Genomic DNA, 90,672 nt, shown 5'->3' on the forward strand with positions numbered 1-90,672 from the left:
AGTTTCGTGATAGAATGAAGCATAACAATCACCCCTTTTACTATACTATACCCTGTTTTAAATACCCCTTATCCCCAAAATTGCGTAAGAACCCAAAACTACTTGACGGTTACATCTCTCCCTCGAGTGATTAGTCTCACAAGTTTAACCGACCCTAACGAAACTGTCTAGTTTAGTGTAACCTATCCACCGTATTATTTATTAGCATTAAGGAAAGAAGCGTTTCTTTTGAAGCAAAAACACCTTTTATATACCACTACCTCCCTCTATAAAATAAGTTCATGCGCTGTATATCTTGTACTTTTACTTTTTGGGCTGACTATTCTTTATATATAATATATATCGAAGTCATCATCTGCGGTTTGATTGATTCGGCGCTGATTAAATTTGTTATATTCTTCAATAGCATTTTTTTCAGCAATCGCTCTAGACACCTTACCAGCGTTCTCGAGTATGTCACGATCATTAAATTGTAGAAAGGCATTTAATTTGTCAGTCCAATCTTGCATGTGCATTGGGCGTTGTCGTTCTGCTTGGTCTTCAGCATAGTCTAAATACATCGTCACAATACGATTCAGTGACTTTAATTCCTTTTCAGATAAGTAATTCTTAGCTACTTTCACATCTTTTTTGCGTACTTTATCCCCCGCCCAATTGGTTAAACCCATGTTGTCTTTCTCTGCATCCGCTCTATCTGAAATAAGTTCAGCTGCTGTTTTACCATGAATAGCAAAGTGTAATTTATTTTGAACGGTCGCAAAGAATTGTTGTGTGACCTCTGCGTTACGATCATAATCTACTGAAGTTTCATAAATATCCGTGATTTTTTGATAGAACCGCTTCTCTGATGAACGAATATCTCTAATACGTTCAAGTAATTCATCAAAATAATCTTCTCCAAAGTTACGCATGTCTTTTAGCCGCTCATCATCCATCGTAAATCCTTTAACTAAATATTCATTTAGACGTTCTGTCGCCCACTTTCGAAACTGTGTCCCTCTATGAGAGCGAACGCGGTAACCAATTGCTAGAATCATTTCAAGGTTGTAAAAAGCGACATCACGTTCAACTTCTCTTTTTCCTTCAGTTTGAACTATTCGGTTTTTCCGAATAGTTGCTGCTTCTTCAAGCTCACTTTCGGCATATATATTTTTTATATGCTCATTAATTGTATTAACACTTTTTTGGTAGAGTTCAGCAATGGCTTTTTGACTCATCCAAACTGTTTCATTTTCTAATCTTACATCAATTTTAGTGTGTCCATCTTCAGTTTGATAAATTAAGATATCTGTGCCGTTTCCCATACGCTTCACTCCAATGTAATTTCTTTTAAGAGCTAAATTATAAAATGTAATGATTTTTTAAAATATGTGAAATTGATCTAGGTATTCAAATTCCATAGTGCTTTTAAAGGAAAACTCATGACTAAACAGTGTATATCTTTTATCTTTCCATTCTGTACTGCTTCTGTGATACCAAATTCCACTTGTGCCAACGCAGGAGAATGGGTCAATCGAACATACTCTTCCTTTAGTTCATTATCATCTCCAACCATACTGTCATTCCAATCACGGATTAAATGACAGACTATCCGGTACGAACCGGGGAAGCCTAGCTTTTCTAACTGTTCGAAGATAATCTTGTTATTTCTTCTCAACTTTTTCTTCAGCGCACGATCTTCCATGAGCCAGTCTGATACGATTTCTCCCCATTCTTCTTCATACATCATTCCACGTTTTACAGTGGTCGTTTCGACAGGCAGTTGGTCTTCATCTGCGTATTTTCTGACTGTTGACCAGCAGAAACCAGTCCTTTTTGAGATTTCATTGATCGATAGTGATTTAATATTTCTTAGTTTTTTGATATGATTGACTTCAGGCTTTGCCAGCATCCTTTCACTTCCTCCACCATTATTGATTAGACACCCTTAACGGTAAGGGTTATTGATTGGGCTGGCAACCCTTTTTTCTTTATGCAACTTTCTAAGATTTTCATTGCAATACTATCTACTTTTATTTTGCACTAAACATTCCTTTAATTTCTAACTAAATTGTCCCCTCTTCATGCAGAGTACCTATAAAAAGTAAAGCAAACAAACATAGCCCTAAAAAACACTTCCATGTAGTATTTGTGGCTACTTAAGGTTACCCATTAAATTAATTTTCAAGCTTTTTCAGACGATATAATGAATAAAAAGAATAAATGCAGTATCATTTACCTAGAACTTAAAAAAGGAGCCTTCTAATCATGGCCTTACATAAATTCACACGAAATAAATTAGATACCATTTTAAGCAATGTTGTTGGAAAAACACTTGGTGAAACTGATGTAAATAATGTTTTTGCTCGTACCATTACTCACCCAAAGATTACCGGAATCGCAGGTGACGTCGTAGAGCGCTCGATTTTAGGTTATCCATCTGATCAAGATAAGAATCCAGATTTAATTGTTGATGGGATTGAAACAGAGTTAAAAACAACAGGAATTCGAAAACCTAAGCGGAAAAGTGACTTGGTTTTTGAAGCAAAAGAACCTATGACAATTACTGCTGTTTCTCCTCACTCTATTACAGAAGAAGAGTTTGAAACATCTAGCTTTTGGCATAAATCAGAGCATTTGTTATTGGTTTACTACCATTATGATTCTCCAGAAACTGTACCGGCTGCTGAGTATGCAAACTTTTTAATCAAAGGCTATCACTTTCACGAATTTTCCAGTGAAGATAAGGAGATTCTAAAGAATGACTGGCTCATTGTACGAGATTTTATTCAATCTTTGAAAGATTCATACGAAAACCCACAAGATGAGTATTCACGTATTTCTTCGGATCTTAAGAAAAAGCTAATGCTTATCGATACTGCTCCTAAATGGCCTAATCGCCCACGTTTTAGATTAAAACGAGCAACGGTTTCTACAATTGCACAGAAACATTTTGGAGCAAAATTCGAAAAGTTAGATGAAACATATTCAACATTTAGAAATCTTGATGATGAATTACATCGACTTACAAAACAATATAAAAATAAAACTGTTCGAGAGTTAATAAACAAATTAGGTATTACTATAAATATTAATGCTGGAGGTGATGTTTCTAAAAGCGTCACTGAGCAAATCATCGTCAAGATGTTTGGTGGGGAAGCAAAAAAATTAAGTAAAATCGAGTTGTTTAGCAAAATTGGTATTATCCCTAAAACAATCGTTCAAACAGTAAATGGATTTCGTACAGAAGATATGAAATTGTTCCAGATTGACTTTGAAGAGTGGACAAATCCAGATACACTTTTTGAAGACTCATTTGTATATAATTTTTTTAATGGTCAACAATTTCTTTGCATCATTTTTGAGGAGCCTTCAACAGATGCAAAATTATTAGACAATAAATTCATCGGCTTTAAGCGCCTAGCAATAGATGAAAGTGTTCTAGAAAACGATATTAAAAATGTATGGGAAGAAATAAGAGATTTAGTTAATAATAATAAGCTTATTGAAGAGCCCGTTTTAGATAAAAAAAATAATCAACGAATAACCCCAAAAACAAAAATACCAATGACAGCACCTAACTTTCCAAAGGCAAAAGATTATAACTTTTTTGTACGTGGTTCTGGTACTGATGCATTAAAAAAACCATTATTACTCAATGGTATCAGTATGTATTCGCAATATTTCTGGATGAAAGGCGACGTTGCCGTATCTATGCTGAAAGGCATTGATTTCATCTAAGTCATTTTGTAGGTTCTGCATTGTCTTTTTTGATAAAATTAATATTCATTTGACCTAAATAAACATTGTTACTATAAAAGTGTTGATCTTTTTATCCCATTTTTAATATAATGGATACAATGAAAGAGCGATAATAATTTATGAATAAAAAAATAAATGTAGTCGAACTTTTTGCTTGCGTTGGTGGTTTTCGTGTTGGACTTGAAAAAGCTGATAAAGAGCTCTTCCATACCGTTTGGGGAAATCAATGGGAACCTTCGAAAAAAGTGCAAGATGCTTTTGATTGCTATAACACGCACTTCCCTTCGAGCATCAATTGTAATGATGACGTTGGTAAAGTAGCGAATAAAAAATTTGAGGATATGAACATTGATTTATTAGTCGGTGGCTTCCTAGAAGGCCAAGTTAATCGATTGAAAACAATTAAACGCATGTTGTATGGGAGAGCAAGTTTCCCTCTCTTACGTCTAAGAATGCTCTATCAACCATAATTTCAAAAAATAAACGAACTCATATTTGTTGAGCGCATGTATTATTCCCAAAATTGCGTAAGAGCCACATTTCAGTTGACAAATACACTCTAAGTTTATTAATCTTAACTTTATATAATTTGTAAAGCTAAACTACCTACAAATATTGTTTAATTAAATGTCGCAATCGATATTTAAATATTTCATCTGAGTGTTTGTCAATTTCTCGCTCAAAGTATTCACGTGCATCCAACACAAGAGAAGTTTTTACTCCTTTGTCTATTTCTACAATAAATTGAAATATATTATGACAGTAGGTCCAGTGATATTCAGTTATTTCTCCAAATGGAAAAGGTAGAAACCATTTATTTTTTTGCATCTCTTCTACTACAATATCTTTCTCTTCATCATTTAACTTATTAAAAAAACCAATAAATTCAACTGTTACATTTATTTCTTCATTAGTCAAATGTAGTTTGTTGGCATTATTGACCATGATTAATACAAGGTTATTTATATAATTACTTCTTGCTTTGTCCTGTAACTTTAAGATAACTTCATTTATAAATTTGGACTCTCTTCTCACAAAATGCTCGAAATAAGTAGTATCGTAATTATCGAAATCATATTTATTAGTCATCCAATCGACTACTTCATCAACTTTATAATTTAAGCCAATTTCTGTTTTCTCCGTGATGGTTGCCAATTCATCTAGTCTTTGCAAGAAATTTTTAAAAGATATATCTTGATTTATGTTGCAAATAAAAATAGAAAAATCACCACTCTCCATCGCTAGTTCTTTTTCAGACATAAACAGAGGATATTTTAACTCTACATACGAATTAACCAGTTTGGCTTCGTCGTTAAATCGATTTATAGAAAACTCTCCAGTTGAAAACCAATCTAATATAACTGATACAAAATTATACATCATACTATTTTTTAAAGCTCGTTTTAAAATATAGTGCCATATATAATTTGGAATTTTTTCTTCGGAATCATATGCTTCGTAAAATGACTTCCTACTTTTTTCATCAATATCAGTTAATGGTTCCATATTCCCCTTAAGATCCACTTCAAATAAAACAATAGAAAAACAGATTTTGTATATATCTTCTTTACTGATTCTATCGTTTAATACACTAACAGGTATTTCATTTAATACTTCTTTTATAAATAAATTTGCTTTCTCTAACGTACGCAAATTTTTTAGTTTATTCTCTTGATAAATATCTTGAATAGCTAACCAGATATCGTCACCCATTATTTTCTGAGGTGCATCTTTGGAATATGTAGAAATTTTGTAAATGCGATCAAGAGATTTTTCAGCATATTCTTCAAATTGTTTTTTAGTTTCATTTGAAAAATTATCTGATGAGGCTACTAGAACGACTTTAATCCCTTCCCTTTTTGTAATGGTATCTACAAAACCAAATACTTCTTTAATATTAAAATCATCTTGTTTTCTCTCTAAATCGTCTATAATGATAGTTATGTTTGAGGTGCTTTCCAATTCTGCTTGTACATTTTTAAACATATCGGCTATTAATGGTATTGAAACATTAAATCCAAATTGAGAATAATTAATTTTACCTATTTTATTTAATATTTTATTAAATTTTACTTTATCTTCGGGTATTAAGAGATAGTAAAGTTCTTGATAAATAGTATTTATATCTCTTTTACCAAATAAAGAAATATAATAAACATTTTCTTTATCATTAGTTGATTCCAAGATATATTTTGTTTTTCCAATACCCCATTTACCATCAAACATTATTTTTTGGTACGGTAAAACATCAAGTTTGTTCATGACTTTGATAATTTTTTGGGCTTCTATTTTAATCACCTCTTAACAATTTGATTTACTACAATAAACACTAATAAGAGACAAATAAATAAATATTAAAAATTAACTTTAGAAATCTCTTACCAAACAATTTGCAAAATCTTCAATCATTTATATTAGGAATAAAATGATTGATACTATCCGTGGTCACATTTTCATCAGATATGAGTTCAGTAAAAATTTCCAAGTTTATTGTCATTCTTTCTATTTTTACTCCTCAATTAAAAAACCTCATTTACTTATGGTACGGTTCACCGAACTAGTTCTAAGCACATGGTTGAATTTGAAAATAAAATTCATATCATAATATAAATACAATAACCTACTTCAATATAACACAGGAGTAGGATTGGGATTATTTACCTTTCTATCAAGGAGATGTACTTCTCCATCCCTGCTCTTAACACTTCTCCCTCACTACTACTTTCTTTAAGAACATCTTTAATAAAATTCATGTAGTTCTTATTATTAAGACCACACTTTTCTGCTACTCTAGATTGTGGAATCAAACCCTTAAAATTAAATACCTTAATAATATTGTTATAGTCTTCTTCTTTTAAATATTGATTAAATAATTCATAAATCACTTTATATATTGTTTCATTTGAATTTTGTTCGAAAAAATTTTTAAAATTTATGTTAAATTCTTCGAAATTATTATGTTTAATATCTAATTGTTGAATAGTCTTTTTTCTTATAGAATAAGTTGCATATTGATAGGCTTGTTTTTCAAGCTCCTTTTCAAATAGCTTAATAACGCTATTCTTAACCTCATGAAAGACTTTTTCAGAATCTTTTCTTAATATCGTAGCAACAGCTTTCACTACTTCCTCAACAATAAATAAGTTTTCTACTTCTGCTACTTGAGGGATAAAAATTTGTTTCTCAGCATAAGTTTGAATTTCCTCTTCTGTTCTTCTATCCCTATCAATTATTCCTTTAGCTGTAAGATTATGAAAATGTGAAAGGTCATTAAAAGCTTTAGTAGTTTCTATAACCTTTTCACAGCTACCTATAGGAACAATTGTATATTCCTTAAACAAATATTGATATAAATGATAATCAATACTTGATTTATCTCCTTCTATAAACAATATAGGGTTTCTACTACCTATGATTTCCAAGTAAGCTTCACTAGGAATATTATCTTCATCACCAATTACATCATAATCCCAAACTTCATTACCTTCGTAAGATTTAATCCATATTATTTTTGAATTGTTTCTTGTAATGGCAAAATCTATATCATGAGTTAGAAAGACTAATTTACAATCCTTTCTAACCATTTCTATACTATCCCATAGCTTTTTAATTATAGATGTATGTAAATGATTCTCTGGTTCATCAATGATAATTATAGAATTTTCAGGTGCACAAACAACCTCACCTATAAAGTAAAATACAAGTCTTTCACCATCACTCATTTCAGAAGCGTTGTATATATCATCAGTTTTATCTACTGGAGAAACTTCAATTGTTCCTGCCCTTTTTCTCAATTTTCTATGAGGTAGAACACTTTCCCATATATTTTGAATTATATCTAACTTTGTTTTAGGTTTTTTTGTTTCTTTACCATCTTCATATGAATCTTTAAATTCTACTGATGCTTCATACTCCTCGGTATGGAGTAATGTTAAAAGCTTTTCAAAATCATTAAGTAAAAATGTAGCTGGATTATTACCCCATCTACCATTTCTTTTTCCAATATTCCTTAACCACTCTTTATTATCATTTGTTGTACCATATAAAAACTCCTCTAATGCTTTATCTATTGTAGTAGGTCTAATTTCTTTTGGCATTGTTAAGGATTTTTGTGCTGAAATTCTATGCACATTTTGAATGTTTTTCTCAAGCCAGACACTTAATCGTGTTTTTCCAGAACCGTTAGCCCCAAGTAGGACAATTGACTTAAATTCATCATATTCAATACTAATAGGTGCTTTATCTTTCCTTTGTGGTAATGTAAACATTATTTTCTACCTACCTCAATAGTTATTATCAAATATCTTTTATAAAGAATATTACTTATTATTTTATTTGATAGAACTATTTTATCACAAATTATTATGGCTAATTAAAAGTATTTTCAGTTTATTTTAATAACTTTGTCCTACTTATGGTACGGCTCATTCCGATTAATCCTAAATGACCGGTAGATCTGTTCGAGTAACACTAGACGCATCAATTGATGAGGAAGCGTCATCTTCGAGAATGACAAAGCAAAGTTACTCCGCTTCATGACTGCTTCACTTAAACCCAGTGAACCCCCAATGATAAAGGCTAGTTTACTTTTACCATGAAGGGCAAGATAATCAATCTCTTTGGCTAATTGTTCTGACGTGAGTTGTTTTCCTTTAATCTCTAGTGTGATGACATGGGTGTCATCAGTAATTTTATGTAAGATACGCTCGCCTTCTTTATTCTTAATGCCATCCATATCTTTCTCGCTTAAATGCTCCGGTGCTTTCTCATCAGGAACTTCGATTAGCTCTAACTGACAATACGCACCTAGTCGTTTCTTGTATTCATCAATTCCTTGCTTTAAATACTTTTCTTTCAACTTACCGACACTAATGACTTTAATCTGCATAGGCGACTCCTTTATTGTGCTGCGTTTATTGTTGACTGTGTTTAAGTTAACTGAACGTTTCTGGGTCAAGACTCTGTACCGCTTGATAGAGCACTTCTGCTGCTGTGACCACATCTTCATCTGCGATGGTTTCATCCGGCCGGTGGCTATGCCCATCTTTCGTTCGGACAAATAGTAAGCCGCTAGGCATCACGCTTGCCATATGCATCGCGTCATGACCAGCACCGCTTGATAGGGTTGTTGCTTTAAATCCAGACTGTTCAATGGCGCTTGATAACAGTGCCATGACCCGTTCATCCATTTTTACAGGTGGTGCTATATCTAACGGTGTCCGTTTCACTTTTACACCGGTCTTTTCTTCAAGGCGCACCATTGCTTGTTCGATCCGTGTCTCTAAGGCTATCAAGGTTTCTTCGTCGAGTGCCCGTGCGTCAACTGAGAAGGTGACAGCTTCAGGAATCACGTTAATGCTGCCTGGGTCGACCTTGATTTGACCGAAGGTCAGCACTGCATCAGGTATCGTTCTGACCCACTCATCTAACTCGAGCATGAACCGACTTGCGGCAATCAGTGGATCCGTCCGGTCCGCCATCGGGGTGGCACCGGCATGACCCGCCTCACCCGTTACCATGATTTCATACCAACGGAGGCCAACAATCCCCGCAACTACCCCGACCGGTAAAGCTTGTTTTTCCAACACTTTCCCCTGTTCAATATGCACTTCCAAATAAGCTAAATACTCATCTGGGTTCAGCTGCACTTCTTGCATCCGCTCCGGTTGATAGCCTTCCAGGACCATCGCTTGTTCTAAACTGAGACCATTCATATCGGTTGCCTCGAGTTCCTGCTTTTCCAATTGACCAATCGCAGCCCTTGAACCAATCATCCCTGTTTTAAATCGAGCGCCTTCCTCATCAGTGAAGGCGACCACTTCAAGATGAAACGGTAACGTTTGTTGATTCGCTTTAAAGGTCCGTAACAACTCGAGCCCAGTTAATACACCAAGGGCGCCATCGTACTTGCCGCCATGAATGACTGAATCTATATGCGAGCCAATAAGTACCGTTTTCAGCGTGTCATCGTGCTGTTCGTAACGCATGTACAAATTACCGACCGCATCTTCTCGCACGATTAAATCACTCACGAGTGCTTGATCTTTTAAGTACTGCTTCGCTTTTTGTTCATTTTGTGTGAAACTTAAACGTGTCACCCCTGGTGTCTGATCCGTAAACGTGGCCAGTGCCTCAATATCATCAAGTAGTCGTTGCTTATTTATCATCTCATCACCTCATTGATCCAAGTTATTGTGTTCCGACAGATACATTTCTTTCCTTATATTATAACGGTTTCTTTCGCTTAAATCATGCCTTTCTCTAAATTCGTTCGTCATAAACCCCTTGCCGGTTCAATCATGTTAGCTGTTACCTTCTTTAGCACCGGCATGAAGGTGTTAATTTTCAGTGCTCAGATTGATATAAAGTTAGTGTCGACGTGCGATTTAATTTTTTACGTTCGCTTGTACTTGTTGCTACAACAACCTCAATGAGAAAACACATTAACCCTATTTAGTAAAAACGGTTACATTTCTCGATGTTTATTGCTTTAGAAACGTGGTAAACTTAATAGGTAAAGCTAAATATTTCCCCGGAAATAATTCTAACAACTGAGGTGAAGCTAATTGGAAAAAATCATTTTTATTGAAACAGGTGTCGGTATCGATACCCACGGCCAAGATGTGACAAAGGCTAGTGTCCGTGCAGTCATTAATGCCGTCCATTATAATTCAATGCCGGGCATTAAAGCTTATTTACCGGAACAATCGTTACACAATATGAAAGTAAATGTCGTCCTCGGTGTTCCAACTGATGCGACCGAGGTTGATGTTGATGCGATTAAAGCGGAAATTCCTTATGGCGAGGTAACGGTTGAAATTGTTCAAGGTGGATTACAAACAACCAGCGGAATTTTCTTAGAAGAACAACAAGACCAAAACGATTTAATGTATATCGTTAATGCTGCTGTGCAGGTCGGTTACTAAGATTAGAATGTGCGACAGCCCTAAGTTTAAAAAACAGGGCTACATTTACCGATGAACCCTGTCGATTTCAGTTCATCGCACTTTACTTGATAGGATCGACCAAATGAGCAAGCGATTCTTTAGGAGGATACGAGCAATGACATACAGACCAAGTGACAAACGTTACGAAACAATGACTTACAACCGTGTTGGTAATTCTGGTTTAAAATTACCAGCCATTTCTTTAGGGTTATGGAACAACTTCGGGGAGCCCGATTCTTTTGAGAATCAACGACAAATGCTAACGCGTGCGTTTGATTTAGGCATTACCCACTTTGATTTAGCCAATAACTACGGGCCACCAGCCGGTGCGGCGGAAGAAAACTTTGGTCGGATACTTAAGAAAGATTTTAATGGTTACCGAGATGAACTTGTTATTTCAAGTAAGGCTGGCTTTCACATGTGGGACGGGCCCTACGGCGATTGGGGCTCTAAGAAATATTTAGTCTCCAGTCTTGATCAGTCGTTATCTCGCATGGGCTTAGATTATGTCGATATCTTTTATCATCATCGTCCTGATCCTGATACACCACTCGAAGAAACGATGCAGGCGCTTGACTTGATTGTCAAACAAGGAAAAGCACTGTATGTGGGGATTTCAAACTATGACGCCAACCAAACAGCCGCAGCCATTAAACTTTTAAAGGCACAAAAGACACCGTTCATTATTCATCAAGCATCGTATTCCATGTTAAACCGTTGGGTTGAAGAGGGATTGACCGATGTTTTAGATGATGCGGGTGCTGGCGCGATTGCCTTTGTTCCGCTTGCCCAAGGGTTGCTTACCAATAAGTACTTACACGGTGTTCCCGAGGATTCTCGAGCGAAAAAATCACATATTCCGTTCCTAAGTGAAGGAGATATTAAGGAAGACGTCTTAAATAAAGTCGTTAAATTAAACGAGGTCGCAAGACATCGCGACCAATCCCTTGCCCAAATGGCACTTGCTTGGGTTTTACGTAAACAAACCGTCGCAAGTGCACTGATTGGTGCAAGCAAGGTGAGTCAAATTGAAGAAAACGTCAAAACACTTGATCGCTTAGCCTTTCATGCGGATGAGTTAGCGGCCATTGATTCGATATTAAAAACGAACCAATCATAAGTTTGTGAATAACAGTCACCTACTGAGGTGGCTGTTATTTTATCCACAAGGTTATCCACGAGCTGCTCGTTTTTCAATTATGCACAGGTTGTTACCCGATTGCCCACAGCTTTTCCACAGTTATTTACCTAAATTTTACCTTAGCTTCATCATTGCTTTACCATTCATTAATTTATTTAGTGTTCGAATGTGTGTTCTACACCATATCTAGCGAGTTACTCACAACATTATCAACAGCTTGTTGATAACTTTGCTTGTTTATACACAAAAAACAGCTGTTCTCCCCAGCAACTCGTGGAAAACAACTGTTTTGTGTACAAACTGGCTTATTCTTGTGTGGATAACTCAACTGATGTGGTCATTTCTTCTTGATCACGGTAGTAAGTGACCTCCATCGTCTCACCCGGCGCTTTCTCGCTATACAAATATTGGCGTAACGCTATCATTGAATTAACATCGGTCTCATCAAGTTTAACGATGACATCATTCTGTTGTAATCCGGCGTTAGCTGCCGGTGAACCCTCAACAACGCGTTCTAGATAAACCCCGTCCCTCACCGCTTCCGGCAAGTTAAACCGACTCTCGCGATCTGTTTCGGTTAAGGTGGCTAATGGATAAGCTTCAATACCTAAGAAGGCCCGATTCATTTGACCGTCTGCTTCAAGCTGATCAATAACCGGAATGGCTTCATTAATCGGTATCGTAAAGCCAATCCCCTCGATACTTGACTCGGCAATCTTCATCGAATTAATGCCAATCAACTCACCATGCCGATTCACTAGTGCCCCACCACTGTTGCCAGGGTTAATCGCCGCGTCTGTTTGCATCACCATCACTTGCCAGTCAACCAGACCGTCACGACTTAAATCAACGGGAATCATTCGGTCTTTGCCGCTGATGATCCCTTTTGTAACCGAACCTGATAAGTCAAGGCCGAGGGGATTGCCAATCGCTAAGACATCCTCACCGACGCGAGCCGCCTCTGAATCACCAAAGGAAATCACTGCTTCCACGTACTGACTGTCAACAGTGACGACCGCCAGGTCGGTAAAGACATCTTCACCGATTAAGGTCGCATCTAGGCGTTCACCGTTTGATAACACAACCGTGAGTTCAGTCGCACCCTCAATCACATGTTGATTGGTAATGATGTAGGCGGTACCTTCGGTTTGTTTATAAATAACACCCGAACCCGTCCCCCCTGTTTGTTCACCTAAGAGAAAGGCGTTGCCACGGTTGTTCTCAATCCCAACAACGGTGGGCATGACGCGTTCAACAATATCGGTAATGTTTCCCGTTAACGACAGGATGCTCTGATGGTTCGTCTGTTTTGTTGGTGTCACCGTGGCTTCTCGGGTGAGGTGATAAGGCAAGAAACCTTGGTCTATAATAAACGGTAAGAGCACCGCAAACATAAATGCACCAGCAATAAAGGCCAGTAACAGTGCTAAAAGCTTATGTTCTCTTCGTTTGTAACGGTAACGCTTTTTCCTTGTCCCATCGTCAAAGTAAACCATCTCATCTCCTCATTTCCTCATGGTGATCTATTGCTGATTGTTTCTGTTATCTATCACAACGCTTGACTACTTTAAATGATGCAAGGTCGTGGCCACGCTTGGATCGGTATCATGAATGGTTAACCCGTGATTGATTGGGAAGTCTTTCTCCAGCAGGTGTTGTTCGACTGCCATCCGCGCTAAATCTTTCATGTTGTTATCTTTACTTAAATGAGCGAGATAGATGCGCTTCGTTTTATCCGTGATGATGTCTTCAAGGGCAATCGCACAATCTTCATTGGAGACGTGACCACTATCGCCTAAAATCCGGCGCTTCACACTCCACGGGTAACGTCCCATTTGCAGCATTGAGACGTCGTGGTTGGCTTCAAACACTAAAGCGTCTGAATCTTCGACCGTCTTCTTAATTCGGTCGGAGACGTAGCCTAAATCCGTGACAAGCGACACCTTCTTTCCTTCATGATGAAAGGTATAAAACATCGGCTCCGCGGCATCATGACTTACGCCAAAGGATTCGACATCCATGCCATTAAAGCTTTGCACATCCTCCATGTTGAAGGTGAACTTCTGATCAAGCGTCAATTTCCCTAGCTTGTCGTCCATCGCCTGCCACGTTTTTGCATTTGCATAAATCGGTAAATTGTAACGACGGGCAAAAATTCCTAGTCCCTTAATATGGTCACTATGTTCATGAGTGACTAAGATGCGGGACAGCTCACTTGGGTTTACGTTAATTTCTCCCAATAAGCGTTCCAGTTGTTTGCCACTTAAACCGGCATCCACCAAAATCTTTTCTTTTTCTGTTCCAATATAAAACGCATTGCCTGTACTTCCTGAGGCAAGTACTGAGTAACTTAATGTCATTCTGATTCCACCTCAGCTAATTTTTGATAGAGTGCAACAAACGGTTGTCTGATGACACTAATGATTTCTGAATCTTCTTCTCTATCTTCATCAATATTGTAATAACTAAATGCACGTGTGCTTGACATGTTTAGTTGATCAATCAATTGTTCAAGCGTGTCTGCAATAAAGTCTGTTTGTCTCGGGTAGTCGTGACCCTCAACCGCGTTGACGTAATAGTCTTCATTCTCGTTGACTTCAATTTGCCAGGTCGGGTTCAGCAATTGTTCACCGTTAGGCAAAGAAGCTAAGTTATGAAAGCCTAGTTGGACGTCAGTAATCGTATCATTTGTTTCTAATGCACTTGAATTATGATAGAGACGATAGACCGCATCATATTGTTGGATCAATGTTTGTTCTTGTGGTTCTTCTTCGTCTTCTTCAATCTGGTCCAACCGTGTTTGTGTGTACTGGGTCATTTCCATTTGGTCATTGAGTTGTATGAAGAGAACCGCATTCGGATTATAAAAAATCGGATACTCATACTGTTGGAAAAAAACGAGTAGTCCCGGTCCTTCTAAATAATCAAAGAATTGATAGGTCTGACCACGAAAAACATGCTCGTTGACCAGCGTTTGTAAATTTTCTGTGTCGGTTGGGTCAATGGGAATCGGCGCAGTAAACCGGCTGTACAAATGAAAATCATTGACGACAATGGCTTCTTGGTTGACTAACGTCGCTGATAGCGCCGGCTCTACCTCATTGTAATTAAAATTCTCTACGTAAAGGAGCGGGGCAGTGAATGATTCTGTTGACAGTGACTCAAGCCCATTAATGTTCAGTTCTAACTCTTCTTCTTTTGATGCCTCTGGAATAAAAGACAGTTCTTCTTCTTGGCGGTCAACCAACTGTTTAATTAAGAACACATTCAAGACCAGAAAACAAATAATAAATAACGCCTTAATTTGGCCCCATTGCACGACTGACCCCTCCTTCCTCATCAACTGGCTCTACGAGTGGGGTAAACCCGTGAATCCCTCGGACATACCACGTCGGTGTTAAGGCATAGACTTGCCCTTGTCCCGTTGAAGGTTCAGTAAAGCGGTAACCAAGGACAACATCATAGATGGCCGTTCCTTGGTAATTAGGCCCTTGTAAGATCTCAATCACTTCTTCAGCGGTCGGTAGCTCCGTTAACGTCTGACCGACACCACGCTGATCTAATAAGACAATCAATGGGTGTTTATATTGGTATAAACTCTGATTATGCCAATGAACGGCTATCTCTGCTAGCTCTTGCTCATAAAAAATTGGCGTATTGCGATAGGTTAAGTGATAACTGACTTCACTTTGGAGTGAGGTTTGTTGAATTTGATTTAATCGGTAGCCAAACGGCTCACTAAAGGTAAACCCTAAATGCGCATTTAAATAACTTTGAACTTGATCAAACAATTGATACGCCGTTAGTTCACGTTCCACTTCTTTTTGTTCATTGGTCAGATTAGTAAATTGAATATGTTTACTATCAATGACCATCTCTCTTGTCCCATCAATTAAGTTTGTGTCCCCACCAATCGTATACGCGCTTCGAACAATCGCTGGATTACTAAACAGTAAATTTTGAAAGGCATCGGTGTCTAAATCGGTATAAGAAAACAGCAAGACTTGCTTCGTCGTTTCTTCGGGTAAATAAATTTCCGTGCCGCGACTGCCTTCAAACACTTGATAGCTACGTAACCCTTCTTCTTGATTAAATAGGTTCATAAATGTTTGATAATTTTGATCAAAGTTTTGCGCGTTTGCGGCGATCACGGTATCGGTCTGATCATTTTTAAACAAGACTTGATAGACATCGTGATCTTCTAAGACAATGATGCGGTTAAAACCGGCTTCAGGTACGTAGGTTTCTTGGTCAACATCAAACAAATCATAAATCACATACGATGGGAGTTCGGTTTGAAAGACAATCTCAATCCGATTTTCAACCTCTTGAAACCAGTTGTTACTAAAGGTTAACACCGAAAAATTATACAAGGACAACGCTCTAAAGCGTTGATAAAAGTCAGTGGAAAGCGCCTCGTCATTAAAACCAATCGGGCTCGGAAAATCGCTATGGCGGGCAATCATATGGGTCGGGGTAATGACTTCACTTTTATTGAGACGCTCTCCACCCCTGAGTTCTGCATCAATTAATGCTTCTTCTTCGCGGTTAACCTGATAGTCTGATTGGTTACTCCATAAAGCATAGGTTAATAATAAACTTGAGGTGATTAATGAAATGAGTATGATTGATTTTAATTGTTCCATACTTATCGGTTCCCCTCTCGTTTACGGGCAATCAATGGCAAGGTAAAGAACACCTTCGTCCCTTTACCCTCGGTAGATTCTGCCCAAATCTGACCATGGTGATTTTGAATGATTTCCTTCGCAATCGCCAGGCCGAGTCCGGTTCCGCCTAGTTGACGGGAACGGGCTTGGTCAGCACGGTAAAAGCGATCGAAAATTTTATCCAATTTATCGGGCGCAATCCCCGGGCCTTGATCGTGAATCATCACTTTAATCCGGTTGCGTTCGCGTTGCACCTTAAAGCGAATCACCCCATCTTTCGGTGAATACTTCAGGGCATTCGACATCACGTTATCGACCACTTGGATGATTTTATCTTTATCCATCCAAAGAAAGATACTATCACGTGGGATCGAACGATCAATCCGGGTCGTTTCTTCTTTATTCATCTCAAATCGGTCCAGAATATGATGGAAAAACGGCACGACATTGACGCGCTCTTTAACCATATCCTGTTCTTGATGATCCATTTTTGAAAGTTGGAGTAGGTCATTGACCAAACGAATCATCCGCTCCGTTTCATTTTGCGTCACTTCTAAGAACTGCGGTGCAATATCAGGGTTTTCCCAGGCGCCATCGGTCAATGCCTCTAAATAGCTCCGCATCGTTGTTAGTGGCGTGCGTAATTCATGGGAAACATTTGAAACAAATTGACGACGTTCCTGTTCAACTTTCTCTTCTTCCGTCACATCACTAATTACCGTAATGAGACCAGCGAAGCGTTCGTATTCATCGGTAACAATCGTGAAATTTGCTCGCAGTAAAAAGAACTGTTCATCATCGCTCATATCGATTGTTACTGAACCGGAGTCTTGCACATCCATCATATCGACGGTTGATTCATCAATGTCTAACACTTTAAAGATCGATTCACCTTTTAATTGTTCAAAACTTTTACTTAATAAGACCGCTGCTGGCTCATTCATCAAACTAATCTCTCCGTGTTCGTTTGTCGCGATTACACCATCAGACATGTTTGATAGAACCGAGCTCAGTTTCCGTCGTTCTTCTTCGGTTGTTAAATTTGCAATTTTAATTTTTTCTTTCATATCGTTAAAGGTATCGGCCAATTGACCAATTTCATCGACGCCATACACATTGACCTTCTGTGAGAAATCACCTTCTGCCATGACTTGTGCTTGTTCACGCATCTCGGTAATGGGTTTGGTAATTGCTCTTGCGACCAAAATCCCTACTAAGGCAGAAATCGCAATCGCAATCAAGGTTCCATTTAAAAAGATTTGATTAATGTTCGACAGTTGTTCGTAGACCTCTTCCATCGAGGCTTCTAAATAGACCGCTCCAACGACTTCACCTTCGTTATTATTCACAGGCACAATCCGGATTAAATGACGTTCCCCTGAGGTTGAAGTCCGTTCAACCGAGCGGACCGGTGTTCCGGATAAAATAACGGAACGCACCCGGCTCTCACCGGTGACTAGTTTACCAATATCCGTTGTTTGCGTATTCGTACCCACAATCCGAAACTGACGATCAACCACTTGCAGACGGGAATAATTATCATTCTGACCGTAAACACTCAAGACCCCGGCTACTTCCTGTTCAATCGTTGGGCTTGAGGTTTCATCACTACGTTCTGCCGTTAAGGCTTCTCTTACGTTATACTGTAAAACATCTAAGCGCTCATCAATGGTTTCCTCAAAACTATCTTTTAAATCGGTTTCCAGTCGTTGGGCAAAATAGGCACCAATCACTTGAATCGCAAGCAATAGTAAAAGGATCATAATGGCGATTATTTTCCACTGGATGGACTGAAAAAAACTGACCTTCTTCATCGCACTACTCCTGTTCAGGATTTCTTAAATAATAACCGACACCACGGCGGGTGATCAGCCAAAGCGGGTGACTTGGTGTGTCTTCGATTTTTTCACGTAAGCGTCTAACCGTTACATCAACGGTTCTCACATCACCATAATAGTCATAGCCCCAAACGGTCTCTAATAAATGTTCCCGGGTCATAACTTGACCCATGTGACGCGCTAAGTAGTGCAAGAGTTCAAACTCACGGTGTGTTAAATCAACCGCTTTTCCCTCTTTGGTTACACTATACGCATCCGGATGGATTGTTAAACTCCCGACCTTAATATCTTTAGATAGGTTTTGATTTTCTACGGGTTGTTGTTGGCGCCTTAGGTTTGCCTTAACTCGCGCAATGACTTCGCGGTTACTAAACGGTTTCGTTACATAATCATCCGCACCAAGTTCTAATCCTAATACTTTATCAATTTCTGAGTCTTTGGCTGTCAGCATGATAATTGGCATGCTGTGTGTTTTACGAACCTCACGGCAGACCTCATTACCATCCAATTTCGGTAACATAATATCAAGCAAGAGTAAATCTGGATTTTCTTGATGCGTCAGCTCGACCGCCTCGTCACCATCATAGGCACAGATGACTTCATATCCCTCTTTTTCAAGATTAAATTTCAATATATCAGCAATTGGTTTTTCATCATCGACTACAAGAATTTTATAGACCATTGTAAAACCTCCTTTAGTTCACTGTTAAAGATACAGTTAGCTCCATTTTACCTTACTTCTACTCAAATGAAAAATAGTTAGAAAGATAACTTAACGTTTATCCTTTTCTATAAGATAAGAAAAACCTCTACTGCTTTCACAATAGAGGTTTCAATGGTTATTTAATTGGTTGTTAGTTTAATACTGCAGCTGGATTAATGGTTGATCCATTTTTCATCACTTCAAAATGTAAGTGAATCCCTGTTGAACGACCTGTTGATCCCATTTGACCTAAGACAGTGCCTCTTGGTACCGATTGACCAACATTAACACTGATTGAAGAAAGGTGCGCATACAATGTTTTATAACCGTTGTTGTGGTTTACGACAAGGTAGTGACCGTATCCACCGGCATTATAGCTAATTCTTTCTACTGTGCCGTTATCTGAAGCTAAAATATTACGATTTGATGGGCGGGCAATATCAATGCCTTTGTGGAATGATCCCCAACGCGGGCCGTATGAACTTGATTGATAACCACCAACTGCTGGCCAAGAAAAGCTACCCGTTCCACGTGAAGGAACAACTTTCGTACCTTTTTCAGTTATTTCTGTGACCGGTTCTTTTGTAATGGTTTCTTCGATAACTTCTTTCGCTGTTACTTTACCATTTACAAGCGCTAGTTTATAATCAACATCTTTCGTGCCATCTGCACCTTCTTGCTTCGTGCGTGAATCACCTTTATATAATGCATCTGTTTCTTCTACTTTTGCATCGTGTTTAATTACTTCTTCGACGTGCTTCTCTTGTTCAACAATCACATCGACGAATGATGCATAATCTGTGACATTTAATTGATCATCGATTGCTAAAATACTTTCTTCAGTTAAACCATCGTTTAAAGCAAATAGTTCGTCTTTAGTTAAGTTGTATTGTGTTGCGATGCCATTTACTGTGTCACCTGAAACAACGGTGTGTAATTTATCTTCTAGCGTGCCTTTTTCCAAAATACGTAACCCTTGTTCAGTGTTTAGTAGCTCATCTTCAGTAATCACCACATCGTTTGTTGCAGTTGCTTCTGACAAGCGAATATCAAGGTATGTTGTGTTGTCAATAACTAACGTTTCCTCTTCTTTTGCTTCGAATTGATCAATGATATCTTCATCGACAAATTTTGCTTTGTATTGCTTGATTAATGTATCAACCGCTTCACTGTTCTTAAAGTATCCAACAGATTTTTCACCGATCATTAATTCTGTTGAGCGAACACCCAGTTCCATTACTTCTTCGAGCGTTGAAATGGTTTCTTCATTATCAACATCAGCAACGAATACGCGCTCTTCTACAACATTTAAGGTTTGTTTTAAACCATAACGTAATGCTTGTTTAGCTTCATCAGCTTCTGCTTGTGTTGCACTGTCAGCTTCTTTTCTTTCAATTGCATCGTTAACCGCTGCAGTTACCAAAGCTTCGTCATCAACATCGCCAATGTGTTGATCATCTAAATAGATATGGTAGACATTATCTAATGTTAGTTCCTCTTCAGCGTAAGCAACACGTGAATCTGTGTTTAACATACCTAAAATCAGGGTAATTACAAAAGTAGCGAAGAGAAGCAACAATATATTATTTTTAGTGAATAGTTGTGATAAGCGTTGTGACATCATTAAATCCTCCTAGGACTATAGGTTGTGTGTCTTTTTCCGACTATTGTATCTTATCACATTTAAAATCAAGAAAGAAACCCCTTTAATCAATCTGTAACATAACTGTATCATAGCACCCATTTTATAACATGGGTATTTTTGTCTGCGTCTTTTCCTTTTCCGCCATAAACACGGTAACGCCAGCTTTATCAAGCCGTGAACATGTTTTTTATCCTGAAAAATTGCCGTACACAATTTCTACATATATTACGAAAGCCGCACACACTTCCATTGAGTTTCCACTTATATTACATTGTTTTACCACAACTTTATGTCTTTGTTCTGTTCCATTGCTTGCCCTTCCTTAAGTTGAGCAGCAGCCTTCCTTTCTATGCAATCAAACAACAGCCCTGTGGTTTAGAAATTAAACCACAGGGCTGTTGTTATAGAAAGCAATTTTTGCGTATGATTCTTTAAACGACACGATAGACGTTTTTTACAACGTTTGTTTGTGTGCGGTCCGGTCCGACTGAAAAGATTGATAACGGAATCCCAGTCAGTTGGCTAACACGCTCTAAATAATGACGAGCATTCGCAGGTAATTCATCTAGTGATTTCACACCCGTAATGTCTTCCGTCCACCCTGGTAAGGTCTCATAGACTGGCTCGCATTCAGCTAATACTTTAAGACTCGCCGGGAATTCTCTGATTTCTTCACCTTTATAACGGTAGGCCACACAGATTTTAAGTGTTTCAATTCCCGTTAGGACATCGATTGAGTTGAGTGATAGATCCGTTATACCACTTACACGACGTGCATGAGCAACAACAACACTATCAAACCAACCAACGCGACGTGCGCGCCCAGTCGTTGTGCCATATTCATGACCGACTTCACGGATTTTATCACCAATCGCGTTATTCAGTTCCGTCGGGAAAGGACCATCACCCACACGGGTGGTGTAGGCTTTTGAAACCCCAACGACACGCGTGATTTTTGATGGACCAACACCTGAACCAATGGTTACCCCGCCGGCAACTGGGTTTGATGAGGTTACAAATGGGTAGGTCCCTTGATCAATATCAAGCATAACCCCTTGAGCACCTTCAAATAAGACGCGTTTCCCCGCATCAATCGCATCGTTTAAGACCACAGATGTATCGACAACATAATCACGAATTTGTTGACCAAATTGATAATAGGCTTCAAAGATATCATCAAAATTAAGCGCATCTGACTCATACATTTTTGTAAACCAACGGTTTTTTTCCGTTAAATTACGTCTTAATTTATCTTCAAATACATCTTTATCAAGCAAGTCAGCAATACGAATACCTACACGCGCTGCTTTGTCCATGTAACATGGGCCAATCCCTTTTTTCGTTGTACCGATTTTGTTGTCCCCTTTTTGTTCTTCTTCTAGAATATCTTGTTTAATATGATACGGTAAAATGACGTGAGCGCGGTTACTAATCCGCAGCTGTTTTGTTTCCACATCACGCTCTTTTAAATACGCTAATTCTTCAACGATTGCTTTGGGATCAATAACCATGCCGTTTCCTAATACACTTACTTTTTCTTGAAAAAAGATTCCGGAAGGAATCAAGTGCAATTTGTAAGTAATCCCATCAAATTTAATCGTATGACCGGCATTGTTACCGCCTTGGTAACGCGCCACTACCTCGGCATCTTGTGATAGAAAATCGGTAATCTTACCTTTCCCTTCGTCGCCCCACTGTGTTCCAACAACTACTACTGCTGTCAAATCAAGCACCTCCACTTAAAATACGTTCGTTTTATTTGTTTTAATATGTTTTGTTCGTTTTTTAATCATTATCCTCTGATGATTCTACCACTTTAAGCAGAAGACATCAATGAAAAACGAACGTAAATATAAATCGATCTAAAATTAATATGAATTTGCTCGTTTTTATATATAATCATTTGCCCAACTAAAATGATTGACGTGTTAAAATAGAAACTAACGACATGCTAAACACTTACGAAACAATCATGGCTGACGGCTTAAAGTGACGAAAGTTGGCCTTTTAAGTCACAAATCGATGATTCATTACATCACTCACTGGCACTGACCATTAGGAGGAGAACGAACCATGGAAAATTGGAGTTACTATAAACGACTCGGTACCACAGCTAAAATTTCACAAGCACGTCTTGAAGAAAAATATTTGGCTGCCGTTAGTGCGCATCCAAAAGAGACAGAACCAGAAAATTATGCACTTATCACGGAAGCTTATCATACCTTGCGTGACCCAGAAACAAGACAACAGTATGATATTATTAAAGATTACAATTTTGATCCAAACAAACTCTTTTATGCTGCTATCAGCACATATAAACGAGGCGACCATGGACAAGGTGACCTGTTGCTTCATGCGTTACTTAACCAGTTCCAACTCAGTATGATGACCTTAACCTCGTTTATCGATGAAGCCGTTGCGGAGGAACAATTCGATATTTTGCCCGTCATTCAGCATTACGCACTTCATCGTTCCCACTTAGATAAGGAGAGTACCGCTATCATTTGTAGTGTGCTTGCTGTTAACTTCTTAGATTATGAATACTATGATGAAGTCATGACGATTGGGAAGATTCTTCGAGAGACGTACCCGGAATACCTTAACTTAGCTGCTGTTTCACTAACGCTGGCCTATATCCATGAAGACCAATATGACACAGCTGTAGAAATCCTTAAACAAGCCTTACCAGAAGCTAATCAAGAAACACAATTGGATATTCAAGTGCTCTTACTCTGGTTACGACTGCTGATTGAAGAAGAAGAATGGTCGAAGCTTCCGAAAGTGGTCGCACAAACGAAAAAGGCAATCAAGTCAATTACTGATCCAATGTATACTGAATTGACCTATGATAACTTAACTGAAGAATATGATTATTATTATAATGAACATTTGTTTAAAGCAGCTGAAGTTTTCTTACAACTTTTGGCGACCTTAACGAACAATCAAGATCCAGAGATCTGGCAAGGGTTAACTGACATTAAACATAAAATTAAGCTTGAAAATGAAATCGAGCGCATTGCAGAAGATGACCAACTCTTCCCACTTGTTACTCGTGACGCGCTGAATTATTACTTCACTGGCGTGGTGCCAGAAAAAGAATTAGCTTTGATGAATGATCTAGGGTTACCTCCAGCGCTTAAGCAAGAGTTCGAACAAGATATCGAAGGATACGCGGCTGGGATCTTACATTTAAAGCGTAAGTTTCCGAGCATATATAAAGCCTATCAAGACAAGTGGGATTCACGATTCGATCAACTGACTGCCGGTCTCTCTAGAGACCAGCGCCGGCGTCTAACAAAGAAAAAATGACCTGACAGTTAACAGGCTTTCGTCGCTTAGATGGATGAACCCGCTGACCGGATAAAAGCTTTTGCCTTTTGACTACAGGTAGCGCAACGATTGAGGTCATAAAGAAATATATTCAGAAGTAAGGAAACACCCACACAGAAAGCTGGTGTCCCGTATGGAACACCTGTCGACAGGAACCTTAGGCTTATACGCTGGTGAAAAGCTCCTGGAAGAATAGCGCCACTTCATCAACATTCATGCTTATGTAAAAAATAGACACAACTACTAACTAAATCGCCCGAACACCCTTATTTAAAAAGGGACGTTTGAGCGATTTAGTTTACATACCGAAACCATTCCTGTCATAACCGTTTGGCAATTAAGCAAATACGTAAACGCCTACCATTTATGATTAAAAACACTCGTTGAGGAACAACGCAGGACTGATTTTCAAAAGGCACGTATACCTAAGCCAGTATTCATGACAAACCTATACAGAATACTGTATAATTAGAGAGTAGCTTGTTGAGCTATCTATCCGCTTATTTCATGTGCATCAGGCAACGAACATGTCATTAGCAACCGGTGGTGATTAACTAATTCACGCACGGCTTCTGGCTATGCCTATTTAACCACTGGCGGAGAAAGCACCACTTATTTACTTGTGGGTACACACGACAAGGGGTGAAAATTAACTTCATTATGATTTATTTCGCTCGATCATGATTTAGCTCCTCTCTTAAAAGGGTATATAAGAATTGAGATTGGTGATAAAGCTTACGCTATTTACGCGGGTTTATTCTTAACTGAACAAACAGACGTCCCACTTGTGTGTGATATTCACGCTGGCACTTGCCAGCAACCGGACACGCTTACCAATGGGGATCTGTTGCAGAAAGGTCAATCGTGGCCAGGACAACGAGCCATTCAACCTATCTCGTGTTTACGCGTCTTACTTACGGTTAAGCGCCAGCGTAAATCTATCCTTCAGCTTTATCACTTGTTCACTAAACCAATAACGACATACAAAAATAGGGGGCCGTTATGGAAACAATAACGCATGACACATTATATTCAAGTTTAATCAATGGTGCGAAAGAGGTCATGAATAATCGCATGTTTTTAAACAAAATCAATGTTTTTCCGGTGGCAGATGGGGACACGGGGAGTAACCTCTTCTCTACGATGCACAGCATCGTCTACCATTCAGAATTAAAGGAAAATAGTAAAACGACACTGGAGTCAATTGCTGATTCAGCCATCATTGGCGCACGCGGTAATTCTGGCTTAATTTTTGCTCAATACTTTCAAGGGCTATGTGAAGGGATGCCTACAGAGACTGTCATTACTAAGGAAGCCTTCGTCCTAGCAAGTAAGAATGGCATGGATTATGCTTATCAAGCAATGGAAAAGCCCGTTGAAGGAACCATGTTAACAATTATGACCGTCTTTCATGACGCCCTAAGCCAAGAGCTTGAGCGGCACTCAACGTTTGATACCTTAGTTGAATCGGCCTTTAAAAATGTCGAAATAGCGGTTGAGAAAACTACCGACCAGTTAAAAATTTTAAAACAATCGTCAGTCGTTGACTCAGGTGCGAAAGGGTTTGCTTATTTCATTAAAGGTTTCTTAGCTGGCGTGAAGGGGCAATTTATCACAAAAGATATGACTGAGATTGAGGAAATGATTCCAGCGATTGAACATGAAGAAAGGGATTCATTACATTACCGCTACTGTACCGAAGCATTAATCGAAAAAGATAGCGCAGTTGATGTAAAAGGCCTTCTTTCTGACATCGGGGATTCAATTATCCAAGTGAAGGGCAAACAGAAAACACGCGTACACATTCACACCAATGCGCCCGCTGAAGTGTTTAAACGGTTATCAAATCAAGGGAAAATCATCGAACAAAAAGTTGATGATATGGTCGAGCAATATAACCGCATTCACCACCGCAAACATCAAACCGTGATTGTGACCGATTCAATTGCCGACTTACCGGAAGAAGTAATCGATGATGCACAAGTACATGTCGTGCATTTATCGTTACTTGTTGGTGAAGAGTCATACTTAGATAAGCTTACCGTAACTAATGAGCGTTTATTTGATTTAGCTAAGTCAAAGCAAACACACCCAACCTCATCGCAACCATCGATCAAGCATATCGAAAATGCTTACCGCTATTTATTATCTTATCATGAACATGTTATCGTCTTTTCAGTTGCCCAAAAGTTAAGTGGCACATACAATGTCTTCTTGCAGGCAGCAGAAACATTCAATGCCCAAAAACAAGTCATTCATGTCATCGATACGAAACAGAACTCTGTCGCTGAGGGGTTAATTGTCTGGAAAGCGATTCAGCACTTAAAAGCAGGAAAATCCGTCGAAGAAATTATCTCAGCTACCAAATCCGCCGTTGACCGCTCGAAAATCTTAGTGAAAATCAACACCCTTGATAACATGATTGCTTCCGGTCGTCTGAGTGTCCGGGCCGGTGGGATTGCTAAAAAAGTAGGTTTAAAGCCAATCATTACTTTAGATGAACACGGAGAAGGTGGTATTTTCAAAATCGCCTTTAATCCTGAGAAAGCTTTAAAGAAGATTCTCAAACACATTAAGCACATTGATAACAGTAAAGGAATTAAACACTTTGCTGTTACCTATGTTGATGATGAACAGTTAGGCATCGCTTTCGCCGATGCACTGACAGACGCCCTAAATAAAGAACCTGAATTTATCACAAAGAGTTCCGGCGTGATTGCGATGGGAGCTGGAGTTGGCGCGGTTGCCGTTGCATACATGACGGCGTAACACAGCAAGTACTCGCGTGCTTCGTTAAGCTTACTTAATATTCAGCAGTTATCTTGGCATTATTCACCGAAACGTATTAAAAAACAGGAGGTTTATGGATGCGCTATTTAATGATTTACTTGATTACGCTCGTTGCCTTTTTCTTAGTTGACATTCTTTGGTTAGGGGTTGTTGCTAAAAACCTTTATAAAGAAGAGATTGGCTTTATTATGAAAGCTAAACCGAATTGGGTGGCTGCGATTATCTTTTATTTAATTTTTATTCTCGGCCTCGTCTTTTTTGTTATCCTTCCAGCTTTGGAATCGCAAAGCATTGTCGACGCTTTACTGAGAGGGATGTTCTTTGGTTTTGTAACCTATTCTACTTACGATTTAACGAATTTAGCCACTTTAGAAAATTGGCCGATTAAAATCACCATTATCGATTTAATTTGGGGAACAACTTTAGGGGGACTCGTTTCAACCATTAGTTATTTCTTCTCTTCAAATCTTTAAGGTTGGTCATTGGCTTAAGAAAGGGCTCTGGTGATACCTATCGTCACCTTTAAGCTTTCAATTAAGCCTGCAAAAACAGCCATCTGTTCATGAATGACTGTCCTCCGTAACTGGTAGGAACATGTCAGACATCGACAGATGGCTGTTCTTTTGATTCTTAGTTGATTGTCTATTGTTTCTTTGCAGGATTACTTTCTAAAACCGCACCTCAAGGCTTGGTGCATCCTTTATGCTGAGGGGATATCGCTCGGTTGGTAACGATGATCCAAATCAACAAATTTGTTGTATTCTTTGATAAAAGCAAGTTCCACGGTGCCAACGGGACCGTTACGTTGCTTCGCAATTAATATTTCAATGATGTTCTGTTTCTCAGATTCTTTGTCATAGTAGTCATCACGGTATAAGAAGCCGACAATATCAGCATCTTGCTCAATACTTCCTGACTCACGTAAATCAGACATCATTGGCCGTTTATCTTGGCGTTGTTCAACGCCACGTGAAAGCTGAGATAATGCAATGACCGGGATGTTTAATTCCCGTGCGAGCCCTTTTAAAGACCGAGAAATCTCAGACACCTCTTGTTGACGATTTTCTTTTGCGCTTGCGCCACTGCCGTGGATAAGCTGCAAGTAATCAATCAAAATCATACCGAGGCCATGTTCTTGTTTCAAACGTCTACATTTAGAGCGAATTTCATTCACGCGGATACCTGGTGAGTCGTCAATAAAAATACCAGCATTTGATAGACTGCCCATTGCCATGGTTAATTTACCCCAATCATCTGGCTCCAAGTTACCGGTCCGTAGCCGTTGGGCATCAATATTGCCTTCCGCACACAACATCCGGTTCACGAGCTGATCGGCCCCCATCTCTAAGCTGAAAATAGCTACATTTTCATCGGTTTTTGTCGCTACGTTTTGAGCTACATTTAATGCAAAGGCTGTCTTACCTACCGATGGACGCGCTGCTACGATGATGAGATCATTTCGCTGAAAACCTGACGTAATCTTATCTAAGTCCCGGAATCCGGTTGGAATCCCGGTCACATCTCCATCACGGAGGTGAAGCTGTTCAATGTTATCATATACATCGATTAAGACGTCTTTAATGTTCTTAAAGGCATTCGCGTTTTGCCGATTGCTCACTTCTAAGATATGCTTTTCTGCTTCACTTAACACATCTTCAATGTCATCTTCACGGTCATAACTTTCTGTTACGATATCAGTTGCTGTCCGAATCAAGCGTCTTAATACAGCCTTCTCTTCAACAATTTTGGTATAGTAACCAATGTTCGCAGCTGTTGGGACAGCGTTCGCCAGTTCAGTTAAGTAACTCACGCCTCCGACTTCTTCTAACAACTTTTGGTTAGATAAGGCGGTTGTAACAGTAACGAGATCAATCGGTTCCCCGCGATCATTTAAGGTAAGCATCACTTGAAAGATACGCTGATGACTTGCCCGGTAAAAATCATAGGGTAATAAGTGTTCTGATGCAGTTGAGATGGCATCGGGTGCTAAAAAGACGGCACCAATGACCGCTTGTTCTGCTTCTATGTTATGTGGTGGGGTTCGCGCTTCTTGATACGCATCACTCATTTACCTTCACTCCTTTAGCTAAAAAAGGAAAGAGGACTAAGCCTCTTTCACTTATTGTTCAACGACATGTACTTTAATTTCACCGGTCACATCTGGGTGTAATTTCACCGGTACTGTTGTGTAGCCAAGGGCACGAATCGGTTGATCTAATTCAATTTTACGTTTATCAATTTTAATGTCATGATTTTTTTGTAGCTGTTCAGAAATTTGTTTACTCGTAATCGAACCGAAAAGCCGACCACCCTCACCCGCTTTTGTCTTTAAGGTCACTTCTAAATCCGCTAACCGTTTTTTTAACGCTTCAGCTTCATGAACAACCGCTTCTTCTTTTTGTTTCTCTTTGTTTTGTTGTGCTTCTAACCCTTTTAAGTTCCCTGGAGTTGCTTCAATTGCTAAGTTGTTTTTCAAGAGATAGTTACGGGCATAGCCTTCTGAGACGTTTTTAACTTCTCCCTTTGTCCCTTTACCTTTAACATCTTTCACAAAAATTACTTTCATTCTTCGTCTCCTCCTTCTAATGATTCATCTAATATATCAAGAAGCATCCCATATGCTTCCGGAATGGTTACATTGTCAATTTGCGTCGCCGCATTCGTTAAATGACCGCCACCTTGCATCCGCTCCATAATTAGTTGGACATTGACATCGCCAAGCGAACGGGCACTAATCCCAATACGGCCGTCACTCCGTTCCGAAATAACAAACGATGCATCAATGCCACTCATCGTTAATAACGTATCAGCTGCTTGTGCGATTAACACCGGACTAAATATTTCACCTTTATCAGCACGGGCAATCGCAATATTTCCATGATGAATGATGGCATTTTCAATTAAATGGGCGCGTTTGACATACACATCGATATCTTCTTCTAAAAAGCGTTGCACAAGAACGGTATCAGCACCTTTAGAGCGCAAGTATGACGCTGCATCAAAGGTTCGCGAGCCTGTTCTTAACGTGAAACTCTTCGTATCAACAATAATCCCGGCTAGTAGTGCGGTTGATTCCAACATTGATAGCTTTAGCGTTCGTGGTTGATACTCGAGTAACTCCGTAATCAATTCAGCCGTTGATGATGCATAAGGCTCCATATAGACGAGTGTCGGTGCTTGAATGAACTCTTCACCACGCCGGTGATGGTCAATCACGACAACGTATTCTGTTTTAGATAGTAACTTTACCTCTTGCACCAGCACCGGTTTATGGGTATCAACGACAACCAGTAACGTTTGTTTCGTGACCATTTCTAACGCTTCTTCTGGTGAAATAAAGTGCTCCCACAATTCGGTTTCTTTCACTTCATTAATTAAGCGTTCGACACCGGTATCTAAATCATTTTCATCAATGACCACATAACCTTCAATCTGATTTGCTAAAGCAACTTTTAAAACACCAATCGCTGAACCAATCGAATCCATATCGGGGGCTTTATGACCCATGATCATGACTTGCTCACTTTGTTGGACCAGATCTTTTAAGGCGTGTGAGATAACCCTTGCTCTAACCCGGGTTCGTTTTTCCATTGGATTTGTTTTACCACCGAAGAAACGTACTTTCCCTTGGTCATCTTTAATGACGACTTGATCGCCCCCACGTCCAAGCGCTAAATCTAAACTTGATTGGGCCAGTTCCCCTAATTGCGGTAAGCTGGCATCGCCATAGCCGACACCAAAACTTAATGTCAGTGGCACATTTTTATTATCAGAAATTAGCTCGCGCACTTCATCAAGAATATCAAATTTTGTCTTTTCAAGTTCCTTCAATATTTCTTGGTTCATGATTGCCATAAAGCGATCTTGAGAGACACGCTTCAGATAAATACCAGAGCCTGTCGACCACTGATTAAGTAAAGAGGTCACATCAGAATTGACATGACTTTTGGCTGTATCGTCCATCGCTTGGGTAATTTCTTCATAATTATCTAAAATGATAATACCAAGGACTGTTTTTTCATTACGGTACATTTCTTGAATTTCAATTTGTTTCGTGCGATCGGAAAAATATAACAAGCGTTCATCTTTTTTTATCGTGACCTGAAAACTTGAATCGTCAAGAGGGATGACCACATGATCCTGATCCTCTTTGATTGCTTGAACGAGCAAGTCATCAAAAATATCGAGTGACTGACCGACCATGGTGTCTTCGTCTTCACTAAATCGATTAAGAAAAGGATTAACCCATTCAATCTGATAGTTTTCACTGTATAATAAAATCCCTATTGGCATTTCAAGTAAAGCCTCTTCGCCCACTTTCTTCACGCGGTGGGACAAGGTCGTGATATACTCTTCCCGTTCTTCTAACAATTTTTGCTCTTGTCTAATCGTATAATACAAGGATACCCCAAGTAATACGGTCATCAGTAGACCTAAAATCCACTCTAAATACCAGGTAAACCCTAACAGTAAAAAGGCAATCAGGTACGTATAGAGCATATGATGACTGAGCGTCGGTTTGTTAAACCACTTTTGCATTGCGTTCAACTCCTAATTGAGTATGCTGTCTACTCATGACTACTTCAAACGTTTCCGCATCATAAATCCTATATCAATTATACCTAAGATTCGTGTAACATAAAGCCCTACAGGTAAAATTATTATGGCAATTACCGTTAAAACAATGGCTAATGTCTTCGGTTGACGTTTTTTGTGTAAATAATAAAAAATAAACGAAAGACCTTGCATTGAGAACAACAAGCCAATCAATAAGGATACGTTCATTAAGATATTCGCAAACATCGACCCTTCTGGGTAGCTAATCAAGGATAATAAAAGCACCACTAAGAAAAGCCAAATAATACTTTTAGGTAAGTTAAACCGACGAATAGCCGGGAAGAATAATTTACGTTTTTCTAACCGATTCAATAGCTTAAAGGTAAGCCATTGTAAAATCAAGCTCATGACAGCAGAAGTGATCAACATTAACGCTGGAATAACGTCTAGTACAACGAGCATTTGCTCTTTCACTGCCGCTAATTCACTTTCAGACAGGGTGACACCGACCGTTTCCATCATTTGTTGCGACTGTAATAACGAGTCCTGAATTAATAGGCGATATTCTGTCGCTAAGTGAATGCCCATCACAAATTCAAGTGCGGCCATTAAAATCATAAAGCCAATCATGTAAAAAGCTGTACCATGAACAAGGGTTTCATACGGATGACGGCCGCGTCTAACGGATTCCCCAACCGCACCGCCACTTAAAATCGCAAGTAGTGTCAGTGGTAATGATAGGAAGAAGAAATTAAAGGCGAAAATTAAAGTACTAACTAAAATAAGTCCACCCAATACTAATCCTTTTTTATACCCATGCTTATAGGTAAAGATACTAAGTGGCACGGGTAAGACAACGAGTAAGAAAATCCCGACCACTGGTAAAAAAGATACTGTGAACAAGAGGATGATAAATATCGCACCATATAACAATGCATCCTTTATCCATTGATTGTTTGTTTGTTTCATAAATTGACACCTCTATTATTAGATTTAGATTAAAAAAAACACAGCTTTAGCGGCTGTGCTAAATAGTTTCCATGCGTATTGCTTACCTGCGAGTCTTTCATTATTATAACGATTCTCGAATAAAAGCACAAACTAAAGCCACTCTAAGACTTATCGAAATTTTTTGAAAAAGACGTGATTTATCAGAATTCCTTGTTATAATGGCAGTAGACAATTGCAAGGGGGATTAACATGTTAAAAACAATCTGTTTCGATTTAGATGACACCCTACTATGGGACAAGAAAAGTATTCAAACAGCTTTTGAAGAAACATGTAAGACCGTAGAAGGTGTTTCGAGTGAGGCATTAGAAGCTGCCGTGCGTGAAGAAGCTACCGCACTTTATCAAAGTTATCCAATCTACCCACACACACAAATGATTGGCATTAACCCGTTTGAAGGACTGTGGGGCAGCTTTGATGATCCAGGTGAAGCCTTTCAACAAATGAAAGCAATTATTCCTACCTATCAGACAGAGGCCTGGACACGTGGCTTAAGAAAAGTTGGCATTGATGATGCTGCCCTCGGCGCTACCTTAGCGCAACGTTTTATCGAGAACCGCATCAACAACCCTTTTACTTATGAAGAGACCTATGCTGTACTTGATCAACTTAAAGATACTTATCAACTCGTATTATTAACAAATGGCGCTTCTTCCTTACAACGCTTAAAGCTTGACATCACACCGGAAATTGCCGAACGTTTTGACCATATTATTATTTCTGGGGAGTTTGGTCGAGGTAAACCTGATGTTAGTATCTTTGAACATCTAATTGATGTTGCTGGTGTTTCAAAAGAAGAAGCCATCATGATTGGTGATAATTTGAATACCGATATTTTAGGATCGAATCGTTTAGGGATGAAAAACATTTGGATTAATCATCACAATCAGACAGCTGAAGCAGTAAAACCAACGTATACCGTAACACGGCTGCAAGAGATATTACCGATCATCGAAATGTTATCGAATAGCTCATCCACGCACTAACCCGTCTTATCTGTTTTAAACATAGTTGTTTGAAAGTTGCCAAGTCTTGGTCGATTTGATAATATATACTGATTGAGTTGCCTCACCTTAGGTGAGGTCTTCTTTATGAGCTTTTAGCGAATTTAGACATATAACACCGAAAATACATAACAAAAGCTTAAGGTTTCAAAGGGAGGGGTATCATCGATGTATCATGCAGAATCTTGGCAAGAAAAATTACGTCTATTTTTAAGAATCTTATGGCCGATTATGATTACTCAAATTAGTTTGTCGATGATGAATTTAGTCGATACCATCATGGCAGGGCAAGTGGGTACGAATGATTTAGCTGGTGTTGCGATTGGGGCAAGCATTTGGTCACCCGTATTTACCGGAATGAACGGCATTACGTTAGCTATTACACCTATCATTGCTCACTACCTTGGTCGAAAAGAGGAACACAAAATTCATAATGCGGTGATGCAAGGGATTTACCTTGCCTTTATTATTGCACTCTTAATTATTGTAGCCGGCCAATTCGTTGTTCCGTTTGTATTGAATATCATGGATCTCGATCCCAGTGTCAGCCACATTGCCAAACATTACTTATTAGGCTTATCTTTTGGGGTTATTCCTTTATTCATCTCGAATGTCTTACGTAATTTCTATGACGGTCAAGGCTTGACTCGCATTACCATGTTCATCACCGTTATTGCAATTCCGTTTAACGTCTTCTTCAACTATAGTTTAATCTTTGGTAAATTCGGCTTGCCACAGTTAGGTGGAATTGGAGCAGGATATGCAACGGCCTTCACCTATTGGATTATCTTATTCGCTAGTATTTACATGCTTTTTAAAGTCGAAAAAATGCGCCGATACCATATATTCGTTGACTGGGTTAAACCTTCTCTAAACGCATTCAAAGAGCAATTAAAGATTGGCATCCCCATTGGTTTATCTATCTTTTTTGAAGTTAGTATTTTTTCAGTCGTCACCTTATTGATTGGCGCAATGTTTTCAACAACCATTATTGCTGCAAATCAAATTGTGATTAGTTTTACATCACTCATATTTATGATACCGCTTAGCTTATCTATGGCATTAACGATTGTTGTCGGTTTCTCTGTCGGTGGTCATAAATTAGAAGCAGCCAAACAATACAGCTTTCTAGGCGTACTTAGTGGGATTGGTGTCTTACTTATTGCCGCTGTCTTTATGCTATTCTTCCGAGAAGGGATTGCGGGATGGTATTCAACAGATCCTGAAGTTATTTCTTATGCCGGACGACTCTTCTTAATTGCGATACTGTACCAGCTATCCGATGGCGCTCAGGCAGGGCTTCAAGGCGTGCTTAGAGGCTATAAAGATGTCCAATTACCTTTCTTCATTGCCTTTGTTTCTTACTGGATTTTAGGCATTCCCATTGGTTACCTTCTTGCCCGCTTCACTGATCTCGGGCCCTTCGGGCTTTGGATTGGCATCTCCATTGGGCTTACAGGGGCTGCTGTCGGCTTTTTAATCCGCTTGCGGATAAATTATCGCCGTGAACGCCGCGCCGCAATGATGGTCTCTTAAAGGCGTTATTTACCTTTCTAAACCCTATCCTCCCCCTTCGTACTGACAATGTATGAGGGGGGGTTATCTCTAGCAACAAAAGCATTCCGCCTAGGTAAAGACACAAAAAAAACCTATCTTTCTTTATCGTCTTTTGAAAGACGAATGGGAAAGATAGGTTTTTTTGTTTGCTACTATTCTGCAACGTATGGCAATAAAGCCATTTGACGTGCACGTTTGATAGCGATTGTTAATTTACGTTGATATTTTGCAGAAGTTCCTGTAACACGACGTGGAAGAATTTTTCCGCGTTCTGATACGAAACGTCTTAGCAAATCAACGTCTTTGTAATCGATATGAGTGATGCCATTTGCTGTGAAATAACATACTTTACGACGTTTTGGACGTCCACCGCGACGAGGTGCCATTTGAAATCCCCCTTTACTTATTTAGAATGGTAAATCATCGTCTGATATATCAATAGGCTCTAAGTTATCACTTGATGAACCTGTTGGTTGATTATTCGATTGATTATAATTGGGCGTTTGCTGTTGGTTCTGGTGTTGCTCTGATTGATAACTTCCAGACCCTTGTCCGCCACTTTGTGATTGAGATCCTTTTGATGCGTTTTTAGACTCTAAAAACTGCACGGAGTCAGCCACAACCTCTGTAATATACACACGTTTTCCATCTTGACCATCAAATGAACGGGTCTGAATACGACCGTCTACACCAATAAGGGAACCCTTATTCATATAGTTTGCTAAATTTTCAGCTGGTTTTCTCCAAACGACACAGTTAATAAAATCTGCTTCACGATCTCCTTGCTGGTTAGAAAAAGGTCTATTTACAGCGACAGTGAAATTAGCAACAGCTATTCCACTTGACGTATAGCGTAAGTCTGGATCCTTGGTTAATCTGCCGACAAGAACGACACGATTTAACATGAGAACCCCCCCTTAATTATTGTTCATCGCGAATAGCCATGTGACGAATAATATCGTCAGAGAACTTAGCTAGACGGTCGAATTCGTTGATCGCTTGCTCATCACCAGTAAAGCTGATTAGAACATAATAGCCATCACGGAAATCGTTAATTTCATAAGCAAGACGTTTCTTGCCTTTTTCATCAACTTTTGTAATCTCCGCACCGTTATCAGTAAGAATTGAGTTAAAACGCTCAATTAAAGCCGTTTTAGCTTCGTCCTCGATATTTGGGCGGATGATGTACATAATTTCATATTTTCTCATCCGTATACACCTCCTTTTGGTCTTAGCGGCCCCTTAGTTTGCTAAGGAGCAAGAAGTAATAATTCATTCATTACTCACAATCAAATATTATACCAAAGAAACATCTTATTAGCAAGACAAATTATTGTTTTGCTGAATTATACATTAAAGCGGAAATGAATAACATCGCCATCTTTAACAATATATTCTTTACCCTCTAAGCGAACGCGCCCACGCTCTTTAGCAACTGCCATTGATCCTGCATCAACTAGATCATCATACGATACTGTTTCTGCACGAATAAATCCACGCTCAAAGTCTGTATGAATGATTCCAGCAGCTTGAGGTGCCTTTATCCCTTTAACAAACGTCCACGCACGCACTTCTTGTTCACCTGCGGTGAAATAAGTCGCTAAACCAAGCAAGTTGTAAGTCGCTTTAATCAATTGATCTAGACCAGACTCAGGAATACCTAATTCTTCAAGGAACATCTCTTTTTCCTCGCCATCTAACTCGGCAATTTCAGATTCAACTTTTGCACTAATGATGATTACTTCTGCATTGTCACCTTCAGCAAATGCTTTTACTTTTGTAACATGTGGGTTTTGATCGGCCGCTAACAACTCATCTTCTCCAACATTTGCTGCATAAAGAATTGGTTTTTGCGTCAACAGATGTAACCCTTTGACGATTTTTAGTTGTTCGTCAGTAAATTCCACTGAACGTGCCGGTTTCTCATCTTCAAATGCATCTCTTAATTTAGTTAAAATGTTAAATTCAATAACCGCTTCCTTATCCTTCACCCGAGCAAGTTTCTCTACACGCTGTAAGCGTTTAGTTACGGTTTCCAGATCTGCTAGTATCAACTCCAAATTAATTGTTTCAATATCTGAAATCGGATCGACAGAGCCGGAAACATGGGTAATGTTTTCATCTTCAAAGCAACGGACAACATGACAAATTGCATCTACTTGACGAATATGTGATAAGAATTGGTTACCTAAACCTTCACCCTTACTTGCCCCTTTAACAATCCCTGCAATATCAGTAAACTCAAACGCTGTAGGGATAGTTTTCTTAGGTTTTACAAGCTCCGTTAATTTATCAAGGCGCTCATCTGGTACTTCTACAATCCCAACATTAGGATCAATCGTACAAAACGGATAGTTTGCAGATTCTGCACCTGCTTGTGTGATTGCGTTAAATAATGTTGATTTACCCACGTTAGGTAAGCCAACGATTCCTGCTGTTAATGCCATATCTTTTCTTCCACTCCTTAAGGGTATGACGCTCTAGAGAACGTTATTACTTTTTTATTATAGTTTTGCCTTTATAAAAACACAAGTTGCTGCTTTTTCAGCAACTTTGCTTCATTTAATGTCTTTCGTAAGTTCTGGCTTTAATTCTATAAAAAACCACTGTGACTTTGCCCTGCTTTTAAAATGTTTCACGTGAAACATTTACTGCTCAGCTGACTCAATCACTTTTTTTAATTTCGTTTCGAACTTCTTACGCGGTACAAGCACGCTGTGATCGCAACCCTGACATTTGATACGTACGTCCATTCCTAAACGAATGACTTTCCAACGATTTGTCCCACAAGGATGGGGCTTTTTCATCTCAACAATGTCATTTAGCTGATAAACCTTTTGCAATCTCATTCACACTCCTTCATACATTCCAACCTCTACTATATCACGTTTGATGAAATTTAAACATCAAATATGTTCCCCTTTTTGATTTCATAGCTTTCATATTTATTGTGAAAAATATAACGTCTGATAGCCATTTATGGTACGCTCTGCTCATTTTCTTACGCCATAACATAGCTTTAACTAGTCTAAGTGAATAACATTGCCTTACCCATTAAAAATAGTGTTACCAGTACAAGTGATGGAATAAGGTTGGCAATCCGTATTTTAGTAATGCCTAACATATTAAAACCAATCGCAGTAATCATCAACCCTCCTGTTGCGGTAACATTAATAATCCAGATATCTAAAAAGGCGCCTGGTACGAACTGATGAATAACCGCTGCCAGCAAGGCAATCGCCCCTTGATATAACACAACCGGAAACACACTTAAGCCAACGCCGACGCCTAAAGTTGTTGTTAAAATCATTGCAGTAAAACCATCCAAAATCGATTTCGTATACAAAATACTATGATCATAGCGCAGTCCGCTATCTAACGCACCAACAATCCCCATAGCTCCAATCACAAAAATGAGGCTTGCCGTGATAAAGCCTTGTGAGATACGTTGGTCTGCGTTCTTACTGCTAATGATTGTTGCTATACGATCACCAAACTGGTTTAACCGTGTCTCTATCTTTAATAATTCTCCGATGATGCCACCGAACATTAAACTTAAAATAACAATAATAAGCTCACTTACATCAAAAGCCATCTGCAACCCGATTAAAATAACAGCTAGACTAACAGCGTGTAAGGCGGTTTCTTTATAATTTTCGGGGATTTTCTGAAAAAACAGTCCAATGATGGTGCCTGCAATGATAGTCAAACCATTGATGAATGTACCTGTTAATGCCAAATGATGTTCCTCCTTTTTTATGCGTCAATACCAATGTTTCACGTGAAACATTGGTAAAAAGCCTGACTTACCAAAGTAAGTCAGGCCGTTATAAGACTAATCTTTTAATAAATCAATGATACGTTCCAAATCTTTAGGGTTGTAAAATTCAATTTCAATCTTACCTTTTTTCTTCCCTTGACTGATTGACACATGGGTACCAAATTTACTTTTTAAAATATCTTCATGCTCGGCGATAAAAATATCTTTCTTTGGTTTGCTTTTCTTCTTTTTCGTGTTTTCTTCATTTAACTCTTGAACGAGCTGTTCTAACTGCCGGACATTTAGTTTTTCATGACTTACTTTCTTAATTAATGCATTTAATTTCGTCTTATCTTTTAAACCAAGAAGTGTTCGACCATGAGCCATTGATAACTCCCCATTGTTAATCATTGCTGTGACTTGAGCTGGTAATTGCAACAAGCGTACAACATTAGCGATGTGTGGTCGACTTTTACCTAGTTTCTGAGCTAAATCTTCCTGGGTAAGCTTATGACTCTTCATTAAATTAACATAGGCCTGTGCTTCTTCGATTGGGGTCAGATTCTCACGCTGAAGGTTCTCAAGTAACGCAAGTTCCATCATGCGTTGATCATCCATGTCTTTTATAATCGCTGGAACTGTATCAAGCCCTGCTTCTTTAGCAGCGCGATAACGCCGTTCCCCTGCGATAATTTCGAAACCTTTAATTGATTCACGTACCAACAATGGCTGAATGATGCCATATGTTAAAATCGATTGTTTTAATTCATCAATCGCTTCAACTTGAAACGTTTTCCGTGGTTGATATGGATTTGGTCGACATGCCTTAATATCGATTTGGACAACTTGCTCCTCTTTCGGTTCATTGTTATCTAATTCCGGAAAAAAAGCATTAATCCCTTTTCCTAAGCCTCTATTTGCCACTAGCAATCACTTCCTTCGCTAAATCGAGATAAACTTCAGCACCACGTGACTTTGGATCATACGTGATAATCGGTTGTCCATGACTAGGTGCCTCTCCTAAGCGCACATTTCGAGGAATAATCGATCGATAAACCTTGTCTTGAAAATACTTTTTGACTTCTTCAATCACCTGCAAGCCTAAATTCGTACGTGCATCGAGCATCGTTAATAGGACACCTTCGATTTCCAGCGACTTGTTCAGATGCTTCTGAACCAGACGGACCGTATTAAGTAATTGACTCAATCCTTCTAATGCATAGTATTCACATTGAACAGGAATCATCACGCTATCAGCTGCTGTTAAGGCGTTAAGTGTTAACAAACCTAGCGATGGTGGACAATCAATAATAATATAGTCATAGTCTGCAACAGACGACTCTAATGCTTTTTTCAAGCGTACTTCTCGTGAAATTGTTGGTACCAGTTCTATTTCAGCACCAGCCAGTTGAATGGTTGCTGGAATGACATCTAAATTTTCTACGTTTGTAGGGATGCGTACATCTCGAGCATCTAAATCATCAACGAGTACATCATAAATACATTGATCAACATCTGCTTTATTGACACCTAAACCACTTGTGGCATTGCCTTGCGGATCAATGTCAACCAGTAGTACTTTATGTCCTAAATATGCTAAACATGCACTTAGATTCACGGATGATGTTGTTTTTCCTACGCCGCCTTTTTGATTGGCAATGGCGATTACTCTTCCCATGGTGTCACCTACCTCTATTTCTAAAGCTTCTTTTCTATAATATCACTTTTTGACTCAATATACATCGAAATTAAATAGTTAATTGTAAAAAGCAAAAATATCATGCTTGATTTTTGGTGCGTTTTTCAGAAAAAACAACTGTTATGATGATATATTGCCTGTATTCAACCAATTACTTTTACAACTAAAAAATGTGCATTTACTTCTTTCCTTAGAAAGGTAAATGCACATGATTTGTCGTGTTGGCCTACTTTTTATGCTTAGGTATTTTGATTGTAATCTGATAGTAATCATCAAGATCCTGTTCATCGGTTTCTAAATCAACACCTGTATCTGACACCATTGTTAAAGATTGACGTATCGTATTCATTGCAATACGCATATCTTTACTAACACCTTTAAATTTCGGCTTCGCTTTTTTCTTTTTGGGCTCGACCAGTTGATTGATTCGTGCTTCTGTCTGTTTCACATTCAACTCTTTTTCAATGATTTCTCGTAACAACTTTTCGATCCGTTCAGGATCTTTGAGTTTAATCATGGCCCGCGCATGACGTTCTGTGATTTGTTTTTCTAATATTGCTTGATGAATAACTGGTGGAAGCTTTAATAGTCTTAATTTATTCGCAATCGTTGATTGACTCTTACCTAGACGTTGCGCTAATGCTTCCTGTGTCAATTCATGAATATCTAGTAAACGTTGATAAGCTTTAGCTTCCTCAATCACGGTTAATTCTTCTCGCTGCAGATTTTCAATTAATGCCACTGAGGCGGTTTCTTTATCATTCATTTGTCTTATAATTGCTGGTACGGTTTCCCACCCTAAATGAGTGACCGCACGATAACGACGTTCACCGGCAATAATCTCATATTTCTTGTTAGCATCTTCAATTGCACGCACAACAATCGGTTGAATCATGCCATGTGTATGAATGGTTTGCGCTAACTCTTCTATTTTCTCTTCATTGAAGATTGTCCGAGGCTGAAAGCGATTCGGTGTGATTTCTGCTAGTGGAATCTTTATCACTTCATCTTGATTAAATGCAGCTTCATCGATTGATTCTTCTTTTTCGCTCATACCAAATATGCGACCAAATGGAGGTAACATAAGTAAACACCACCTTTTCTTCCGTCTTACCGTTTAATCTAAGGATAAACAATAATGTTTCACGTGAAACATTACTACGTTTGGTTGATTGATTTATCGCCTATACCTCTTCTATTCTATCATATAAATGCATAAAAAAATCAATCTCAGCATATTTTTTTGTTCACAAACCCTCACTTAGGTTAACGGTGTTTTGTTCGGTGTTCCCGGTTTTCTAGGGAATTTCTTAGGTGTCTGACGTCGTTTGTTAATGATGACAATGTTGCGTTCCCCTTGGTCTTCAGGTAAATCAAAGGTAAACACATGATCGATTTCACCGCCTAACAATTCAATTGCATTTTTCGCTTCTTTAAGCTCTGTTTCTGCATTTGGTCCCTTCATTGCGACAAATTGCCCCCCCGTTTTTACAAGTGGCAAGCACAATTCACTCAATACCGATGTCTTAGCAACAGCACGGGCCATGACTAAGTCAAATTGGTGGCGGAATTGCTTATTCTGACCAAATAATTCTGCACGATCGTGATAAAAGGCAACATCTTCTAATCCTAAAGATGCGGCTAATTCATTTAAAAAGGTAATGCGTTTTTTAAGTGAATCAACAATCGTTACTTTTAAGCTCGGAAAAATGATTTTCAATGGAATACTAGGAAAGCCGGCACCAGCACCAACATCACAAATGGATAAAGGTTGATTAAAATCCATGTAGAAACTAGCAGTAATCGAATCATAGAAGTGCTTTAAGTACACCCCAGGTTGATCAGTAATGGCTGTTAAGTTGATTTTTTCATTCCATTCCACTAACGTTTGATAATATAAATCAAATTGCTCAATTTGACGTTCCGATAATTCAATGCCTTGAGCCTTTAGCATTTCTACAAATGTATCAACAGTCATAATGGCTTCCTTTCTTAAGTAAGGACACAGATTATTCTGTGTCCGTTCTTCTTTTAATTTGTCCTTGCTCAATATATACAAGTAAAATTGAGACATCTGCTGGGTTTACTCCAGAGATACGTGAGGCTTGGCCGACCGATAACGGACGAACTTTCTCAAGTTTCTGACGTGCTTCAGTTGCTAGCCCACTAATCGCAGTGTAGTCAATGTTTTCAGGAATTACTTTATTTTCCATTTTTTTCATGCGCTCCACTTGCTGATTTGATTTACTAATGTAGCCTTCATATTTCACTTGAATTTCTACTTGTTCTTTTACATCCGCTTCTACATCAGACGTTTCACCCGTTATTTCTTCAATCAGTGCATACGTTACTTTTGGACGCTTCATTAACTCTAACGCTTTAATGGGTTCTTTCACCGGTGTTTCGCCAATCGATGCTAAGTGTTGATTCACCTCATCAGATGGACGAACTACAATTTTTGATAACCGTTTTGTTTCTTCGTCAATTTGTTGGAGTTTCGCTTGGAAACGCTGATAGCGTTCCTCAGTAATCATCTTGTGTTGGTAAGCGAGTTCGACGAGACGTAAGTCCGCGTTATCATGACGTAACAATAACCGATATTCAGCACGCGACGTTAATAACCGGTAAGGTTCATTCGTTCCCTTCGTTACTAAGTCGTCAATCAAAACACCGATATAGGCTTGTGAGCGGTCTAGAATAAACGGATCTAAGCCTAACGCATGGCCTGCTGCATTTGCACCCGCCATTAAGCCTTGACCTGCTGCTTCTTCATAACCAGAAGTCCCATTAATTTGACCTGCCGTAAACAGACCTGCTATTGTTTTTACTTCTAATGTCGGCCAAAGCTGTGTCGGTACGACTGAATCGTACTCAATGGCATAACCAGCGCGCATAATTTCTGCTTCTTCTAAGCCTGGAATCGAGCGTAACATTTTGTGCTGGACAAATTCAGGTAAAGACGTCGAAAATCCTTGCACATACACTTCTTCGGTATGGCGCCCTTCAGGTTCTAAGAAGATTTGATGACGCGGCTTGTCATGGAACCGGACGACTTTATCTTCAATTGACGGACAATAACGCGGCCCTGTTCCTTTAATCATACCGGAGTACATCGCTGATAAATTTAGATTATCATTGATAATTTCATGTGTTTCTTCAGTTGTATAGGTTAACCAGCAAGGAATTTGATCAAGAATTGCTGTTTTTGTTTCATAAGAAAAGTGACTCGGCACAGGGTCGCCTGGCTGAATTTCTGTTTTTGAATAATCAATTGTTTTTGAGTTCACCCGTGGTGGTGTACCCGTTTTAAATCGAACCAATTCAAACCCTAATGCTTCAAGATTCTCGGCTAGCTTTACTGACGCGCGTTGATTGTTAGGACCTGACTCATACGACATGTCGCCAATAATAACGCGCCCACGCATAAAGGTACCTGTTGTAATAATAACTGATGGTGCATAAAAGGCTGCTTTTGTTTCGGTTAAGACCCCTTTAACTCGACCCTCTTCTACAATCAGTTCTTCAACCATCGCTTGACGCATCGTTAACTGCTCTAACTTCTCTAATTCATACTTCATTTCTTGAATATATAACGGTTTATCCGCTTGTGCTCTTAAAGCACGAACCGCTGGACCTTTACCGGTATTCAACATCCGCATTTGGATATATGTCTTATCAATGACTTTCCCCATTAACCCACCTAAGGCATCAATTTCACGAACGACGACCCCTTTTGCGGGTCCACCAATTGATGGATTACATGGCATAAAAGCAATCATATCTAAATTCAATGACAACATTAACGTTTTGGCACCGCGTTTAACCGCCGCATGCGCAGCTTCAACACCGGCATGGCCGGCACCAACAACAATTACATCATAATGACCTGCATCATACATTAACTTTCTCCCCTTTTGTATTACTTCCCTAAACAGAATTGTGAGAATAACTGATCAATTAAACTATCTTGCATCGTATCCCCAATAATCTCTCCGAGTAATTCCCATGAACGTGTAACATCGATTTGAATTAAATCCAGTGGCATACCGTCATCGATCGCTTGACTTGCTTCACTTAAAGCCGTTTGTGCTTGCTTTAATAATTGAATATGGCGGACATTTGAGACATAGGATAAATCATCCGCTTCAATTGAACCTTTAAAAAAGGTTTCTGCGATGGCCTCTTCCAATTGATCAACACCAGCATCTTCAATTAAAGAACCGGTAACGATGTGATGATGACCTGCCAGTGTGCTTACTTCTTCATGGTCAAGTAAACCTGATAAATCTGTTTTATTTATCAATACAATCGTCTCTAAATCTTTAACCACCTCAAACAATTGGCGATCTTCATCCGTTAACGGTTCATTGTTATTGAGGACAAGTAAGATTAAATCTGCTTCTTTTAAAGCTTGACGCGAACGCTCGACGCCAATTCTTTCAACAATGTCTTCTGTCTCACGAATTCCCGCTGTATCAATTAAACGTAGCGGTACACCACGGACATTGACATACTCTTCAATAACATCGCGCGTTGTTCCGGGAATATCCGTCACAATCGCTTTATTTTCTTGGACCAAAGCATTGAGTAACGACGACTTTCCTACATTCGGACGACCAATAATCGCCGTTTTAATGCCTTCGCGTAAAATCTTTCCTTGTCGTGCCATTGCGAGTAACTTATCAATTTCTTCAGACACTTCTTTAATGCGTGTGCGTAACAGTTGCTGGGTCATTTCTTCGACATCATCGTATTCGGGATAGTCAATGTTAACCTCAACATGCGCAACCGTTTCAATCAATTGTTGGCGTAATTTGGTGATTAATTGCGACAGCTTTCCATCGAGTTGACGGACTGCGACATGCATCGCTTTGTCTGTTTTAGCGCGTATTAAGTCCATCACCGCTTCCGCCTGGGATAAATCAATGCGTCCATTTAAAAAGGCACGCTTAGTAAATTCACCAGGTTCAGCGAGTCGAGCACCGTAACCTAGCGCCATTTCTAACAAACGATTAACTGATGCTAGTCCGCCGTGGCAATTAATTTCAACCACATCTTCACGTGTAAACGTCTTTGGTGCACGCATTACACTGACCATCACTTCTTCAATCATTTCGTCAGTATCTGGTGCGACGATTTTACCATAGTGAATGGTATGGGTTTCAACCGTTGCTAACGACTTCCCGCGAAACATTTTATCAGCAATGGCTATCGCATCATCACCACTTAAGCGCACAATCGCAATCGCCCCTTCACCCAGTGGGGTTGAGATTGCTGTTATTGTATCAAAATCCATTTCGCTACACCTCCATGTATGGACTAATTCGTTATAAAAACTAGCACTTTATATTATTCATTACCTTTACTTTTTAAAAGTCATCACTAACTTAACAGAATATCATAATTTAAAGGAAATGGACAGCTATATACTTATCCACTGTGGATAAATATATAGCTGTCCATTGTTCTCCACAAGCGCAACGCACCATTGTTCACTTATCAATTATCCACAAGAAAAAAGAGCGTCGCTTTTTCAAATAGCTTCGCTCCTTTAGAAGATATCACACAAACTAGTTGCAAGACGCCTTACTCCCTATCATAGAAACGATACGCACCTTTTCCCGCCGCTTTTACTTGATACATGGCTTCATCTGCACGATCAACCAACGCTTGATAATTTGTCGCATCGTTTGGAAAAATGGCTATACCAAGAGAAGGTGAAGTAAGAATCGTCTTACCCGCCACATGATAGACTTGGCTCAAAACATCTACAAGCGTTTCTGCTAGGTTGATTACTTCTTTTCTATCAATGTCGGATAAGTATATCACAAACTCATCGCCACCTGTTCGTGAAATCAGACCTTCTCTGCCATCAATGACCACACGCAGTCGCCTAGCAACCTCAATCAGTAATTGATCACCAACACGGTGACCATTATTGTCATTGATTGATTTGAAGTTATCCAAGTCAAGAAAACAGACATAGATACTTTCTTGATCTTTTTCAGCCTGTTCCAGCGCTCGTTTTAGTTTGCGCTCGAAACGCAAACGATTAGATAGACCTGTTAATGAATCATGAAAAGCTAAATGTCTTACCTGCTTTTCTTGTTCCTTTTGTTTGGTAATGTCTTTACCAATTCCAAAAATACCGACAAAGCTACCTTCAACAATGATTGGAATTAAGGTAAGCTGGAGATGGAGCGTTGTGTTGGTTAACCTAAATGTTAACTCATGACTCCGCGTTTCGCCTCTCACTAAATAATCCAAATGCCCAGCCATCGTGCGCTGTTGAGCTTCATCAATAAATGATAAACTGTACGCACCAATGATTTGATCTTCAGTTAAGCCGATTAAAAGTGCACCCTTTCGGTTTACACTCGTAAAGTAACCGTCAGCATTGACCGAGAAAACCGCATCTGGGTGGTAATTAAATAACGATTTGTAGCGCTGTTCACTTATTTCTAATTCAACGGTTTTCTTTTCATATTCATGAATCAAGTAACGATTCTCTAGCAAGACAAACACTTGCCTAATCAAAATTAAGAAGAAGGTAAGGATTGATCCCAATAAAAGAATCGGATCTTGTCTTTCATCGGTAAACAACAACACGATTAAAAGGAGTACATTCGCATACGGTAATAAATAATGCAACCGTCCTTTATTTAATTTTTCATGACTTGTTTTTGGTTCAACATCTTTATAGTAGTAGCCACTTGCCATCAACAAAATGGCTAGAATAAACAGTGGATCAATTAATGCGCCTGAATCATAACCCGTGCTGGTCATCAAGTATAGGTAGCTTGAATCCGCAAACACTTGAACAAGGATACCAATAAATAAAAGCAACAACGCTTGATTTGACATCAGACGTTTACTAAGATAATAAATCGAGATCAGACCGAACATTAACAGTAAATCACCGACAGGGTAGGCAATGGACACTACTAATTCTGCTAAAGGAAGCTCATTAGCAGCAATGATCGGATTAATAATAAAATGCCAACTTAATATCGTGGCAACAATCATAATAATTAATAAATCAAATAAAAATTTTACCAAACTGTACTTCCGATCAGGATGAACGACTTTGTATCCAACAGCTAACAAATAGAAGAACAACTGTAATAGATAAAAGACATCTGCTAAGCCAGGGAAAGGTACCTCAACTGCCAGTATGTTCTCATAATAAAACCAAGTAATTTCAGCGAGAAATACGCTCGCTGTACCCCAAAAGATAAACAACCATAGGGTAGGTTCTTTTTTGTTTGACTGGGCATAATGCGTTAGACTAGGCCACAACCAAACCAAGGCAATTAGTATGCCACCAATGGATAATAGATTGCCTCCCAGCGTTAATATGAACGGGTGCGAACGAAAAGATAGTAACCAAACATAATAAATTAATGTAAAAAGAACACTAAAGCCAATTGCTTTTGGTCCTGTCATCTTAATATTCATGGTAAGCCCTCACTTCTATTGAAAGACCGCTTCCTCATACAAGGTATCATTGCAGGACGATCTTCTTGTCGACACAATCAAAAACGGATAATTAGGTAATTTTTTTATTGCACTTGCTTCCATTTACCTATTTCAATTTACCGTCCCATTATACATCTTTCTATTAGTCACGTCATGAATAAACTTACATTAATTGAAAAATTCTTAACATTTTAAAAAATTACCACAAATTACAACCGGTTCCATTCCTCTGACGCTTTCACTAAAAAAAAGCTGTGTTGGTCCCCACCGACCTGTGCACAGCTTTTCTAAAAAATATTTTTTATTTCACTTCAAATTGCCCCATCATACCGGCATCTTCATGCTCTAAAATGTGACAATGGTACATAAATACCCCGGGGGAATTGAAGGTAGCGATGACCCGCACGGTTTCGCCTGGTTCGACGATAAAGGTATCCTTCCAACCCCTTTCATTCGGTGCTGGAGCCCTGCCATCACGATCTAGTATTTGAAACTGAACACCGTGCGCATGGAAGGGATGGACCGTCCCTCCCATCATCCCCATGCCACTATCGTTTGATACTTCCCATATTTCGGTATCCCCTAAAGAAATTGTTTCATCAATCCGATCGATATCAAATTGCTTTCCGTTAATGTTAACCGAGGGACCCATGCCTTGGAATACAAACTGCCGGGTTCGGACTGCTTCACTCGGTTCAATTGGCTCAATTGTCGTTAACGAATCGGGGACTGTAAAGGCTGTTTCTGCTTGCCCTTCAACATTAAACGTCATAAATGACTGGTTTCGATTCATTAGTTGCACCACCTCACCCTTCGTAACCTGCGAAAAGTCAACGAGAATCTCGGCGCGCTCACTCGGTCCCAACCTTAATTGATCCATTTCAACTGGCTCAGTTAAAAAACCACCATCACTTGCAATCTGGTGAAAGGTAATGCCGCTATCAAAAGCAAGTTCAAATATGCTAGCATTGGATCCATTTAAGATTCTCAGCCGAATCATTTCTTGATTAACCTCTAAATAAGGATCAATTGAACCATTCACAAGCATCGTATCCCCCTGTAAACCTGTCATAATATCAGGCATAGCTAAATGATAATTAAAACGACCATCCGCATTAAACTGTTTATCCTGAACAATCAACGGAATATCATTTTCCCCATAAGTTTTGGGGATCGCTAACTGATCTGACACCTCGTCTTCAACGAATAGTAACCCTGCTAAACCCTTATAAACTTGACGTCCAGTGTTCTTCTCTGGATGGGGGTGATACCATAATGTTGCGGCGGGTTGGTCAACTGTAAAGGTCGGGGACCAGGTTTCACCAGACAAAATCCCTGAATGGGGTCCACCATCTGCCTCACCATCCACTTCTAAGCCATGCCAATGGATGGTTGTGAGTTCATCTTCTAATTGATTTTCTACATTTATCGTTACTTCCTCGCCTCGTCTGACCCGAATTACTGGACCTAAATAGTCACCATTATAACCCATTGTCTCTGTTTCAACGTCGTTCACAAATGTTTTGCTGCCGTTTTGACTCACGATATCAAATGTTGCTTGATCAGGGTGAGGATTGGTATCCTCTAACAGTTCTGGAATCGGTAAAGGTTCTGCTGTTGCTGTGCGTTCACCTTGGTCAGCTTCACTTTGAGATTGCGCTTGGTCACGATTCATCGACGTGTTGCTCATCGGCCCGAATAATGCTTCGCTTTGAAAGAAATAGATAATAATGATTAAAAAAATCGCTAATGCTAATACAATCATACTTGATTGTCTGTTTCGCATGATATGTGCCTCCCTTAGCTTGTACGTTCTTCATTTAAAGCTACCTTATCCAATGCAAGCAGCTCAGTACACGAAGCATAACATGTTTGCCTCTAGATACATGCTATCTTCACAACATCCCCATAACTCATATACCCGTCCCCGTACGTAATTATGCGAAAAAAAGAAGCCCCCGAAGGGACTTCTACTTATTTAACTGGTTTAATAACAACGTGACGATTAGGTTCTTGTCCATCGGATAATGTTTCAACATGCTGTTGATTTTGTAGTACACTATGGATGATTTTACGTTCGTATGACGGCATTGGCTCTAAAGTCACGGGTTTCTTTATCTTTTTAGCTTTATCAGCTAAACGCAGTGCCAATTGCTCGAGTGTGTCTTTACGACGTGACCGATAACCTTCGGCGTCGACGACGACGCGGTAACGATCCTCGGCATGACGATTTAACATCACTTGCACTAAATGCTGCAATGCATTTAATGTTTGACCGCGTTTCCCAATAATCATGGCAATTTTTTCACCTTCTAATTCAAAAGTGATGTGCTTCTCCACTAATTTCACATGAACAAGAACGTCACTTGAAAAAGCTTGGGCAATTTCCTTTAAATAATCTGCCGCTTGATCAACTGGATTTTCTTTTAAAGCAACTTGTACGATCGCACGTTTCTGACCGAACAAGCCAAACATTCCTTTTTTACCTTCTTCAATAACTTGAATATCAACGTGGTCCTCTGTGGTGTTAAGTTGCACTAACGCTGATTGGACCGCATCTTCGACTGTTTGCCCAGAAGCAGTTACCTGTTTCACTAGTTATTTCCTCCCGAAGTTTGCTGGAATTTGAATGGCTTTCTAATAAAGATGGTTTGCAATACCATAAAGATGTTACCGACAACCCAGTACAATGCTAAGGCTGCTGGGAAGAACATTGACATTACACCAATCATAATTGGCATCATGTACAACATCATCGTCATCTGTGGACTTCCTGCATTTTGTGTCATATTCGTACCCGCCATCGTTAACTTCTGTTGTAAGAATGTTGCGCCTGCAGCAACGAGTGGTAAGATGTAAAACGGATCCGGAGCTGACAATTCAAACCATAAAAAATTACCATCTTGTAAGCCAGGTGTTCGCATAATTGCGTGATACAAACCAATCAAGATTGGCATTTGCACCAACATAGGTAAACACCCTGCCATTGGATTAACGTTATGTTCCTTAAAGAGCTTCATTGTTTCTTCTTGTAATTTTTGTTGTGTTTGTGAATCTTTTGAACTATACTTCTCTTTTAATTTGTTAAGTTCAGGTTGTACTTCTTGCATTGCTTTTGAACTTTTCAGTTGTTTCACGTTAAGTGGTACTAACACTAAACGAATCACCAAGGTAACCACGACGATGGCCCAACCGAAACTTCCACTAAAGAAATCTGCTACTGTTGTGATTAACCAAGACAATGGGTAAACGAAATACTCATCCCAAATCCCAGTACTATCAGAAGTAATTGGTGCGTTAATATCTCCACACCCGGATAACAATAAAACTAAACCAACTAAGGCCAGTAATAATAAGACCTTTTTACGCATGATCTTCCTCCTTAACATATATTCATCCATATATGTAAAACTCACTTGTTATTTTATCACTAAGTGTTATTGAATACTAGAAAAAGCCGAGAATTCCACGCTAATTCCTTATTTTTGCATCTGTTTATTTTCTTTGTTCATGACAGCATTTCCATTTTTAAAGCATTTTGATTTGAATAATACATGCGTTAAACTTTTTTTCGTTTCATGAAAATCAATCGTCTTCATGGGCATGCGTGCAATAACAACGAAATCAAATTGTTCTTTAATCTCCGGTTCAAGTTCTAAAAAGGCTTGCCTCAAGTAGCGCTTAATCCGATTTCTAACGACTGCATTGCCAACTTTTTTTGAAACAGATAAACCTATTCGAAAATGATCTGCATCTTTCTTTGGAAGGTAATACAAAACCAACTGACGATTCGCAAAAGATTTTCCGCGTTTAAACACGTTTTGGAAGTCCTCATCTGATTTTAATCGATATCCTTTCTTCATCTTCGATCCCTCCGTAAAATTAACCCACTAATACTAACTGTCACAAGCTCATTTATTCATTCGGTTGTAATGAATGAATAAAGTAACCGGTTAATTCTCTTTAAAAAACAAGGGATGATCCTCTCACGCGTAGGTTCGTTGAACATCCTAGTGAGCCAGTCATCCCTTGTCATCTTTTCTCCAAATGTGGAAAAAAGACCACTGACATTATCTCAGTGGCCTATGCTGATAATACTCTTCTACCTTTTTTGCGACGACGTGCTAACACGTTACGTCCATTTTTTGTGCTCATACGTGAACGGAATCCGTGAACTTTCTTACGTTTACGATTGTTTGGTTGAAATGTGCGTTTCATTATATAATACACCTCCCTGAGGAATTTAAAAATCATCTATTGGACAGCCTCATCTATTATACGGAAGACTTAGCTTGTCTGTCAATTCAATATTCCTATTTGTTTCTCTACAATTTACTATATTAGCTTAAATAATCGCATCTGTCACGGCTTTTTTTTAAAAATGTTAATTTTTCATTAAAATCCACAGCGCCTGGTGTTTTTAAAGCCTGTTATAAGCGAACCCCCGCCTTATGCGACAGCGACCGATAGGGAGCGAAAGCATAAGGTGGGAAGGTTCGCGAGCGAAGGCGAGCGACGCCGATTTTAAAAAAAGAGCAATGTTAAAAAACTTAATACTAGTTTTTCAGTATTCAAAATAACACGATACATAAGACTATATATGTTTTCTTATTGGATGAGATGTAAAAACATGTTTTTTTTACATATTTTTGTTTATAATTCTCAGTATCCCATAAGTTACCATAGCGGTGAATCCCAAACTAATTAAATCTCTGTTAGTAATTAAGTTATAAACAAAGATTACTAGAGTAATAACAAGGATGGCAAGGCTAATTTTCTCAATGATTGTAAGTTTCATAGTGAGTACCTCCTGCAGATATTTTATTAGGGTTTCAATGATTTAAAATATATTATACAACGAAAGAAGGAAAAAGTATGAAAATATTTAAATTTTTGTATGTAATAATTTGTTTTATTGTATTTACATCTTATGTTTTACCGACTGTTGCAAATGCAAAAAGTAGTGTTGATCAGGAAGTCTATGGGGATATATCTGTAGAAAAAACAGGTGATTATGCGTATTCATTACATAATACAGTATCTGGAGATAAAGATAAAATTATCTTCAATGATGAAATGAATGAGGGAACAATTTTTTATGAAGATGGTAGTAAAAGTGAAGTGAGTATAAATACAAGCAAAGCCACTGACGGAAGCATTGAGAGTGCATATGTAACCATTGATGGAGAGGTTGTTGCTGAAATGGAAACTGAAACATCAGATTTAAAGCCTAAATTATTATCAGATAATACATTAAATAAAGCACAAAGTACGGCGATTACTACTAAAGCAGTTCCAACAGATCCAGGCGGTAGTTCATCTTATAAATTTATTAAAACATATAAAATGAAGGTTAATGCAACTAAAAAAACCGGTGATATAGCTACTATTATCTTAGGGTTATGTCCTGGCTATGCTGTTCCTGCGGCAATAATAGCAGCAATATCAGTGTTAAAACCTCAAAAGAAGGCTTATGTTAAAATAAGTATGTATTATAATAAATACGCAAGCGTTACCAAACAAATCAAGAAAAAATATTATGTTTATAAAAACTCAAATTATACAGGTTTAACAAAAAGTTATACTTCTTACGAAAAGGTATTTAATTGAGTGAATTTCATAATTCCAAGCCCTTGTGCCCCAAGGGGTTTCAAGCATAGAAAAAGCAGTACCTCCCCAAATCTTGTATAAGGTATGATCGCACGTGTGGATCTCCACTTATTCATGGCGGTGTACCCTCCCATGTCTCACGGCATCTATGTGCGCAAATTCCTTCGTTCAACCTCTCCATGGTGGATGCCGGAAATGCTCCCTTGGTGGGTCTAGGCCCTAATGGAAATAATATCGACCGGCTAATCCGTGCTTCAATTGTTTAGATGTTACGGTGTGTCATCAGCGTTATTTTTTGATCTTGTGTACTTACTTTCTTTTAAGCAGCTTCCTGAATTCCCTTTAATGATGGGATATCTTGCATCATGCGTTGTGGATCAAATGCACACTTGCGTGTGCCTATCACATAAAAGATTTTAATTAATTTTCTAGCTAAGGCAATAAAGGACTGTTTCCCTGTTAATGGGTTGTTGGCTCGTGTGCGATAATGGTCATGTAATTGGCTGAAGGCGGCATTGTGTTTGGCTAGCGGAATGGCGACCTGATAAAGAATATTTCTCAGTCGTTTGCGCCCTCTTTTCGTAATGGAGGTGCGTCCTTTGTGTAAGCCTGATTGATTCATCTTTAAATTGAGTCCCGCTAGTTTAATAATTTGGCGTGGATCTCGGTATTGTGTGATATCACCGACTTCAGAAAAGAAGGCGACCACAGTCATCGCACCAATACCTTTGATATCAATCATTTCCTCTGCACCTGGAACCTCCATCACAAGCGTGACGAGTTCATTTTCTAGTGACGCTAATCGTTCTGCCAAACCATGATATTGATTCATAAGATAAGCCATCTCCTGACGTGCCATCTTTAAACCAACACGTATACCCACACTATTTTCAGCAGCCGTTTTTAAAGCGCGAATACGTTTCATACCAACCGAGCGTTTCGTTACCTTGTTGACTTCTTCTAGTAACACATCTTCCGATGTGTTGATAATATCCACAGGGAAGTAGCCCTCTGTTAAGAGATGCAAGGCTGAGCGACCTGTCCAGTCTTTGAATACCGTAAGGGATTCAGGGAAGTAGCGATCCAGCAGATTATGCACTTGCGCTTTGATCGATGATAAGTCTTCCTGAATCATGTCATGTAACTTCATACCTTCGCGTAATTCAGCGAACAGTTCCTCTGGTAACGTCGGTTCATTGAACCTGCCATCTTTGATTAATTGGGCGATGAACTTCGCATCTTTTGTATCATTTTTCGTTGGCGAATCATCATCTAGCTCTTTCGAGCGTTTCACTTTTGATGGATTTACAACGACAACCTTGGAACCAAGTTCTTGTAGATAATAAGCTAAGTTCAGCCAATAGTGTCCTGTGGGTTCCATGCCAATAATAACGTCTGAGCGGCGTTCGGCATGCTTGAGGGTTTCAACCCAGGTTAGTAAGTCTTTAAAGCCAGGGAGTGTATTCTCAAACACCAAACGTTTCACAAGATCTCGACCACGATCATCAATCGCGCGAGCCACGTGCTTACGTTTAGCGATATCCACCCCAATAATTAATGTGTTTTCTGTGATTTGCATTAAGCATTGATTTTGTGTAAAATCCATTGTAGAAGTCTCCTTTCGGTACTCAAATTAGAGGTCAAGCTTGACACTCACTATCGTACCAAAGGGGCTTCTTTTTTGCATGCTTCAAAATCATTGATTTTCCTTCGTATTTAGTTACTTACAGGAATGCTCCCTTTTATTGATTTGAAGCGATTCACTATGCCTTAACACTTCCAATTTCCTATACACGGTCTCAAGGACCAACATACTACAAACTGATTCAATTAAGGATAGTGAAGGGGCCAGTTTATTGTACAGACTCTATGGTCTTATAACGTTGACGGCCTCTTCTTCACTTTCTACTATAAAAAAAATAGTAGTGTAAATACACCGTCGTGGATATTACACTACTAATCTTAGTATGTTTATTGTACAACCCGTTTATATCATTTAATAAAAAATGTTTTTAGTAACCGACAATTTTTTTACCTAAAAAAAGAACATAAGTTCTCTTACGGGGTGGTATTGTGAATATATATAGTAAGTTACAAGAAGATAAAAATCCCATTATAGTACAATTCATCCAAAGTACTGAAAGAAAGAAATTATTAAATAATTACTTGAATGATCCTAGCTATAAAAACAGAAACATTATAGATGAAGCTATAAGTACTATTATGTAAAAGTAACTACAATTTCTTATTTTTCTAAAGTTTGTAAATTCGAAGCTATGAAATTTGATAAAAAATTAAGGAGCGCTCTTGAAAATGGATGAAATTAATCTTATAGAAATTATTGATAACGCTGGTTTTCCTATCACAACAACTATATATCTATTATATCGTCTTGAAAAAAAATCGAAAAATTAGAAACAGCCATTACAAAATTATCTACAGTTATAACAACTACTAAAGGGTGATTAATTATTTTGAATAAAAAAGCATTGATGGGGGACATTATTTTTTATCTTGAACCCAGTATTAAAAAGGCCTTAAATCAAACCAATATTAAGAATAGAGAGGAATTAAAGCAAGAATTGCATTTTAAAATTATTAATAAAGTATCCAAAGAAGACATAGAGAATATTCCAGGATTTTTTGAGACAATTATTAATGATGATACACCATCAGCTACAAATCACTAAATCATGAATTATGTTTTCTTTTTTGTAAATAATCTACTAATCAAAGATTTCTTTTGATAACTCTCTTTATTTATCACTTCAATGAGATGCTGCTGATTTTCATTGTATTTTTCTTCAATACTCTCTAATCGTTTATTTAGCGACAAGATTAACTCATTCTGATTCAAAATGAGCAATTTCAATTCCTCAATGCTTTCTTTACTATCTGTTGCGGTGATGTTGCGCTGTTCTGTTAAACTTGTTTCGTTTGTTTCGGTTTTATATTGCGCTTGATAAACAACGCCATCAATAGCTTCTTCGAGCGTTATACCGTTATGCTTAGCCTGAATGATCGTACGTATCGCTATAACGTCTTTATCACGGAAAAATCTGTGACCTTGAGAGTTTCCATCGAAAGAATAGCCGCTTTTCTCCAACATGCCACAATACTTTCTTAACGTTGTAGGTTTGAGATTTAAATGTGTTGAAACATCTTTTACACTATAAACATTCATTGCATCCACCACCCATTAGCTTTTTTATTCCCCATCTTCTTCTAGCCAATTGTAATAAATATGATGATGATTACCAGGTAAGTCGTGTAGCTTATTTAAGTGAATTTTAGCATTTTGGATTAACAAATCAGCTCTATTGTAAGTAATAGAAACATTATCTTTAATATAAGGACGCAGTTCTCTAACCAAATCGATGATTTTTAGAGCTTTATTTTTATCTTCTTCAAAATTAATCTCTTTTAATACCTCATGTGAAGCTTCTAAAGTTTGATTAATTATTTTAGATAAAATTTTTGTAGTTTTTTGGACGCTCTTACCGATAGACCAAATTAAATTAAAGCCTACTATTTTCCGATCTTTTCTTTTTTTGTGTAGTGAACGTTTAGTTCTGTATGCTTATTAATTTCAGAAATAGCCAAATCTAAGACACCGCGTTTGAATTGAGCTGTGCGCTTATACGTTTTTTTATTTTCTAAATCGAACAGTTGTAATAAATAAAACCGGTTGTTTTATCCACAGCCTCTGTGTGTGAATTTTTATCCAAATTTTAAGTCCGACACCTTTTACCGACAACTTAACCACAGAATCACAGGATGTGGATGAAAAATACACACAAGCGTTTGGATATGTGGATAACTCTTGAAAAACCTTGCTTATTCAATGATTTTCTGATATTATTACTGTGTTTAACTCATCCAAACATTCAACAATAAATAAAAGTATCCACAGCCTGTGGATTACCTGTGGACATTTATACACACACTTGTATATATAGTTATCAACAGCGTTGTGCATAACTTGCATAACGCTTCTGAAGCTTGCTATAGCGATTGTTTATCATCCACAGCCATGTCGTAAGAAAACCTTTCGATCCTGCCTGCTCTATTTAGATAGATATCGAGAGGTTTTTTATATCGGATTTTTCACGATGCGTTTGTTTGAATACTTATAAGAGAAAGGGGTTTATGGATGGAGAATATTGAAGAGTTATGGGATAATACTTTGCTTCAAATTAAAGAAAAAGTCAGTAAACCAAGCTTTGATACATGGCTTAAAAATACCAAAGCCGATCAACTAACGGATGATACCCTCATCGTATCTGCACCAAATGAATTTGCCCGTGATTGGTTAGAAAATCGTTACACAAACCTTATTTCTGAAGCGATCTTCGAAGTAACTGGTGCCAAACTAAAAACTAAATTCATTATTCCTGAGAACGAGCAAAAGGAATTAGATAAACTGCAACCGCAAGTCAAAGTACCAAGACCGAGAGACGATGATGATAATCAACTCTCAAAATCAATGTTAAATAATAAGAACACGTTTAATACCTTTGTTATTGGTTCAGGAAATCGTTTTGCTCACGCGGCCTCTTTAGCTGTCGCAGAAGCACCAGCTAAAGCGTATAATCCTTTATTCATTTACGGGGGTGTTGGTCTCGGTAAAACTCACTTGATGCATGCGATTGGCCATTATGTACTTGATCATAATCCAAATGCGAAAGTGGTTTACCTATCATCGGAAAAATTTACGAATGAATTTATTAATTCTATCCGTGATAATAAAGCCGAAAACTTTAGAAGCAAATACCGCAATGTCGATGTCTTGCTAATTGATGATATTCAATTCTTAGCAGGTAAAGAACAAACACAAGAGGAATTTTTCCATACATTTAATACATTACATGAAGAAAATAAACAAATTATTATTTCGAGCGATCGACCACCAAAAGAAATTCCAACCTTAGAAGATCGTTTACGGTCTCGGTTTGAGTGGGGACTTATTACAGATATCACACCACCGGATTTAGAAACTCGGATTGCTATTTTGCGTAAAAAGGCAAAAGCAGAGGGGTTAGAAATATCTAATGAAGTAATGCTTTATATCGCCAATCAAATCGATACAAACATCCGTGAGCTTGAAGGTGCGCTTATTCGGGTTGTTGCTTATTCATCATTAACAAATCAAGACATAGATGCTTCCCTTGCAGCAGAAGCACTAAAAGATATCATTCCTAATCAACGACCAAAGGTAATTACAATTGGTCAGATTCAAGAACTTGTTGCAGAAAGATATAACATCCGCCTTGATGAGTTTGCTGCTAAAAAACGAACAAAATCTGTTGCTTTTCCGCGTCAGATAGCCATGTACTTATCACGTGAACTCACTGATTTTTCTTTACCTAAAATTGGGGAAGAATTTGGCGGCCGCGATCACACAACGGTGATCCATGCCCATGATAAAATCGCAAGAATGATTAGTGAAGATCAATTATTGAGTCGTGATATCGAAGATATTAAGGAACGACTCAAAACATTTTAACATTTAGCCTGTTGATAATGTGAATAGATGTGCACGGTTATGAACATTCTATCCACACGTGGATAACTTACGTGCTGTAAGTGTTAAACCCGGTTATCCACATATCAACAGCCCCTATTACTATTACTACGGGTTTTTATATACAAAATAACTAATTATACTACTTCCACTAGGAGGATTTTATTTTATGAAATTTACCATTCAACGTGATCAATTAATCGATAGTTTACAACACGTAATGAAAGCCATCTCCCCTCGTGTAGCCATTCCGATTTTGACAGGTATTAAAATTGAAGCCACGAAAGAAGGTATCAAACTAACAGGAAGTGATTCAGACATATCAATTGAATCATTCATTCCTGTTGAAGAAGATGGTTTAGTCTATGTCGAAAATATTGAACCTGGCGCAATTGTCGTCCAAGCGAAATACTTCCCAGATATTATTCGTAAATTACCACTAAAAACAATTGAAATTCAAACAGATGATAACTATCAAATGACAATTTTATCTGGAGGCTCTGAATTCCACTTAAATGGTCAAGATGCTGAAGAGTATCCACATCTTCCGGTGCTACATACGGATAACAGCTTTGAAATTAAACATGATCTCCTGAAAGAAATGATAAAACAAACGGTTTTCGCCGTTTCAACCGTCGAAACACGTCCGATCCTTACCGGTGTCAATATGAAAGTTATCGATGGAAAACTGAACTTTGTTGCAACGGATTCACATCGACTTGCTTCTCGTGTGCTCCCGTTATCAGAAGAACAAAAACATGTGAATTTTGAAAGCATCGTTGTTCCGGGTAAGAGTTTAGCTGAACTTAATAAAATTATTGAAGAAAATGATGAAACGGTAACAATGAGTGTCAGTGATAATCAAATTCTTTTCCAAACAAAAAATATTTATTTCCTTTCACGTCTCTTAGATGGGAACTATCCAGAAACAGATCGCTTAATTCCCGACCAAAGTAAAACCGTTGTCAAAACAAAAACAAAAGCATTGTTACAAGCGATTGACCGTGCATCACTGTTAGCAAAAGAGAACCGTAATAACGTGGTTAAACTGGAAACAAAAGATCAACATCTTGAAATTAGTTCAAATACACCAGAAGTAGGTCAGGTAACTGAGGATGTTGTAACCGAATCAACGGAAGGTGAGTCATTGAAAATTTCATTTAGTGCCAAATATATGATTGATGCGCTTCGTATTATCGAAGAAGAGTATGTATCCATCTACTTTACGGGTGCAATGCGTCCGTTTGTTATTCGTCCCGATCAAAATGATCAAATTCTGCAACTCATTTTACCAGTAAGAACGTATTAAAATAAATTTTTATAAGAACGAGCGGGAAGGCTTTTTAATAAAGCCTTCCCGCTCGTTCTTTTTAATCTTTTTTTGCATATTCCCCCCTTTTCTCTTGAATTTAAGGTAAAATAGAAATTAGGCGAAATTAAAGCGAATACGGGTAGGTTTGCGAAATTGATAAACTTTAGTAAAATAGAATAAAGACAAATGAGAAACGTTATATGGCTCAAATAGACAAAGGGAGGGATCATTTAATGACGACAGAGACGATCGAAATACGAACGGAATATATTACATTAGGTCAGTTTTTAAAATTGGCTAATGTCGTTGAGTCTGGTGGCATGGTAAAACTATTTTTAAGTGAATATCCAGTCCTCGTTAATCAGGAACAAGATCAGCGACGCGGCCGAAAACTTTATCCAGGTGATGTGATTGAAATTGAAGAAGTCGGCACCTTTACGGTAAGTAATACAAACGGTCAGAACGGATAAAAAGGTAGGCTGTCAGTATGCATATTAAAGATTTAACATTGACGAATTACAGAAATTACCCTTCACTTGCGGTTGAATTTGATCCGAAAGTTAATGTCATCATTGGTGAAAATGCCCAAGGAAAAACAAATTTAATGGAAGCCATCTATGTTCTAGCTTTCACGAAATCATACCGTACGACAAAAGATAACGAGTTAATTGCCTGGGATCAAACGTTTGCTAAAGTTGAAGGCACATTATTTAAACGAAATTATCATGTCCCCCTTGAAATGCAGTTTCAAGCAAAGGGTAAGAAGGCAAAATTAAATCATCTCGAACAGAAACGCCTCAGCGATTACATTGGTGCACTTAATGTCGTCATGTTTGCGCCTGAGGATTTAAATTTGGTTAAAGGAAGTCCACAAGTAAGACGTCGCTTTATTGATATGGAGATTGGTCAAGTCAAACCCGTTTATATTTATCATCTAGGGCAATACCAAAAGGTATTAAAACAACGCAATCATTTATTAAAAGACTTACAGCGGCGTAAGACAACCGATACAACCATGTTATCAGTACTCACGGATCAATTAATTGAACATGCGACGATTATTTTAGCCAAACGGTTTCTGTTTTTAGATTTACTGATGAATTGGGCACGTCCTATTCACGAAGGAATTACCCAGCATAAGGAAATCCTATCGATTGCTTACGATGCGTCGATTGATATAGACAATGATGCCGATGTTGATACAATCAAACAACGTTATCAAGCTGTTTTTGAACAAAATCAACAAAAAGAGATTGATCGAGGTAGCACGCTTTATGGTCCACATCGAGATGATCTTATTTTTTATGTCAATGACCGAAATGTTCAAACCTTTGGTTCACAAGGGCAACAACGGACAACGGCTTTATCTTTGAAGCTTGCAGAAATTGAGTTAATTAAGAATGAAGTCGGTGAATATCCTGTTCTGTTATTGGATGATGTATTGAGTGAGCTTGATCGTTACCGCCAAAGTCATTTATTACACACCATTAAAGATAAAGTGCAAACCTTTGTGACAACCACAAGTGTAAACGATATTGAACATGAAACCATTCGGCAAGCACGCGTGTTTCATGTGGAAAACGGCTCAATCATAAAACAAGAAGGTGATAAAAGCTAATGTTTATGCATATTGGTCACGACCAAGTGATTCGCTCTGAAGAAATTATTGCGATGATCAATCAACAAGACATTGAAACATCGTCAATCAATGAAGAAATGATTGATTTTGTTGAACATCAAGATGATGAATTAGAACTTGATGATGATGTCATTAAAACGATTGTTATTACTAAAGATAATGTCTATTATAGTCCGTTATCAATTTTGACCTTGAAAAAACGGACCAGTATTTTAAGCGTATTAAACCAACAAATGGATTATCTTGAAGAAAACTAATGGAAACTCGCGCGTGTTAATTAGTGAAAGAACTGACGTTTTTGCGTCAAATTATAGAAATGTAGGTGAAACAATTGACAGTAGAAGAAAATAATCTTATTCCTGAACAATATGATGAGAATCAGATTCAAGTATTAGAAGGTTTGGAAGCTGTACGTAAGCGCCCAGGTATGTATATTGGTTCTACAGGCGAACGTGGTTTACATCACCTTGTCTGGGAAATTGTAGATAACAGTATCGATGAAGCTTTAGCAGGGCATTGTGATTACATTCAGGTTGTGATTGAAAAAGATAACAGCATTACCGTCATTGATAATGGCCGTGGGGTGCCCGTTGGTATTCATGAAAAGACAGGCCGTCCGGCTGCTGAAGTCATCATGACGGTGTTACACGCAGGTGGTAAATTTGGTGGCGGTGGTTACAAAGTATCAGGGGGTCTTCACGGTGTGGGGGCTTCGGTTGTGAATGCTTTGTCAAGCTCGCTTGAAATGTATGTGCACCGTGATAATAAAATCTATTACTTAGATTTTAAACGCGGGATTCCTCACAATGAGATTGAAGTCATTGGCGAAACAGAAATCACCGGAACGAAGATACATTTCACACCGGACACAGAAATTTTTGAGGAAACGACTGTATTTAATTATGATACACTCGCAACGCGAATCAGAGAACTTGCTTTCTTAAATAAAGGCTTAAAAGTGTCAATTGAAGATAAGCGTTTAGAGGAGCCGATTGTTGAAGAATTCTTCTATGAGGGTGGTATTCGTTCTTATGTTGAGCACTTAAATAATGCAAAAGGTGTTTTACACGAGCCGTTCTATGCCGAAAAAGAAGAACAAGGCATTTCAGTTGAAGTGGCCATTCAGTATAACGATGGTTTCGCTTCAAACATTTATTCGTTTGCTAATAACATTCACACCTATGAAGGTGGGATGCATGAGTCTGGATTTAAGACAGGGCTAACCCGGGTAATTAATGATTACGCTCGCAAGAATAACTTATTTAAAGAAAATGACCCTAATCTAACTGGTGACGATGTCCGTGAAGGTTTAACAGCAATTGTATCCATCAAGCACCCGAATCCACAGTTTGAAGGTCAAACAAAAACCAAACTGGGAAATAGTGAAGTAAGAACGATTACTGACTCAACGTTTAGTGAACTGTTCTCAAGCTTCTTATTTGAAAATCCATCATCAGCAAAAATTATTGTTGAGAAAGGATTAATGGCGTCACGCGCACGGATGGCAGCAAAGAAAGCGCGGGAATTGACGCGTCGGAAAGGCGCATTAGAAATCTCTAATTTACCAGGTAAATTAGCGGACTGTTCGAGCCGTGATGCATCAAAAAGTGAAATCTACATCGTGGAGGGTGACTCTGCGGGTGGTTCAGCTAAACAAGGGCGTGATCGCCACTTCCAAGCAATTTTACCGTTACGCGGTAAGATCTTAAATGTAGAAAAAGCACGTTTAGATCGTATCTTATCGAATAATGAAATTCGTTCGATGGTTACAGCAATGGGGACAGGGATTGGTGAAGAGTTTGATATTTCAAAAGCACGCTATCATAAAGTGGTTATCATGACTGATGCCGATGTCGATGGCGCGCACATTCGCACACTATTGTTAACATTCTTCTACCGTTACATGCGCCCATTAATCGATCATGGTTATATATATATTGCCCAGCCACCTCTTTATAAAGTGCAACAAGGGAAGGCAGTCCACTATGCCTATAACGAAAAAGAATTAGAACGCATCTTAGCTGAAATACCAAAAGCACCACGTCCAGGTTTACAACGTTATAAAGGACTTGGTGAGATGAATGCAACACAGTTATGGGAAACAACAATGGACCCAGAAAATCGTACACTACTACAAGTAAACCTTGATGATGCGATTGAAGCAGATCAAATCTTTGATATGTTGATGGGTGACAGAGTCGAACCCCGTCGTAACTTTATTCAAGAAAACGCCATCTACGTGAAAAACTTAGATGTTTAAGTCGTAACCGACTAAACCTTTAAAAAATAGATAAGCTATAAAAAAGAAATGTGTCCTCAGTTGGATAGGAGGTAATTGAATGGTGGATAATCAACGTCCCCACGTGAAAGAAATTAATATTGGAAATGAAATGCGTACATCGTTTTTAGATTACGCAATGAGTGTTATTGTATCCCGTGCTTTACCTGATGTAAGAGACGGTCTTAAACCGGTTCACCGCCGGATTTTATATGCGATGAATGATTTAGGTATGCACGCAGACAAAGCCTATAAAAAATCAGCGCGTATTGTTGGTGATGTTATCGGTAAGTACCACCCACACGGTGACTCAGCTGTTTATGAAGCAATGGTGCGGATGGCGCAAGATTTTAGCTATCGTTACCCATTAGTCGATGGTCACGGTAACTTCGGTTCTGTCGATGGTGACCCAGCGGCAGCGATGCGGTATACCGAAGCAAAAATGTCTAAAATATCGATGGAATTGTTGCGTGACATTAATAAAAATACGATCAGTTATGCAGATAACTATGATGGCTCTGAACGTGAACCGGTTGTCTTACCTGCGCGCTTCCCCAATTTACTCGTTAATGGTGCCTCAGGTATTGCGGTAGGGATGGCAACAAATATTCCACCACACCAACTCGGTGAAACAATTGATGCCGTTCTTGCCGTGAGTGAAGATCCAGATATTACGATTGATGAATTAATGGAAAATCACATCACAGGTCCTGATTTCCCAACGGGTGCGACCATTTTAGGCCGTTCAGGTATTCGAAAAGCTTACGAAACAGGAAAAGGTTCAATCATCATCCGAGCCAAAGCAGAAATTGAAGAACAAGCAAATGGTAAAGCCCGCATTATCGTTAATCAAATTCCTTATCAAGTTAATAAAGCAAAGTTAGTTGAAAAAATAGCTGAACTTGCCCGTGATAAGAAAATTGAAGGAATTACCGACTTACGTGATGAGTCTGACCGTAATGGGATGCGAATTGTGATTGAACTTCGTCGTGACGCAAATCCTAATGTGTTACTCAATAACTTATATAAACAAACCTCTTTACAAACATCCTTTGGTATTAACATGTTGGCACTGGTCGATGGTCAACCGAAAGTGTTGAACTTAAAGCAAATGCTTGAATATTACTTGGAACACCAAAAAGTCATTGTCCGTCGCCGGACAATGTACGAATTAGAAAAAGCAGAGGCCCGTGCCCATATCCTAGAAGGATTGCGGATTGCGCTTGACCATATTGATGCAATCATTAAATTGATTCGTGGTTCTGATACTGCAGATGAAGCAAGAACAGGCTTGATTGACCAATTTAACTTGACTGAAAAGCAAGCACAAGCCATTCTTGATATGCGTCTCCAGCGTTTGACAGGCTTAGAACGTGATAAGATCGAAAACGAATATACAGAATTAGCGAAGCTGATTGATGAATTAAAAACAATCCTTGCTGATGAAAGCAAGTTGATTGAAATCATTCGAGAAGAATTGCTCGAAATCAAAGAACGTTTCAACGATGTGCGGATGACCGATATCGCTTCTGGTGGTTTTGATTTCTTTGAAGATGAAGACCTCATTCCTGAAGAAGATATCGTGATTACTTTAACGCATCGCGGTTACATTAAACGGTTACCATCGTCAACCTATCGTAGTCAACGTCGTGGTGGACGAGGAGTTCAAGGGATGGAGACCAAAGAAGATGACTTTGTTGAGCACTTGATTTCAACATCGACACACGATACCGTGCTCTTCTTTACCAATAAAGGTAAAGTCTACCGTCTGAAAGGTTATGAAATCCCTGAGTTTGGTCGAACCGCTAAAGGCTTACCGATCATTAATTTATTAGAAATTGATAAAGACGAATGGGTCAATGCTGTAATTACAGTCCATGACTTTGAAGCTGAAGAAGCATACCTCTTCTTTACAACGAAGCACGGTATTTCTAAACGAACAGAATTAATCCAATTTAAAAACATCCGTCGTGGTGGTTTAATCGCCGTTAACTTACGTGATGAAGATGAATTAATTGCTGTCCGACTGACCAATGGTCATAAACAGATGATTATTGCTACACGTAATGGTGCCCTGATTCACTTTAAAGAGAGTGACATTCGTTCAATGGGACGTACTGCTGCTGGTGTGAAAGGGATTAACTTACGTGAAGATGATGCCGTGGTCTCAATGGAGATTTTAGAAGAAAACCAATTCGTTCTAAACGTAACGGAAAATGGTTACGGTAAGCAAACACCTCAAGCAGATTACCGCGTGATTAACCGGGGTGGACGTGGGGTTTCAACTGCAAATATTACTGAGAAAACAGGTAAGATTGTTGCGGTGAAGACAGTGACTGGTGATGAAGATTTAATGATTATCACAGAAAGTGGTGTGTTAATTCGGATGCCAGTTGAAGCTATTTCCCAGACCGGTCGTAACACCCAAGGGGTAAGACTGATTCGTCTTCAAGAAGGCGAATCAGTGGCAACTGTGGCCTCACTTGAAAGTGAAGAGGAAGAAATCGCTGTTGTTGAAGCAACTGAGGCACCTGGAGATGCGAAAGAAGCTGAAGTGAAGCATCAGGAAGATAACGAATAAAGCTAAGTGAAAATAAAATAGACGAAGCATACAGGACGATCATGTATGCTTCGTCTTCTCTAGATAAAGGTGTGTGGTCAAATCATGCGTGTGCATCCAAAACAGCTTGAACCTAAATGTGTATTGCTTCAAGATATCTATGGTAAAGGAAACTATCCGATTGTGCCTAAAAAAACGGTTTTATCGGAGACGCATATTGATGTATTGATACGTTTTAGCGTACTTGAAGTTGAAGTGGCTAAAAATTTAGCAAATGGTTTAACCTTTTTCCCACAACCGTTAGCGGAAGAAGATAAGTTGCCACAGAAAAAAACTTTAACAGAACAAGAACCGGAACCCGTTGAGTTCACCGTGCAATATCAAGAAGCAGTGAGTCAGTATCAAAAGATGTTTACTGAATGGCAAAGTGGTGTACCGCTTGATATTCATGCGGTAAGACAGTTGATCCTGCCTTTACTTGAAGAAGCAGAAGCTAACCAACTGACGATTTTATTATTGGCCTCGCGTTCGAATAAATCAGAATATATTTATCATCATAGCATTGCCATTAGTTTACTTACTGCTTTACTAGCAAAACGATTAGGTTATCAAAAGGACTGGATTCAAGTAAGTTTAGCAGCTTTTATTGCTGATAGTGGGATGGCTAAGGTGAGCCCACGAATTTTGAAGAAAGAACTTCCGTTAACCCCACCTGAAAAAGAAGAAGTAGAAAAACATCCCACTTTTTCATACCGGAATGCTCAAAACTGTCCTTCACTATCAAAAGCAGCGAAGCTAGGTGTGATTCAGCACCATGAGTATTTAGATGGCAGTGGTTATCCGCTCGGAGTGAAAGCGGATAAAATCCACCCTTATGCGAAAATGATTGCCATCACCGATAGTTATCATGCGATGACTTCTGAACGCTTTTATCGTCATAAGAAGCCATTCTTTGCGGTGATCCCAGAAATGAGACAAAAGATTAACCATCAATTTGACCCAGAATTTTTGAATGCCTTTATTCAATTGCTTGAGGAGACCATCCTTGATCAACCGGTCTATTTGACAAATGGTCAATCGGGACGAGTTGTATCCTTATCGTTAGATGATCATCCAGAAGTATTGGTACAAGTTCATGAAACACAAGATGTGATTTCAATTGCCGACCAAAACAAAGTAAAAATCGACTATTTTATTTAACAACGATAAGTCTAGTAGCTGTGGGGAACCATGCTGTTAGGCTTTTTGTTTAGTCACACGTTTTTTAGAAAGCGTGTGACACCATCAATCGCTTCCAGGTAAGCCATTGAGACAACAAGGGTTCGTTCTTTGGAAAGAAAACCGAGGGGAAATCTTGACGCGTTTACGCAAATCGAAAAAAGCTTTAATGTGCGATTGACTAACGCTATATTTGCGAGAAATAGCTTTAGTCCTATATGGCTGTAACTAAACGACTGAGTAATTAGTCAGAATTGTTTCACAATTAGCATGGTCACAAGTTTTAAAAAAAGTTACCGTTTACCATGAAAAAAGGTTGAAAAAGCAACAGTGTTGTCGTATTGTAAATAACAATAAGCGAATAGAGATAGAGAAAAAAATCATATAAAAATCTTAAGGAGGCAGTGTAATGATGAGGGAGGACAAATTTGTAAAAGAAGGGTTAACGTTTGATGATGTGTTGCTTGTACCAGGCAAGTCTGAGGTTTTGCCGCGCGACGTCTCAATAAAAACACAGTTAGCTGAGAACTTAACACTTAATATTCCGTTGATGAGCGCAGGCATGGATACTGTAACTGAAGCTGAAATGGCAATTGCAATGGCACGTCAAGGTGGCATGGGGATTATTCACAAAAACATGTCAATTGAAGAACAAGCAGAACATGTTGATCGAGTGAAGCGTTCTGAGAGTGGTGTCATTACGAATCCGTTCTTTTTAACACCAGAGAATCAAGTCTTTGATGCAGAACATTTGATGGGGAAATTCCGTATTTCCGGTGTGCCAATTGTTAATAACACAGAGGACCAAGTATTGGTTGGTATTCTTACCAACCGCGATATGCGTTTTATTGAGGATTACTCAATTTTGATTAAAGACGTGATGACGAGTGACCATTTAGTCACTGCCAATGTAGGAACCACTTTAGATGAAGCGAGCAAGATTTTACAAAAACACCGAATTGAAAAACTACCTCTTATCGATGATGCAGGTGTCTTGAAAGGGCTTATCACGATTAAAGACATTGAAAAAGTAATTGAATTCCCTAACTCAGCGAAAGATACCCAAGGACGCCTTGTTTGTGGGGCAGCTGTTGGTGTGACGGCTGATTCAATGACTCGGATCGATAAACTTGTTGAAGCAGGTATTGATGCCCTTGTGATTGATACGGCTCATGGTCATTCTAAGGGTGTCATTGATCAAGTGAAAAATGTGCGTACGAAATATCCCGAACTTGTTATTATCGCTGGTAATGTTGCAACCAAAGAGGCAACAGTTGAACTGATTGAAGCAGGTGCTTCGCTGATTAAAGTTGGTATTGGCCCGGGTTCTATTTGTACGACACGTGTCGTGGCAGGTGTTGGTGTGCCGCAAATTACAGCGGTGAATGACTGTGCCACAGCAGCAGCACTATACAACATTCCAGTTATAGCAGATGGTGGCATTAAATATTCCGGTGATATCGCCAAAGCAATGGCTGCAGGTGCACACGTGGTTATGCTGGGTAGCTTATTTGCTGGCACAACTGAAAGTCCAGGAGAAACAGAAATCTATCAAGGCCGACGCTATAAAGTATACCGTGGTATGGGCTCTGTTTCTGCAATGAAATCAGGTTCAAAAGACCGTTATTTCCAAGATACAAATGATACGAAAAAATTAGTACCTGAAGGCATTGAAGGTCGAGTGGCTTACAAAGGGCCAATGCAGGACACTGTGCATCAACTGCTAGGTGGCTTACGTGCGAGTATGGGTTACTGTGGAGCAGCTGATTTAGAGGTGTTCCGCAATGAAGCAATGTTTATTCGAATGACAGGTGCGGGTCTGCGTGAATCACATCCGCATGACGTACAAATCACCAAAGAAGCTCCAAATTATTCGGTTCAGTAAAAAAACATATATTAGTACGGGTTAGAAACAGGTGAGGATTACCTCACCTGTTTTACTTTTACATATAAAGGTATAAATTCACATCGAAAAACAGATACAAAAAGGTAGGAGTTATGGTAAAATACAAAGCGTGAGATAAAAAATTTGGGGGTAATAAACCGTGAAAGATATGATTAAAAAAGGATTTAGTGTAGCGTTTATCGCACTAATGATCAGTATACTACTACCATTAGCTGTTCAAGCTGATATTGACTTAGAAGCAGAATCAGGTATTTTGGTTGATGCCAAAACAGGAGATATTCTCTATCAAAAAAATGCGGATTTAAAATTACCACCAGCAAGTATGACGAAAATGATGACGGAGTACTTAGTGTTGGAGGCCATTGATGAAGGAACCATCACATGGGAAACAACAACAGAAATTAGCGACTATCCTTACTCGATTTCAGCAAATACAGCTTTTTCTGGCATCGGTTTAAGACAAAATAAGGCGTACACGGTGCGTGAATTGTATGAAGGCATGGCGATTATCTCAGATAACGCAACCACGATTGCTCTCGCAGAGCTTGTTGCAGGTAGCGAAGGTGAATTCGTCCAAATGATGAACACAAAAGCGGAAGCACTTGGCTTGCCTGATTATAAATTTGTGAATTCAACCGGTTTAAATAATAAAAGCTTAGGTGATAATTATCCTGAAGGAACGAACCCTGATGATGATAATCTCTTATCTGCTCGTTCAGCGGCGATGCTAGCTTATCACTTAGTTAACGATTATCCTGAAGTGTTAGAATTCTCAAGTACGATACGTTCAGAACTTGATGAGCAACCGTTAGAAAACTTAAACTGGATGTTGCCATGGAACAATGATAATTTTAGTCAGTATCAATACGAGGGCGTTGATGGCCTTAAAACAGGCTATACGTCGGAAGCCGGTTATTGTTTTACAAGTACAGCTCAACGCGGAGAAGACCGCTTTATTACCGTTGTTATGCGTACAGATAGCTATGGTGCACGTTTTCTAGAAACACAAAAGCTATTGGATCATGGATTTAATGATTTTACTGAGATGGAACTTTATCAAGCAGGTCACCGTCTCGAAGGGATGGAAACACTGGAAGTTGCTAAAGGAAAAGAAGATCAAGTAGCGATCGCGTTAGCAAATGGTTTTAGCCAAATGGTACGTGAAGGTGAAGAAGAGTTATATGACTTAACGTATACGTTAAATGAAGAGGCCTTGACCGAAGATGGCAAGATTGAAGCACCTATTGCCTCAGGGACAGTGATTGGGCAAGTGACGTTAGCTTACAAGGGTGATGTCGACTATGGAAATATCGATGAAACAAAAGATATGAAAGTGGTTGACCTTGTCACGACTGCAGATATTGAAAAAGCAAGCTGGTTTAGTTTAGTGTTATCAGCGATTGGCGATTTCTTTGTCGGTATCTACAACACGGTCGTAGATACGGTTACGGGTTGGTTCTAATTCCCCTCACCGAACAATAAACAACATACCTGAATAACATTAGCTAACTAGTGTTACTTGGGTATGTTGTTTTAAAATCGTAGGAACCTCCATTGCAAACTTGGCTATAGGTAGAGTGTCTTGACCGTCCACTTGTCCGATTTCTCTATAAGGCTAGGACACTTCCTCGAAGCAGGAAGACAGAATCAATAAAAAGTAGCCGATTTTAGTCGCTATGGCAGGAAAAACAGTCAAAAATTGTTGCTTAAGTAGGTATCATGAGATACAATGTTAGCTATCGAAATAGATTGAATTTTTTCTTTTTTACGATAAATTCAATATATATCCAATCGATATTTTATGCTATTATAGCCATTTAACTATTACACATGGCAATTCAAGGGGGAAAAGAAATGGTAAACGTAGGAACAGATCGAGTTAAACGAGGAATGGCTGAGATGCAAAAAGGTGGCGTCATTATGGACGTTATCAACGCTGAACAAGCTAAGATTGCTGAAGAAGCAGGCGCAGTTGCTGTTATGGCACTTGAACGTGTACCTTCTGATATTCGTAAAGCAGGCGGCGTTGCACGTATGGCAGACCCAACCATTGTTGAAGAAGTTATGAATGCTGTTTCAATTCCAGTGATGGCTAAAGCGCGTATTGGTCACATTGTTGAGGCCCGTGTTTTAGAATCAATGGGTGTTGATTATATTGATGAAAGTGAAGTACTCACACCTGCAGATGAGGTGTATCATTTAAATAAAAAAGATTACACGGTCCCATTTGTCTGTGGTTGCCGTGATTTAGGTGAAGCGGCCCGTCGTATTGGTGAGGGAGCATCGATGTTACGCACAAAAGGTGAACCAGGGACAGGAAACATCGTTGAAGCTGTTCGTCACATGCGTGAAGTGAATGCACAAGTACGTAAGCTGGTAACTATGTCAGTTGATGAAGTGATGACCTTCGCAAAAGAATTAGGCGCACCTTATGAAGTGCTACTTGATATTAAAGAAAATGGGCGTTTGCCAGTTGTTAACTTTGCTGCCGGTGGGATCGCAACCCCTGCAGATGCTGCTTTGATGATGCAGTTAGGTGCTGATGGTGTCTTTGTCGGTTCAGGTATCTTTAAATCAGATAATCCAGAGAAATTCGCGCGTGCGATTGTTGAAGCAACGACGCATTATGAGGATTATGAATTAATTGCTCGTGTATCAAAAGATTTAGGCGAAGCAATGAAAGGGATTGAAATCTCGACGATTCAACCGCATGAAAGAATGCAAGACCGTGGTTGGTAATTTTATAAACAAAGGAAGACAATTATGATTACTGTAGGGGTATTAGGATTACAAGGTGCGGTACGTGAGCATATCCATTCAATCGAACGGAGTGGTCACCAAGCCGTCGTCGTGAAGAAAGTTGAACAACTAAATGAAATTGATGGGTTAATTTTACCGGGTGGCGAATCAACGACCATGCGCCGTTTAATCGATAAATATGCTTTTTTAGAACCGTTACGTCAATTTGGTGAAGCGGGGAAACCTATCTTTGGTACATGTGCTGGTTTAATTTTATTAGCAAACAAAATTACGAATCAAGAAGGTTATCATTTAGGTTTAATGGACATGACGGTGACACGAAATGCCTTTGGTAGACAGAAAGAGTCATTTGAAGCGACCCTTCAAATTGAAGGGGTAGCCGATGATTACGATGCGGTTTTTATTCGCGCACCGTACATTAATGCGGTGGGTGCAGGGGTAAATGTGCTATCGACTTATCAAGGAGCAATAGTTGCAGCAGAAGAGGGACCATTTCTCTGCGCATCGTTTCACCCAGAATTAACGAAAGATGATCGTTTGGTTCAATATTTTATTAAAAAGATTGAGGAATCAAAAAAGCACTTGCAAGTTAAAGCATAGTTTTGTATGCTTTAGTTAAATTATTATAGAGCGAAGACGTTTTTAGAGGAAGTAGTATCCGAATAGCCTGTCTTTAAAGAGAGCCAATGGTTGGTGAGAATTGGTGGCAGCTTTCGGAGAATCCATCCTACGAGTGACGTGCGGTAATAAGCATGTCCGGTGATGAGCCGTTATCAAAAAAGAAGCCGGGAGATCTAGGTCTCCAACTAGGGTGGTATCGCGGGTAAAACTCTCGTCCCTGATGTATATTTGGGATGAGGGTTTTTTCTGTATACGAAAATAAACACGAACGTCTGTCGCTTAATTATCAAGCATTAAAAAAAGGATATGAGGAGTGAAAGCTGTGTTAGACATTAAGTATTTACGTCAAAACTTCGAAGAGGTCAAACAAAAATTAAACCACCGTGGTGAAGATTTATCAGACCTCGATCAATTTGAAGCGCTTGATCAATCACGTCGTGATTTGATTGCTAAAACAGAAGAATTAAAGGCAAAACGCAATGAAGTAACCAAAGAAATCGCTACCTTGAAGAAAGAAAAACAAGATGCAGAGGCCATGATTAAAGAAATGCGTGCTGTTGGCGATGAGATTAAAGCAATTGATAGCGAGTTAAGAGGGGTAGAAGAGAAGCTCGAACAATTGATGTTATCGATTCCGAACATTCCTCACGAATCCACACCGGTCGGTGAAACAGAGGATGATAATGTTGAAATTCGTAAATGGGGCGATGTGAAGGTACCTGGGTTTGAACAAATTCCTCACTGGGATTTAGCGACGCGTTTACAGATGCTTGATTTTGAACGCGCTGCAAAAGTTACCGGTAGCCGTTTTGTCTTCTATACAGGAATAGGTGCTCGCCTTGAGCGTGCCTTAATTAACTTCATGATGGATTTACATGCGGAAGAGCATGGATATAGTGAAATGTTACCCCCGTATATTGTCAATCGTCAGAGCATGACAGGTACAGGCCAGTTACCGAAATTTGAAGAAGATGCCTTTAAACTGGAGGACTGGGATTACTTCTTAGTGCCAACAGCAGAAGTCCCGGTAACGAACTATTATCGTGATGACATTTTGACTGCTGAACAATTACCACAGAAATTTGTCGCCTATAGTGCGTCTTTCCGCTCTGAAGCAGGTTCAGCTGGTCGTGATACCCGTGGATTGATTCGTCAACATCAATTTAATAAAGTTGAGTTAGTCCAGTTTGTTAAACCAGAAGAATCATATGACCGCTTAGAAGAGTTGACCTCTCATGCAGAGAAGGTCTTACAATTACTTGAACTTCCTTATCGTGTGCTCAGCATGTGTACGGCTGATTTAGGTTTTACCGCAGCGAAGAAATATGACATTGAAGTCTGGATGCCAAGTAATGCTACGTACCGTGAAATATCTTCTTGTTCAAACTTTGAAGATTTCCAAGCACGTCGAAGTGGCATTCGTTTCCGCCGCGAAGAGAAGGCGAAATTAGAATTTGTTCATACCTTAAATGGTTCAGGCCTTGCGGTAGGAAGAACAGTGGCAGCCATTATTGAAAATCATCAAAACGAAGATGGCTCCATCACGATTCCGGAAGTACTGCGCCCGTATATGGGTAATCGTACCGTCATTAAGTAATCCATCATCAACCAGAAAACGAAACAACAGGTGGGTCAGACACAGCACTGTGTCTGACCCACCTGTTTAAATTTCTTGATCACTAGACGAATTAAGCGGTGTCTGTTGTCATTTTTAAGCGAATAAATTTGTGAATCTCGGTAATGAGTAAAACAATGAAACCAACAGCAATTGCAATGCCCCATTCAAGCATACTTAATCCTTCAGTATAGAAATAGCGTTGCATGAAAGGCACATAAGTGAGTAACAGCTGTAACCCAATCATAATTCCGATGATGAGAAAAGCTTTCTTATTGGTAAAGAATTCTTTAGAGAAAGCCAAGGCTGTAGTTCTAATGTTAAACAAGTAAAAGATTTTACTCATTACCATAATGTTAACGACCATGGTACTGGCAATTTGTTGACTGGCACCGTAGTCGATTAACCAGTCATAGGCAATTAAACTAAAACCAGCCATAAGAATGGATACATAAGCAATTTGGACAGCTTCACGTTTACTAATTAATGAAAAACGTGTATTTCTTGGCGGGCGTTCCATAATGTTCTTCTCAGCGGGTTCAAAAATAAAAGCAAATTGAATGGTAATGGCAGAAACCATGTTAATCCAAAGCATTTGCGTTGCTTGTAAAGGAAGATCGCGTTGTAGCAGTAAAGTAAAGGCGATAATTGACCCTTCTGCGAACGATGTTGGTAACAAGTAAAGAATACTCTTCTTAATGTTGTCATAGATCCGACGCCCCTCATGGATGGCTGTCTCCATCGTTGAAAAATCATCGTTTGCTAACACCATATCAGCAGAATCTTTTGAAACATCGGTTCCTTTTTGCCCCATCGCAACACCGATGTCAGCCATTTTTAAAGCAGGTGCATCATTGACCCCATCGCCGACCATTGCTGTGACTTTACCGCTCTTTTGATAAGCTTCAATGATTTTTAGTTTGTTTTCAGGAGTTGTTCGGGCAAAGACATGGTAGTCATTAATTTTTTCTGCTAGTTCATCCGCACTCATTTCATCTAGTTCAATACCTGTGATGGCGTGTACTTCATCGGCAAGACCTAAATGATCGGCAATTGCTTTTGCGGTGCTCGGATGGTCACCGGTAATCATTTTCACTTCGACACCGGCGTGCCGCATTGTTTTAATTGCTGCGATTACTTCTTCACGCGGTGGATCAATAATCCCAACGATACCGAGAAACTCAACCCCTGACGCTAAATCTTCATGTGTCAGTTCGGTCTGATTGCTGTCAGCGGTCTTCTTCGCCACGGCAATTACACGTTTTCCCTTACTAGAGAGGTCGTCAACTTTTTCTTTCCAGTAGGTAAGATCAAAGTCACTATTGTGTTCTGCCATCTCAAAGAGTTTATCAGGCGAACCTTTAATAAAGATGTTCACGGCTTGTGATTGCTGATGTTGAGAGAGTGAAGCAACATATCGGTAATCCGAGTCAAATGGAATGCGACTGAGTTCTTCATAATCAGAAGTGCCGGATTGATGATATTTTCGATACATTGTTAAAAAGGCCCCATCCGTCGGCTCACCGTTTAAAACCCATTCATCATCTTCTTGGTTAAGTTCTGATTCATTGGCTTGATACCCAGCTTGTATGAGCGCATCTAATGCTGAATCTGAGCCATGTTCAACAGGTTGATCATTGAGAAGAACGGCACCCTCGGGCGCATAACCTACTCCGGAAATACTGTATTGATTTGATTTGGTCATAATGGTTTGTGCGGTCATTTCATTTTTGGTTAAGGTTCCTGTTTTATCTGTTGCGATAATATCGACAGAACCTAAGGTTTCAACTGAAGGTAGTGTTTTTACAATCGTATTTTTCCGTTTGGCCATGTCACTTACTCCCATGGCTAGGACTACAGAAGTTGTCGCGGGCAAACCTTCAGGCACGGAGCCGACAATCATGGTGATGACAGCAAGAGATAGCACCGGTAAGGTGTAAATGTTAAAGATAAAGCCAAAAACAAATAGCAATAAGGCAAAGCCAAGGATTACATAAGAAATGCCGGTTCCTAGCTTATCAATTTCTTTCATTAATGGTGTTTTCTTGGACGATTGTTGGCTGACCGATTCACTGATTTTACCGATTTCAGTTGCTTCTGCGGTAGCGACGACTACACCTGTGGCGTTACCGTTAGTGACCGAAGTCGAGGCAAAGACCATGTTATGTTGGTCGCCGGTAGATACTTTTTCGGAAATGGCCGCTGTCGATTTATTGACGGACCCCGATTCGCCGGTTAAAGAAGATTCCTGGACCTTTAAGCGGTCGGTATCGATGATACGTAAATCAGCTGGAATGTTATCGCCGGCTTCGATATAGACCAGATCCCCTTTAACGACTTCTTCCGCGGGAACTTCAAGACGTTTTTGGTCGCGGATAACAGTCGCATGGGTGGATAACATCTCTTTAATTTTTTCTAATGCATTGGAAGCATTTACTTCCTGGTAATAACCAATCAATGTGTTGGCAACAATCACGAGTCCAATCACCACCGCATCGGAGTAGTGCCCCATCCAAACGGTGAGCACAACAGCAGCAAATAATATATAAATGACAACATTATTGAGTTGCCGGAAGAAAATGACCCACTTTGATGTTTTCTCTTGTTGCAGTTCATTTAAGCCATCGCGCGCTAAGCGGTCACTTGCTTCTTCAGAGGATAACCCTTTGGTTAAATCGGTATCAAATCTCTCTTTAATTTCTGTTTCATTTAATTGATAAAAGTATTTGTTTTCCCTTTCGGTTTCCATATCTACGTCTCCTTATTTCAAAAGATTCGGTCTGCATTGCTTTTACTAAAAGCCCTTTGGGCGAGATTTTTATTAAAAAAATAATGAGCAAAGCATTTATAGTAATTGTCTTTATAGTCTTCCACATATCCATGATGGTTAAACCATAACAACTAGAAGAGAACGAAAGTCATTGGCTATGTGTTGTTTTAGCATAAATGGCAAGCCAGAATGAAAAGTTCTTGCATAAAAAAATAAAAAAATTCAATAAGACTATTGACACTTAAATGTGGGTTTGATAAGATATAACTTGTCGTCAGATTACGGAGGAATACCCAAGTCCGGCTGAAGGGATCGGTCTTGAAAACCGACAGGGGCTTCACGGCTCGCGGGGGTTCGAATCCCTCTTCCTCCGCCATATTATTCAACTTATACGACGATATAAATGAAGCACTTAGTCATACTGACTAGGTGCTTTTTTAGTATGGATAGAGACAAAACAAACGGAAGAATGATCAGAATAGTTAGACAATGACGTGTAGACAAGCTAAACTATAGAGGGACAATACCTGGGAGGGATAACGATGAAGATAGCATTTATAGGCGCAGGGCAAATGGCTGAAGCGATCATTAGTGGACTAGTCGAAAAAGAAGAGGTTCAAGCACAAGCAATTTATGCAACGAATAAACATGATCCCGAGCAATTACAACGACTAACAGATACATACGGCATTAAAACAAGTGAGGATGTCAAAGAAGCAGTATCCGAAAGTGATGTTGTTATCATTGCGGTTAAACCAAAAGATAAGGATGCAGCACTATCGGAAATAAAAGCGTTGCTTCCGCAATCTACATTAGTTATTTCTGTGATGGCCGGCGTGCCAACGGCAACCATTGAGGCACAGTTAAATGCGGGGGTTAAGGTGATTCGGACGATGCCAAATACGAGTGCGAAAATTGGACTTGGGGCCACGGCACTTGCTCGCGGTCGCTTTGCAGATGACGCGTCGATTGATACAGCGGCCTTTATTTTCAATGCGGTCGGAATTACTGAAGAAATTGCAGAAAAAGATATGCATGCAATCACGGCGGTAAGTGGTAGTGGTCCCGCATACTTCTATTACATGGTTGAAGCCATGATGGAAGAAGCCGTTGCTTTAGGTTTAAGTGAAACGGTTAGTGAAGCCTTTATTTATCAAACGATATTAGGAGCCAGTCATATGTTACAAGAAATAGACCTACCACCTGCAGTATTAAGAGAAAACATTACCAGCCCGAACGGCACAACAGAAGCGGGTTTAAAAGCGCTTGATCAATTAAAGGTAAAACAAGCGATTAGACAAGCCGTTAAAGCAGCTCATGATCGTTCAATTACCCTTGGTAAAGGTGAGTGAAGGACACCAAAGCGTGATCAAGCACTAAGGATCTTAGTGGCAACATGACAATACGAGTTAAAAATCCCCTGCCTTTTCGTCAAGATAAAAGGCAGGGGATTTTAAGTTAATAACGGGAATGATTAATAAAATGACCGATTTTTTCTAATATCGGTTCAATGGAGGTATTTTCATCAACGAGATCATAATCATTAATGTTAATCCGTAAAATCGGGCATGAATTGAAGCTGTTGATCCAGTTTTCATAGCGTCCGTGCATTTCTTCCCAGTAGGCAATAGGTGTTTCTTGTTCCATCGGACGTCCACGTTCTTTAATACGGTCAACCACATCGTCTAGCGTGCCCTCTAAGTAGACAAGCAAGTGCGGATGTGGGAAATAAGGAGTCATAACCATCGCATCGAAAAGATTGCGATAGGTTTCATAATCCGTCGGTGTCATGGTTCCTTTTTCGTGATGCATTTTCGCAAAGATACCAGTATCTTCGTAAATTGAGCGGTCTTGTATGAACCCACCGCCATATTCAAAAATACGTTTCTGTTCCTTAAAGCGTTCAGCTAAGAAGTAGACTTGTAAGTGGAAGCTCCATCGTTCAAAGTCTTTATAAAATTTATCTAAATACGGATTGGTATCGACTTTTTCCAGCGAGGTACGAAAGTCAAGTGCCTCTGCTAGCGCATGAGTCATCGTTGATTTACCAACGCCAACTGTCCCGGCAATAGTAATGACAGCGTCATGGGGAATGTTGTATTTTTCTCTTAAATTCATTGTGGCTGTACTCCTTTGATGTAGGGTTTAATTAGGGCAAAGATTTGTTCCAAGTCATCTTGATGTTTAATGAAGTCAAGTTCATCACCGTCAATGCGAATCACTGGGATGTCAGGATGATTCGTTTCAAAGTGATCCATAAAGGTATGATAATCTTCACGCAATTGTTTGAGATAACTTGCTTTAATGTTCTCCTCTACACGCCGACCGCGATGTTCGATTCGTGCCATTAGTGTTTCTAGTGAAGCATCTAAATAGACCATCACATTAGGTAGAGGCATATCATCGGTTAAGGTATGATAAATTTGTTGATACTTGTTTAGTTGGGTGTTTTTCAAGGTGCGTTTTGCAAAGATCATATTTTTCATGATGTGATAATCACTGACTACTGGCTTGTTGGTTTGTAAATAATCTTTTTCAATGTCTTCTAGTTGTTTATATCGATTACATAAGAAGAACATTTCCGTTTGAAAACTCCATGCGTCTATATCGTCATAAAACTTACCTAAGAAAGGATTCTCTTCGACAATTTCTTTTAGCAAGTGGAAATGAAAGTGTTCGGATATTTTTTTCGATAGCGAAGTTTTTCCTACGCCAATCGGACCTTCAACAGCAATGAAAGGGACCTGTTCCATATTGTTTCCTCCTATTTATAGTTGCACTCTAAATTTCAGCAAAGACTATTTTAACATACTATACGAAGAATGCGAGAAAGATCGAGTAAAAAATGCAGCCGCCCGCTAAAAACATGTTAAACTAAAAAGATAGTAAGCGATTGAGGTGAAGAATATGCCAGAAAAAAATGATCACTATTATATGCAATTAGCAATTCAAGAAGCATTAAAGGCACAACAAATTGGTGAAGTTCCGATCGGGGCTGTGCTTGTTTGTCAGGATGAAGTTGTAGCAACCAGTTTTAATTTAAGAGAGACGTTACAGACAACGGCTTCTCATGCGGAAATGTTAGTGATTGATAAAGGCAATGACCATTTTAACAGTTGGCGGTTAGAGCACTGTACGTTGTACGTTACACTAGAACCGTGTCAAATGTGCGCGGGAGCCATCGTCCAAGCGCGTCTGAAGCGAGTCGTATTCGGCGCTTTTGATCAAAAAGCCGGTTGTGCGGGTTCCTTGATGAATCTATTAGAAGATGAACGCTTTAATCATCAAGTTGAAGTGAGAAGTGGTGTAGAAGAAGCAATCTGTGGTCAGTTGTTGTCTGATTTTTTTAGATCATTACGTCAAAAGAAAAAGGCCTTGAAGGAAAAGAACAGAGATGAACAATCGCAACCAGCGGAGTAGCCACGATTAAAAGCCGACTGTCGTGCTAACAGCGTCACTCGGATGTTTAGCTTGTGTCATAATCGCTTAGCAAAACATGTTTTTATCATTCCAAGAAGGGGTGTAAAATAGTCCTCGAGAGAACCCCATTTTGCGGATGAAAAGAGAGTGTGTCGTATCATCAAGGTACACAACCAAATACAGATTAGAAAAAGGACGCTTTCTCATGAGGGAAATCATATCAGATATCATTACAGTGTTACGGGTAACGACCGTCTTAATTCGCGATGAGCCACAATTGAAATTTTACATATTTAAAACCATGTCAGAAGCGTTAGGAGACATGCTGGTAGAAATTGATCAGACCGTGAAACAGAACCGAAATGTTGTTTGATGAAGATAGTTTTGGCTACTTGGTTAAAGCAGACTGTGTGTGAGAAGCTAGCGTTTAACCAACACAACCTCGTGCGACTTCTACGCGCGATTAACGTGGTAAGAATGCCTTTAATTCTGATCTTAGCTCGACTAAAGCCTCGGCTGTTGTCTCAGCTGTTGTTTCTTTTATTAATGCCTCTATTAAACGCTCGATCAGATACGTCGGCCCAATCATCGAGTGAAATTCATTTGGCTTCCCGCGATCGGTAAGAAATATAAGCAGTGCCGGGTATTGGTCCGCTAAATTGTCTTGGTCAGTTAAGGCGATGGTCTTTATTCGCTTTTTTTCAGTGACGTGTAATAATGCTTTTGTTTCATTGATCAACCTTGCGAAGCTAAAAAAAATCACGGTATCGGTTGGCTTTAAATGCAGCAACGTCTCCATTAGTTCACTGCCCCCTTCGGTGTGAAGTTTGACAGGAACTGCTAAGCGACGTAAACGATAGAACAATAATTCGCTTAATCCTTTAGTGACTCCAAAACTAAAAATATGGACGGTATCGGCTTGCTTGATTAGGGTAACGAAGCGGCTCACGTACGCAGGTGCAAGACTTGTTTCTGTTTTGTATAAATAATCAAGCAACTTTTGAAACCTCATCGGTGCTTTCGATGAGGTTTCTTTTGCATGCTGTAACTTATTTTGTGGTAGTGGAGAAAGCTTGTGAATATGCGCTTGTTTAAATGCTTTGTAGTTTCTGTAACCAAGCATTTTAAAAAAGCGTGATACTGTTGCGTTACTTATCTTTAAGGCATCAGCAATTTCTTCTTCCGTTTTAAAAAGGGCTTGTTGGGCCTGTCTATTAAAATAGTCGGCGATTTTCGTTTGATTCGGTGTTAAGTTTTTTGTTGGGAAGTTAAACATTTTTTTCGCTCCTTATTGTATCGGTGTGTGTGCCGTCATTATAGCAAATACAGCACAGTAAAAAACGCGAATGTAAGAAAATTTACATAATGTTTAAAGATGCACAATACTTTACAGCGTCTTTACACTACTAACATACTGCCTTCATTTCATACCGGTACACTTAACGTATCACTTAATTAAAGGAGCTGTTTTACTTGAATACACATACACGCTTTACTTTAACAGAGTCGCAGAAAATGATGGTTTTTATTTTGTCGATGTCGCTTTACGGACTATCCAACATGATAACCGAACTTATTCCGAAGTTTTACTTAGGGCCGATTGAATTTTCTGTCGAGTACTTTGCGTTCATTCCTCTTAGCTTAGCAATGATTTTCCACCCCTTGTACGCCGCCATTGGTGCAAGTTTAGGCGAGGTGATTTTCGGTGAGATTATGCTAGGTCAGTTTGGTGGGATTGGTGAGTTAGAGAAGTTTATCGCCTTTTCACTGGCGATTTTTATTGCTGGCGTTATCGTGCGTAATCCAGAAAATAAAAAACAAGTCGCTCTTGGTGCGATGGCGGGTGTGATTATTCATCAATTCATTAGTATGAGTGTTGACATTTTAAAAGTGTGGGTCGGGGTTGAAGAATTAGATGCGGTCGAAGGTTTGGCAGAAAGTGTTGTCGTTATTGAAGGTATTGCCTTTTTAAACGACGTACTTTTTTCAGGCATTCTGTTTGCTTTACTCCCCACGCTTTACCTTGTGCCAAGACTCTACGGTAAGATTGAACCTTTGTTAGGGATGAAGCCACGAAAGAATGATTTACAACTTGGTTTATCAGAAATTATTACCGTGCCGTTTATATTAGCGGTTGTTGTGCTGGGCAGTTTAAGTTTCTTATTTGAATACTTATCAGAAACGACGTTTGGTTGGGAGTGGGAAGCGCCACTCGTTGATCGTTTTGGTGAATGGATTGTCTTTCCCGTGATGGTCGTACCAGTGATTATCGCCCTCAGTGTTATCATCTTTTTGGTTAAACGTAAAGGACGAAAAGATACTGACGGTTACTCGGAGGTTGTTTAACATGACCCACCAAATTACGATGACAGACGTTACCTTCACTTATCCAGGACAATCACGTCCGCAGCTTAAACATGTGACGCTATCGATTAAACAAGGGGCATTTGTGGCGATTATGGGTGGAAACGGTAGTGGGAAAAGCACGCTCTGTAAATGCTTGAATGGCCTTATTCCTCATTACTATGTGGGAGACTATACGGGAAAGACCACGATTAATAGCCATGATACAACAGAAGTGTCGGTGTCGGCGTTATCTAAACACGTTGGTTATGTGTATCAGGACTTTGAAAATCAACTCGTGAGTCCAAGGGTGTTAGATGATGCCTGTTTTGCACCGCTACACTTTGGACTGAGCGACTTTAAAGCTCGAGGAGAAAGAGCGCTTGAACTTATGGCGATTGATCATTTAAAAGACCGTTACATTTGGCAACTCAGTGGTGGACAAAAGCATTTACTAGCTTTGAGCGGGATCCTAAGTTTAAACCCGGATATTATCATTGTTGATGAACCTGTCAGTCAACTGGATCCCTTTCATGCCGAAGTCATCTATAAACAATTAAAAGCGCTGCATCAACAAGGGAAAACAGTTATTGTGATTGAGCACCATGCCTCTTTTGTTGCTCGTTATGCTGAAGAAGTCATTTTAATGAGTGAAGGGGAGCTACTCACTCATACATCGGTACGGGAAGCGTTAGAAAATGATGCAGTACTTTCACAAGCTGGCGTTTATCCACCGGAAGTAACAATGATGGCGCGAAAGATGAAGAGGCATGATCATCCTTTGCCACTAACGATTGATGAAGCGGAACGTTATTTTAGACCATTATTAAAACAAACAGAAGAGAATCAAGTTGAAAGCATGCCGACCGTGAATAAAAATGCGGCTGTTCAGTTAAAGGGTGTATCGTTTCACTATCAGTCTCTTGAAAAAACAACACATCAAGTATTTGACCAGCTTGATCTCAGCCTCTATCAAGGGGAACGCGTGGCATTAATCGGTAATAATGGGGCAGGGAAATCCAGTTTAATGAAGCTGTTGACTGGCCAATTTAAACCAAAAACTGGCCAAATTAAGATATTTAACGAAGATATCAATAAACAGTCGCCTGAACAACTAGCCGAGTACGTGACATACATTCATCAAAATCCGGAACATATGTTCATTGACGATAGTGTAGAAAAAGATATCGGCTACTTTTTAAAGATGAGACATACACCAAATTTAGACCAACGTGTAGCTACATTATTAGAACGCTTTGACTTAACCTCACTTAAATCGCGTGATGCGAGACTACTTAGCGGAGGGCAGATGCGGCGTACGTCATTAGCGATTGGTGAAGGGACGTCGCCAAGGTTATTGTTGCTGGATGAACCAACAGCTACACTTGATATGGTCGCAAAACAACATGTGAAGCGGCTCATGCAAAATCAGACAGGTGAAGAAAAAACAATTGTGATGGCAACGCATGATGTGTCTCTCGTGTTTGATTGGGCCACTCGTGTCATCGTTTTAAATAATGGACAGATTATATTCGACGGGGTGCCGGAACAACTAGTGGATGATTATCATGTCTTAAATAAAGCAGGGATTATTCTTCCAGAAGTCGTGGAATTGTCTCGGCGACTTGAATTGCCATTAATGAAAAACCAACAAATGTTTATCGACTGTCTACAAGATGAGGTGATATAAATGGATATGGTAAAAACATTGACAGATAAACTGTCGATCGAACAAGTCAAAATTGAAATTTTAAATACAGCTTATGGCTACCACCAAACTTTTTTACAACGTTTAGATCCTCGGACGCTATTCTTATGGTATTTAGTGTTTGGGGTTGTACCGTTTTTTATCCACCAAACCTCGGTCTTGATTGGATTGGCACTTTTTCTCATCGTATTAACGGCAATGGCTAAGGTTAGCCCGCTAATTATTTTTATTTTAACCCTCGGGTTACTCACTCAAGGTGGGTCGTATTTAATTGTCGGGTTGTTTTTCGGAGGAGAAGTAACGGCGATGTTGCCACTGTTAAAACTCACCCTGAAATTATCAGTCATTTCAATGGCGAGTATCGTTGTGTTTTGTTCAATGTCACCGGAGAAATTGAGTGATGGCCTGTTAAAAATTGGCGTCCCAGGTCAAGTGTCATTTAGTATTGGTTATGCGTACCGGATGTTGCCAACGTTAGTTGAAGAATACCATCATATCTTTTTATCGTACCGGTTACGTGGAAAAGCACCAGTAAAGAAAGGGCTATTTTATAGTAGACAGCTCTTCTATTATATAAAACTATTAATTAAGTCATTTTATCCGCTGATGTTGTCTGTTGCAAAACGTTCGCGGACGATGGTAGAGGCTCTTGAATCAAAGGGGAGCTTATACGGATTTAATCATCCAAAGGTGAAACAGTTAAAACTTCAACATTTAAAAATTAAGCGACGAGATGTGCTGTTCTTTGGCTTAAGTATCAGTTACTTCATTATCTTGATCGGGATCAGTTAGCGAATACTTAGGTCGCATATCCTTCTGGGAAGCGAAAAATAATTGCAGTAACCGAGTACGCGCTATAAGAAATCAATACATGTTAAAAATGACAAAATATTAAACAAAGGACGTGTCCCATATGCATATAGATTTTCATAGCCATGTAAAAATATCAAAAAAATCAGCCTTTCAACCGGATTACTTTGAACAAATGATTGAGGAGGCGAAGTTAAACGGCCTTGACGCCATTTGTTTAACCGAACATTTTAATACGATTCGTTTCTTTGATGTATATGATTACTTAGATGCGCATTATCGTTACATCGATGACTATTATGATGTAAACGGATTTAAAGTCTTCCCGGGGATGGAGGTCGATGTAAAAGAAGGGGGACATACACTGGTTATTGGTCAACGTCAATCGATTCGGACGATGAGGGAACAGTTAAATCCTTATACAACAAAGGATAACTTCATTTCCATTGATCAATTAAATGAATGGGTAAAAGTAAACAACTGTTTATTTATTGGCGCGCATTTCTACCGTGAATCAACACCACTGATTCATTTAACGGATCAACAACTACACTATTTCGACGCATTGGATTTAAATGGGAAAGACCTGTTTAGTTATGATATGACAAGTTACCAAGAGAAATTAACTGAAGTGGCGGATCGGTTAAACTTACCGATCGTTGGGGGGAGTGATACCCACCATTTTCTCCAGTACGGGGTTATTTATAATACGCTCAACAATGTTGTCACCATCGAAGCGTTAAAAGAAGCGGTCATTAATCATCAGGTGAAAGTAACGATTGATCCAAGTTTGCCTGTACGTGTCAAAGGCGCGACAGTTGCTAAGAAGTATTTAAAACGTTTGGTCGAAGTTACGGTTTAATAGCATTCAGGGGAGACTCACGGGTGATGGTGAGTCTTTTTGGCTTTCGTTTAAGGAGAAAGGATAAGTCAGATAATTCACCTGGTACAGACTTACGAGAGGAATGATTGCATTTTTTCTTAAAACACGTTATACTAAGTTTTGCCGTGCTAGGTGGGGAGGTAGCGGTGCCCTGTACTCGCAATCCGCTGTAGCGAGACTGAACTCCCATCCGAGGTGCATATTTTTAAGGTCTGCCATAAAGAATTGGTGTTGACGTTTGGGTCCTGCGCAACGGGAACCTGTGAACCTTGTCAGATCCGGAAGGAAGCAGCAATAAGCAGTGACCTCTCGTGTGCCGCAGGGAAGCCTGGACTGAGCCATGAATTTATGTAACGCTTGGGGTTATGTTATCGAAGATGGGTGCACGGTTACATAATATGAAAATCTCTTACGACAACGTAAGGGATTTTTTAATAGCCAATTTTAGATGCATCGATGCAAGTCTTACGTTATAATAGAGAAGAATTCCGACCAAGAGAGGATACGGTTACTACCATGAGTTATCAAGCCCTTTATCGTGTATGGCGCCCACAATCTTTTGAGGATGTGGTCGGACAATCACATATCACGCGAACGTTACAAAATGCATTAGTGGAAGATAAATTTTCACATGCTTATTTATTCTCAGGCCCTAGAGGAACAGGAAAGACAAGTGCAGCGAAAATATTCGCGAAGGCGATTAACTGTGAACAAGCACCTGTAAGAGAGCCCTGCGGTGAGTGTGACCGTTGTAAAGGTATCCAGTCAGGAGCTATTCCTGATGTGATGGAAATTGATGCTGCCTCAAATAATGGTGTTGAACAGATTCGCGACATTCGTGATAAAGTTAAATACGCACCGACTTCTGTGCCTTATAAAGTCTACATTATTGATGAGGTGCATATGTTGTCGATGGGTGCGTTTAATGCGTTGCTTAAAACATTAGAAGAACCACCTCAACATGTTATTTTCATTTTAGCGACAACTGAACCGCATAAAATACCGTTGACGATTATTTCACGTTGTCAGCGCTTTGATTTTAAGCGAATTACGCAAAAAGCATTAATTGGTCGCATGAAGGATATCATGGAAAAAGAAGCCATTTCGGTTACAGATGATGCCTATCATCAAATTGCTTTAGCGGCTGAAGGCGGTATGCGTGATGCGCTGAGTTTACTTGACCAAGCAATTTCTTATAGTGAAGATGAAGTCATTCTTGACGATGTGCTTGCCATAACTGGTTCAGTTTCACAAGCACGTTTGTCGGCGTTAGTTACGGCGCTTGCTGAAAAAGAAGTAAGCACAGGGTTACAACTTGTTGATGCTTTTATCCAAGAAGGAAAAGATCCTGGGCGAATGGTGCATGACCTCATCTATTTCTTAAGAGATATTTTACTGTATAAGAGCTCAACGCAACTTGTTGATCAAATGGAGCGTGCACGTGTTGATACCTCATTTGAAGGTTTGGTTGATCAATTGGATGCGCATTGGATCCAAGCGGCGATAGGAGAGTTTAATCACTGTCAACAAGAAATGAAATGGACGACCAGTCCCAAGGTCTTTATTGAAATTAGTGTCTTGAAGCTCACCGAAACAAAACAAACACAAACAGCAGTTTCAGATGAACAAGTTTTGCAGTTAACAGAAAAGCTTGGTAAACTAGAAAAAGAGTTACGCTTACTAAAAGAACAAGGCATTAAAGCGACAGAACAAGCACCGCAACAGACAAAACGAAAACGACCAGTGACATCGAAAAACAGCTATAAAGTGCCGTTTGAGCGGATAAGAATGGTGTTGGAGAAGGCAGATAAAGACTCTTTAAAAGCGATTCATCAACAATGGCCAAACTTTATGCAGACGATCAAACAAAAGAGTGCCCCTGCGCATGCGACAATCGTTGATGCAAAACCGGCAGCTGCTTCTTCTGATACATTGGTATTAGCGTTCAAGTTTGAAATTCATTGTTCGTTAGCTCTCGATCATCAACAATTAATCGAGGATGCTTTACTTGAACTTTTAGGTCACAAGGTAACGTTCTTGCCGATTCCGGAAACAGAGTGGTTACCACTTCGTCAAACATTTATTGATGAGCAAAAACAGCGTTCAAAAGATGATGGGACGAGTGAAGAGACAGAAGATGAAGGTGATCCAGTTGTTGAGGAAGCCCGCAAATTAGTTGGTGACGCGTTATTAGAAATACATGAAGAATAAACAGGAAGATAAAATTCGAGGAGGAATTACAGATGCGTGGAAATGGTGGAAATATGCAAAAGATGATGAAACAAATGCAAAAAATGCAAAAAGATATGATGAAAGCTCAAGATGAACTACAAGAAATGAGTTTTGAAGCAACAGCTGGTGGCGGTATGGTTAAAGTTGTAGCAAATGGTAAAAAAGAAATTATTGATGTAGAGATTAATGAAGAGGTTGTTGATCCAGATGACGTAGATATGCTTCAAGACTTAATTATTGCAGCTACGAATGAAGTGCTAAATAAAGTGGATGAAGTATCAAATGAGAAGATGGGTAAATTCACACAAGGTATGAATCTCCCGGGTATGTTCTAAGGAGGCCAATGATGTATTATCCTGAACCAATTTCAAAGCTGATTGACAGCTTTACAAAGTTGCCAGGAATCGGACCGAAGACAGCGGTTCGCCTGGCGTTTTTTGTTTTAAATATGAAAGAGGATGATGTGCTTGATTTTGCGAAAGCATTAGTGAGTGCAAAGCGCGAGCTTACACACTGTAGTGTTTGTGGTCATATCACTGATCAAGACCCATGTCAGATTTGTACCGACGCTTCACGTGATGACAGCGTGATATGTGTGGTTGAAGATCCTAAAGATGTTATCGCTATGGAGAAAATGCGAGAATTTAATGGACGTTATCATGTCTTACACGGTTCAATTTCACCAATGGACGGGATTGGTCCCGAGGATATTAATGTGCCAGACCTAATTAATCGTTTGAAAGATGATAAAGTAAAAGAAATCATTCTTGCGACAAACCCCAATGTTGAAGGGGAAGCAACAGCGATGTATATTTCCAGGTTAGTGAAACCTTCAGGTATTCGTATTACCCGCATTGCGCATGGGTTACCGATGGGCGGCGATTTGGAATATGCCGATGAAGTCACTTTATCAAAAGCGATGGAAGGTAGACGTGAATTATAATTTGAGGACGTGGTGAAGATGGCGTTTGGCGCGAATAAAAAGAAACAAGCGCTACAAGAACAACTGCTTACGGATATTTATCAATTACAAGATGAATGGATGCAAGTGAAATCTGTTCTTGAGAAAAGCGTAGATCCTTCGATTGAAGGAGAATATGAATTAAAAGTTGCCGAAGCAAAATATTTCTTCCTATTAAGAGAAGCTCGGCGATTACATTTAAACGCACATGGTTAATGCCATATGCGTTTAATTTTTTAGCATCGAATAAACAGGTACAGTTTTACAAAGGATTAAAAAAGATTCAAAAAACGTAATAAAATACGTTTATAATTGTGAATGAAGGGTAAATAAAGTAAGTAGCCAAGATGAGCGAAGCATTGAATAAAGTTTTTTAAATTCATCCTTGCGTTGAACTTGTCGGCTATGGTATATTAATTGGGCAGCATTTTTCGAGAGCAAAACAACATAATAAGTATTTCAAAAAGTTGTTGACTTTGAAATTGTCTGCGTGATATAATATAGAAGTTGTCGAGAAAACAAACGGCAACATATTGATCTTTGAAAACTGAACAAAACACACAGTATGTTAAGAAAAACAAGTAAGTAAAGCTAGTGCTTTAACCAGAGTTATTATGACTCTTTCAATTATATTG

The 90,672-nt window shown here is 39.1% G+C and carries 78 protein-coding genes, 1 tRNA gene, 1 other RNA gene, 1 pseudogene and 1 other annotated feature; of the genes and pseudogenes, 38 read left to right on the forward strand and 43 right to left on the reverse strand.

Going from position 1 to position 90,672, the window contains the following annotated elements; all coding sequences use genetic code 11:
• Positions 1-326 precede the first annotated feature (326 nt).
• Together DES38_RS08190 and DES38_RS08195 are read right to left on the reverse strand one after the other, a co-directional pair.
• Entirely contained in the window at positions 327-1,304 is a 978-nt protein-coding gene (locus DES38_RS08190; protein WP_110251632.1) for a virulence RhuM family protein, read from the reverse strand.
• Between the two features lie 77 nt (positions 1,305-1,381).
• Complete coding sequence (locus tag DES38_RS08195; protein WP_110251633.1) at positions 1,382-1,891, reverse strand: hypothetical protein; 510 nt, start codon at positions 1,889-1,891, stop codon at positions 1,382-1,384.
• A gap of 356 nt (positions 1,892-2,247) precedes the next feature.
• Here DES38_RS08195 and DES38_RS08200 point away from each other — a divergent pair, with 356 nt between their 5' ends.
• Together DES38_RS08200 and DES38_RS08205 are read left to right on the forward strand one after the other, a co-directional pair.
• A complete protein-coding gene (locus DES38_RS08200; protein WP_110251634.1) occupies positions 2,248-3,720 on the forward strand; it encodes a MutH/Sau3AI family endonuclease in 1,473 nt (490 codons plus the stop codon).
• A gap of 140 nt (positions 3,721-3,860) precedes the next feature.
• Positions 3,861-4,100, forward strand: a pseudogene (locus DES38_RS08205) (DNA cytosine methyltransferase); the annotation flags it as partial.
• Positions 4,101-4,347: 247 nt separating this feature from the next.
• Here DES38_RS08205 and DES38_RS08210 read toward each other — a convergent pair.
• From DES38_RS08210 to DES38_RS08225, 4 genes are all read right to left on the reverse strand, one after another.
• Entirely contained in the window at positions 4,348-6,039 is a 1,692-nt protein-coding gene (locus DES38_RS08210; RefSeq protein ID WP_146206369.1) for a P-loop NTPase fold protein, read from the reverse strand.
• A 359-nt stretch (positions 6,040-6,398) separates the two neighbouring features.
• On the reverse strand, positions 6,399-8,009 hold the full coding sequence (locus tag DES38_RS08215; RefSeq protein WP_110251636.1) for a DUF4435 domain-containing protein: 1,611 nt from the start codon (positions 8,007-8,009) through the stop codon (positions 6,399-6,401).
• 140 nt (positions 8,010-8,149) lie between these two features.
• Positions 8,150-8,629, reverse strand: coding sequence for a 23S rRNA (pseudouridine(1915)-N(3))-methyltransferase RlmH (rlmH, locus tag DES38_RS08220; protein WP_110251637.1), 480 nt, complete (start codon positions 8,627-8,629; stop codon positions 8,150-8,152).
• A gap of 46 nt (positions 8,630-8,675) precedes the next feature.
• A complete protein-coding gene (locus DES38_RS08225; RefSeq protein ID WP_110251638.1) occupies positions 8,676-9,908 on the reverse strand; it encodes a Zn-dependent hydrolase in 1,233 nt (410 codons plus the stop codon).
• A 399-nt stretch (positions 9,909-10,307) separates the two neighbouring features.
• Between DES38_RS08225 and DES38_RS08230 the strand changes: the two genes are divergently transcribed.
• Both DES38_RS08230 and mgrA read left to right on the forward strand, forming a co-directional pair.
• Positions 10,308-10,667, forward strand: a complete 360-nt coding sequence (locus DES38_RS08230) for a Lin0512 family protein (protein WP_110251639.1) — start codon at positions 10,308-10,310, stop codon at positions 10,665-10,667.
• Between the two features lie 136 nt (positions 10,668-10,803).
• Complete coding sequence (mgrA, locus tag DES38_RS08235) at positions 10,804-11,808, forward strand: L-glyceraldehyde 3-phosphate reductase (protein WP_110251640.1); 1,005 nt, start codon at positions 10,804-10,806, stop codon at positions 11,806-11,808.
• 326 nt (positions 11,809-12,134) lie between these two features.
• Here the strand turns inward: mgrA and DES38_RS08240 are convergent, their stop codons facing one another.
• From DES38_RS08240 to DES38_RS08275, 8 genes are all read right to left on the reverse strand, one after another.
• Positions 12,135-13,325: a S1C family serine protease gene (locus DES38_RS08240; protein ID WP_110251641.1), complete on the reverse strand. Its 1,191-nt coding sequence runs from the start codon at positions 13,323-13,325 to the stop codon at positions 12,135-12,137.
• Positions 13,326-13,391: 66 nt separating this feature from the next.
• Positions 13,392-14,189 (reverse strand): MBL fold metallo-hydrolase, encoded by a 798-nt coding sequence (locus DES38_RS08245; RefSeq protein ID WP_110251642.1) that lies wholly within the window; start codon positions 14,187-14,189, stop codon positions 13,392-13,394.
• The gene (locus tag DES38_RS08250) at positions 14,186-15,148 is read right to left on the reverse strand and encodes a two-component system regulatory protein YycI (protein ID WP_110251643.1); all 963 of its coding nucleotides are present in this window, start codon (positions 15,146-15,148) and stop codon (positions 14,186-14,188) included. Before DES38_RS08250 ends, DES38_RS08245 begins: the two co-directional genes overlap by 4 nt.
• Complete coding sequence (locus DES38_RS08255) at positions 15,129-16,475, reverse strand: YycH family regulatory protein (protein WP_110251644.1); 1,347 nt, start codon at positions 16,473-16,475, stop codon at positions 15,129-15,131. Before DES38_RS08255 ends, DES38_RS08250 begins: the two co-directional genes overlap by 20 nt.
• Before the next feature lie 2 nt (positions 16,476-16,477).
• Entirely contained in the window at positions 16,478-18,310 is a 1,833-nt protein-coding gene (walK, locus tag DES38_RS08260; RefSeq protein WP_110251645.1) for a cell wall metabolism sensor histidine kinase WalK, read from the reverse strand.
• A gap of 4 nt (positions 18,311-18,314) precedes the next feature.
• Positions 18,315-19,016 carry a response regulator YycF gene (gene yycF / locus DES38_RS08265; protein ID WP_110251646.1) on the reverse strand — a complete coding sequence of 234 codons (702 nt, stop codon included), beginning with the start codon at positions 19,014-19,016 and terminating at the stop codon, positions 18,315-18,317.
• A 172-nt stretch (positions 19,017-19,188) separates the two neighbouring features.
• Complete coding sequence (locus DES38_RS08270; RefSeq protein ID WP_245881989.1) at positions 19,189-20,661, reverse strand: LysM peptidoglycan-binding domain-containing M23 family metallopeptidase; 1,473 nt, start codon at positions 20,659-20,661, stop codon at positions 19,189-19,191.
• A gap of 452 nt (positions 20,662-21,113) precedes the next feature.
• Positions 21,114-22,406, reverse strand: a complete 1,293-nt coding sequence (locus DES38_RS08275) for an adenylosuccinate synthase (protein WP_110251648.1) — start codon at positions 22,404-22,406, stop codon at positions 21,114-21,116.
• A 349-nt stretch (positions 22,407-22,755) separates the two neighbouring features.
• On the opposite strand from DES38_RS08275, the gene DES38_RS08280 reads away from it, so the two are divergent.
• The 3 genes from DES38_RS08280 (at position 22,756) to DES38_RS08295 (ending at position 27,275) form a co-directional block, all read left to right on the forward strand.
• On the forward strand, positions 22,756-23,991 hold the full coding sequence (locus DES38_RS08280) for a hypothetical protein (RefSeq protein ID WP_110251649.1): 1,236 nt from the start codon (positions 22,756-22,758) through the stop codon (positions 23,989-23,991).
• 1,023 nt (positions 23,992-25,014) lie between these two features.
• A complete protein-coding gene (locus DES38_RS08290) occupies positions 25,015-26,781 on the forward strand; it encodes a DegV family protein (RefSeq protein WP_110251650.1) in 1,767 nt (588 codons plus the stop codon).
• 98 nt (positions 26,782-26,879) lie between these two features.
• Positions 26,880-27,275: a DUF2177 family protein gene (locus tag DES38_RS08295; protein WP_110251651.1), complete on the forward strand. Its 396-nt coding sequence runs from the start codon at positions 26,880-26,882 to the stop codon at positions 27,273-27,275.
• 227 nt (positions 27,276-27,502) lie between these two features.
• Here the strand turns inward: DES38_RS08295 and dnaB are convergent, their stop codons facing one another.
• From dnaB to DES38_RS08315, 4 genes are read right to left on the reverse strand one after another with little or no spacing between them, the layout of a single operon-like run.
• Entirely contained in the window at positions 27,503-28,870 is a 1,368-nt protein-coding gene (gene dnaB / locus DES38_RS08300; RefSeq protein WP_110251652.1) for a replicative DNA helicase, read from the reverse strand.
• 51 nt (positions 28,871-28,921) lie between these two features.
• Positions 28,922-29,368, reverse strand: coding sequence for a 50S ribosomal protein L9 (gene rplI, locus DES38_RS08305; protein WP_110251653.1), 447 nt, complete (start codon positions 29,366-29,368; stop codon positions 28,922-28,924).
• On the reverse strand, positions 29,365-31,341 hold the full coding sequence (locus DES38_RS08310) for a DHH family phosphoesterase (protein WP_110251654.1): 1,977 nt from the start codon (positions 31,339-31,341) through the stop codon (positions 29,365-29,367). Before DES38_RS08310 ends, rplI begins: the two co-directional genes overlap by 4 nt.
• Before the next feature lie 39 nt (positions 31,342-31,380).
• A complete protein-coding gene (locus DES38_RS08315) occupies positions 31,381-32,328 on the reverse strand; it encodes a YybS family protein (protein WP_110251655.1) in 948 nt (315 codons plus the stop codon).
• Between the two features lie 231 nt (positions 32,329-32,559).
• Between DES38_RS08315 and DES38_RS08320 the strand changes: the two genes are divergently transcribed.
• Complete coding sequence (locus DES38_RS08320; protein ID WP_110251656.1) at positions 32,560-33,354, forward strand: HAD family hydrolase; 795 nt, start codon at positions 32,560-32,562, stop codon at positions 33,352-33,354.
• 186 nt (positions 33,355-33,540) lie between these two features.
• Positions 33,541-34,908 (forward strand): MATE family efflux transporter, encoded by a 1,368-nt coding sequence (locus tag DES38_RS08325; protein WP_110251657.1) that lies wholly within the window; start codon positions 33,541-33,543, stop codon positions 34,906-34,908.
• A 173-nt stretch (positions 34,909-35,081) separates the two neighbouring features.
• Here DES38_RS08325 and rpsR read toward each other — a convergent pair whose 3' ends face one another.
• The 18 genes from rpsR to rpmH form a co-directional block, all read right to left on the reverse strand.
• On the reverse strand, positions 35,082-35,315 hold the full coding sequence (gene rpsR / locus DES38_RS08330; protein WP_110251658.1) for a 30S ribosomal protein S18: 234 nt from the start codon (positions 35,313-35,315) through the stop codon (positions 35,082-35,084).
• A 21-nt stretch (positions 35,316-35,336) separates the two neighbouring features.
• Positions 35,337-35,834, reverse strand: coding sequence for a single-stranded DNA-binding protein (gene ssb / locus DES38_RS08335; protein ID WP_110251659.1), 498 nt, complete (start codon positions 35,832-35,834; stop codon positions 35,337-35,339).
• A gap of 16 nt (positions 35,835-35,850) precedes the next feature.
• Positions 35,851-36,138, reverse strand: a complete 288-nt coding sequence (rpsF, locus tag DES38_RS08340; protein ID WP_110251660.1) for a 30S ribosomal protein S6 — start codon at positions 36,136-36,138, stop codon at positions 35,851-35,853.
• A 137-nt stretch (positions 36,139-36,275) separates the two neighbouring features.
• Entirely contained in the window at positions 36,276-37,376 is a 1,101-nt protein-coding gene (gene ychF / locus DES38_RS08345; RefSeq protein WP_110251661.1) for a redox-regulated ATPase YchF, read from the reverse strand.
• 201 nt (positions 37,377-37,577) lie between these two features.
• The gene (locus tag DES38_RS08350; protein WP_110251662.1) at positions 37,578-37,778 is read right to left on the reverse strand and encodes a DUF951 domain-containing protein; all 201 of its coding nucleotides are present in this window, start codon (positions 37,776-37,778) and stop codon (positions 37,578-37,580) included.
• Between the two features lie 179 nt (positions 37,779-37,957).
• Entirely contained in the window at positions 37,958-38,668 is a 711-nt protein-coding gene (locus DES38_RS08355; protein ID WP_110251663.1) for a DUF554 domain-containing protein, read from the reverse strand.
• Between the two features lie 96 nt (positions 38,669-38,764).
• The gene (locus tag DES38_RS08360) at positions 38,765-39,613 is read right to left on the reverse strand and encodes a ParB/RepB/Spo0J family partition protein (protein ID WP_110251664.1); all 849 of its coding nucleotides are present in this window, start codon (positions 39,611-39,613) and stop codon (positions 38,765-38,767) included.
• Entirely contained in the window at positions 39,603-40,367 is a 765-nt protein-coding gene (locus DES38_RS08365; RefSeq protein ID WP_110251665.1) for a ParA family protein, read from the reverse strand. The genes DES38_RS08360 and DES38_RS08365 overlap by 11 nt, the downstream gene beginning before the upstream one ends.
• 247 nt (positions 40,368-40,614) lie before the next feature.
• Positions 40,615-41,472, reverse strand: coding sequence for a nucleoid occlusion protein (gene noc, locus DES38_RS08370; RefSeq protein WP_110251666.1), 858 nt, complete (start codon positions 41,470-41,472; stop codon positions 40,615-40,617).
• A 177-nt stretch (positions 41,473-41,649) separates the two neighbouring features.
• Complete coding sequence (gene rsmG, locus DES38_RS08375) at positions 41,650-42,366, reverse strand: 16S rRNA (guanine(527)-N(7))-methyltransferase RsmG (protein ID WP_110251667.1); 717 nt, start codon at positions 42,364-42,366, stop codon at positions 41,650-41,652.
• 31 nt (positions 42,367-42,397) lie between these two features.
• The gene (mnmG, locus tag DES38_RS08380; RefSeq protein ID WP_110251668.1) at positions 42,398-44,287 is read right to left on the reverse strand and encodes a tRNA uridine-5-carboxymethylaminomethyl(34) synthesis enzyme MnmG; all 1,890 of its coding nucleotides are present in this window, start codon (positions 44,285-44,287) and stop codon (positions 42,398-42,400) included.
• Positions 44,288-44,307: 20 nt separating this feature from the next.
• Positions 44,308-45,684 (reverse strand): tRNA uridine-5-carboxymethylaminomethyl(34) synthesis GTPase MnmE, encoded by a 1,377-nt coding sequence (gene mnmE / locus DES38_RS08385; RefSeq protein WP_110251669.1) that lies wholly within the window; start codon positions 45,682-45,684, stop codon positions 44,308-44,310.
• A 290-nt stretch (positions 45,685-45,974) separates the two neighbouring features.
• Positions 45,975-47,846 carry a diguanylate cyclase domain-containing protein gene (locus tag DES38_RS08390; RefSeq protein WP_110251670.1) on the reverse strand — a complete coding sequence of 624 codons (1,872 nt, stop codon included), beginning with the start codon at positions 47,844-47,846 and terminating at the stop codon, positions 45,975-45,977.
• Positions 47,847-48,168: 322 nt separating this feature from the next.
• Positions 48,169-49,653: a multicopper oxidase family protein gene (locus tag DES38_RS08395; protein ID WP_245881990.1), complete on the reverse strand. Its 1,485-nt coding sequence runs from the start codon at positions 49,651-49,653 to the stop codon at positions 48,169-48,171.
• A gap of 188 nt (positions 49,654-49,841) precedes the next feature.
• On the reverse strand, positions 49,842-50,462 hold the full coding sequence (gene jag, locus DES38_RS08400) for an RNA-binding cell elongation regulator Jag/EloR (protein WP_110251671.1): 621 nt from the start codon (positions 50,460-50,462) through the stop codon (positions 49,842-49,844).
• Positions 50,462-51,238 carry a YidC family membrane integrase SpoIIIJ gene (gene spoIIIJ, locus DES38_RS08405; protein WP_110251672.1) on the reverse strand — a complete coding sequence of 259 codons (777 nt, stop codon included), beginning with the start codon at positions 51,236-51,238 and terminating at the stop codon, positions 50,462-50,464. The genes jag and spoIIIJ overlap by 1 nt, the downstream gene beginning before the upstream one ends.
• Before the next feature lie 108 nt (positions 51,239-51,346).
• Entirely contained in the window at positions 51,347-51,730 is a 384-nt protein-coding gene (gene rnpA / locus DES38_RS08410; RefSeq protein ID WP_110251673.1) for a ribonuclease P protein component, read from the reverse strand.
• A 220-nt stretch (positions 51,731-51,950) separates the two neighbouring features.
• A complete protein-coding gene (gene rpmH, locus DES38_RS08415; RefSeq protein WP_110251674.1) occupies positions 51,951-52,085 on the reverse strand; it encodes a 50S ribosomal protein L34 in 135 nt (44 codons plus the stop codon).
• 657 nt (positions 52,086-52,742) lie between these two features.
• Here rpmH and DES38_RS08420 point away from each other — a divergent pair.
• Positions 52,743-53,477, forward strand: coding sequence for a VCBS domain-containing protein (locus DES38_RS08420; protein WP_110251675.1), 735 nt, complete (start codon positions 52,743-52,745; stop codon positions 53,475-53,477).
• A gap of 319 nt (positions 53,478-53,796) precedes the next feature.
• Here the strand turns inward: DES38_RS08420 and DES38_RS08425 are convergent, their stop codons facing one another.
• Complete coding sequence (locus DES38_RS08425; RefSeq protein WP_110251676.1) at positions 53,797-55,083, reverse strand: IS110 family RNA-guided transposase; 1,287 nt, start codon at positions 55,081-55,083, stop codon at positions 53,797-53,799.
• A 707-nt stretch (positions 55,084-55,790) separates the two neighbouring features.
• On the opposite strand from DES38_RS08425, the gene DES38_RS08430 reads away from it, so the two are divergent.
• Positions 55,791-55,892 carry a YvrJ family protein gene (locus DES38_RS08430; protein WP_211305847.1) on the forward strand — a complete coding sequence of 34 codons (102 nt, stop codon included), beginning with the start codon at positions 55,791-55,793 and terminating at the stop codon, positions 55,890-55,892.
• A 59-nt stretch (positions 55,893-55,951) separates the two neighbouring features.
• Positions 55,952-56,167 (forward strand): hypothetical protein, encoded by a 216-nt coding sequence (locus DES38_RS08435; RefSeq protein WP_110251677.1) that lies wholly within the window; start codon positions 55,952-55,954, stop codon positions 56,165-56,167.
• 8 nt (positions 56,168-56,175) lie between these two features.
• Here the strand turns inward: DES38_RS08435 and DES38_RS08440 are convergent, their stop codons facing one another.
• Entirely contained in the window at positions 56,176-56,661 is a 486-nt protein-coding gene (locus DES38_RS08440; protein WP_110251678.1) for a MerR family transcriptional regulator, read from the reverse strand.
• A gap of 344 nt (positions 56,662-57,005) precedes the next feature.
• Positions 57,006-57,146 carry a RepB family plasmid replication initiator protein gene (locus tag DES38_RS12245; RefSeq protein WP_110251705.1) on the reverse strand — a complete coding sequence of 47 codons (141 nt, stop codon included), beginning with the start codon at positions 57,144-57,146 and terminating at the stop codon, positions 57,006-57,008.
• A gap of 484 nt (positions 57,147-57,630) precedes the next feature.
• Here DES38_RS12245 and dnaA point away from each other — a divergent pair, with 484 nt between their 5' ends.
• From dnaA to serS, 13 genes are all read left to right on the forward strand, one after another.
• Positions 57,631-58,983: a chromosomal replication initiator protein DnaA gene (dnaA, locus tag DES38_RS08450; protein WP_110251679.1), complete on the forward strand. Its 1,353-nt coding sequence runs from the start codon at positions 57,631-57,633 to the stop codon at positions 58,981-58,983.
• Positions 58,984-59,170: 187 nt separating this feature from the next.
• Positions 59,171-60,310 carry a DNA polymerase III subunit beta gene (dnaN, locus tag DES38_RS08455; RefSeq protein ID WP_110251680.1) on the forward strand — a complete coding sequence of 380 codons (1,140 nt, stop codon included), beginning with the start codon at positions 59,171-59,173 and terminating at the stop codon, positions 60,308-60,310.
• Between the two features lie 236 nt (positions 60,311-60,546).
• The gene (yaaA, locus tag DES38_RS08460) at positions 60,547-60,783 is read left to right on the forward strand and encodes a S4 domain-containing protein YaaA (protein WP_110251681.1); all 237 of its coding nucleotides are present in this window, start codon (positions 60,547-60,549) and stop codon (positions 60,781-60,783) included.
• 17 nt (positions 60,784-60,800) lie between these two features.
• Complete coding sequence (recF, locus tag DES38_RS08465; protein WP_110251682.1) at positions 60,801-61,931, forward strand: DNA replication/repair protein RecF; 1,131 nt, start codon at positions 60,801-60,803, stop codon at positions 61,929-61,931.
• Entirely contained in the window at positions 61,931-62,209 is a 279-nt protein-coding gene (gene remB, locus DES38_RS08470; protein WP_110251683.1) for an extracellular matrix regulator RemB, read from the forward strand. The genes recF and remB overlap by 1 nt, the downstream gene beginning before the upstream one ends.
• 98 nt (positions 62,210-62,307) lie before the next feature.
• On the forward strand, positions 62,308-64,212 hold the full coding sequence (gene gyrB, locus DES38_RS08475) for a DNA topoisomerase (ATP-hydrolyzing) subunit B (RefSeq protein ID WP_425450538.1): 1,905 nt from the start codon (positions 62,308-62,310) through the stop codon (positions 64,210-64,212).
• A 79-nt stretch (positions 64,213-64,291) separates the two neighbouring features.
• On the forward strand, positions 64,292-66,811 hold the full coding sequence (gyrA, locus tag DES38_RS08480) for a DNA gyrase subunit A (RefSeq protein ID WP_110251685.1): 2,520 nt from the start codon (positions 64,292-64,294) through the stop codon (positions 66,809-66,811).
• A gap of 84 nt (positions 66,812-66,895) precedes the next feature.
• Positions 66,896-67,990, forward strand: a complete 1,095-nt coding sequence (locus tag DES38_RS08485; RefSeq protein ID WP_110251686.1) for an HD-GYP domain-containing protein — start codon at positions 66,896-66,898, stop codon at positions 67,988-67,990.
• A 430-nt stretch (positions 67,991-68,420) separates the two neighbouring features.
• Positions 68,421-69,893, forward strand: coding sequence for an IMP dehydrogenase (gene guaB, locus DES38_RS08490; protein ID WP_110251706.1), 1,473 nt, complete (start codon positions 68,421-68,423; stop codon positions 69,891-69,893).
• A 160-nt stretch (positions 69,894-70,053) separates the two neighbouring features.
• Positions 70,054-71,376, forward strand: a complete 1,323-nt coding sequence (locus DES38_RS08495) for a D-alanyl-D-alanine carboxypeptidase family protein (RefSeq protein WP_245881991.1) — start codon at positions 70,054-70,056, stop codon at positions 71,374-71,376.
• A 392-nt stretch (positions 71,377-71,768) separates the two neighbouring features.
• Positions 71,769-72,653 carry a pyridoxal 5'-phosphate synthase lyase subunit PdxS gene (gene pdxS, locus DES38_RS08500; RefSeq protein WP_110251687.1) on the forward strand — a complete coding sequence of 295 codons (885 nt, stop codon included), beginning with the start codon at positions 71,769-71,771 and terminating at the stop codon, positions 72,651-72,653.
• A gap of 24 nt (positions 72,654-72,677) precedes the next feature.
• On the forward strand, positions 72,678-73,274 hold the full coding sequence (gene pdxT / locus DES38_RS08505; RefSeq protein ID WP_110251688.1) for a pyridoxal 5'-phosphate synthase glutaminase subunit PdxT: 597 nt from the start codon (positions 72,678-72,680) through the stop codon (positions 73,272-73,274).
• Positions 73,275-73,306: 32 nt separating this feature from the next.
• Positions 73,307-73,517, forward strand: a binding site (T-box leader).
• A 100-nt stretch (positions 73,518-73,617) separates the two neighbouring features.
• On the forward strand, positions 73,618-74,892 hold the full coding sequence (gene serS / locus DES38_RS08510) for a serine--tRNA ligase (protein WP_110251689.1): 1,275 nt from the start codon (positions 73,618-73,620) through the stop codon (positions 74,890-74,892).
• Between the two features lie 91 nt (positions 74,893-74,983).
• Here the strand turns inward: serS and DES38_RS08515 are convergent, their stop codons facing one another.
• Positions 74,984-77,659 carry an HAD-IC family P-type ATPase gene (locus DES38_RS08515; RefSeq protein WP_110251690.1) on the reverse strand — a complete coding sequence of 892 codons (2,676 nt, stop codon included), beginning with the start codon at positions 77,657-77,659 and terminating at the stop codon, positions 74,984-74,986.
• A 304-nt stretch (positions 77,660-77,963) separates the two neighbouring features.
• Here DES38_RS08515 and DES38_RS08520 point away from each other — a divergent pair.
• Together DES38_RS08520 and proC are read left to right on the forward strand one after the other, a co-directional pair.
• Positions 77,964-78,056: transfer RNA gene (locus tag DES38_RS08520), tRNA-Ser, on the forward strand.
• 166 nt (positions 78,057-78,222) lie between these two features.
• Positions 78,223-79,032: a pyrroline-5-carboxylate reductase gene (proC, locus tag DES38_RS08525; protein ID WP_110251691.1), complete on the forward strand. Its 810-nt coding sequence runs from the start codon at positions 78,223-78,225 to the stop codon at positions 79,030-79,032.
• A 106-nt stretch (positions 79,033-79,138) separates the two neighbouring features.
• On the opposite strand, the gene DES38_RS08530 is transcribed toward proC, so the two are convergent.
• Positions 79,139-79,798, reverse strand: coding sequence for a deoxynucleoside kinase (locus DES38_RS08530; RefSeq protein WP_110251692.1), 660 nt, complete (start codon positions 79,796-79,798; stop codon positions 79,139-79,141).
• Positions 79,795-80,433, reverse strand: a complete 639-nt coding sequence (locus DES38_RS08535; RefSeq protein ID WP_110251693.1) for a deoxynucleoside kinase — start codon at positions 80,431-80,433, stop codon at positions 79,795-79,797. The genes DES38_RS08530 and DES38_RS08535 overlap by 4 nt, the downstream gene beginning before the upstream one ends.
• Before the next feature lie 154 nt (positions 80,434-80,587).
• Here DES38_RS08535 and tadA point away from each other — a divergent pair, with 154 nt between their 5' ends.
• Together tadA and DES38_RS12005 are read left to right on the forward strand one after the other, a co-directional pair.
• Positions 80,588-81,100: a tRNA adenosine(34) deaminase TadA gene (gene tadA, locus DES38_RS08540; protein ID WP_110251694.1), complete on the forward strand. Its 513-nt coding sequence runs from the start codon at positions 80,588-80,590 to the stop codon at positions 81,098-81,100.
• Positions 81,101-81,305: 205 nt separating this feature from the next.
• Positions 81,306-81,473: a hypothetical protein gene (locus DES38_RS12005; RefSeq protein ID WP_170114375.1), complete on the forward strand. Its 168-nt coding sequence runs from the start codon at positions 81,306-81,308 to the stop codon at positions 81,471-81,473.
• A 90-nt stretch (positions 81,474-81,563) separates the two neighbouring features.
• Here the strand turns inward: DES38_RS12005 and DES38_RS08545 are convergent, their stop codons facing one another.
• Positions 81,564-82,376 carry a MurR/RpiR family transcriptional regulator gene (locus tag DES38_RS08545; protein ID WP_110251695.1) on the reverse strand — a complete coding sequence of 271 codons (813 nt, stop codon included), beginning with the start codon at positions 82,374-82,376 and terminating at the stop codon, positions 81,564-81,566.
• 239 nt (positions 82,377-82,615) lie between these two features.
• On the opposite strand from DES38_RS08545, the gene DES38_RS08550 reads away from it, so the two are divergent.
• The 9 genes from DES38_RS08550 (at position 82,616) to DES38_RS08590 (ending at position 90,253) form a co-directional block, all read left to right on the forward strand.
• Positions 82,616-83,446, forward strand: a complete 831-nt coding sequence (locus DES38_RS08550; protein ID WP_425450539.1) for a DUF8171 family membrane protein — start codon at positions 82,616-82,618, stop codon at positions 83,444-83,446.
• Between the two features lies 1 nt (position 83,447).
• Positions 83,448-85,133 (forward strand): ABC transporter ATP-binding protein, encoded by a 1,686-nt coding sequence (locus tag DES38_RS08555; protein ID WP_110251697.1) that lies wholly within the window; start codon positions 83,448-83,450, stop codon positions 85,131-85,133.
• Positions 85,134-85,943, forward strand: a complete 810-nt coding sequence (locus tag DES38_RS08560) for an energy-coupling factor transporter transmembrane component T family protein (RefSeq protein ID WP_110251698.1) — start codon at positions 85,134-85,136, stop codon at positions 85,941-85,943.
• Positions 85,944-86,064: 121 nt separating this feature from the next.
• Complete coding sequence (locus DES38_RS08565; RefSeq protein WP_110251699.1) at positions 86,065-86,823, forward strand: PHP domain-containing protein; 759 nt, start codon at positions 86,065-86,067, stop codon at positions 86,821-86,823.
• 144 nt (positions 86,824-86,967) lie between these two features.
• Positions 86,968-87,233, forward strand: an RNA gene (ffs, locus tag DES38_RS08570) — signal recognition particle sRNA large type.
• Between the two features lie 127 nt (positions 87,234-87,360).
• A complete protein-coding gene (gene dnaX, locus DES38_RS08575; RefSeq protein WP_110251700.1) occupies positions 87,361-89,055 on the forward strand; it encodes a DNA polymerase III subunit gamma/tau in 1,695 nt (564 codons plus the stop codon).
• Positions 89,056-89,087: 32 nt separating this feature from the next.
• Positions 89,088-89,411, forward strand: coding sequence for a YbaB/EbfC family nucleoid-associated protein (locus DES38_RS08580; RefSeq protein ID WP_110251701.1), 324 nt, complete (start codon positions 89,088-89,090; stop codon positions 89,409-89,411).
• A gap of 11 nt (positions 89,412-89,422) precedes the next feature.
• Positions 89,423-90,019, forward strand: a complete 597-nt coding sequence (gene recR / locus DES38_RS08585; protein ID WP_110251702.1) for a recombination mediator RecR — start codon at positions 89,423-89,425, stop codon at positions 90,017-90,019.
• A gap of 18 nt (positions 90,020-90,037) precedes the next feature.
• Complete coding sequence (locus DES38_RS08590; protein ID WP_110251703.1) at positions 90,038-90,253, forward strand: YaaL family protein; 216 nt, start codon at positions 90,038-90,040, stop codon at positions 90,251-90,253.
• Positions 90,254-90,672 lie beyond the last annotated feature (419 nt).

Origin of the sequence: Streptohalobacillus salinus, assembly GCF_003201605.1 — a bacterium.
In the GTDB taxonomy this organism is placed as follows: Bacteria; Bacillota; Bacilli; order Bacillales; family Amphibacillaceae; genus Streptohalobacillus; species Streptohalobacillus salinus.

What these genes read in the sequence shown, in the direction of transcription:
- proC (WP_110251691.1), top strand. Translation starts at nt 78,223, where the DNA reads ATGAAGATAGCATTTATAGGCGCAGGGCAAATGGCTGAAGCGATCATT.
- dnaA (WP_110251679.1), top strand. Translation starts at nt 57,631, where the DNA reads ATGGAGAATATTGAAGAGTTATGGGATAATACTTTGCTTCAAATTAAA.
- rsmG (WP_110251667.1), bottom strand. Translation starts at nt 42,366, where the DNA reads ATGACTGTTGATACATTTGTAGAAATGCTAAAGGCTCAAGGCATTGAA.
- DES38_RS08240 (WP_110251641.1), bottom strand. Translation starts at nt 13,325, where the DNA reads ATGGTTTACTTTGACGATGGGACAAGGAAAAAGCGTTACCGTTACAAA.
- tadA (WP_110251694.1), top strand. Translation starts at nt 80,588, where the DNA reads ATGCCAGAAAAAAATGATCACTATTATATGCAATTAGCAATTCAAGAA.
- mnmE (WP_110251669.1), bottom strand. Translation starts at nt 45,684, where the DNA reads ATGGATTTTGATACAATAACAGCAATCTCAACCCCACTGGGTGAAGGG.
- DES38_RS08270 (WP_245881989.1), bottom strand. Translation starts at nt 20,661, where the DNA reads ATGATGTCACAACGCTTATCACAACTATTCACTAAAAATAATATATTG.
- DES38_RS08365 (WP_110251665.1), bottom strand. Translation starts at nt 40,367, where the DNA reads ATGGGAAGAGTAATCGCCATTGCCAATCAAAAAGGCGGCGTAGGAAAA.
- DES38_RS08325 (WP_110251657.1), top strand. Translation starts at nt 33,541, where the DNA reads ATGTATCATGCAGAATCTTGGCAAGAAAAATTACGTCTATTTTTAAGA.
- DES38_RS08590 (WP_110251703.1), top strand. Translation starts at nt 90,038, where the DNA reads ATGGCGTTTGGCGCGAATAAAAAGAAACAAGCGCTACAAGAACAACTG.
- DES38_RS08565 (WP_110251699.1), top strand. Translation starts at nt 86,065, where the DNA reads ATGCATATAGATTTTCATAGCCATGTAAAAATATCAAAAAAATCAGCC.
- DES38_RS08555 (WP_110251697.1), top strand. Translation starts at nt 83,448, where the DNA reads ATGACCCACCAAATTACGATGACAGACGTTACCTTCACTTATCCAGGA.
- recF (WP_110251682.1), top strand. Translation starts at nt 60,801, where the DNA reads ATGCATATTAAAGATTTAACATTGACGAATTACAGAAATTACCCTTCA.
- DES38_RS08350 (WP_110251662.1), bottom strand. Translation starts at nt 37,778, where the DNA reads ATGAGATTGCAAAAGGTTTATCAGCTAAATGACATTGTTGAGATGAAA.
- rpsR (WP_110251658.1), bottom strand. Translation starts at nt 35,315, where the DNA reads ATGGCACCTCGTCGCGGTGGACGTCCAAAACGTCGTAAAGTATGTTAT.
- DES38_RS08290 (WP_110251650.1), top strand. Translation starts at nt 25,015, where the DNA reads ATGGAAACAATAACGCATGACACATTATATTCAAGTTTAATCAATGGT.
- DES38_RS08280 (WP_110251649.1), top strand. Translation starts at nt 22,756, where the DNA reads ATGGAAAATTGGAGTTACTATAAACGACTCGGTACCACAGCTAAAATT.
- DES38_RS08315 (WP_110251655.1), bottom strand. Translation starts at nt 32,328, where the DNA reads ATGAAACAAACAAACAATCAATGGATAAAGGATGCATTGTTATATGGT.
- yycF (WP_110251646.1), bottom strand. Translation starts at nt 19,016, where the DNA reads ATGGTCTATAAAATTCTTGTAGTCGATGATGAAAAACCAATTGCTGAT.
- DES38_RS08440 (WP_110251678.1), bottom strand. Translation starts at nt 56,661, where the DNA reads ATGAATGTTTATAGTGTAAAAGATGTTTCAACACATTTAAATCTCAAA.
- noc (WP_110251666.1), bottom strand. Translation starts at nt 41,472, where the DNA reads ATGTTACCTCCATTTGGTCGCATATTTGGTATGAGCGAAAAAGAAGAA.
- DES38_RS08430 (WP_211305847.1), top strand. Translation starts at nt 55,791, where the DNA reads ATGGATGAAATTAATCTTATAGAAATTATTGATAACGCTGGTTTTCCT.
- rnpA (WP_110251673.1), bottom strand. Translation starts at nt 51,730, where the DNA reads ATGAAGAAAGGATATCGATTAAAATCAGATGAGGACTTCCAAAACGTG.
- DES38_RS08535 (WP_110251693.1), bottom strand. Translation starts at nt 80,433, where the DNA reads ATGGAACAGGTCCCTTTCATTGCTGTTGAAGGTCCGATTGGCGTAGGA.
- DES38_RS08190 (WP_110251632.1), bottom strand. Translation starts at nt 1,304, where the DNA reads ATGGGAAACGGCACAGATATCTTAATTTATCAAACTGAAGATGGACAC.
- dnaX (WP_110251700.1), top strand. Translation starts at nt 87,361, where the DNA reads ATGAGTTATCAAGCCCTTTATCGTGTATGGCGCCCACAATCTTTTGAG.
- dnaN (WP_110251680.1), top strand. Translation starts at nt 59,171, where the DNA reads ATGAAATTTACCATTCAACGTGATCAATTAATCGATAGTTTACAACAC.
- spoIIIJ (WP_110251672.1), bottom strand. Translation starts at nt 51,238, where the DNA reads ATGCGTAAAAAGGTCTTATTATTACTGGCCTTAGTTGGTTTAGTTTTA.
- DES38_RS08550 (WP_425450539.1), top strand. Translation starts at nt 82,616, where the DNA reads ATGATGGTTTTTATTTTGTCGATGTCGCTTTACGGACTATCCAACATG.
- mnmG (WP_110251668.1), bottom strand. Translation starts at nt 44,287, where the DNA reads ATGTATGATGCAGGTCATTATGATGTAATTGTTGTTGGTGCCGGCCAT.
- pdxS (WP_110251687.1), top strand. Translation starts at nt 71,769, where the DNA reads ATGGTAAACGTAGGAACAGATCGAGTTAAACGAGGAATGGCTGAGATG.
- DES38_RS08225 (WP_110251638.1), bottom strand. Translation starts at nt 9,908, where the DNA reads ATGATAAATAAGCAACGACTACTTGATGATATTGAGGCACTGGCCACG.
- DES38_RS08425 (WP_110251676.1), bottom strand. Translation starts at nt 55,083, where the DNA reads ATGGATTTTACACAAAATCAATGCTTAATGCAAATCACAGAAAACACA.
- rlmH (WP_110251637.1), bottom strand. Translation starts at nt 8,629, where the DNA reads ATGCAGATTAAAGTCATTAGTGTCGGTAAGTTGAAAGAAAAGTATTTA.
- mgrA (WP_110251640.1), top strand. Translation starts at nt 10,804, where the DNA reads ATGACATACAGACCAAGTGACAAACGTTACGAAACAATGACTTACAAC.
- ssb (WP_110251659.1), bottom strand. Translation starts at nt 35,834, where the DNA reads ATGTTAAATCGTGTCGTTCTTGTCGGCAGATTAACCAAGGATCCAGAC.
- DES38_RS08320 (WP_110251656.1), top strand. Translation starts at nt 32,560, where the DNA reads ATGTTAAAAACAATCTGTTTCGATTTAGATGACACCCTACTATGGGAC.
- guaB (WP_110251706.1), top strand. Translation starts at nt 68,421, where the DNA reads ATGAGGGAGGACAAATTTGTAAAAGAAGGGTTAACGTTTGATGATGTG.
- DES38_RS08255 (WP_110251644.1), bottom strand. Translation starts at nt 16,475, where the DNA reads ATGGAACAATTAAAATCAATCATACTCATTTCATTAATCACCTCAAGT.
- DES38_RS08215 (WP_110251636.1), bottom strand. Translation starts at nt 8,009, where the DNA reads ATGTTTACATTACCACAAAGGAAAGATAAAGCACCTATTAGTATTGAA.
- DES38_RS12005 (WP_170114375.1), top strand. Translation starts at nt 81,306, where the DNA reads ATGAGGGAAATCATATCAGATATCATTACAGTGTTACGGGTAACGACC.
- rplI (WP_110251653.1), bottom strand. Translation starts at nt 29,368, where the DNA reads ATGAAAGTAATTTTTGTGAAAGATGTTAAAGGTAAAGGGACAAAGGGA.
- ychF (WP_110251661.1), bottom strand. Translation starts at nt 37,376, where the DNA reads ATGGCATTAACAGCAGGAATCGTTGGCTTACCTAACGTGGGTAAATCA.
- yaaA (WP_110251681.1), top strand. Translation starts at nt 60,547, where the DNA reads ATGACGACAGAGACGATCGAAATACGAACGGAATATATTACATTAGGT.
- DES38_RS08310 (WP_110251654.1), bottom strand. Translation starts at nt 31,341, where the DNA reads ATGCAAAAGTGGTTTAACAAACCGACGCTCAGTCATCATATGCTCTAT.
- DES38_RS08395 (WP_245881990.1), bottom strand. Translation starts at nt 49,653, where the DNA reads ATGCGAAACAGACAATCAAGTATGATTGTATTAGCATTAGCGATTTTT.
- dnaB (WP_110251652.1), bottom strand. Translation starts at nt 28,870, where the DNA reads ATGAGTGATGCGTATCAAGAAGCGCGAACCCCACCACATAACATAGAA.
- DES38_RS08560 (WP_110251698.1), top strand. Translation starts at nt 85,134, where the DNA reads ATGGATATGGTAAAAACATTGACAGATAAACTGTCGATCGAACAAGTC.
- recR (WP_110251702.1), top strand. Translation starts at nt 89,423, where the DNA reads ATGTATTATCCTGAACCAATTTCAAAGCTGATTGACAGCTTTACAAAG.
- pdxT (WP_110251688.1), top strand. Translation starts at nt 72,678, where the DNA reads ATGATTACTGTAGGGGTATTAGGATTACAAGGTGCGGTACGTGAGCAT.
- DES38_RS08515 (WP_110251690.1), bottom strand. Translation starts at nt 77,659, where the DNA reads ATGGAAACCGAAAGGGAAAACAAATACTTTTATCAATTAAATGAAACA.
- DES38_RS08545 (WP_110251695.1), bottom strand. Translation starts at nt 82,376, where the DNA reads ATGTTTAACTTCCCAACAAAAAACTTAACACCGAATCAAACGAAAATC.
- remB (WP_110251683.1), top strand. Translation starts at nt 61,931, where the DNA reads ATGTTTATGCATATTGGTCACGACCAAGTGATTCGCTCTGAAGAAATT.
- rpmH (WP_110251674.1), bottom strand. Translation starts at nt 52,085, where the DNA reads ATGAAACGCACATTTCAACCAAACAATCGTAAACGTAAGAAAGTTCAC.
- DES38_RS08390 (WP_110251670.1), bottom strand. Translation starts at nt 47,846, where the DNA reads ATGAATATTAAGATGACAGGACCAAAAGCAATTGGCTTTAGTGTTCTT.
- DES38_RS08530 (WP_110251692.1), bottom strand. Translation starts at nt 79,798, where the DNA reads ATGAATTTAAGAGAAAAATACAACATTCCCCATGACGCTGTCATTACT.
- DES38_RS08580 (WP_110251701.1), top strand. Translation starts at nt 89,088, where the DNA reads ATGCGTGGAAATGGTGGAAATATGCAAAAGATGATGAAACAAATGCAA.
- rpsF (WP_110251660.1), bottom strand. Translation starts at nt 36,138, where the DNA reads ATGAGAAAATATGAAATTATGTACATCATCCGCCCAAATATCGAGGAC.
- DES38_RS08420 (WP_110251675.1), top strand. Translation starts at nt 52,743, where the DNA reads ATGAAAATATTTAAATTTTTGTATGTAATAATTTGTTTTATTGTATTT.
- DES38_RS08195 (WP_110251633.1), bottom strand. Translation starts at nt 1,891, where the DNA reads ATGCTGGCAAAGCCTGAAGTCAATCATATCAAAAAACTAAGAAATATT.
- gyrA (WP_110251685.1), top strand. Translation starts at nt 64,292, where the DNA reads ATGGTGGATAATCAACGTCCCCACGTGAAAGAAATTAATATTGGAAAT.
- DES38_RS08485 (WP_110251686.1), top strand. Translation starts at nt 66,896, where the DNA reads ATGCGTGTGCATCCAAAACAGCTTGAACCTAAATGTGTATTGCTTCAA.
- DES38_RS08295 (WP_110251651.1), top strand. Translation starts at nt 26,880, where the DNA reads ATGCGCTATTTAATGATTTACTTGATTACGCTCGTTGCCTTTTTCTTA.
- DES38_RS08245 (WP_110251642.1), bottom strand. Translation starts at nt 14,189, where the DNA reads ATGACATTAAGTTACTCAGTACTTGCCTCAGGAAGTACAGGCAATGCG.
- DES38_RS08200 (WP_110251634.1), top strand. Translation starts at nt 2,248, where the DNA reads ATGGCCTTACATAAATTCACACGAAATAAATTAGATACCATTTTAAGC.
- walK (WP_110251645.1), bottom strand. Translation starts at nt 18,310, where the DNA reads ATGAAGAAGGTCAGTTTTTTTCAGTCCATCCAGTGGAAAATAATCGCC.